This window comes from Dokdonia sp. Dokd-P16, assembly GCF_003095655.1.
Lineage (GTDB): Bacteria > Bacteroidota > Bacteroidia > Flavobacteriales > Flavobacteriaceae > Dokdonia.
The window spans coordinates 671,199-786,541 of record NZ_CP029151.1; the positions used below are offsets into that span (position 1 = coordinate 671,199).

The following is a 115,343-nucleotide window of genomic DNA, read 5'->3' on the forward strand; positions in this document are numbered from 1 at the left end:
TAATCCATCACCTCCATCGTCAAGAACTCCAACCTTATCAAGATTCATACTTGCATCTTGAGGTATAAATGTATTAGTAGGATCATTATCATTACCAGTATTATCACCATCGTTACCAGAATCAGACTCATCAGATACTGTCGTTCCATTTGGAGATGTACCATTTGCTTCAGCTTGATTTGTAACTACTCCAGCATCAATATCAATTTGCGTTAGCAAATAGCTAGCTGTAAAGAAGAGCATATCTCCTGGATTTGCATCAAAGGCATCTGCATCACCATCTAAATCAACTCCACCTCCTGTATATACAGGTACAGGCGTAGCACCAGTTCCTGAGAAGGCCGTTTCAACAAGTACTATATCAAATACTGCTACATTCCCAGTATTCTCTACAGTGTATGTGTAAGTAATTGTATTTGACGCAATGTCTATACTTGAACTCTTAACAAGAGTAAGCTCTGAAGAAGATGGTAGCGGAGTTACCGTATCATCATCACCAGCTCCAGAATCATCTGCTGGGTTACCAGAATCAGAATCGTCACTTACCGTATTCCCGTTAGGATCCTCACCAGAGGCAACTGCTTCATTGACTACCTCTCCTGCATTTACATCTGCCTGAGTAATGGTATAACTAGCCGTTAGTGTTTGGTTGGCCATTGGAGCTAAACTCGCAATCGTACCCACTAAACTTGGAGTCAAATTAGTATCTGTTACATCAATCGATGTTACCGTTACATTACCTGTGTTAGTCACCACAAAAGTGTAAGCAATCATATCTCCAGGACTTACCACACCGTCTCCATTCGTATCTGCATAAGCACTAGTCTTTACAAGTGCAAGTGCAGGCGTTGCAGGTATTGGTAAGTTTGTTGGATCATTCGTGTTATCTGCATCTGCATCTGAGTTTCCTGGTTGACCTTCGTCATCATTAGGATTCGTACTATCAGACACATCGGTTACAGCAGCTCCATTTGGATCTGTTCCTGTTGCCGTTGCTGTGTTTTCTACATTCCCAGCATTTACATCGGCCTGAGTTAAGATATAGTTGGCTGTTACACTTCCCATCTCCGTAGGTTGTAATGTAGATGGGGTTACCACTGCATTACTAAGACCTATCGTCGCATCGTTTACTGTAAGATTACTAACTGTTGTACTTCCAGTATTTGTTACTGTAAAGGTATAAGTTACTTGATCTCCTGCTCCTAATAAACCATCGCCGTTGGTATCTGTAAGTGCCGATACCGCTTTCGCGAAAGCTATCTCACTCACCACAGGAAGTGGTGTTACAGTAGCATCATCATCAGCTCCAGTATCGTCAGCAGCATTACCAGAATCAGAAGCATCTGTTACTGGGTTACCACTTGGATCTGTTGCCGAAGCTGTTGCTTCGTTCACTACCGTCCCAGTGTTGATATCATCTTGTGTTAAGATATAGCTCGCAGTAAATGTGAGTATATCTCCAGGTGCTGCATCAAATGCATCACCGTCGCCATCAAGATCTCCACCACCCATTTGGTATAATGGTGTAGGTGTTGTTCCAGTTCCTGAGAAGCTAGTCTCCGTTACAGCAACATCATTGGCAGTTACATTTCCTGTATTTTCAACCGTGTATATATAATCTATTTGGTCTCCTACTGTAAGTCCAGCAGGTGCATTATCTACATACGTACTTGATTTTACAAGCTCAATCATTGGCATTGCAGGGATTGGAGTACTAGTTGTATCATCACCAGCTCCAGTATCATCTGCAGCATTACCAGAATCAGAAGCATCTGTTACTGTTGTTCCTGCTGGATCTGTTCCGCTAGCAAGCGCTTCATTATCTACAACTCCAGCATCAATATCTGCTTGAGTTAATACATAAGTAGCAGTAAACTGCAACACATCTCCAGGTTTAGCATCAAAAGCATCTGCATCACCATCTAGATCAAAACCTCCAGCCGAATAAACTGGCGTTGGTGTTGTTCCTGTACCTGTAAATGTAGTCTCTGCAATTGTGATATCATTTACTGTAGTATTACCAGTATTCTCAACGATATATGTATAGGTAATACTATTAGTAGCTGCATCAAAAGTTGAACTCTTAACAAGAGTAAGCTCTGAAGAAGATGGTAGCGGAGTTACCGTGTCATCATCACCAGCTCCAGAATCATCTGCTGGGTTACCAGAATCAGAATCATCACTTACCGTATTTCCATTTGGATCCTCACCAGAAGCAACTGCTTCATTGATTACCTGCCCAGCATTTACATCTGCCTGAGTAATGGTATAACTAGCCGTTAGTGTTTGGTTGGCCATCGGAGCTAAACTCGCAATCGTACCTACTAAACTTGGCGTCAAATTAGTATCTGTCACATCAATCGATGTTACTGTTACATTACCCGTGTTTGTTACCACAAAGGTATAAGCAATCATATCTCCAGGGCTTACCACTCCATCACCATTGGTATCTGCATAAGCACTTGTTTTTACAAGGTCGAGTGCAGGTGTTGCAGGTATTGGCAAGTTTGTTGGATCATTCGTATTATCTGCATCTGCATCTGAGTTTCCTGGTTGACCTTCGTCATCATTAGGATTTGTACTATCAGACACATCGGTTACAGCTGCTCCATTTGGATCCGTTCCTGTTGCCGTTGCTGTGTTTTCTACATTTCCAGCATTTACATCGGCTAACGTTAAGATATAGGTTGCTGTTACACTTCCCATCTCCGTAGGTTGTAATGTAGATGGGGTTACCACTGCATTACTAAGACCTATCGTCGCATCGTTTACTGTAAGATTACTAACTGTTGTACTTCCAGTATTTGCTACTGTAAAGGTATAAGTCACTTGATCTCCTGCTCCTAATAAACCATCGCCGTTGGTATCTGTAAGTGCCGATACCGCTTTCGCGAAAGCAATCTCACTCTCCACAGGAAGTGGCGTCACAGTAGCATCATCATCAGCTCCAGTATCATCTCCAGCGTTACCAGAATCTGAAGCATCTGTTACTGGATTACCACTTGGATCTGTTGCCGAAGCTGTTGCCTCATTTACTACCGTTCCAGTGTTGATATCATCTTGTGTTAAGATATAGCTCGCAGTAAATGTTAGGATATCTCCAGGTGCTGCATCAAATGCATCACCGTCGCCATCAAGATCTCCACCACCCATTTGGTATAATGGTGTAGGTGTCGTTCCAGTTCCTGAGAAGCTAGTCTCCGTTACAGCAACATCATTGGCAGTTACATTTCCTGTATTTTCAACCGTGTAGGTATAATCTATTTGGTCTCCCACTGTAAGTCCGGCAGGTGCATTATCTACATACGTACTTGATTTTACAAGCTCCATCATTGGCATTGCAGGGATTGGAGTACTAGTCGTATCATCTCCAGCTCCAGTATCATCTGCAGCATTACCAGAATCAGAAGCATCTGTTACTGTTGTTCCAGCTGGATCTGTTCCGCTAGCAAGCGCTTCATTATCTACAACTCCAGCATCAATATCTGCTTGAGTTAATACATAAGTAGCAGTAAACTGTAGCACATCTCCAGGTTTAGCATCAAAAGCATCTGCATCGCCATCCAAGTCAAAACCTCCAGCCGAATAAACTGGTGTTGGTGTTGTTCCTGTACCTGTAAATGTAGTCTCTGCAATTGTTATATCATTTACTGTAGTGTTACCAGTATTCTCAACGATATATGTATAGGTAATACTATTAGTAGCCGCATCAAAAGTTGAACTCTTAACAAGAGTAAGCTCTGAAGAAGATGGTAGCGGAGTTACCGTATCATCATCACCAGCTCCAGAATCATCTGCTGGGTTACCAGAATCAGAATCATCACTTACCGTATTCCCGTTAGGATCCTCACCAGAAGCAACTGCTTCATTGATTACCTGCCCAGCATTTACATCTGCCTGAGTAATGGTATAACTAGCCGTTAGTGTTTGGTTGGCCATTGGAGCTAAATTCGCAATCGTACCTACTAAACTTGGCGTCAAATTAGTATCTGTCACATCAATCGATGTTACCGTTACATTACCTGTGTTTGTTACCACAAAGGTATAAGCAATCATATCTCCAGGACTTACCACTCCATCACCATTCGTATCTGCATAAGCGCTTGTTTTTACAAGGTCGAGTGCAGGTGTTGCAGGTATTGGTAAGTTCGTTGGATCATTCGTATCATCTGCATCTGCATCTGAGTTTCCTGGTTGACCTTCGTCATCATTAGGATTTGTACTATCAGATACATCGGTTATAGCTGCTCCATTTGGATCCGTTCCTGTTGCCGTTGCTGTGTTTTCTACATTTCCAGCATTTACATCGGCTAACGTTAAGATATAGGTTGCTGTTACACTTCCCATCTCCGTAGGTTGTAATGTAGATGGGGTTACCACTGCATTACTAAGACCTATCGTCGCATCGTTTACTGTAAGATTACTAACTGTTGTACTTCCAGTATTTGCTACTGTAAAGGTATAAGTCACTTGATCTCCTGCTCCTAATAAACCATCGCCGTTGGTATCTGTAAGTGCCGATACCGCTTTCGCGAAAGCAATCTCACTCACAACTGGTAAACTTGTGTTGGTTGGATCATTATTTGCTCCAGTATCATCTCCAGCGTTACCAGAATCAGAAGCATCTGTTACTGGGTCACCACTTGGATCTGTTGCCGAAGCTGTTGCCTCATTTACTACCGTTCCAGCGTTGATGTCATCTTGTGTTAAGATATAGCTCGCAGTAAAAGTAAGTACATCGCCAGGCGCTGCATCAAATGCATCACCATCACCGTCAAGATCTCCACCACCCATTTGGTATAATGGTGTAGGTGTCGTTCCAGTTCCTGAGAAGCTAGTCTCTGTTACCGTCACATCATTGGCAGTTACATTTCCGGTGTTTTCAACAGTGTATATATAATCTATTTGGTCTCCTACTGTAAGTCCGGCAGGTGCATTATCTACATACGTACTTGATTTTACAAGCTCCATCATTGGCATTGCAGGGATTGGAGTACTAGTCGTATCATCTCCAGCTCCAGTATCATCTGCAGCATTACCAGAATCAGAAGCATCTGTTACTGCTGCTCCTGCTGGATCTGTTCCGCTAGCAAGCGCTTCGTTGTCTACAACTCCAGCATCAATATCTGCTTGAGTTAATACATAAGTAGCAGTAAACTGCAACACATCTCCAGGATTTGCATCAAAAGCATCTGCATCACCATCTAGATCAAAACCTCCAGCCGAATAAACTGGTGTTGGTGTTGTTCCTGTACCTGTAAATGTAGTCTCTGCAATTGTAATGTCATTTACAGTAGTGTTACCAGTATTCTCAACGATATATGTATAGGTAATACTATTAGTAGCTGCATCAAAAGTTGAACTCTTAACAAGAGTAAGCTCTGAAGAAGATGGTAGCGGGGTTACCGTATCATCATCACCAGCTCCAGAATCATCTGCTGGATTACCAGAATCAGAATCATCACTTACCGTATTTCCATTTGGATCCTCACCAGAAGCAACTGCTTCATTGATTACCTCTCCTGCATTTACATCTGCCTGAGTAATGGTATAACTAGCCGTTAGTGTTTGGTTGGCCATTGGAGCTAGACTCGCAATCGTACCAACTAAACTTGGCGTCAAATTAGTGTCTGTTACATCAATTGATGTCACCGTTACATTACCTGTGTTAGTCACCACAAAAGTGTAAGCAATCATATCTCCAGGACTTACCACACCATCACCATTGGTATCTGCATAAGCACTTGTTTTTACAAGATCGAGTGATGGTGTTGCAGGTATTGGTAAGTTTGTTGGGTCATTCGTATCATCTGCATCTGCATCTGAGTTTCCTGGTTGACCTTCGTCATCATTAGGATTTGTACTATCAGACACATCGGTTACAGCTGCTCCATTTGGATCTGTTCCTGTTGCCGTTGCTGTGTTTTCTACATTTCCAGCATTTACATCGGCCTGAGTTAAGATATAGTTGGCTGTTACACTTCCCATCTCCGTAGGTTGTAATGTAGATGGCGTTACCACTGCATTACTAAGACCTATCGTCGCATCGTTTACAGTAAGATTACTAACCGTTGTACTTCCAGTATTTGTTACTGTAAAGGTATAAGTCACTTGATCTCCTGCTCCTAATAAACCATCGCCGTTGGTATCTGTAAGTGCCGATACCGCTTTCGCGAAAGCTATCTCACTCACCACAGGAAGTGGCGTCACAGTAGCATCATCATCAGCTCCAGTATCATCTGCAGCGTTACCAGAATCAGAAGCATCTGTTACTGGGTTACCACTTGGATCTGTTGCCGAAGCTGTTGCCTCATTTACTACAGTTCCAGCGTTTATATCATCTTGTGTTAAGATATAGCTCGCAGTAAAAGTAAGTACATCGCCAGGCGCTGCATCAAATGCATCACCATCACCATCAAGATCTCCACCACCCATTTGGTATAATGGTGTAGGTGTCGTTCCAGTTCCTGAGAAGCTAGTCTCTGTTACAGCAACATCATTGGCAGTTACATTTCCTGTATTTTCAACCGTGTATATATAATCTATTTGGTCTCCCACTGTAAGTCCGGCAGGTGCATTATCTACATACGTACTTGATTTTACAAGCTCCATCATTGGCATTGCAGGGATTGGAGTACTAGTCGTATCATCTCCAGCTCCAGTATCATCTGCAGCATTACCAGAATCAGAAGCATCTGTTACTGTTGTTCCTGCTGGATCTGTTCCGCTAGCAAGCGCTTCGTTGTCTACAACTCCAGCATCAATATCTGCTTGAGTTAATACATAAGTAGCAGTAAACTGTAGCACATCTCCAGGATTTGCATCAAAAGCATCTGCATCACCATCTAGATCAAAACCTCCAGCCGAATAAACTGGTGTTGGTGTTGTTCCTGTACCTGTAAATGTAGTCTCTGCAATTGTAATGTCATTTACAGTAGTGTTACCAGTATTCTCAACGATATATGTATAGGTAATACTATTAGTAGCTGCATCAAAAGTTGAACTCTTAACAAGAGTAAGCTCTGAAGAAGATGGTAGCGGGGTTACCGTATCATCATCACCAGCTCCAGAATCATCTGCTGGATTACCAGAATCAGAATCATCACTTACCGTATTTCCATTTGGATCCTCACCAGAAGCAACTGCTTCATTGATTACCTCTCCTGCATTTACATCTGCCTGAGTAATGGTATAACTAGCCGTTAGTGTTTGGTTGGCCATTGGAGCTAGACTCGCAATCGTACCAACTAAACTTGGCGTCAAATTAGTGTCTGTTACATCAATTGATGTCACCGTTACATTACCTGTGTTAGTCACCACAAAAGTGTAAGCAATCATATCTCCAGGACTTACCACACCATCACCATTGGTATCTGCATAAGCACTTGTTTTTACAAGGTCGAGTGCAGGTGTTGCAGGTATTGGTAAGTTCGTTGGATCATTCGTATCATCTGCATCTGCATCTGAGTTTCCTGGTTGACCTTCGTCATCATTAGGATTTGTACTATCAGATACATCGGTTATAGCTGCTCCATTTGGATCCGTTCCTGTTGCCGTTGCTGTGTTTTCTACATTTCCAGCATTTACATCGGCTAACGTTAAGATATAGGTTGCTGTTACACTTCCCATCTCCGTAGGTTGTAATGTAGATGGCGTTACCACTGCATTACTAAGACCTATCGTCGCATCGTTTACAGTAAGATTACTAACCGTTGTACTTCCAGTATTTGTTACTGTAAAGGTATAAGTCACTTGATCTCCTGCTCCTAATAAACCATCGCCGTTGGTATCTGTAAGTGCCGATACCGCTTTCGCGAAAGCTATCTCACTCTCCACAGGAAGTGGCGTCACAGTAGCATCATCATCAGCTCCAGTATCATCTCCAGCGTTACCAGAATCTGAAGCATCTGTTACTGGATTACCACTTGGATCTGTTGCCGAAGCTGTTGCCTCATTTACTACCGTTCCAGTGTTGATATCATCTTGTGTTAAGATATAGCTCGCAGTAAATGTTAGGATATCTCCAGGTGCTGCATCAAATGCATCACCGTCGCCATCAAGATCTCCACCACCCATTTGGTATAATGGTGTAGGTGTCGTTCCAGTTCCTGAGAAGCTAGTCTCCGTTACAGCAACATCATTGGCAGTTACATTTCCTGTATTTTCAACCGTGTAGGTATAATCTATTTGGTCTCCCACTGTAAGTCCGGCAGGTGCATTATCTACATACGTACTTGATTTTACAAGCTCCATCATTGGCATTGCAGGGATTGGAGTACTAGTCGTATCATCTCCAGCTCCAGTATCATCTGCAGCATTACCAGAATCAGAAGCATCTGTTACTGTTGTTCCAGCTGGATCTGTTCCGCTAGCAAGCGCTTCATTATCTACAACTCCAGCATCAATATCTGCTTGAGTTAATACATAAGTAGCAGTAAACTGTAGCACATCTCCAGGTTTAGCATCAAAAGCATCTGCATCGCCATCCAAGTCAAAACCTCCAGCCGAATAAACTGGTGTTGGTGTTGTTCCTGTACCTGTAAATGTAGTCTCTGCAATTGTTATATCATTTACTGTAGTGTTACCAGTATTCTCAACGATATATGTATAGGTAATACTATTAGTAGCCGCATCAAAAGTTGAACTCTTAACAAGAGTAAGCTCTGAAGAAGATGGTAGCGGAGTTACCGTATCATCATCACCAGCTCCAGAATCATCTGCTGGGTTACCAGAATCAGAATCATCACTTACCGTATTCCCGTTAGTATCCTCACCAGAAGCAACTGCTTCATTGATTACCTGCCCAGCATTTACATCTGCCTGAGTAATGGTATAACTAGCCGTTAGTGTTTGGTTGGCCATTGGAGCTAAATTCGCAATCGTACCTACTAAACTTGGCGTCAAATTAGTATCTGTCACATCAATCGATGTTACCGTTACATTACCTGTGTTTGTTACCACAAAGGTATAAGCAATCATATCTCCAGGACTTACCACTCCATCACCATTGGTATCTGCATAAGCGCTTGTTTTTACAAGGTCGAGTGATGGAGCACAAGCAATAATCGAAGTTGTAACTGAATTTGTACATCCAGTAACAGCGTCTACGAAAGTATATTCTATTGTGTGTGGTCCAGGAGTTTCAATCGCTGGATCAAAGGTTGTATTTGCTACACCATCTATAGTAATAGTTGTTCCTATTCCTCCAGTTGCAAAAGCAGGAGAAACTACAGTAGTCAGATCTAGTGCTGGCTCTCCTGTACAAACATTAGATGGAGCTGTAATTGTTGGAGTTGGCAGTAAATTAATTGTAAGCACTGTAGTATCAGAAACTATTGAAGAAGAACAAGCACCTAATCCCGTAAGAGTTTTAGTAAGCGTTACTGATCCCGAATTAATATCTAAAGTACTTGGAGTATAGATTGGGTTATCAACTGTTGTACTTGAAAAATTACCAGTTCCACTTGTAGTCCAAGCAATTGTTCCGTTTGTAGACAAACCGCCTACAACTGTATACATTTCATCTTCACAGATTTCAGCTGTAGCTGGTCCTGCGTCAACTGTTGGTTCATCTTCCACAGTAATGGTTACCGTATCTGTTGCAGCAACACAAGGTGCAGTAAAGTCACTTGTTAATGTCAGTATGTAATCTCCAGGTACCGTAGCTGTAAAAGTTACAGTTTCAGGAGTAGCGGTTGCTGCTGTAGAACTTAAAGCTCCATCACCACCTGCAGGACTGGTCGTAAGCGACCAAGTTCCCATAGTAGCTCCGCCACCGATGGTAGCATCAATTAAAGTATATGCACCATTATCCGAACATAAAGAAGTAGCTGCTCCAGCTTCTACCGTTGGCTCTTCACTGATTGTTAATGCTATTGAGGCAGTAACTTTACTCGAAGCACAAGCTCCTGTTCCAGTTACTGTCTTTGTAAGTGTTACTACTCCAGCATCCACGTCAAGTGCGCTTGCTGTATAAACAGGATTGTCAATCGTGTTATCTGAGAATGAACCAGATCCACTAGTCGTCCAAGCTATTGTTCCGTTGGTAGAAGTACTTCCAGCAACCGTAAACATATCATCAAAACAAATAGTCGCCGTTGGTGATGCTACTGCTACTGTTGGCTCATCTTCCACAGTAATGGTTACCGTATCTGTTACAGCAACACAAGGTGCAGTAAAGTCACTTGTTAATGTCAGTATGTAATCTCCAGGTACCGTAGCTGTAAAAGTTACTGTCTCAGGAGTAGCTGTTGCAGCAGTAGAGCTTAATGCTCCATCACCACCTGCAGGACTTGTCGTTAGTGACCAAGTTCCCATAGTCGCTCCGCCACCGATAGTAGCATCACTTAATGTATATGCGCCATTATCTGAACATAAAGAAGAAGCTGCTCCAGCTTCCACCGTTGGCTCTTCGCTGATAGTAAGTTCTACTGTATCAGTAGCTTTAGATTCATTACAAACCCCAATTCCTGTTACTGTTTTTATTAAGGTTACTGTCGATGCTGTTGCGTCTAATTCACTTGGTGTATATATAGGACTGTCAATCGTAGTATCTGAGAAGGCTCCCGATCCACTAGTTGTCCATAGTATAGAGCCATTCGAAGAAGATCCTCCTATAACCGTATACATCTCATTAGAACAAATGATAGCTACTGCTGGACCTGCTTCGCTTGTTGGTGCTGCTTCTACAGTAATCGTTACTGAATCGGTCGCTGCAAAACAAGGTGCTATATTATTTGTTGTTAGTGTTAATACATAAATTCCAGGATCAGTAGCAGTAAAAACTGCTGTTTCTGGATTTGTAATTGGCGTTACCGGACTTAAATCGCCGTTTCCGCTATTCGTTGTAAATGACCAAGTCGCTTCTGTAGCACCTCCTCCAAAACTTGAACCTACTAGCGTATAGCTTCCAAAATCATTACATAGCGTAACATTTTCACCCGCTTCAACCGTTGGCTCTTCATTAATTATTAAAGTAAATTCATCTCTAACCGACGTACTCGCACAAGATCCTGCACCAGTCACTGTTTTTGTTAATGTTACCGTACCTGCAGAAACGTCTGAAGTACCAGGCGTATATACTGGATTATCTATTGTTGTATTAGTAAACACTCCAGATCCGCTTGTTGTCCAATTAATTGCACCTCCAAAGGATGTACCATCTGTAAATATGAACATATCTTCAGAACACACTGCAGCTGTTTTATCTGTACCAACGCTTACCATTGGTAACGGATCTATGGTTACTGTTATAGCCTCAGGTTGCCCAACACATCCTGCCGATGACGTAGCTTCAACATTATAGACAACGGAAAGTGGTGTAGTAGTCGTATTAGTAAAGATATCATTTTCTATAGCATTTGCTGCTAAGCCTGTTGTAATTACAGCATTAGATCCTCCAGCAACTAAGCCTGCTTGAGGTGTAATACTTACAAGTCTATACGAAGCAGCGGGAGTACTTGTAGATGCGACGTCTAATGTTACTCCAATAGCAATATCACTACAAACTGTTTCATCTAATATATTTGAAACTACAGGCTCAGGAGAAACCGTTACCACGACATCGAATTGTGCACCTTCACAAGCCATCGGTTCACTCACGGTTAAAGTATATGTAATAGTCACATTACTTGCTGTTCTATTAACATAGGTATCAATAATATTTGCTGCAGAAGCAGTTGGTCTATTAAGCCCTGCAGGCACGTTCAATTCATCCGATGACACTACCGTATAAGATGCTGAAATTGATGAAATTCCAATATTCACTTCTTCTCCAGAACATACTGCTTCAGCAAAATCAGGAAACGGAGGATCTACTAATGTAAGGACCACTTCTTCTCTTACAGGGTTAGTACACGGAATACTCGAATCTGAAATTTCAGCAAAATAAGATATTGATCCTGCAGCAGTAAGTTCAGGCTCACCAGCTATTGGACTTCCTCCAGTCGCTGTAGTATACCAATCAACTGATATGTTTGGATCAGAATCTATAGCATTGTTTGCATTAAGCACTGTTCCAGCTATTGCGCAACCTATTAAATCTTGTATAGTATTTAACTGTGGTTCAACAACAATTATGGTTACCGTATCTGAAGCAGACATACAAGGAGCAGCTGCATCTGTAGTTAATGTTAACACATACGTTCCGGCTGTAGTTGCTGTAAAATTGGCAGTGTCAGGAGAAGAAGTAGCTGTATTAGGTGTAACAGCCCCATCTCCAGGATTTGTACTTACTGTCCAAGTACCTGTTGTCGCTCCTCCATTTATACTAGCATCTGCTAATTGATGTGTACCAAAATCAATACATAAAGTAACATCACTACCAGCATCAACTGTTGGTTCTTCATTTATAGTTAACGCTACAGTATCTACTGCTGCATTACATGATGAAGCACCAGTAACTGTTTTTGTTAACGTTATGTTTGTAGATGAAATATCTAAAGCACTTGGCGTATAAACAGGATTATCTATTGTTGTATTTGAAAATGATCCCGATCCACTAGTTGTCCATAATATAGTTCCATTAGAAGATGTTCCACCTGTAACTGTGTACATTTCGTCAGAGCAAATAGCAGCTGTATCTGGTCCTGCGTCACTTGTAGGAGCTTCTTCAATAGTGATTGTCACCATATCTGTAGCTGCTACACAAGGTGTTGCAAAGTTAGTCGTTAATGTAAGTATATAATCTCCAGACACTGTAGCTGTAAAAGTCACCGCTTCTGGATTAGCTGTTGCTACAGTTGTGCTTAATGCTCCATCCCCTGTTGCAGGACTTGTCGTTAGTGACCAAGTTCCCATAGTAGCTCCGCCACCTATTGTAGCATCGCTTAGCGTGTAAACACCAAAATCTGAACATAATGTAGCATCTTCTCCTGCATTTACAGTTGGCTCTTCACTAATAGTTAGAACAGTATCGTCAGATACAGAGCTTGAAGCACAAGCTCCAGTTCCCGTAACTGTTTTTGTTAATGTTACTACTCCGGCGGTTACATCTTGCGTACTTACAGTGTAGATTGGATTTTCGGCACTATTATTATTAAAAGTCCCTGTTCCACTTGTGCTCCAAGTAATTGTACCATTAGTCGAGGTACTACCCATAACATTGTACATCTCATCAGAGCATATAATTGCTGCAGTAGGACCAGCGTCAACTGTTGGCTCAGCTTCTATCGTTATTATCACGCTATCAAATTCCGCTTCGCATGGAGCGGTGAAATTTGTAGTTAATGTTAAGATATACACACCTGGTGTAGTAGCCGTCAAGCTTACATCAGATGGATTTGCAGTAGGTTTATTATCAGATAGCATTCCATCTGTTCCTGGTTGAGACGTTATAGCCCAAACTCCTGTTGTAGCTCCTCCTCCAATTGATGCCCCGCTTAACGTATAAGCACCATTGTCAGAACATAATATCACATCGGTACCTGCATTTACTGTAGGAAGTTCGCTAATAGTAAGAACGGTGGTATCTGAGACTGAATTAGAGATACAAACGCCTGTACCTGTAACGGTTTTAGTTAAGGTCACCTCTCCAGAAGTAATATCTTGGGCGCTTGCTGTATATACAGGATTCTCGGCAGTTGTATTGTTAAAAGTTCCTGTCCCGCTTGTAGTCCAAGATATTGTTCCATTTGCTGATGTACTTCCCACGACTGTATACATCTCATCCGAACATATACTTGCTGTTGCAGGGCCTGCATCAACCATAGGTGCAGGTTCTATAGTTATAATTATTGTCTCAAGAGCTCCAACGCAGCCAGCTGAAGATGTTGGCTCCACAACATATTCAACATTCAAGGAAGTACCCGTATTATTTGAAAAAATGTCATTTTGAATAGCATCTGCCGCTAAGCCATTTGCAGTTGTAGCATTTGAGCCACTAGCAATTAATCCAACATCTGGAGTAACACTTACAAGCCTATATGTAGCAGCAGCGGTACTTGTACTTAATACATCTAAAACTACCCCAATAGAATTATCACTACATACAGCCGTATCCAACGTATTTGAAATTACAGGTTCTGGAGAAATGGTAACGACCACATCAAACACTTCACCTTGGCAAGCTGTAGGATCACTCACCGTTAGGGTATAAGTAATAATTACATCACTTGCTGTTCTATTTACATATGTATCGGTAATATTTGTAGCTGATGGAATTGGTCGATCAGCACCAGCAGGAACATTCAATTGGTCAGAAGAAACTACTGTATAAGATGGAGAAACAGATGCAACTCCAATATTTAGGACTTCTCCAGAACATACCGTTTCAATAAAGTTTGGAAATGGAGGGTCTACTAATGTAAGGACTACCTCTTCTCTTATTGGGTTTGTACAAGGAATACTCGAATCTGAAATTTCAGCAAAATATGATATTGTACCAGCTACGTTTAATTCTGGCTGTCCAGATATTGGACTTCCCCCAGTAGAAGATGTAAACCAACTAACCGAAATATTAGTATCAAAAGTAACTCCGTCATTTGCATTAAGCACAGTACCAGGCACTGCACATCCTATAAGATTTTGAACAGTATTGAGTTGCGGTTCAACTACAGTAATTACGACTGTATCTTCAACAGGTGTACAAGGTGATGCGGCATCTGTAGTTAATGTTAATGTATAAACACCTGCAATTGTTGCCGTAAAGCTTGCTGTTTCTGGAGATGTCGTAGCTGTAGCGGGCGTAACAGCTCCATCACCTGCATTTGTAGTTACGGCCCATATCCCCGTTGTAGCACCTCCACCTATGGAAGCACCTGAGAGTTGATAAGTACCAAAATCAATACACAAAGTAACTGGATTTCCTGCTTCAACAGTAGGCTCTTCACTTATTGAAAGGGTAAAGGTATCTGATGCAGTTGTTGCTCCACAGCCACCAGTTCCAGTCACTGTCTTAGTTAGGGTTATTGTAGTCGCCGCAATATCATCAGCACTTGGTGTATACGCTGGATTTTCAGCGGTGAGACTGCTAAAAACTCCATTTCCACTAGTTGACCAACTGATTACATCTGACGGAGTTCCTCCTATTGAGGAAGTACCATCTGTAAATTGATACATCTCATTTGAGCAAATCGTAGCTGCTTTCTCTGTACCCACACTTGCAGTAGGAGCTTCATCTACCGTTATTGTAACGGTATCGGAAATTACAGGACATGGAGTATCCGTGTTTGTTGTTAATGTTAATATATAATCGCCCGGTACTGTTGCAGAAAAACTAGCACTTTCCGGGTTTGATGTTGCTGTTGCTGGATTAACTACTCCATCACCACCGGTTGGTTGTGTAATAGTCCACAGCCCCGTAGTTGCCCCACCACCTATAGAAGCACTTGAAAGTATGTAGCTACCAAAATCATTACATAATGCAATGTTATTTCCTGCCTCAACCGTTGCTTCTTCTATTCTTGTTAGTGTAAGACTATCTGTTGTAGGTTCACAAATCATATCTGTATTAGATACTGTTACAGATAGCTGTATAGACGTTGCACTTTGATCTGCCGATCCTAATGTATATATTGGATTAGTTGCAGCCACATTATTAAACGCTCCATCTCCAGTAGTTTCCCATAATATATTATCTGCTACTACGTTTGAGGCTGTAAGACTATATGTAGATTCAGTTTCACAAATCTCTTCATCTGGACCCGCTTCACCAATAGGAGCTGCTACTACATTAAGCATAATACATTTCTCTTCAGCACATCCGCCTGGATCAATAATATTACAAACCTCATACATTCCAGGTGTAGCAAAAGTATAATTAGTATCCATTCCACCACCACCTATAACTTGTCTAGGCCCTCCATCGATAGAAACGGTAAATTGTTGTCCAGCACCGGAGGCAGATGGTATAAATACAGACTCGCCTACACAGTAATCTTCTCCATTAAGGTCATCTGCATCAGTACCATCTATAGTAAAAGCTAACCCTCCTGTAGGAAATACAAAGTAATCTATAAAAGCACAGTTTGCATTATTTGCCACACTATTTACGAGTGGCCCTCCATTTGCTTGATTATCAAAACCTTCAACTTGAGCACCATTTACTGTGACAGTTGTTACCTGAGAAAAACTACAATTAGGACCTGAACAACCACCTGGTGTAGCATCTGCTTGAGGACCAGGTGGAATATCACAAAAATCACCCACTGTACCTCCTGCTCCACCAACATTTCGAGCGTCAAGGGTTAAACTAAAAACACCGTCGGCCGCTTGCGCATTAAAAGCACAAGAGGAAATAATAACTGTTAAACAAATAGGACCTTCAGAACAATCTGTATTTACACCCGTTTGGTCACCAGGTATTGTCCCTATTATATTCAAATTTTCATCTAAAACACGTAAGCCTTCTCCAGATTGACCAAAATCACCACGACGACATACTCTTATCTCAATATTTTCTGATACAGGAAGTACATCACCTGCATTAGGCAATATGACATCAAAACGCCATTCAGGGTTTTCACCTGGACTATTATTATTACCTCTCTCAGTACTATCTATACACGCCTCAACACCATTTACAGAAAACGTATCCCCTATTAAGACAGCATTTACATTTACTATAGCGTCAGGATTACCTGGTGCTCCGGGATTGCCAGGACCTTCTGGAAAAGGAGGGAACTGCCCAGGGAAAATTTGTGCATTACTATCAATGCTACTGAATAATAGCAATAGCATGAATAATAAATAAGACGAGAATTTTGCAATAGTAGTTTTATGAATCATACGTGATGATTTTGAAAGGATTTGGGTCAGTTAGTATTGTCAACTAGTATTCAATGTTTTGACACTAGATTTTATTCAAGGGAGAAAGGTAGACAACTTTTAAATCACTACAAAAAATTATTATAAGTTATCAACAGTCAATCTGACAATTACGACAAAAGAGCGATTTCAATAGATTAAATGATATAATCGCAATAGTTACATGTAAAATACAATTAAAATTTAAGCAATTAAGAATTCCTTTCTTTTATTTCAGAAGATGATTTACACGATGGTCAAATACAATGCTCATTTTGAAAATTGACAACTAATTGTTTTGAAGAAAATTTTTCAATTAAGACTCACATACTCCACACATACTTACCACCAGCTTAAGAAACTACTTTAGAGTGTGATTGGTAAGATCCTAAATACTACCACCTATATTAGAGATGTAAACGTATAATATATATGTCATAAAAAAAGTGCTATACTTAAACGTATAGCACTTACAGCAGAGAGGAAGGGATTCGAACCCTCGATACGTTGCCGTATACACGCTTTCCAGGCGTGCGCCTTAAGCCACTCGGCCACCTCTCTATTTTTGTTGTAAAGCGAGTGCTCTACATCTATTCATCCTTAACGACATCTGATTACAAATCACTGTTGTAGGTGTTTCAAATTTTCGCGAAAGCGTATAAATCATACACTTTCTAAAGGATTGCGAAATAACAAAAAAATAATAACTCATTCAAGAGTTACACACTTTATGTGAGCTCTCCTCGTAAAGAAGTTTCAAAGACTGTTTTAAATACTTTAGGTCCCAGCTCCTGCCCTAGTAAATACATCATCTTTGTGGTGGCTGCTTCTGTAGTCATGTCGCCTCCATTAATAACGCCCATCTTCTTTAATGCGACACTAGTCTCATAATTGCCCATGTTCACGCTGCCAGAGATACACTGTGTGATATTTACGATAGGAACTCCTCGTTTGATAGTTGCTTTAAGAGCATCTAGAAACCAGGGTTGCGTAGAAGTGTTTCCTGCCCCGAAGGTTTCTAGCACCACGCCACGTGTACAAGGAACATTAAGCATTGCTTCTACTAAGCACTGCGAAATACCAGGATATATTTTAAGTAGTAGAATCTCTGTAACTAATGTTCTGTGAACTTTAAGTGCTTTTTTATTCGGTTTCCAAAGTGCGTCTTCGTTTATAGTAAGATGTACTCCTGAGGTGAGGAGTTCTGGATAATTAGGAGACGTAAATGCTTCAAAATTTTCGGCACTTATTTTTGAGGTGCGATTTGCTCTATAAAGTTTGTACTCAAAATAGAGACACACTTCAGTTATGAGCGGTTTATTACGTTTTCTCAAAGCAGCTACTTGAACTGCAGTAATTAAATTTTCCTTTGCATCTGTGCGTAAGTCTCCTATAGGTAGCTGCGAGCCAGTAAACACCACAGGTTTAGAAAGATTTTCTAGCATAAAACTTATGGCAGATGCACTATAACTCATAGTATCACTACCATGCAGCACTACAAAACCATCATAGGTATCGTAACCCTCTTTAATGAAATCGCAAAGCTCGTTCCAGTAGGTAGGATTCATGTTTGACGAATCTATCACTGTATCAAATGAGGCGGTGCTTATATCACAATCTAGTAATCTAAGCTCAGGGATTTTTTCAAGCAACTCATCAAAGTTGAAGGCCTTCAAAGCTCCCGTTTCATAATCTTTGATCATACCTATGGTTCCACCTGTGTATATTAAGAGAATTTTAGCCTTGCTCATACTTTTTCTGATTGTACTACTGGGTTTGCATACATTAATAAGAAGCTATCTACCTCTATCTGCTTTTCTGTATCTACTCGTACTTCTAATCTACGTTCAAAATGACGTAATTCTTTCTCATCATAATGAGCACTATACTTATCACTCTTGTAATATAAATCGTATGCTATATAATTAGATGGCCACAACTTGTAGTTTTTCCATATGATAGTATCTAGCGCACTGGCAAATGCTTGCAACTTGTCATTATCACTTGCATAATCCTGAGCAATTTGATCATAAATTTCCTCTGGCATAGGTGCCGCTGCAATATGAATATTGCGTTTATTACCTAGCGCACCTTTTAGGATGCTATTAAAATCTTCGTTTGCTGTTTTTATGTAAGGTACATTTTCTTGTTTTGCTACAATTTCTGGGACCTTCAAAATATCTGTAGGATCATACTCATAAGAGATGGCAACTCCTACTATGTTGAGTTCTTTGAGGTACTCCATTAGTGGCGTCTTGCCACGAGCAATGGTGATCATCTTGAGTACACCTTGTTGTGTTTTATCAAGTCCGTCTTTGGTTCTTCCTTCTCGCTGGGCTACCCACACGGATCTATTCTCTACTAGCAAGTGTTTTATATACTCTGACAGTAACTTTGAGCTCATTAACATCTCTCGAGGTGACTGCCCTCTTTGCACTAAGAAATTCCTATTGAGCTTAGATAGCTCCATTAAAAAGTCTTTTTGCACAAGATTATCACCTATGGCAGAGGCTGTAGTAATAAGACCGTGATCTATAAGCGTCATATTAAGTAATGACGTATCAAGTACAATATCACGATGGTTTGACAGGTATAGATAAGACCGCTTTCGCGAAAGCGTATCAAACCCACTACACGTAAAATTCTCAGCACTTTTATCAAGTAAATTTGTTACCGATTTATAGATAACTTTTTCTTGAAAGTCGGCTATGGAAAAGCAGGCACTAAGTACTTCTACAATTTCTTCTTGTGTTTTATCTGGAAATGTAAATTGCAGTAAAATCCTAAACATAGGATGTCTTGCTGCGTGAAGTAATGCCTGATTTACTTCATTATCATTATAAGGTCGTATATGATCGTATCTATTCAAAATAGTCTGGATTGTTTGTCACAAAAGAACAAAATATTTTGAGTCTTCATCTACTATTTACAAGAAGATACTATGCACGCTTTGTAAAAAACACTGCATCTGCGTTACTCGTAGTTATTGCAGCGATTTCATCTAAAGGTTTTTGATAAATTGTCGCCAACTTTTCAGCTACCAAAACCACATAGCTACTCTCATTGCGTTTACCACGATACGGCACAGGGCTTAAATATGGTGCATCTGTTTCTAATACAATATGAGATAGCGGTATCTCTGCAAGAAACTTATCTATCTTACCATTTTTAAAGGTTGCTACGCCACCTATCCCAAGTTTCATGTTATAGCTGATAGCCTGCTCTGCTTGTTCTTTAGTTCCAGAAAAGCAGTGAAAAATCCCAAAGAGATCATCTCCTTTCTCACTTTCTAACACTTCAAAAACTTCATCAAAAGCTTCTCTACAGTGTATAACGATAGGTTTTTTATATTTTTTAGCTAGTTGAATTTGCCTCTTGAATGCATCTTGTTGAATTTCAAGTGTAGACTTATCCCAATACAAATCTATCCCTATCTCCCCTACTGCATAAAAATCACGAGCGGCAAATTGTGCTTCCACATGTGCCAGTTCTTCTTCGTAGTTCTCCTTAACATGTGTAGGATGCAGACCCGCCATTAAAAACATATGATCTGGATAGTTTTTTTCTAATGCATACATACGTTCTGTATATTCAGAGTCTATCGCAGGAATAAAAAATCTATTTACACCAGCGTCAATTGCTCGTTGTATCATCACGTCCTGATCTTCATCAAAAGACTCGCTGTATAAATGGGTATGGGTATCTGTAAAATTCATAGATCACAAAAATAGCTAGTGTGTCGAAAAGAGAGAAGGGAAAACACATAAACCTGAGCTATGGTTTACAAAGCTGTAAATCTATAGGATTGTAGTATTTTTGAGTAATACATTGATAAATATGCCTTCATTACGCGAGTTTTTACTTTCAAAAAAATACTGCCGTTCACGCCTCTTCCCTACCGTGACTAATCATCTTGAAATGAAAGCAAACATTAATGGTGTAGAAGGATCATTCATACTTGATACAGGAGCTTCTAGTTCGTGCATAGATTTTGAGTTTGCAGAGTTGTTTGGGCTACTTTCAGAAGATAGTGAGATTCTCGCAGCAGGTGCTGGTGCAACAGATATGATTACTAAGCTTTCGCGAAAAAACACCATTACCATTCAAAAATGGGAATACAAAAAACTAGACATCGTCCTCTTTGATATGTCACATGTAAATACAGCACTGAAAAATCATGATGCCGAACCTGTCCATGGAATTCTAGGAGCAGATGTACTTAATGCAGGAAAAGGCATTATTGATTATCAATATAATTGCTTGTACTTAAAATAAGTGCTCATTTTAAGCGCTACATCTTCTCACAAATCCACGTTAAATGTTAAAATTTTAACGATTATTCAATTTAAACATCTATCAATCAGTAATCTATATTTTTTAACAAAATTCATATAATCCAATAAGAATTTTCTCACGTTTAAATATTTGTAACCATAACAGTATTTTTTTTTACTGTAATCATACAAACATTCAAGACAACTTTCTGCGGCCGCGATAAGTGATTTTGGAATTAACCTTTTTAATTTAAAATCCAATTATGAAAAATTTTCATCTAGCAGTCGCCTGCGCCTTATCATTATGTCTTTTTAATTCTTGTGAGAAAGAAGACATTAATGAAAATAGCGAAGAAACTACCACTGCAGAAATACAATCAAATGACATCGAGAAAGCAGAAGAAGCTTTCCCAGGTCAAAAAGGAAAATCACAAAACCTCTTTTACGGCTTACATAGTCTAGAAGTGGCAACAATAAATGACACCTATGTCTTTGAAGGAGATATTATCTTCTCAAAAGACCAACTTCAAGAAAGTACAGATGCTACTCGCAGCACTGGCCGTACAGGAGGAAAATGGGCAAATAATACTGTTTATTATGCTATAAACCCTAGTCTTCCTAATCAAGCTCGTGTTATAAATGCCATAGCAAACTGGGAAGCGAGTACTTCTGTACGTTTTGTACAACGTACAAATCAGGCTGACTATGTTTACTTCACTCCTGGGAGTGGTTGTTCTTCGTATGTAGGAAGAATAGGTGGCCGCCAAGACATCACACTTGCAAGCGGTTGCTCTACAGGTAGCACCATTCATGAAATAGGTCATGCCGTAGGTTTATGGCACGAACAAAGTCGCGCAGATCGTGATGACTACCTCACCATCAACCTAAACAATGTACAAGATGGAGTGGATTATAATTTTCTAACATATGTTGCACAAGGACAAGATGGAACAGAATATACAGCCCAGCTTGACTTTAATTCTGTAATGCTTTACAGCTCTTTTGCTTTTAGTAAAAATGGCCAACCTACCATCACAAAAAAAGATGGTTCTACATATACTACAAACCGCACAGCACTCTCTAATGGTGACATTACTGGCATCAATATTATGTACCCAGGTGATGGTGGCGACGGAGGTAATAGTGGAGACATTTGTGATGGTGTAGCTGCATACAATAGCAACACGAATTATACTATAGGCAACCAAGTGACTTACCAAGGCAATCTTTATGAACGTGTAAATGGTGGTTGGACAAACCTAGGTCCTTGCGGAAGCAATCAACCACCTGCAGATATATGCGAAGGTGTGCCAGCATACAATGGTAATAAAAGTTATAGTGTAGGTGATTTTGTAACCTACCAAGGCGGACTTTATGAACGTTTATCAACTAGCTGGGATCGCATAGGCGATTGTGGTTAGGTTTTTATAAAATCTAATAATATCAATAGCCACTCTGCAAAGAGTGGCTATTTCTTTTCACAATTCTTCCTTAACATCGGGTTAAACTTGCTACAATCTATATTAACTTTATAATGAGAATTAACATATTTGTAAAAAAAATCACAACCATGGCTATTCTAGGATCTATAATAAAAAGTGCAATTGACTTAAAGGATACATTATCCTCAGACATTAATCCTATTCAAGAGCAGGAACAAGTTCTAGCAGATATGCTAGATACTGCAAAGAATACTGCCTTTGGAAAGTATTATGGATTTTCTCAATTACTAGAGGAAGAAGATCAAGCCACTGCCTTTTCAAAAATGGTTCCTTACCATGATTATAACCAGATGGACAGCATGTGGTGGGATCGCATAAAACATGGACTAGAAGACATAACATGGCCTGGAAAACCTCACTACTTTGCACTTTCTAGTGGCACCACTGGAAAGACAAGCAAAAGAATTCCAGTTACCGAAGAAATGGTTGCTGCCATAAGAAGCACCAGTCTTGCTCAAGTATCTGCACTAGCTCATTATGATTTACCAACAGATTTTTTTGATAAAGAAGTAATGGCTCTAGGTAGCTCCACAGATCTTATCGAACATGACGAATTTCTTGAGGGTGAAATAAGTGGTATTACAGCGAGTAATATCCCTTTTTGGTTTAAAGGATTCTACAAGCCAGGAGAAGATATCGCCAAAATTGAAAACTGGGATGAACGCGTAAAAACCATTGCAGAAAGAGCCAAAAATTGGGACATAGGCGCGCTAAGCGGCATCCCATCATGGATGGAGCTTATGCTTAAAGAAGTAATTGCTTATCATGATGTAAAAAATATCCATGAGATCTGGCCTAATTTGCAAGTTTTTACAAGTGGTGGTGTAGCCTTTAAACCTTACGAAAAAAGCTTTAGACAACTTCTAGGAAGAGATATTACTGTTATTGACACATACCTAGCATCAGAAGGGTTTATGGCTTACCAGAGCAGGCCTGAGACTTCCTCTATGAAGCTTTCTACAAACGCTGGAATTTACTTTGAATTTGTACCCTTTACTCCTGAATATATAAATGACGATGGCTCGTTATCACAAGATGCACCATCTCTCACTTTAAAAGAAGTGAAAACAGATGTAGACTATGTGCTTATTATAAGTACAGTTTCTGGCGCATGGAGATATCTTATAGGCGACACCATCGCATTTACTGATGTTGAAAGAGCAGAAATCAAAATAACAGGACGTACTAAGTTTTTCTTAAACGTAGTAGGCTCTCAACTTTCTGTAAATAAAATGGAAGTAGCCCTGAGAGAACTTGAAGAACAATTTGATATTGAAATCCCTGAATTTACATTGAGTGCAAAAAAGATAGATGGAGAGTTTTACCACTGCTGGTATATAGGCACAACAGCAACTACAAATGAAAGCGAACTTGCAGAGGCACTAGACAAAAGCTTAAAAGAAGCAAATAAAAATTACAAAGTGGCAAGAGGGAAATCTCTCAAAGGAGTAAAAGTCACAACTATTGACCCTAATATTTTTCACGAATGGAGTGGTCAAAACAAGAAAAAAGGAGGTCAAGTAAAAATGGAAAAAGTGATGGATGAAGAAAAATTTGAAGCCTTTGAAAAATTTGTTTCTGAACAATAATTTCACCTAAATTTTATAAAAAAAACGGCTATAACCTCAAAGTTATAGCCGTTTCAAATGTACTTAATTTAGTACGCATTAATGCTCTTCTAATAAATGCACAACCTCTTCGGGAGACATATATAGACTGCGCAGACGCTCTTTATAAGCCTCAGATATATTTGCATGGTCTAGTATAAAATTCTTAGTTTTTAAAATATAAGTCCCCATTCCATGCGTAATCGCATATACATCTGCAGTACGTTCTACTTCTTTAATATGAGCGCCAGAATATAAATACTTCACCCCAAAAACTAACATTCCAAAGCCGGAGCGCTCTCTATAATCCATTACATGACCTAGCTCATGCCCCAACCATCCAGTAACTACATCGCTTGGCACTTCAGAAAAACTAAGTTCATCTTGATCTATTTGTATCGTTCTTGATATAAGTATAATGTATTCACGTTTTTTACGAGACTTTAAAAAACTAGCCCAACGCGGTTGTGCCTGCATTGTCGACTTTTTTATATTGTCTTTAAACTGAAAAGTTATTGCAGTGTTCCACAATTCTGGGTAGTGCTCCAAAGCAAGTATAGCTTCATCATAAATTTCTTTAGGAATTACTTTATTCTCAAGGTTGAGCACTGCATCCTCAGTAGGTATTACATCTTTCTCTGTCATACTTTCAAAGTAGGGTTTATCTGCTTGCTGTGCTGTTAAGAGCATACTAAAGTTAGTTAGGATAATCCAAAAAGCAATGTGTATCTTCATCTTCAAAACATAGGTATGAAAAAATTATTAATAACTAGTATTGTTTTTTGTCTCGCTTTCGCGAAAGCGGACTTTGCAACTGCACAATCTTTGAGACCTGTTACAGGTGCTGAGATTATTAAAAAATCAATAGCATTTCATGACCCTAATGGTAATTGGTCAACTTTTCAAGGGGAATTTACCTTGGCACTTGATATGCCAGAAAAAGCTTCTAGAAAGAGCGTTATCACACTAGACATTCCCAATGAATATTTTAATCTCACCACTGAACAAGAAGAGACAACTTCGTTTAGGGAGATAAGCAGTGACACTTGTAAATATACAGATGAGACTGGAGAAGTAACCACTACAACTACTAATAGCAAAGAGTGCGAGAGAACAAGAATGTATCGCGATTACTATTCCTATTTGTACGGACTTCCTATGAAGCTACATGATCCAGGAACTCAAATAGATCCCATGGTAAAAAATGTCACTTTTAAAGGAAAAAAATACATCATGGTACAGGTGACCTATGACGAAGCTGTTGGTTCAGATGTTTGGCAATTTTACTTTAACCCATCTACGTATGCCCTAGAAGTATATCAATTTTTCAAAGGCACCGATGAGACTACAGGTGAGTATATTCTTCTTGATGACATAGCTCTCATCGAAGGTATTAAAATGCCTAAAAATCGCGCCTGGTATTACAACAAGGATGATGGATACCTAGGAACAGATAGACTTTTGCAAGATTAATCACTAATCATTTTTTACAGTTAAAACAGCCTGCTTGTAGTTGCGCATACTATAATACTCTGCATGCAAAGAAGAGGCAAACTCTTCTACCCTTTCAAAATTTACATATGATGGATTAAGACCATCATTAAAGTCCTCATCTGTGATAAGAAGCGCGATATACCATGTGTCGCCATAAATTCTAACAGGATCGTCATCAAATACAGGACCTATCCCGTTTTCCTCCAACATCTTATTTGCTAAGGGTCTTAGTAAATTGACAGTTTTTGTATTCTTACTCACTTCATAAAACGAGATATAATAATTATTTCCATCAAGTACTACTGGCACATTATCTTCTACATAGTTGTGCTGTAGGTCATACTTTGTATTTACATAAGTATAAAACTCATCTGCATCTTTTGGGTCTGTAAAGATGTATGAATACCTCTTAGGCAGCTTTTTATTAAACTTCTTAGCTTTTTTAATAGAACCATTACTGAGGTCAGGAGCTATTGCCACTGGAAAACATGATTGCAAAACAACTACACAGAGTAAACCTAATAAAAATCTCATTTAATGCATTTTACGTAACGCATCAAACAATATACCAAAACTATAAACACTTGTTAAACTGAGTATAACCAAGAAAACCCTTACCGCATTGCGGTAAGGGTTTTATATGATAATTGAGAAACTATCCTCGTTTATTATGCCTCAAAAGGCACGATAGAAACGTAAGATTTGTTATCTCTTTTCTTTTGGAATTTTACAACACCATCTACTCTTGCGTGTAGTGTGTGATCTTTTCCTCCGTATACGTTCTCACCTGGGTGATGCGTATTACCTCTTTGACGTACGATGATGTTCCCTGCGATTGCAGCTTGTCCTCCAAAGATCTTAACACCTAAGCGTTTTGATTCTGATTCGCGACCGTTTTTAGAACTACCAACTCCTTTTTTGTGAGCCATCTTGTTTCGGTTTTATAAGTTATACTTGATAGTATAGCGATTAAGCTTTACCACCGTCTAATTCGTCTTGCCATTTCTTAAGCTCATCCCACTTACCATCTGCAGCAAGTTGTGCTTGTGCTGGCCATGTGTCAGTTACGTGATTTCCACGTACACCTGCGATAATTTCAGAAATCTTAGCAGCATCAGTTTTTGCAAGTTCTGCAAAAGTTGAAATTCCTGCCTCTACAAGAGTTTCAGCAATTTTAGGTCCGATACCTTCTACTTTTTTAAGATCGTCTGCTTTAGAAGATTTTTTTGCATCAGCCTTAGGAGCAGTTTCCTTTACAGGAGCAGCAGCTTTAGGTTCAGCTTTTTTCTCTTCTTTCTTAGGAGCAGCTTTCTTTGCTCCAGAAGTAGCGATACTTTCAATTACGATTTCAGTAAGAGACTGGCGGTGTCCGTTTTTTACACGGTATCCTTTACGTCTTTTCTTCTTGAAAACGATTACTTTGTCACCTTTAAGGTGTCTTAAGACTTTTGCTCCTACTAGAGCTCCGTCTATAGCTGGGGCGCCTAAAGTGATGTTAGATCCGTCTCCTACCAAAAGTACTTTGTCGAAATCGACAGTTTTTCCTTCTTCGGTAGATAGGCGGTTAACAAAGACTTTTTGGTCTTTTGCAACTTTAAATTGCTGCCCTGCTATCTCTACAATTGCGTACATAGCGATTAATTAAATATTGTTATTACACTAATAATAGCCCAAACCTCTCAGTTTAAGCGGGTGCAAATATACTATTTATCTTAAGATTTACAATAAGCATCATTTGTTTTTATATAATAATATCACTCTACAAATACATTCTTACAGAAATTCTAAAATGAACTTACAATAATCACCCGGCACCACGTCTCATTCTTACAAAGCTCAAACAACAAACACCTATTTAACAACAGAATAATGCTATCACAAGGAACACAACCCTAAAAATATAAATAATTTTAACGTTTTTATTTGCATTTTAACGATTGTAGAGATATTTTCGCCCACTTAACTAATCAATCAATTAACAATGAAACATTTAAAATCAATCATCACATTAATTATCTTAACATTTACACTTGCTTCTTGCTCAACAGATGACGCTCCAGATGTTGACACAAATCTTATTGTAGGAGAATGGTCTATGACTGAGTTTACATACAACACCGAAACAACAGTAACATTTGGTGGTCAAACAATAAATTCTCAAGGCGATGGAGAAGGCTCTAACTTTGACTACAACGTAACTTTTAACGAAGACAACACACTAGTAGCAAATGGTTCTTATGATCTTACTATTACTGGAACTGTAAATGGTGAAGCCATTTCTGCTCAAAATTCAACTGTTTCTGAAGTAAACACAAACGGAGAATGGAGCATTAATGGTGACCAACTAACAGCTTCTGGAATAACTACTGCCGATATTGATAATGAATTTTTCTCTGGAAATGCAGAAGAATCTACATCTACAATTACACTACTTAACTCAAGTACGCTAAGAATAGAAAGTGATTTTGCAGATGCTATTCCTGCAGGATTTGAATTTCCAGAAGGTATAGATTATAACATTGATGGAACGGCAATCGTAACATTCACTAGAGTAAACTAAGCGCTTACGCTTTAAAATACTAAAAACCGCCAATTGGCGGTTTTTTTGTTTTTACTTTGAGTACTTATCCTCGCACAGAGTCACCTCTCTCCTTTAATACTTTCTTAGTTCCTTCTGTATTCCAACTTGGCTTAAACAACTGCATAAAACAAAGTGATAAGCATACCGCAGTTGCAAAACCTGCAATCGCTACTGTAAACACCACAGAACCTATACTTGTATTATATGTCTGCTCCCAAGGACCTATTAATCCATCTAGAAATTCTGGATTTATGTTTCCTGCATATAATGCAAAAAACCCTGTAAAAATGATGGTTGCTACAAATCCCGAGACAACTCCATTTACCATACCGTCGGTATAGCTGTATGTAGCTCCGTTTTTGATTTGTGTATACTTAATAACCTCGTAAATCCCAAAACCTACAATCACTCCATTAAAAAGTGAGAATAGCACATTAGTATGTAAGTTAAATAAGGAAAGTACTAAGAAGTACGCTATGAGGCCACCACTCATTGCAAAAGCAAATCTGATAGGCATTGTGAATTTTGACATCTTGTTTAGTTTTTATTACATAAAGATAAACAAAATATAAAGCTACACTCTTAATCCACTGTTAAATAACAGCTTAACAAATCATTAAGAAACCCCTAACTTGCTGAATAGGTCCCAAATAACCACTCCCGCGCTCACAGAAATATTAAGAGAATGCTTTGTACCCAATTGTGGGATTTCAATCACCGTATCACTTAAAGACACAATTTCTTGCTGAACACCTTTTACTTCGTTGCCAAAAACAACGGCATACTTTTCACCAGTAGTAGGCATAAATTTATCAAGCATCACTGCTCCTTCTGCTTGCTCTATGGCACACACATAAACACCATCCTCTTTTAATTGCTTCACTAGAGCAACACTGTCTTCTACATATTCCCAAGCCACAGCATCTGTTGCTCCTAGGGCTGTCTTTTGTATATCGCGATGCGGTGGCGTTGCAGTAATGCCACAGAGATAGATTTTCTCTACAAGAAAAGCATCTGAAGTTCTGAAAACGGACCCTACATTATTAAGACTACGTATATTATCTAGAACAATAATTATGGGCGTCTTCTCTGCCTCCTTAAAATCAGAAACAGATTTTCGGTTGAGTTCGCTATTTTTAAGTTTTCTATTCATGAATCAATCGGTGTGGCCGTAATGCTTTGTAAACTTACGCTTTCGCGAAAGCGTACTCATATTACTTCTGGTTATAACCAAAACGCTTAAGCTGGTTAGAATTACTTCTCCAGTTCTTATTCACCTTCACATAAAGCTCAATGTGCACCTGCTTGCCAAAGAACTTCTGCAAGTCCTTTCTAGCCTCTACACCTACTCTTTTTAGAGCAGTTCCTTTATGCCCTATAATAATTCCTTTCTGGCTATCACGCTCCACCATAATGACTGATCGCATGCGGATGATCTCATCCTCTTCAAAGAAATCTTCTGTATCAATCTCTACAGCATAAGGAATTTCCTTCTTGTAGTGCATCAAGATTTTCTCACGGATGATCTCGTTTACAAAAAAGCGCTCTGGCTTATCTGTAAGTTGGTCCTTAGGATAAAAAGCTGGCGACTCTGGCAAGAGCTCAATAATTCTATTGAATACCTGTGGCACACCAAAGCTCTCGAGTGCAGATATAGCAAACACCTCAGCATTTGGCACTTTTTCAGACCATAACTTTAAAGCCTCTGCTAGTGTCTCTTCGTTTCCTTTATCTATTTTATTTATAAGTAATAAAACAGGAATTTTTGAACCGCGTATTTTATTAAAGAATGCCTCATCCTTAAGTTCCTTCTCACCAAGCTCTACAATGTATAAAAGCACATCTGCATCTTCAAAAGCACTTTTTACAAAGTCCATCATAGAAGCCTGTAACTCATATGCTGGCTTTATAATACCAGGCGTATCGCTTAATAGCATCTGGAAATCCTCCCCATTTACAATACCTAAAATACGGTGACGTGTAGTCTGCGCTTTTGAGGTAATGATACTAAGACGCTCGCCTACAAAGGCATTCATAAGCGTACTTTTACCCACGTTAGGGTTACCGATGATGTTTACAAATCCTGCTTTATGAGACATAATAATTTATTTTAAGCAAAGATACTTTAATTTGCCACGTTGCGCTTGCTCCTCAGTGAGAACTGAGGTAATAGATGAATAAATATATAATTGAAGTTTACAAATTGTATAAGTACGCTTTCGCGAAAGCGAAACTCGCTAAGATCTAGGCTTATCCCTAGTTCTATCATATAGTACAATACTTCCCGCCACCGAAACATTGAGACTCAATGTAGATGGGAATTTTATAAGAAAGTGAGACTTTTCTATTGCCTCATTAGTAAGACCATGATCCTCTGCACCCAGTAAGTAGACACAACGACGCGGATGATGAAAGCTTTCTAGCGTCTCTGCTCGATCATCAAGCTCTACTCCTACAATGCGTACACCCTTAGGAAGGTGCTTAAAAAAGTCGTCAAAGGTATCATAATGATAATACGGCATTGCTTTTACCGCATTATGCGTATCACTAGATTGCTTTGCATATCTATTGCCTATGGTAAAAATAAAACTAGCACCTAGATTTTGAGCAGAGCGCCATAAAACACCTAGATTCTCTGGTGTCTTACCATTCTGTATCCCGATACCAAAAAATTCGTTTGTAAAGTTGTCTGGTTGCATAGCCACACGCTTAAAAAGGGGTTCAATAAAAAAGAGACCGTCACAAGTGAGGCCTCTTTTATTTTACATACTATCAGGTCTACCCTTCAAGCGTTTTTCTATCTTTTTTTTCTTTTCGGTGAGACGCTTCATGGCGTCCATTATTTCAGAGTCTTTTGTCTCTTTAAAAATCTCATTCAGTGCAAGAATGAGTCGTTTAGCCTCTCTTGAAGCAGCAACGCGATCACTGGTGGACATATTGCTCATTGAAGCATTTTCAAAAGCCACCGCTTCTTCCATTAATTTCATACAGTATTTCAAATTTTGGCGAATATAAGCGAACCCATACTAATTTACAAGGATTTACGCAAATTTATACTCAATATTATGCAACTTTAGATGAAAAAAGCGTAGCTTAAGCTATTCTTCACTCTTTTTATCATAAGCACTGTAACACAGTTAGATACCTTAGTCTTTCTTTATAAACAGGTAATATCCGTTTACAAATAGTATTGCAAGATTAGTAATAATGATAGGAATACTACCTAATAACACTCCATACGTTACAAATAATGCACAACCTATAGAGTTTACAATACGCAACTTGCGTAAATCTTTATTTAAAAATGATAGCAATACAAAAAGACTTGCTAAGTAACCGACAATTTCTGTAGGATTAATTTCCATTATTTTTTATTGTTTTAGTACGTAACGCGCACTTACATGAACGCGCGAAGATACTTTACAATCTAATCCATCACAAACTTAAAACCTGCGGTAATGATACTGGAGCTAAAAGTGGTGTCTCTATCATATCTATAAAACTTTAAATCTATGCTCTTAAGTCCTAGTTTCCAGATATGAGCTTTTGCAAAAATATCTGTGTATGAAACACCAAAACCAAATTGATTTGCCGAATATTCTGAAAGATCATAATCAGAAGTATAAAACTCATCTGTAGATAAAGCCTCCTCATAAGGCCTAAAGTAGTCTGCCGCCGTCTGATTGTAAAATCTATATGACGGATAGATGGTAAACTTATTTGTAATCTTTATAGGGATTTCTACACTTGCAGTATGTGAATTTATGCCCCAGTCATCAAAGTAATAACGATAATAGGTGCGCACAGAAACAGTCTCATTAACAAACCAATTTAAACGACCACCAGCAGCTACTTTAAATCTAGTATCCGGCAAACGCTCAATAGCATCTGCCAGTTGAAAATTTTCTATAAATGAGTTTTGTACATCACCAAAATAAACCCTTTGGAAAGGCGTAGATAGTAAACCATCTTGTTGCACAAAATCTATGGCAAGTGATCCTTGTACATTTTTATGAAGTATCTGTGATAATCCAAAACCTAATGAGTAAGAGTTACGTCCCTCACTATCAAACTCCGTAAATCTAGGGTTATAATTAGTATTACCAGTAATGGTATTTTCTGTAAATAATCTATTATTTAAGCCGTCACCACCTTCTCCAAAAGGTCTTAACTCTGTTGGGTAAATAGCATTCCATGTATCAATATAAACGTTTCCGTTTACACTTAGCTCGGTATTTTTCTCATTAAAGAGTTTTGTATAACTACCACCTACACCTACAGAAAAGTAATCATACTCAGAAGATACAGATAGCTTTGCAGACCAGATATCATTTCTATCGTCTGAGCTGTGACTATAGCTTCCCGTTATATTTGCCCATAAATCACCACTAGATGCTCCAGAGGAAGCCTGGAAAGGATCTGCTAGCCCTCCTCCGTCAAAAGGCCCTACGTTACTAGATGATGCAGAGGTATATGCAGAAACTCCAGCATCAATAGTAAGTACATCATCGTCGTTTAATGGAATAGAAATTACAAAGGTTCCTATGACATCTGTCAACTCCTCAGAACCTATACCTCCACTCACCGCAGCATTATCTCCATCTTGAGAATAGTAGCTTGTCAGGAAGTCTACTTCTGTAGTTTCTAGTACACGTTTTTTGTAAACTTTTGTTTCGTCTTGTGCTGTTTGAGAATGCGCTTTCGCGAAAGCGAATACACACATACAGAGAATTATTTTTTTCAAGTGATTTATCATATTAGTTACAGCCGCAGCCTCCTCCTGTTTTTCCTCCATTTGCACCTACCGCTGCTTCTCTATAAGAATGTGCCGTTGTCACATTACGGTCACATTTCTTTTCTGAAAGAATCATGTCTGGGTCGTTTATATTGACCTTTTCATATTCCTTAACTACAACACAGCTAGTTAAACTAATAGCTATAAGTGCAGTACACACTATTTTTTTAATCATATTTTATCTATTTCAATATTCTTGGACTTGGTAATAACTCCTCTATCATCTATGATAATGCATTCTATCTTTGGCAACTGATTTATTCTATCTAGACCCGCTTCTTTACCCATTACAAATACAGAAGTCGCAAGAGCATCTGCAAGCTCTGCTGTAGGCGCAAAAACTGTAACACTAATAATACCGCTAGAGGGGTATCCTGATCGTGGGTCTATAATATGCGTGTATCTTTTACCATTAAAGTTTACAAACTTCTCATAATTACCAGAAGTTACTACGGCACCGTCTGTTATAGGTAGTAATGCAAATACTTTATTTTTATTCATTGGGTTTGTAATGGCGACTTTCCACTCGCTTCCATTTGGTTGCTTCCCCCAGGTGTTCATGTCTCCAGATGCGTTTATAATTCCAGAAGGCACTCCTTGCGCAATAAGTAACGCTTTTGCCTTATCTGCCGCATAACCTTTACCTATACCTCCAAAACCAATTTTCATTCCTTCTAGTTTGAGGAATACGGTACTCTCATTTTTATCTAACACAATATTATTGAATCCCACCTTTGCTACAGAGGTCATAATTTCAACTTCTGAAGGCATTACGTCCATACTGCCATCAAACTTCCAAATACGATCCATTGACGCATAACTAATATCAAAAGCTCCATCAGTAAGTTTTGAAATCTTGATTGCTCTTTCTATTAAATTGAATAACTCTGTATCTACGCGCACAGGTTTAATTCCCGCGTTTCTATTAATGCTAGAAGTTTCAGAATTTGGATCCCAAGAGGAAATGAGTTTTTCTATTCTTGTGATTTCGGCTATGGCAACAGCTATGCTTGCATTGCCTTGTGCTTCATCATTTGCCACCACTGTTATATCAAAACGACTCCCCATAAGCTTGAGCGTACGTTTATATGGCTGTTGTGCTGAGCATAGCATAGAAAACAGCACGACCAGCAAAGTGATTTGTACTTTCAAATTATTTTGTAAATGCATTTAATTCCTTGATATAGTTTTCTGGCGTGGTCTTTTTATAACTAGTCTCTCCTAGTACTTTACCCTTACCATCTAGCACCACTACAAATGGAAATATCCCGTTTGTATTATATGTTTCTGCTAGATGAGCATTTGCCTTAACTTGACTCTCTGATAATGCATTATTTTTCCTTCTAGGAAAATCTGCTTGAAGCATTACATAATGTCCTTTTGCATAATTTTTAAAAGCATCTGTACTCCAGACTTCACGATCAAGCTTTATACAAGGTGCACACCAATCTGAGCCCTGAAAAACGAGAACTATGGGCTTGCTTTCTTTTAATGCAATAGCTTTTGCTTTTACAAAATCAGTTTGCCATTCTTGAGCACTTGCAGTCACTACAGAAGCAATGACAATTATTAATATTGATAAAATTTTTTTCATAGTTTCATAATTGAGATAATATAATCTATTAAACGTATTCTAATTGCACATCTTACATTGACATTTATCAACTTGCAGGCATACATATTCAGCTAAAGTTTGCTACTTTGACTAGACCATTATAATCTTTAATAAAAATGCTACTTCGCTTTGTTGTAATAAGGTTTTCTTCTTTAAAATCTTTAAGCATTCTCACGACAGACTCCATCGCGGTACCCACCATACTTGCCAGGTCTTCTCTATGAATACTAATTTCTGTTTCTAAGTTCTCGCTCTGTTTAAACTTACTTTCTAAAACAAGAAGGTTTAAGGCTGTGCGCTCCCTTACTGTATACTTTGCAAGAATTCTTGTAGCATTAAGAAAAACCCCAAACTCGTGGCTCAAATTTTTTAATAAGCGTCGTGATAATTCATGCGACTTATCTACAGCGTTCATAAAGTCTTCCTTGGATATAAATACCACCTCGCAATCTGTAAGAGCCGCTGCCGAATCTGGATATAGCTCCTCACTCAATAATGCATGATAACCTAAGTACTCACCTTCCTTACAGATATAGAAAATATGTTCACTCCTAAGATGAGTATCTGTAAACTTCTTTACTTTCCCATCATTAATTCTATATATACCTTCTGGTCTATCACCTTCTTTAAAAATGAGTTCTCCTGCCTTAAAAAAACTTACAACGCAATTTTTAGTAATGTCCTCACATAGCGTTGCTGGTAGTCCACACAGTAAATCTTCATTATTAAAACTGAATTTGTCGTGTAGAAATAAATTAGTCATTATTAAACTTTAAGATTCTTTTACACGCTCCAGTTTTCGCTTGCCTATCGCTAGAAAGCGTTTTACATAACACGATCATACTAAGCAATATTTATATTAAATAAATGTCCAATAACAGCTGTCAACCCCATAGCTAGCGTTCCCCAAAATGTAATTCTGAGCACAGCCTTTATAGGGTTAGACCCTCCAGCTCTAGCAGCTACTATTCCTAATATGATTAAAAACATGATCGCAGCTACATATTGAATATACTCCATCCACTCTAAAGGGGCTAAGAATCCCACTAGCACTGGCAAAAAACCACCTACTGTAAAAGCTACACCAGAAGAAAGTGCTGCTTGCAATGGTTTTGCCTCCGTCATTTCATGTATCCCAAGTTCATCTCTTGCATGTGCTTCTAAGGCATTATGAGCTGTTAATTGGGTGGCGACCTCTAGAGCTGTCTCAACTGTAAGACCGCGACTCTCATAAATTTTGGCAAGTTCTAGCAGCTCTTCATCTGGAGTATCTATAAGTTCTTGTTGCTCTCGAGCAAGATCAGACTTCTCTACATCTGTTTGCGAACTAACAGATACATACTCACCAGCTGCCATAGACAATGCGCCTGCAACTAAGCCTGCAACACCGGCGATTAGTACTGGCTCCCGAGTACTACTAGCAGCAGCAACACCTATAATGATACTTGCAGTAGATAAAATCCCATCATTTGCGCCTAAGACTCCAGCTCTAAGCCAGCCACTACGATTTATGTAATGCTTTTCTAGTGTAAATTTCTCTTCATTCATCTTTTGTATAGTATAAATACCAAAGGTTAAACTTTATTATCTTAAAATTAGCTTTCGCGAAAGCGTAACTACAACATTAATATATCTTATTAATAATCCATGTTTAACCTAGGTGGTTTGCGCAACTCTAATTAATCTCTTTGATGAAGATAACTAATTTCAAATACTACAGTATGTAACATAAGTTACCGTGAGCATATTTTAATAGGTTTAATTTTACATAAAAAACTTAATTGTCCATGGGTAAATCGATAATATATAGCATCTTATTTTTAAAGTGTCCTCAATGCAGAGAAGGCGAATTTCTGGAAGCACACCCTTATAAGCTTTCTAACATGAATAAGGTTAAAAAGAACTGTCCTAAATGCCAATTAAAATACAGCATTGAACCTAGTTTTTATACAGGCTCTATGTACGTATCTTACGGTGTAGGTATTGCGGTTGCCGTGGCCGTTTATGTTTTAACCCTTATTTTTGGTTTAGATTTTGGACCTACAGGTATTCTAACGAGTATCGTCATTGCATTAATCATCACAATGCCATACATAGGAGCCGTATCAAAATCTATTTGGGCTCATTTCTTTTTTAAATATGACCCTAACATTCTTAAAAAAGCCGCATAATGATTCAAGAACTAAAAGCCAGTTACGGTCATCTCTTTGAAGATGCACTTATCAATGAAATACTCCAGGTAGGCACTTACAAGGAGGTTCCTGAAGGTTTTAAACTCATGGAAATAGGTGGCTATGTAAAAGGAATGCCGCTACTGGTCTCTGGGGTAATAAAAGTATTGAGAGAAGATAAAAATGGAGACGAGCTTCTCCTCTACTATCTAGAAAAAGGAGATACCTGCTCTATGACAATGACTTGTTGCATGGGGCAGACTAAGAGTGAAATAGGAGCAATTGCAGAGACAGACACCAAGCTCATTATGGTGCCTGTACAGAAAATGGAAGAATGGACGGCTAAGTACAAGTCTTGGAGAAATTTTGTTTTTGAGAGTTACCACAACCGCCTTAACGAGTTATTACAAACTCTTGACAGTATCGCTTTTGATAACATGGATGAACGCCTCTTAAACTACTTGAAAGAAAAGGCGAGAGTAAACGATGAACAAATTATTCATAACACACATCAAGAGATCGCTTATGAATTACACACCTCAAGAGTAGTGGTATCAAGACTTCTTAAAAAATTAGAGAACTTAGGAAAAATTGAATTACACAGAAATAATATCCAAATTATAGATTTATAACCCTTAAGTAACTTGGGTTACACCTAGGTCGTTATAGCAAGTCTATTTTTGTCTCTCAATACAAAGTAGTTTATAATGGAGATACTAGAAATACTTGGATATATAAGCGCCTTAATCATCGGCATTTCTTTAGGTTTAATAGGTGGTGGTGGTTCTATACTCGCCGTTCCTGTTCTAGCTTACTTATTTTCTGTAAATGAAAAGGTTGCTACTGCATATTCGTTATTTATTGTAGGAGCAAGTGCGCTTGTAGGTGGTTTTAAACAACACCTTAAAGGCTATGTAGACTGGAGAACGGCAATTGTTTTTGGACTACCCGCTATTGTAGGAGTTACCGTTGTGAGACATTATGTAGTACCTGCATTACCAGATATTTTATTTACCACGGGCGATTTTGAGTTTACACGTAGGATGGCAATGTTTGGCCTCTTTGCGGTACTAATGATTCCTGCAGCCTTTTCTATGCTCAAAAAAAGAAAGGATAATAAACAAAAAGGGGACGGTACTGTCACATACAATTACTCACTTATTTTAATAGAAGGCCTCATCGTAGGAGGTATTACTGGAATGATAGGCGCTGGAGGAGGTTTTCTCATTATTCCCGCTCTTGTTATACTAGCAAATGTAGAAATGAAAGTTGCGGTAGGTACTTCTTTAATCATTATCGCTTTTAAATCATTAATGGGCTTCTTTCTAGGAGATGCATTAACCATGAATATAGATTGGCTATTTCTTTCCATATTTACAGGCATATCATTTATAGGGATTTTTATAGGCAGTTACCTCAGTAATTTTATAGATGGAGACAAATTAAAAAGAGGTTTTGGCTACTTCATATTTGTAATGGCAATCTTCATTTTTTATATGGAGTTTTTTGTGAAACATTAATCATCGCCTCCCTTTTTTTTAAAAATTTAAAATACTACCCCTATGTAACTTATGTTACTGAAAGAAACATTTTAATCGTCTAATTTTACGTTATTAATAGTTGAGTCCGCTTTCGCGAAAGCGTAAAAAAATTAAAAATATGAAGGTTGAACAAATATATACTGGTTGTCTAGCTCAGGGAGCTTATTACATTGAAAGTAATGGCGAAGTAGCAATTATTGATCCTTTGAGAGAGGTTACACCGTATTTAAATAGGGCAAAACAAGATGATGCAAAAATCAAATATATTTTTGAAACTCATTTTCATGCAGACTTTGTAAGTGGTCACGTAACCTTATCAAAGGCGACAGGTGCTCCTATTGTTTTTGGACCAAATGCAAACCCAAGTTTTGATGCTATTATCGCAACAGATAGACAAGAGTTTTCATTAGGAGATGTGACTATCATAGCCTTGCACACGCCTGGTCATACTATGGAGAGCACCACGTACCTTCTTAAGGATAAAGATGGTAAGGATCATGCGATTTTTAGCGGAGACACCCTATTTCTAGGCGACGTGGGAAGACCTGATCTGGCTCAGAAAATGGGCGAACTCACAGAAAAAGATCTTGCTGGTTTTCTTTATGACAGTTTACGCAATAAAATTATGCCGCTAGCAGATGACGTTACGGTATACCCTGCGCATGGTGCTGGATCTGCTTGCGGAAAGAATATGATGAAAGAAACCGTAGACACACTAGGGAATCAAAAGCAAATGAATTATGCACTACGTGCAGATATGACAAAGGAAGAATTTATAGCAGAAGTGATAGATGGTTTATTACCACCGCCTCAGTACTTCCCTCTTAATGTCAAAATGAATAAAGAGGGTTATGAAGATATAGATGAAGTTCTAAAAAGAGGGACACAAGCATTATCTCCAGAAGCTTTTGAAGCTGCGGCAAATGAGACAGGAGCTATTGTACTAGACGTGCGTCATCAAGATAAGTTTGCCAAAGGGCATATCCCTAGATCTATATTTATAGGTATAGATGGTAGTTTTGCTCCATGGGTAGGCGCCTTAATTGCAGATGTAAAACAACCCTTATTACTAGTTACAGAACCGGGTCGCGAGAAAGAAACGATTACTAGATTATCTCGCGTAGGCTTTGATAACACCCTAGGATACTTAAAAGGTGGATTTGATGCATGGAGGGAAGCTGCCATGGAATATGATACCGTAAGCTCTATTACAGCAGCCACATTTAAAAGCGAATTAGAAAAAGGTGACAAATCTGTTTTTGATGTGCGCAAAGAAAGTGAGTACTTATCAGAACATGTACTTGGGGCAAATAACACGCCACTAGATTTCTTAAATGATCATCTAGCCGAGTTTCCAGATGAGCCATTTTATGTGCATTGTGCAGGAGGTTACAGAAGTATGATAGCCTCATCTATATTAAAAAGTAGAGGAATACATAACTTAATAGATGTGCAAGGCGGTTTTAAAGACATAAAAGAAACTGGAGCACCGGTGTCAGAATTTGTATGTCCTACTACGCTCTAGGGTATTGTAAAACACGTATATCCTAGCTGCAAAATGATTATCTAGGGTGATGAAAGAAAAATGCTGTTTAAGCAAAGACATTCATAGAGTGATGACTATGGTCTTATTGATTGGTTAGTAAAAAACGAGGTTATCAGTAATGATAATCTCGTTTTTAATTTAACACTGTATGTAACTTAAGTTACTGGCAGTGGGAAACTAGAGGACTATCTTTAATAAAAAAATAATGAAATCAACAATATTTATTATGTCCATATTATCATTTCTCTTTGGAGGTAAGCCTCAACAAAATAATATCACTGTTCTAAGCACAGCCGACTTTAAAACCGCTATCACAGATAAAAAAGTACAGCTAGTAGATGTTAGAACTCAAAATGAGTTTGACAGTGGTCATATACAAAAGGCAGTAAACATTGATATTTTTGATAAAACCAATTTTATTTCTGCTTTCAACTCTTATAATAAAGAAGAGCCAGTTTATATCTACTGTAGATCTGGAAACAGGAGTAAGAAAGCCTCACAGACTTTAGACAGCTTAGGGTTCAAGCAGATTTTTGATTTAAAAGGAGGATTTATGGCTTGGCATTAATGCTTATTCATCTGTTTAAAAACAGGTTTATTCTATTACATTTAATTAATTACGCTTTCGCGAAAGCGTAACACAGAACTCTCAAGGCTCCTACATCAAGCTGCCTCTTTAGATAATTATTTACTCAATACATATCTCATGAAAACATCAATTATAGTACAAAACCTAAAATGCGGTGGTTGTGCAAAAACAATCACATCAAAAATATCTGAACTTGATTATATATCAAACGTACAAGTGAACACCGAAACTGCTACTGTTTCCTTTACTACCCAAGGGACAGAAGACGCATTAAGTGTAAAAGAAAAGCTCAAGTCATTAGGCTACCCATCTATTGAAGATGAAAATGGAATGCTCTCTAAGGCAAAATCTTTTGTAAGTTGCGCTACCGGAAAAATGAAATGACTTATGAAAAAATTATCACTATCACTCACTGACAAACTAGCGATAGACAGAACAAAACTTGCAAATGAGCGTACTTTCCTAGCATACTTTAGAACTTTTATTGTGTTTTTGAGTTCTGGTCTAGCTATTATCAAACTTGACATTCTCACCGAAATAAAGTGGATAGGATCTATGCTTAACATCATAGCCCCCGTAGTGTTTTTAATAGGCCTGATACGTTTTTTATATGTGAAAAGAAGAATTAGGAAATACTACGCAGCATAAACCAACAACTATTTTAGTAACATTGGATGCTTAAAAAATACATGTTACCCTACCTATACTGGAACAAAATGATGAAGGGAGACAACGTATAACCCCCTCCTATCGCGTTAAAAAAGAGACAAAATATCAATTTTGTCTCTTATTCATTAACTAATGTTTTATAATTACCTACAGAGATATAAAAATGAATTATACCGATTTAATTACATCTATCAATAAACAGAAAAAGGAAATAAAAGTTTCCATTCTCTTGAAGCAAGAATCGCAACGATTTACACAGTTGTTATTCAATACACTGTTTGATAATGGAACCGATACAGAAAAGACTCTTGAGACTCTTGAAGCCTTGTTTATTACCATAAGAGATCTTGCTTGTCCAGAGGTTAAAGGTACACCGTGTAAAAAATGGGATGACTTTACTCTCGTAATACCTACGCTCTTTTGTAGTTTAAAAAAAGATGCAGAGGCTATTTATAGCAATGATCCCGCTGCACAATCTCTAGAAGAAGTGTACCTAGCCTACCCTGGTTTTTTTGCTATTGCGATTTATAGAATGGCAAGAGAATTTTATGAGTTAGGTTTACCACTCATACCACGACTAATGACAGAATATGCTCACCAACTCACAGGTATTGATATTCATCCGGGAGCGCAAATAGGAGAATCCTTTTTTATAGACCATGGTACTGGAGTCGTGATAGGCGAGACCGCAGAGATACGTAACAATGTAAAGTTATACCAAGGTGTAACTCTTGGCGCACTTACCGTAAATAAGGGATTAAAGAGCATAAAAAGACACCCTACCATAGAAGACAATGTAACCATATATGCAAATGCAACAATTCTAGGTGGAATTACAGTTATAGGAAAAGATAGTATCATAGGAGGTAACACCTGGGTTACAAAAACAGTACCTCAGAACTCTATAGTACTCCACAATCCTAAAGTAGAAATTCGCAATAAAAAATAAATAAGCAATGAATAAGACACTCTTAGATCAAATAGGAAACACTCCCATAGTGAAGTCTATAGCATTAAATACCAACCCTAATGTGAGTTTGTATTTTAAACTAGAAGGTGATAACCCGGGAGGTAGTGTAAAAGACAGAGCTGCTTATAATATGATAAAAAGTGCGCTAGACAGCGGTGCTATAGATAAAAGCACAAAGCTTATTGAGGCCACTAGTGGTAATACCGGTATAGCACTTGCCATGATTGCTGCTATTTATGGGCTAGAAATAGAACTCGTAATGCCTTCAAAGGCAACTAAGGAACGTGTGCAAACCATGAGAGCATATGGAGCAAAAGTTACACTTCACCCTGACGGGATAGAAGGAGCAAGGGATTATGCTATTGATAAGGTTGAAAATGAAAGATACTTCTCTTTTAACCAGTTTTCAAATGATCATAACTGGCAAGCTCATTATAAAACCACAGGACCAGAAATATGGAGAGACACTCAAGGTGAGGTGACTCATTTTGTATCTTCTATGGGAACTACGGGAACTATTATGGGAACCTCAACATTTTTAAAAGAGCAGAATAGTAACATCCAGATTGTAGGTGTACAACCCACAGATGGATCTAGCATACCTGGTATACGTAAATGGCCACAAGAATATTTACCAAAGATATTTAATGCGTCAAAAGTAGATAGAACAATCGAGGTAAGCCGTGACGAATCTATTGCCATGGCTAGAAGGCTAGCACAAGAAGAGGGAATACTAGCAGGCATGAGTAGCGGTGGCGCAACTACGGCTGCATTAAAACTAGCGAGCGAACTAGAAAGCGGAGTCATAGTAAGTATTATTTGTGATCGCGGAGATAGATATCTTTCGTCAGAGTTATTTGAATAGTGATTGCTTACTTCATACTGTAATTTAAATAATGGTGATGGCAATTACGCTTTCGCGAAAGCTTAATTGTCATCATTTGTTAAAATTATTTTAAAAAAATCAAGTATGTAACATAGGTTACTAAGCCACCTGAATCTATAGCGTATCTTTATATTACAAAACATAACGATAAATATATACTATTATGGATAAAGAAAACCTATTGCCAGAACAAGTAATCTCAATGCCAAGAATAGGCGATACTGCACCAGATTTTGAAGCAGTTACGACTAAGGGAACTATTAAAATGTCTGAGTTTGCAAAAGATAAGTGGACAGTGATGTTCTCTCACCCTGCAGATTTTACTCCAGTGTGTACCACAGAAATGAGTGGTTTCGCAATTAGAAAACCAGAATTTGACGCCTTAAATACGGAGCTCCTAGGTCTTAGTATAGACAGTATACACGCTCACTTAGGATGGGTTCAAAACGTAAGAGAAAATACAGGTGTTTACTTTGATTTTCCTATCATAGCAGATATTGATATGAAGGTATCAAAGCTATACGGGATGTTACAGCCTAACGAGAGTGAGACTGCAGCAGTAAGAGCCGTTTTCTTTATCGATCCTGCCAAAAAAATTCGTCTTATTATGTATTATCCGCTTAATGTAGGTCGTAATATGGATGAAATTCTAAGAGCGCTAGATGCACTGCAAATGTCAGATAAGCATAAGGTATCTATGCCACTAGACTGGAAAAGAGGCGATCAAGTAATATGCTCTCCACCTAAAACATTAGATGCACTAAACGAAAGACTTGCAGACGATTCTGTAGAAAAAGTTACTTGGTATCTCGCAAAAAAGAGTATCTAAACCGTGATTATTCCCACTTTATAGTATAATAAAAAACAACTATACAATATTTACATTATGAGCAATACAAACAACATAGGTTTAGACATTTCAACATCTCAAACCACAGCAACACAACTTAACGACTTACTTTCTAACTACCAGATCTTTTATATGAACCTAAGAGGTTTTCACTGGAATATTACCGGAAAGAAATTTTTTGAACTACACGTAAAGTTTGAAGAGTTATATAATGATGCACTTCTTAAAGTAGATGAAATCGCAGAACGTGTACTTACACTAAGTGCTACACCTACACATTCATTTAAGGATTACTTAAACAGCTCAGACATAGAAGCTGCCAAAAATGTAACTGATGGTGAAGAGGCTATAGATAACATCCTTGAATCTTTAAAGGTGTTATTACAAAAGGAAAGAACAATACTTACAACTGCTGGAGATGGTGGTGATGAAGGTACTGTTGCTTTAATGAGTGATTACATCACACAACAAGAAAAGCTAGTGTGGATGCTCTCTGCATACCGTAACTAGATGACCACAGTTATTAACAGTGTGTTTTAAAAAAGTATAATCCTCACATTAAAAGCACACTAGATATCCTAGTGTGCTTTCTTTATTACAATCAGCTATTTGAGTAACCTAGGTTACAAATAAGCTTGCTTTAAAAGTTGATATTTGCACAAAATAATAACATGGATTGGATTTTCTCCCCCTGGCCTTGGTATGTATCAGGACCCATCATTGCTTTCATCATGTTTTTACTTATTATGGTAGGTAAGAATTTTGGAATGTCTTCTAACTTAAGAACGATGTGCACTATCTGCGGCGCAGGAAATAAAGCAGATTTTTTCAAATTTGATTGGAAATCACAACGATGGAATCTTACTGTCGTTCTAGGTGCTATTATAGGCGGTTATATAGGGTCTCAAAAGCTATCTACAGACATTGCAGTAGCTATTAATCCAGATACAATAGAAAACCTCAACAACCTAGGCTTTAATAGTGCGGGAAAAGCCTACCTGCCTACAGAATTATTTGACACAAGCGCATTACTAAGTTTTAAAAATCTCGCCTTACTAACTATAGGTGGGTTTCTAGTGGGCTTCGGCGCTAGATATGCGGGTGGATGTACTTCTGGTCACGCTATCTCTGGTTTAAGTAATTTACAACTACCATCACTCATCGCCGTTATAGGTTTTTTTATAGGCGGCCTGTTTATGATTCACGTGCTATTCCCCTTTATATTTTAAAACATGAGAACACTTATATATTTATTAATCGGTATTCTTTTTGGGATAACTATGTTTAAATCTGAAGCTGCTTCGTGGTTTCGTATTTATGAAATGTTCAAGTTTGAGTCATTTCACATGTATGGGATTATAGGGTCTGCACTCGTTATAGGCATCATAGTAGTACAACTTATTAAACGTCTCAACATCAAATCATTTTATGGTGAGACGATTCATTTTCACCCTAAGGCAAAGAGTTTTAGTCGTTACATGATAGGTGGCGTTTTATTTGGTTTAGGCTGGGCACTAGCAGGAGCTTGCCCAGGACCTATGTTTACGCTAGTAGGAGCGGGATTTGTTCCTATTCTAGTAGTAATCGGTGCTTCTTTATTAGGCACCTATGTGTATGGATTAATAAAGGATAAACTACCTCACTAGAGGTTGTTTATCCTTTATCTATATTGAGTGTTGTTGTTACGCTTTCGCGAAAGCATAATTACTTAAAAAAAGTTCTCATTTTGTAATATGCACAATAGCATCTCCTTGATTAACTATCGGAGCGTGATTGATACAGATGATATATCCTGAATTAGGTGCCTTTATATTTTTTTCAAAATCACCAAAAGGTCCAGAAACACTCGCAATTACATCTCCTTTTTCTACAAAGGTTCCAGCTTTTACGTGAGGCCTATACATTCCAGAATATCGCGCTCTAATCCAAAATGACTTCTCGATAATAATAGACTCTGTTTCTAATCTCCAGCTATAATCATCTGCAAGCTCTTTTGTAAAGTCGCGCACACCAAGGTGCTGCATTACTTTTAATGCGCCTGTTACACCAGCATCTGTAATATCACTATTGATTGCAAGGGATTTTCCACCTTCAAAAAGCAAGACTTTCTTCCCCTTTTTAACACAAGAATCTCTAAAGGATTTCTCTCTGTTTTGTGATTTGAGTATAAATGGTGCGCCAAAGGCTTTTGCAAGCTCTAGCGTTTCATCATCTTCATTGATTCTTATCTGTGGAGCATTAAATCGCTCTCTACCACCTGTATGAAAATCCATACAGTAATCAACGTGTGGTATAATCTCTGTCATTAAATTATAGGCATACCTGCTGGCTAGCGATCCCCTTATACTTCCTGGGAACACTCTATTGAGATCTCTACCATCTGGAAACTCTCGCGTCTGATTAAGAAACCCAAAAACATTTACCACAGGGATACATATAATCGTCCCGTGTGTTGGTTTATTATATTTTTTTGAAACAATCTGCCTTACAATCTCTACTCCATTAACCTCATCACCGTGAATACCGCCAGTAATAAGAATACATGGACCGGGCTTTGGTGCTCGCTCAATAATGATGGGCACTTCAATCTTTGTTCTAGTGTGAAGCTTTGCAATGTCTAGGTTTACTTGCAAACCTTTTCCTAAGGAAACCGCATTCCCTAGTATTTCAATATCATTAGGCATTTCTCTCTACGTACTTTATAATGTAGTTTGCAATATTTTTTCCTGTTGCAGATTCAATTCCCTCTAAACCTGGAGATGAGTTTACTTCTAGTATTAATGGACCACGAGAAGATTGTAAGAGATCTACTCCTGCTATCCCTAATCCCATTGCTTTTGCTGCCTTAAGCGCTGCATTCTCCTCTTCATCTGTAAGTTGAATCACGTTTGCACTTCCCCCTCGATGTAAGTTAGACCTAAATTCTCCTTCCTTTCCTTGTCTTTTCATAGCTCCTACTACCACACCGTCTACAATAAACACACGTACATCTGCTCCTCCAGCCTCTTTAATAAATTCTTGAGCAATTACTCTTGCTTGTAATCCATTAAAAGCTTCTAGTATAGACTCTGCAGAGTTCTTATTATCTGCTAGTACTACACCTAGGCCCTGCGTTCCTTCAAGTAGTTTAATTACAAGCGGCGCTCCTCCTACTGCATCTACAACCTGACCAACATCCTTAGAGTAATTTGTAAATACTGTTTTAGGAAGTCCAAGACCAGCTCTGGATAATATTTGTAAGCTTCTTAATTTATCACGTGATCTTACTAGTGCTTGAGATTCTGTTGCAGAGAAGACCTTCATCATCTCAAATTGTCTCACTACAGCGGTGCCAAAAAATGTTACAGAAGCTCCTATTCTAGGGATTACTCCATCAATATCCTTTATTTCCTTACCCTTATAAATAATGGTAGGATTTTTCTTTTCAATAACGAGGTTACACTTAGTGTGGTCAATAATGATCATCTCGTGACCTTTTTTCTCTCCCGCTTCGATAAGACGTTTTGTTGAATATAAATTTGGATTTTGTGATAACACTACAATTCTCATAATATGGATTTAGTTTCTTTTGCCGAGAAGATAATCTAATAAGTGGTTATTTAATATTATTTGAGGCAAATATTTATGCTCTATCGCTCAACTATTAATGCTTTTTTACAATAGCTACTAGATGAGGCGGTTAAACCTGTCACTTATCGCAAAATACGGCGCATAAAAAAAGCTCCACATTGATGTGAAGCTTTTTACTTAGTAGCGGGAACTGGACTCGAACCAGTGACCTTCGGGTTATGAGTTTAACAAATAACCAAATAAAGCTTCCTAAATAGCTTCCGCTTGACAAAATCGTGTACGGTATAGTGTACTCTGATTTATAAATTATTTGAAGCAAATATAATCTTTGCGCTACATATGATAACGCTAAGAACATGATTTACTTTACTATTGACTTTCAAGGTTAATAGAAGTTATTATTATCAAAAAAAACAACACTACCAATGATTAGGCTAGTAGGTTTTCTAATTTACTCTTCCATTTCTTCCATTCTGGAAACTCTTTTTGTTGTAAATCAAAAAATGCTTTGGTATGATCTCTATGAACAAGGTGACACAGCTCGTGAATAATCACATACTCAATACAGGCCTTTGGCGCTTTAATCAGGTCACTATTTAATAATATCCTACCATTATTAGAACAAGAACCCCAGCGATTTTTCATCTTTCTAATTTCAAGTTTACTAGGTTGAACGTCATATTTTTCGAAAGTGCAAATTAATGGTTGCGCTATCCTGTCAAACCATTTTCTAGCTTTCTCTAAATACCAGTCAGTCAGTAATTGTTCAGCATTAGATTTATTACTTGTTCTTACTTCGATATGAGCTCCTGTGAGCTTCACACTTTCCTCCTCACTATTGACGACTAATAATTGGTATTGCCTTCCTAAGTAATAATGCGACTCCCCAGAAACGTATTTACGCACTGTATTTCTAGGCTCAAAGGATAAAAAATAGTCTTGCTGTTTTAAAATCCAAGAGGCTCTCTTACGCACTTTATCTTCTATCTTCTCTATCGTACTTCCTATAGGTGCATTTACCTCTGTAGACCGATCTGGATGTACCGTTATTCCTAAGGTTTTTCTTTCGCGAAAGCGTAATTTGAAAACAATTTCTTCCGAACCATATTTAAGAGTATGTTCCATTACTTGTATCTAATTTTTGCTATCTCTACAATGCGCTCTGCAATGGTATCTATGTCTTTAAAGCTCAACTTAAGTTCATACTTGTCTCTTATGTAATCAATGATATAGTCACCTATTAAGAATATCATCTTTTTAGGGATATCAACACTCTTGAACCAATCTACTTGACGTAATTCTAAAATAATTTCATCTGCTTTTAAAGCAAGCTCCTCGGATACAGAAACTACCAATTCCTTATCCGTTGAAAACCCTCCAAATTGCTCCATACTCACTCCGAAGAATGCTCGAGCTACCTCTTTATCTTCTAATGAACTTGGTATGCTGGAATCTGTTCTACTTAAAACAGCTTCCATAATATCTTTCATACTCTGAAGATACTCTGACTCATTTATGCGTTTTTGAAGATAGTCCTCAATCGTTTCTTTAATGAGTTGTGAGAAACGTTTATAAAATGCTGGATCTTCATCCATCTTCTCTGCTATATGCTTTGAGGTTCTGGATTGGATCATATCAGCTTTAGCAGCCTTTCCTACAGTTTTAACAACTTCATCCTCAAACGCTTCTTTATCAAAAATGTTGACTAATTCGGTTAGTGTAACAACCTCTGATGTCGGAATGTGAGTATCTATTAATTTTTGAATCTGTCCTTCATATTTCTTAAAATCAATTTTATCAGAATATCTTGAAGCTACTGCAGTTCTCAACTTCATAAAAAAGGATAGATCCTCTTTATACTTAGCAATACGCTTCTCTTCTGTTCTTTTGTGAAAGTCTATTGATGATAAAGCTAACTTTAAGATACGTGCGTATTTAGCTAACTGATCATAAAACTTATTCCTCAATGCCTCGTCACGCAATAATTGCTGATATCCCTCTGCATCTTTTTTATTGGAAATTGATGAAAACAATTGCCATAGGTCACTATGAGTTTGGGCTAACTTTTCTACCTCTTCATTTATATTGCTATATGTTCCCTGCAACTCCTCTTCGTCAAAGTCTTCAAATGTAGAATAGGTTTTTAATGCACTATCTAGCTCCTCAAGTACACCATAATAATCTATAATATATCCATAATCTTTATCTGGACTTACTCTGTTTACACGTGCGATTGCTTGCAATAAAGTGTGTCCTAAAAGCTTTCTAGTTAAATACAAAACGATATTATTAGGCGCATCAAAACCAGTAAGCAGCTTATCTACAACTATAATTATTTCTGGTTCGTTATCATTTTTAAAACGGTTAACTATATTTTTTTGATACTTCTTTGATGAACCATGTTCATCCATCATCTTATGCCAAAACTGTTTTACTAAAACATTTGTTTTTCCATATGCAAAATCTTCCCCTTCTCGTTCATCTGGTGGTGAGATAATAAGCTCTGATGTTACTTTTCCTATTTCATCAAGATACATCTTGTACTTAACTGCTGACTTTTTATCCTGACAAACCACCTGTCCTTTAAACTTAGTTTTCTGAAAGTTCTTCACGTAATGGTTTGAAATGTCCCATGCTATTGCATAAATTTTTTGATCTGCAATATTTAATTGATCTGCTCTAGAGAACTTCTTTTTAAGATCTGCTTTCTCAAAATCATTTAGCGGTTCTGACACCATATTAAAGAAATTATCAAGTGGTGCAGCACTTACTTCTTGTAATGCATGTCGTCCTTCATACAACAACGGAACAACTGCTTTATCTTTTACAGCTTGATCTACTGTATAACTGTCTATTAAAGTACCAAATTTAGAAAGTGTACTTCTATCCTTCTTAAACAATGGTGTTCCTGTAAATGCAATAAAACAAGCATTTGGCAGGGTCTTTTGCATCTCAATATTAAAAGTACCGTGTTGCGTACGGTGACCTTCGTCTACTAAGACAAATATGTTATTACTTACTAAAGGCTCTTTTATCTTCTTAACGGCCGTTTCAAATTTATTAATGATAGTAGTGACCACCGCATCACTTTCTGTGTGTAATAACTGTACTAGTTGAGATCCAGTTGTTGCATTATCTACATCAATACCACATTTTCTGAAAGTGCCAGTAATTTGAGAATCTAAGTCGGTTCTATCTGTTACTAGAATAATCTTAGGATTCATTATACTAGGCTCCATTGCAATGGCTTGCGCAAGCATAACCATGGTCAAGGATTTACCACTACCTTGGGTATGCCACACCACTCCTCCTGTACGCTGTCCATTATTTACTTTCTTAATCTGTTTCATTGCTTTTTTAATTGCAAAGAACTGTTGGTAACGTGCTATTTTCTTGGCGCCATTATCAAATAAAGTAAAATTATATGCTAGATCAAGTAAACGCTTTTTATCGCATAAATTAAATATATACTCATCCTGTGGTGTAGGCTTTATTTCTTCCTTTTCTAGAGAGTCAAAATGAGCTCTCACATAATAAAAACGTTCATTAAATAATCGCTTCTTTATAGACTCTTCTATGGGTGTATTCTTTAAACGATATAAGCTTTCGCGAAAGCGTGCTTCCTTTTCTTTATCTACAACAGCATTAGGCTTTTTAAAATCCTCTTGCCATTGAGCCCAGAACTTCTCTGGTGTGCCTGTGGTAGCATAACTACCTTCATTTACTGTTACTGCCATGACTAATTGCGCCATCGCATATAACGGTCTTATACCATCTTCTTGCTGGTTGCGTAAGTTTTGTGAAATAGCTTGTGCTAGCGGCTCTTTCATATCTGGCCTCTTACATTCTATAACACAAAGAGGGATACCATTTACAAATAATACCACATCTGGTCTGTAATGTTCTTTTAAGCCAGAACGGGAGACACTAAACTCCTCAGTAACATGAAATATGTTTTTTTCTGGTTGCTGCCAATTGATGTATTGCAAATCAAAACTTTTACTATCACCTTCTATACTTTGATCTAATGAGACACCTAAAGTAAGTAACTCATAAATACGCCCACTGGTAGTCATATAACCATCTACCATAGGAATATCTCTTAAAGCTATAATAGCATTTTCTATATTACTTTCTGTAAACGGCACAGATTTACTAGAAGATACTCGTGCTCTATTAATGCTATGCAACTGTTTACGTAAAACATCTTCTAGAAGTATTCCTGAAGTTTTACCATCTCTAGCTTCTAGTGCTTCCTCTTGATTAAGATACTGATACCCCATATTAATCAATAGCTGCAATGCAGGTATTTGTGAGATGTGATCTTCTTTAAATGATGGTGTATCCATGATTTTAATTTTTTCATCCTTGATAAATGAATTACCACTTATGACGTTAACTATAATTAATTTGAATATTTAAAACCTTCATTTAATCCAAAAAGTTTTTTTGTTTTAGCTCTTCAACCAATTCTTTTATTTTTGATGAAGAGCTTTCTATACCTAAAGTCTGTTTAGACATTTGCAATCTAGAATATTGAGGATTGATAATTTCAGTTAAATTAATTGGCTGAATACTAATTACACCATCATTATTACTATCAATAAAATATGTCCCTTGCGAAGCAAGTCTGTTCCTTACCTCGCCGGCCTCAGATGAATTAATAATTTTTAAGTAGGTTGCTCCTGAAAAAGAAGTTTTCACTAAAAAATCTCTATCATTTTCAATTTCAAAAATGCTTACTATTTCTGAATCCGGTCTAAGAGCAAAAGTATTATGCTGTTTTTCATTTTTGTTTCTAGATAAGAATGATCTGGTCCTGAATTTGGCTAATCTACCTTCGCTAAAACATATTATTAAGTAAGAATCCCTATTTGCAATATTGAACTCAAATTGGGCTCCAAAATCAAAGTTTTTATCAGCATCCGACCAAACCCAAGTGCGATCATCAAAAATACTCAACTTATATTTTCCTTTTTGGTCTCTATAATTAGCAATAACAAGTACTTTATCCTCATCATAAACTGTAGAACTTTCTGGTGAAAATTTTAATTCTGCTTGTGTGTTAGGTATATGTAACTCCTCATTTATTGTTGGTTGCGAACCTAATTTTTGTTGAAATAAACTAGTTAGATCCTGACCCTTTATCAATCGTGTTTCTGTTCCTTGCCTTTGGTAAAAATCTCCTTTAAAATCAATAAGCTTATTGCTAGTAGGTATTTCAATTACAAGATATTCTAGGTTATTCTCTTTAAGGAAATTAAACTCGAGTAAACCATTTACTGTTACGCTTGTAAGTTTTACAATATACTTACGCAATACTCTTTCGTAACCATCAATGTTAACCTCTAGTTGCCTTAGATCTGAGTCCAGGCCTACTACATTACCATTATCTTTTATCCCAATAAAAAGTTTTCCCCCGCGAGCATTTAAAAATCCAGTAATAACTTTAACTATTTGAGTAGCCTGTTTGTCTATTTCAGGTTCAGGAGAGCCAGGATAGTAAACGATACTTGTTTTAAACTCAGTTACAATATCTTCTCTCCCTTCATTAATACGCGCGTCCTTACTAACGCTATATTTTTCGGTTAAGTTCAGTGACGGGCTATCTAAAAATAGAACTTTGTTTAATATTTTTTTCTGAATAAGCTCGAGCAAATTATGCTTCATATCCTGATGCTCAGGAAACTCATCCATAATTAAATTATAAGCCATTACAATCTTGGCTATGGATTTGACATCTATTGTTGCGTTTTCAATTAAATAATCTACTTGATCATGGTTGTTTTTACCAATAGCATTAATTAAAGAATGTATGTGTTGTATTTTTTCTAATACGGGAAATTTCTCTAAAGTCTCAGCATTAACAGGTTGAGCAAAATATTCGTTTTCTATATTTTGAGATAAACTATTGACTCGGTAATACAAACGTAACATCTCGTCGTAATAATAAGACTTATTATCTCTAAGTATAACCGTCATCAGTTTAGCTGCTTGTAGTGCTTCTATTTTTCGCTCAATACTTTCTTCAAGCGAAACTATATAATCAAGAGATTTGATAACACTTCTTATATACTGATATCTTTTTGAAAGAATTACATCTGATAATTCTTCATAGCTATCGTTTAAGGTTAATCGCTTATTGATGAAAGTTCCCCAAAAAACAGTTGAACTGGTGTTCATACCATCATAACTACTAGCAAAATCTACAGTAGTCACTACTTTTAATCGATCATCACAAAGCGATAAAATCGTCGCTATTTCATCTTTTGGTTTTAATGACTTATCAAACGATGAGATCTGATTTGAAATTAACCAGCCATTATTGTTTGTGAGCAGTACACCCGATTTTTTATAGAAAAATAATTTTGGCTTAAATTTTTCTTTTGCTTCTAAAATTTGCAACACATTCTCTTGAACCTGATTGAGATTAGTCAAGCAAGTCATGGGAAGCGAACCAATCGAACATTCTTTAATCACTAAATCTATAGAGCTTAACAAAAAGGACTTTTTTTGCTGTAAAGTTGGAGATATAAGTGCCATATTTCTGACGAACTCCGCAGACTTCATTACTGCATATTGTTTCAATTGTAAAGATTCATTAAGTCTTATCTGAATAAAAAGATGTTTGTTCTCAATGAACAATTCTTCTACATCTTCTTCATTGAATTCCTGTACACCAGAAGTAAGAACAAAATTTCTACTTGAATAACTAGAGGCGTAAGCTCTTGATATGATTTGGTTTAAAAAGTTAAGATCTCCTTCTTCTATATCAATATTCTTATTATCTAATAAGACATGTATAACGCTATAAACAAGTTCATAATTACTCTTTAAAAGCGTTGAATCCCATTTTAAAAACTGAATAGTTTTTTCAAAATCCCTTTTTGAAATAATATTATGTTTACTAAGTCTAGTATATATTTTTTTTAGCTTGTTAACGTGTTTATTACTTTCTAAATCATCTATTAAAACCAGCAGTTCTTCTTGCTTATCCGCTATTGCTTCGGCATTATCTACGATATCTTGCTTCTTTGATTGCGAATACCCAGAAATGAATTCTGAATCAATTAACCACTCTTCTAACTGAATATAAAGATTAATAAAATCTCTAGCTTTATCGTACTTTTTTTGTTTAATTAAGTCGTTGTTAAATTGTGTAAGAAGGCTTAAATAACTAAAAAACCAATTGTTATTTCTTCTCTCTATTTGCTCAAATAATTCAAGATAAGGAGGTTTAAAACCATCTTCATCTATGTTTTCCAACCTGCCATCGACATAATCTTGTAAGGCATAGAGATGACTGTCGTAACTATAGTTCTCAATCCTATTAAAAATATCTTCTGGACTGTAAAACAAGCGCTGCACACCTATATCTTTTTGATACCAATCTAATCGTAAGTGCTTACTTTTCTCATTTATTTTAACTATGAATAAATCAACTCTATCCCCTATGCTAGGTGCTGTCCCAAGCGGGATTTGATTTTTGTAAAACCTATGAATAAACCCTACTTTGTCCTTAACAACAAAGTAAGGTGCTTCATTGTGGTCTACTTTATCATCAATAATTTCAAAATTATAGACTTTTTGAGGTGTGAACTCTTTCTTAAAAGAAGCTATAAAATTTTGATATAATTTTAAATTCTGATCTCTGTTTACAGTGCAAATAATCCATTTTGGAAGACCGTAATCTAATTGAAATCCCAAAGCTTTGGTGGTATATTCTTCACCATTTAATTCTAGGCTTACAAGATTCTTTTCTCCGTTATAATCTTCCTTAAACCCTAAAACGTTAAACGTATAATCTTGACCATTTTGTAAATCGGTTCTACCATGAGATGAATGGATATGCTGTTCTTTAAGAGAAGAATCATCAAATATAAGTTTGTTATTTGATGAATCTATTCCGGCAACCTTCAATTTTATTGATCCGTCGTGTATTAAAGACTTAAAGATTGGAGGCACAAAGTGCTCGTGATATTCATTATTTTCTAGGATATATCCATTATTACGCGGACTAGGTGAGACATCAAAACTGTAATTCTCATACAATACGTAACTATTCACAACAGAGAAAGTTAATACAGGCTCACCATTATCTTTAAACTTTTTCACAAATAGCTTTACAACATCACCAGGCGGCTGATAAATACGCTGTGAAGTATACGTATAAGCAGTATTACCTACAATATTAACAATAGTGAAATTGTCTCTATTTTCTTTAATTTCAAAATCATAGTGTAGGCCTATTTCAAAATCTGTTACCTCGCTATGAGTTATACCTTGTTTTTTACATTCTTTACGCAATATTTCTGCCTGAGAAAGTAAGATACTCGTCGTAGGATTAAGATCTATAAGATGCCCTTTGTTTGCAAGAATGTCTGCCGCATAGCTAGTGGTAATATCAAGCTCTCTTAGTATTTTATTGAGTCGTACTGTACTATCCATTTATTCTCAATCTCTTCTTACCAGTAAGCAATTGCTGCATGAGTCCTTTCTTTTGAAGCTGTAGCTGGTTGCGCTGGGTGGTTAATAATGCTATTTCTTGGTCTGCGGTGTTTAATACTTGGGCGATGGCGGTTTGTTCTTCGTAACTAGGAATTGTAATTTTTAACTTATTTAATTCTTTTTTACTTAAAACACGGTTTCTACCAGCACCACCTGGTGAAATTAACTCTAATAAAAATCGGAATTTTTTAGTCTGAATAAACTGTCTAAAATATTCGACGTGACTTAAGTCTTTTTTGAAGGTATAAGTAGGGAATCGGTGTGATACTAATGCACCTTTATCGACATCCTTAACAATTGCAATAGCTCCTTCCCAAGCAAAAGTGATATTGACTATCAAATCATCTGGTTCAACTAGGTATAATGTAGTGATTGCAATATCCTCAGGTTTGAAATCATTGTTTTGAAATGTTCCTTTACAATGACTTCTAATACCCAATTTCGTAAAAGGTTCAAATGGTTTTTCTACAGGTCTCGGATTGTAGCCTAAAAAGTAATCAAACCGATTTGTTTCCCATTCCCCAACAAAACCAGGCAAGCGTTTTTCACCACTTAACAGCTGTTGCATCAGGGCTTTTTTAAGCTGTTGCTTTGCTTTTATAAGGGTATCTAGTTTTGTGATGGCGGTGTCCCAAGTACTGAGACAGTTGGCGATGGCTTTTTGTTCTGGAAGTGGTGGGACTGGCAAAGTTACATTTCGAAAATCATTAGTTCCTAACTCCAAAAAAGTACTTCCTGACGATAACCTTATCAGTCTTTGCTTAGAATTGAGAATTACGTAATAAAGAAAATTAGTATCATTAAACTGATCAACAATAAGATTTTTAAATCCCTGATTTGTACATGCTTCACTAGATGCAATTGCTAATTCACCAATTGTAGCCCTTGTACACACCATAATGGTGCCTTTTGGGAATAATGTCGCGGAAGAGTTTTCTAAACCTAATTTTGAAATCTGTCTTTTAGAAAGATTTGCATATTTTCCAAAATTTGAAATATCCGTTGGAGTATACCAAGTAAAATCATCTTTCCAATAATTCCCAACTGAGGTAGATGGTGTACCACCAGTAACTACTTTTCCTAATTGAACTACTTTTTTTATGTTCCAATCCTCAGGAATCCAACCTAGTTTTGTTATTTTAAAGCCTTCTATCTTTTCTACAATTATTTCTTTCATAATTTTCTACTCGTGGTTTGTCGCTACGATAGCTGGTGGCGTAGCACTTGGCGCGATAAGAACTGGCCACCAAAATGGTGTGTTTTTCCATCCTTTTTCTTTATCGCCATTTTGTTCTAATAATATTAAGGCACAGGTATCGTTGGCAAGTTGTCGTGCTAATGGTGTGTCTTTATTACCATCATCTGGGTTATCAGTATAAGCACCACTGGCTTTTATGCGACTTATATTGCGGTCGTGTTTGATCAATACTTTAACTTTTTCTCTATTTTCAGCCTGATTTGCCCTATGAGAAAAACGTTTCATCATTGCTACATAGGTAGTAACGTCCCAGTTGTATCCTTCTTCAAAATCTAGCGTATGAATTATAAGTGATAAAATTTCCTTTGCCAGACCATAGCTTATAGTCGCAGTTCCTCTATCATCTAATGGTATCGCATCTATTAAATTATTTAAATTTTTACGTACCGCCTTAAGAGTTTGTATCGGGCCTGTAGTAAAACCTATTGGTAAAAAACGTTTGCCCGGTCGAATGACCTCTATGTCAGAGATTAATATTTTATTAGGTGCACAAGGTCTTATTTCATTTTGTGGATCTCTTTCTACAAAAGCAACACCGTCGTGATGCTCACCTCTTACATATGCCTCTCTAGTAACTGCATCTAAATGATGCATCCGAGCCATAGCCCTATGTATGCGATTTGTGGTATAAAGCCTGGTCACAGACACATCATCTTTTGCTCGTGCTCCATACATACGACTGTGCTGTAGAACAGTATCTTGTTGAAATATTCTTGGATTACGACCATAGAAAAAGCCTAATAAATTTGCAATAGTGATACCTCTATCTAAGGTGTAACCACCCACAAAAATGTTATAGGGATTATCTAATCTTAACTGACCATCAGAACCCAAAATACTCATAATATCATTATCACTATTCACTTTTACAATACCATAATATTCTTTGGTCAAATAGTCTTTTACAAAGTCATAAACTTCTTGATAACTAGGTACCTTTTCACGAGTTAATCTTGCAGAAACTTTAATAGCTTCATAATTTGATTTTATAATTTCGTCAAAATATAGGCTATCCTTTTTTGCTTCATTTTGTAATTGGCTTAAAAACTCTGTGATAAGTGTCATTTGCCAATCGTGCCTCGCTTTCGATATTTCTGTATGAAACAAGAAACTAGACTTATAGACTTTACCTAATTCTATATTCCTTATTGCACCAGCTACAAAGTAACTCGTTACTGCATTCCTTAAAGTAGCTAATCTTGGAGTGTACAAAACGTTTCTTAAAATCGTAGCGTGACTTCTACTTAAAGCCTCTAGCTCATCTATAGTAACAGGAGCGTGTATAAAGTTAGCCGGATTGCCTTCTAACTCACTATCTTCAAAATATACCTTACCACCTACATACTTATCGTGTATAGGAACTAATGAGGTAAATTTAGGTCTCATAGGCGCATATGTCTCTCCATTGAGGTGTATAACCTCTGGTTGCAAATACAGATTATAAGGAGTTGCAGTAACTTGTAGGAAGTCATATTGTTTATCAAAAAGCTGTCTTATATCACTTATTTTGACTGCAAGCGTGTTCATAGAAACTCCATCATCTGCATTTTTATCTCTTTTAAAGCCATTTGATGCAAAGTCTGCTTCATCGTCTATAAAAAGAGTTTTTTTATTTTTAAAGGCACTATATTCTTCAAATAAGTTTTGCAACCTGTCCAAATTATTAGTTTCCTTTTTAACGACAATAATGAGCTTTTGATTAAGTAACCATGGTGTAAGAGTAGGCATATTTAAAATATCATAGACCTTTACTTCATCCGCTAGTAACTGTTCTTCAAATTCACTTTCTAATCTTCTTATTGTTTGATTTGCTAGTGCACGAGTTCCTTTGGTAAGAATAATAGTCATGTCATAGCCTTGATCAAATGCTAGCGCCATTATACCTATAAAACACCTGGTTTTACCACTTTGTATATTACCTAAAAGTAAAGCTGGATGCCTAACGTCAGTTTCCATCTTTTGCAACTTGTCTACTGTGTCTATGATACAACTTTCTAATGCTGGGTCGTAGCCTTTGGTCTTTTTAAATTTTGGAAATATCATAGCTTATAAATTTAATTCTTTTAAATACTCTTGCATTTTTGCCTGTATACCTTTCAGCCCTTCTTCTAACTGCTGGATCTCTGTCTGTACCTGTGTAATATCTACTTCAGCATCTTCTTCAAATGTATCTACATAACGCGGTATGTTGAGGTTGTACTCGTTCTCTTCCAGCTCTTCCCGTGTAGCAACATAACTGTATTTATCTTCTACTACGCCTGTAGTGATTTTGCTTTCGCGAAAGCGTACATAACTATCTACTATATGATCTAAATGAGCTGTAGATAGTACATTTTGATTCTTGCCACTGTCATATTCTTCACTGGCATCTATAAATAGCGTTTCTGTAAGGTCTCCTTTACCTTTATTAAATATGAGAACCGCTGCTGGAATACCTGTACCAAAAAACAGATTTGCAGGTAAACCTATAACGGCATCTAGCAAGTTATCTTCTATGACTCTGCGACGTATGCGACCTTCGGCACCGCCGCGAAAAAGCACACCATGAGGCACGACAACGCCTATCTTACCAGTATCTTCATAAGCACTTTCTATCATATGCAATATAAATGCCCAGTCGCCTTTACTCTTAGGCGGTACCCCACGAGAGAAACGGTTGTATTTATCAGTCTCAGCATTTTCTTGTCCCCATTTATCTAGGGAAAAAGGAGGATTTGCCACTACGGTATCAAATTTCATTAAGTGATCACCTTCGGTATGTTTAGGAGTACGTAACGTATCACCCCAACGTATAGAGGCATTATCAAAACCATGCAAAAACATATTCATTACTGCAAGTGCCCACGTACTGCCATTTGCTTCCTGACCGTATAAAGAGAAGTCGCCAGAATCTACTTGTTTCCCTGCTTTAATCAATAAAGAGGCACTTCCACATGTAGGATCGTATATACGCGCTCCAGACTTAGACTTGGTGAGTCTAGCTAGTAGAATAGATACTTCTTTAGGCGTGTAAAATTCTCCCGCTTTTTTACCAGCGTCACTGGCAAAGTTACTGATCAAGTATTCATAAGTATCCCCTAGAACATCTTGACCTTCTAAAGCAGATGGTCTAAGGTTTAGTTTATTAAAGTCAGTAAGCAGGTTTTTAAGTCTTGCGTTCTTATCCTTTTTCTCACCAAGATTACTGCTATTAAAACTGATGTTTCTAAAGATACCTGCACCATCGCTACTAGTTAGTTTTTCACGGTTTGCTTCTTCCAGATCTTTAAGAGCAATATCTATAAGCTCACCTATGTTAGGCTCGTTACGTTTGTCATATAAATCGGCAAAATGACTGTGCTCAGGAACCATGAAACGTTCTGATGCCATAGCACGTTCTGCACGTTCTATATTACCATCATAGTTTTTTAAATGTGCCTCATAACGTTCTGTATAGGTGTCAGAAACGTATTTAAGAAATAGCATCACAAGAATATAGTCTTTATACTGACTAGGATCTATGACTCCTCTAAAGGTATCGCAGGCTTGCCATACGACTCTATTAATATCTGTGGTTGAAATTTTATCACTCATGTTATATTGTTTTACTTTTAAGTTGAAGTTCTAATTTGGTTGTTTTTAGTTGATCTAGTTGTTTTATAATCCTGGTTTCTTGTTTTTTGAGCTGGTCTAGTGTAACAATTATATGTTGAGTTTTTAAATCAGGCACATCGATAGTAAGGTCACCTAAAATAGTTTTATTAATTGCGGGTAATACAGAACCACGTCCATATTTAATGAGTTCATTTTGAGTAGTACTCAAATTAATAAACCACACTAGGTATTTAGGCATAACCGTAGATTCTATGTTTTTCAACACCATAAAAATAGAAGAAGCAACCGCTGGTTGTTTCTCCCCTTGATAAGTATGTGCTGTAAAACCATGATGCCCTTTTGAAAGCACCAATACGTCTCCTTTCTCAAGAAAGTGTCTATCCATTTTAGAGGAGGGCATCAAACTAGGTGCTGTCTGAGTATCTATCTCATGAGAACTAATAAAATCCCGAGCGCTCAAGTAATAAATACTTCCCTCAGGATTTCTACGGCCATTAATACCAGATGTTATTTTCGCAATATTGCTTAACTTCATTTTATTTGTTGTTATTCGATTACAAAGATATAAGTTTTATTTGATATTATAAATTTATTTTATTGTTATAGATGTACAAAAATTAATTTTTTCTAAATTCTCTTAGTATTCACAGTAGTTAAGAGTGTCTAAAAAAAATTAAAAAATATTGTAATGAACTAAAAATCTATATGCTACCACAATATTTAAGTCAATATCCTAGCCTATCAGACATTAAAAAGAACCATAAGGCGCAAATTCCATCTAAGTACTCTAATTAAAATTACTCATGTTTTCAATTATCGATTAAAATTTGACAAACTGATTTTATATAACCTATAAATTGCACCCAGATTGGTGTTTGAGCTACCAACAAATGCTCTTATTTATAAAAATTAGTAATTATGTCAAAAAAACCAATGACTTCAAGTGCAGCAAGTAGAATACAATCATCAACTGCAAAAACATCAGGAACCGTATCTAAAAATAGCTTTGCTGCACGCGCGACAAGTGCAGCTACTAAAACAAAATAATTATGAGCGCATTTAAAGAAGATTACCAGCCCACGCAAGATGACTTGGATAATAGATCTGATCAACTTAACCCTAACAATGATGAGTATAAGGGAGATAATGATTAACGTAAAATGATAATTAACTACATTTATCCCGCTCACTAAGAGCGGGTTTTTTTATGAAAGCTATCCTACCACATTTATTCGAATTTATAAATTCTAAGATGCCTCATTACATAGGTGTTTTTGAAAAACTAGCCATACAAAGAAGTGGATCTAAGGAGGTATTTAAAGCTAAACTTGCGGAGCGCATTGAATCTGACGGCGAAGCCAAAGCTACCTTAGATATTCTTTTTCCAGTAAGAGAATGGAATGAAGAGAGCATAGAGCTCATTCAGCAAGCTGAACACATGAGGGGACTAAATGACTTTATAACTGGCGTCGTACAAACTGACTTGATGAATACCTTTATAGATCTAGACGCATTATTTAAGCATACCCACCCCCTAGCATTAGTATTGGCAGGCTTTGGAATATTTGAATGGTTGAATACGAATATGCTATCCATGGAGTCACTGGAACATGACATTAATATGAGTAAGAACACTCGTCGCACTTGGCTTAAGTTCTTTTTTGAAAAGCCAACTGATAGCTTAGAAATTACAACTAAGCCACACAAGTTCTACAAGGTGCGTAAAATAAGCCCAAAGGATTACTTTCATATATGGGGTAAATTCATCACAGTAGACATGGACTATTTTGATGATGACTTTAAAGAGAGAATAGCTGCACTAAAACAAGGATGGGTTGTTTCTAAAAAAGATCTAAAGAATAAATACAACAAAAGATCTGAAGATATTAAAATAGCGTTAGAAGACGCAGTTGAACAGCCAGACTATCCAAGCTCATGGCCAAAGGTAATCCCAGATAAAGACAAATTTCCTTATAGTGTTTCTCTTTTTATTGCTCGAGAATTAAGCTTGATGTAATTACCACTTATTCCATTTACTTTGAAATGGCACATATTAATACTTTTCTATTCATAGGAGTGATGTATTAGATATTTCAGTTTCTCTACGAAACTTACATAGAAATTACTAAATCAACAAGATCACCTCCCTCTTTCAAAACTTGACTTTCTAATAGATCACTACAATTTATATGATAACCTTGCCCGTTCAGGTCTTTACATTTGTTATTCCAATCATTAAACTCTGTCTTATCAGGATATGCAATGATATTATATTCCTTTAGAGGTTGTAGTAAAGATTCCTTAAAATTAGATTTGCTGCCAGTTGCCAGCCATGTATACTCAGGAAACATTAAACTCATAACGATTGCTGTCTTTTCTGACTCTGTAATACAAACTGTTGAGAATGTGTTACAGTCAATTATATTATGTAATCCAAATAGACATTGATGTAATATAAAGTTATCAAGCTGTAATACTTTGTGCATCCAGCTTATGCGGTTGTACGGTTTCTTGACTCGTTTACCAGTATGCTCAGTATACTGCATTACTTTTCCACCTCTAAGGCGTTTTTCCATATCCATTTGAAAGAATACAGTTGCTCCTTTCCAATATGAACACGTACCTATATGATAGTTTTTAAAAACTTCTAGTACTTGACCGAAATTAAAATGTTTCAATAGGTAATTAAACAGATTATTAGATGCATAATTATTACAGTATTTAAAGAGAAGATCATCGTCATGGTATGTTGGCTTCTGAGGTACTATTTTATGTATTACATCATATGACAAAACACTATTTCCATAAGGCTTACTAAAATAGCCGCATTTACTTTCTCTATCACATCGTCCTAAAGTAGATTTCAGATAGCCACCATCTTGCTTATCGAGATATCTCACAAAACTTTTCTTTGAGCACTTAGGGCAAACATATTTCTTACTAGAGCCATCTAATACGTATCTATAATTCATGAGCTGATAGTTTATACTCGTACCAATCGTACTAATAAAATGGTACGATTGGTACGAATAGCTTTTTGTGTAGTTTACTTCTTGTTAAAATGATTTTCAATCAAATAAATCTCCATTTCCCTAACAGTAATATCTGGGAAGTGTTTTTTACTTCTTTTAGGCTCTCGAGCACTAGTTTGAACATTAAATTCATTCTTCATCATGTGGTACAACTTCTCAAACTCTTCCTTAGGAAGTGTTTTAACAAGGTTATATACCACTTGAGCATTCATAGATTAGCAGTTGAGCTTATTTCTTCTTTTTCTTATAGCTCCTTCACTCAATCCTAATTCCTTCCCTATCTCAACATTATTTTTCCCTTGCTGTATCAAGTCTACCATCTTTGCATCCCTAGTATCAATAGAAGCAGTTGTCGCAGTCTTTAAATGTTCAAGCTCATTCGTATACTCCAGAAAATTAAATTTTAAGAAATTGAGCTCTTTGCGTATCTCGCATAGAATCACATTTTCACCATGATAAATATGCTCTGTATTACGTTGTTTTATTTGCTTTATATACCTGTGAGACACTTCTAAAGTACTCGCGCCTATAGCAAAACAACTGTCACAAAAATTCATAAGCATTTTGCTTCCTGCTAGATCATTTTTAGTGAGAGGTACAGAATTATCCCTCTTAGGAGTATGTGCAAGCACTAAAATTGAAACAGTGGTAGACTTAGTTATTTTTTTCAGAAGCTTCATTAGGTTAAGTGCATACTTAGCCTTCTCGCTATCTGAATTTAGATACGTTAGATTATCTATGATTATGACATCAGCACCGTTACCTACAATTGTAGCCTCAAGAGTCCCACAGAGATAATCCTCTATGGATTTATATTCTTTTGGTAGGTCTAATTCCGGATTTAGCTCTGCTCTATGAAATAAGTTGTCAAATGTGTAATGACTAGAATACTCTACAGAGTATCTATTTTCAAATTGTTTATCCGAAAGTTCAAAATCTAGGTATAAGACTTTTTTAGGTTCACACTCTAGTTTGAATCCATCAATAGCAACTCCTCTACTAAGACTATCAGCTATTTGTACTGCAAGTATTGACTTTCCCTGATTTGTATCTGCAAACAATATGGCTAGCTCATTCTCATACCACAATTCACTAAACAACATGTTTGGAATAGGCCTAGATTTGGCATCATCAATCCACTTATTTACAGGCTTAATAATTAAACAATTGTTTGTAGTTCTTTCATCTTCTAGATCTTCTTTCCTTCGCTGGAGATCATCAGCAATGATGGATCTATTCATCACCCTGATAGTAATAGAAAGGTAGCTCACAATCTTCTAGGGCATCTACAAGAAAATCTCTTATAAATTCTGAGACAGTGACCTCATAGTGCGCTGCGAGTTTCTCTAAATAAGTTTTATATTCAGCATCAACTCTGAATATTACTGTTGCTTTCTTTTTGTCCATAATGTTTAGTTCTAATTAAAAAATAGTTAGAGTAAACACCGAGAAAAGAATAATAGATTCCTACACCTGATCAGTAGTGTTTACTGGGCGCAAGATTGTGAAAGCCAAAGAGTTGAACTAGGGTATATTTAAGGGTAGAAAAGGGGTAGACATGGGGTAATTTGTTGAAATTTAAAATTCTAGTGATCTTCAAAGAATTTATCCCACTCATTTCTGAAAAGATTTTTCTTTTCATCGTGAGCATCACTTTTATCTCGGTGTTTCAATTTGTTAAAATTAGAAGGGAAATTTTCTACTATCAAATCTGAAAATTCTCTCATAGACAAGTAAATTGTTTTCACCTCATGTTTTAAAAAATCAAAAAGCGCTATCCCATACGCTTGTGATCTATAATCTTCTATAGATAAAATATAGTCTATAAAGAGAATGGTATCGAAAGAATCTATTTTAGTTCTATTCTTCTTATAGATCTTATCTAAGATAAGATTGCGATCATTACTTTTCTGATTCTCAAAACCGAATAAATCATTTAAGTATTGTAGTATTAAATATTCATTTTCAAACTTGAGTATTTGTTTTAAGTTCTTGGAGCTGTTCAATAGATTCCCATTAAAAAAATCTCTCTCTCCAAACAAATATTTACGAATGATATCTGACTCATTTACTAAATCCTCGCCAAGAAACCCGCGCTCAATAAATAAATTGCTCATTCTAGGTGCACTTGGGTCTGTACCTGGCAGACCACTATAGTTATACTCTTTACTTATATCAATCCAATTATCGTAGTACTTATTAAAATAACTTAATCCTTTTTTTTTCTTATATGTGAGTTTCCGACCAAAACATTTCCTCTTGAATTTCATCTTGAACAGTTCTAAATCACCTCCCACATATCCTTTATAATTTTCCAAAAGATAATCTCTTAATTCAAGTCCTAAACTAGTCGCAATTTTTTTTCCATAACTGTTTTGATTCAATTCAGGCTTAAGAGATAAATTTCCACCCATGGACATATTACCCAAAGAAAAATTTCCTAATGAAATAGTATTTTGAATTAATTTTTTTTCTTTCAAAAACTTAATGTAGCACTCCTCCGTTTTAATGGCTTCTGTATCACTGATTAAACCAAAATTTTTAAATTGCATTATTTCAACATGTTAGAGTAATCCTGAGGTAGCACTGCGTCAATATCTCTTAAATATTGCTCTAGTGCTTTCATTGTAGAATGACCCGTGATTAGCATTAATTTACTTTTTACTTCATTTGGAGTTAGTTTTATGGCAAGTTTTTTATAAAGCTTAGTTATAAATGTGTGCCTAAAACTATACAAACCGTAGTCTGTACCTAAAGAAAAATGATCTTTAACTGTTTTAAAACGTTTTGAAAAGTGACCACTCCTATTGCCTTCTTTTGCCTCCCAGAGACCACCTATTCTGTCTGGCGTAAATAAAAGAGCATTACTATCAAGTTTCTCCAATCCAGAAAGCTTATCTAATAAGATATCTGGGATAATTTTAGTTTTGACAGGTTGATTCTTAGCTCTCACATAGAGTTTTTTATCTTTTAAGTCTAAATCACCTATTCTTAATCTACATACTTCAATAGGCCTTAAGAAATTATAAGAAATGAATTGAACAAAGAGTAACAAAATGGGATCATTAACTTTCATATAATGAAAGACATCTTCTACCTGTTTAGGAGTGTACGTCTTGTTTCTCTCAGGCACAGATTTAAGTACATTAATCTTTTTGACAAAATTTTCTTGTACTACATCATTATCCTCCAAAACTTGAAATAATGAGGAAATAGCAGTCCTTGTATTGTTTCGATTGCGTGCGCTGGTTAGTTGTAACACACTGTTCAAATATTGTATTACAGACTTCTTCTGTATAGTTGTGATGCAGTTTTCTTCCGTATAGCTATTATCGCTTAACCATACTTCAAACCTTTTGATCCTACTTTTAAATTTCGGAAAAGAATTTTCATTAAGAATACGCTGCTTAGTCTCTAGACCTAATTGAAAAGCGTCTTTAATAGACATCTGGATAGCATTATCAACTTGTAATACAGGATTAGATTGTTGTATTACACTAGTAACTGTAGCATTTATAGCTTGACCAATTTTTTCTTTCTCTTGTGATTGAAGGTATTCCTTTACGGATTTGTTGTCTACAAATGGATTATATCCTGCTTCGAGAAGATTCTCTATTGCTGATTTTACAATCTTTAGCATTTTCCACCTCCTAGCCTTGTCATGATAAGTGTTCACACTTGCCTTTAGATTAGTCTGTCTTTCGAGTTTTCCTGTTTGAGGATTTCTATAGGAGTAGTATACGTACCAATTTTTAGATAAAGCAACTTCTTTCTGCTCCTTTGAGGGATCATTCTCAAAAGTTGTGTGTGAATTGGATAATTTTTAGATTTTTGTAATAAAGCCTAGCCTTGGACAACTATCTAGAATTACTAAAACTCATTCTCCCAGAATTTCTCATTAACCACTTCGATCTGGTCAGAAACACCAAGAATGGTGAAGTAATGCATCTTTATTTTGAGGAGCGTAACGAGACTCCAAAAGAAGAATATATCCGCATACTTATTGCACACGGTTTTCACAAAGAGGTCACGATTCAAGATTTTCCTCTACGTGGCAATACTGTTTATCTCCACGTAAAGCGACGCAGGTGGATTGACAAGCAAACCAAAGAGATAGTTCAAAGAGACTGGAACCTAGTAGCACAGGGAACACGGATGACCGCCGAGTTTGCTGATTTTTTAAAAGAAATTAGTCAATACTAGAGCCTCGGACTGTCATACTATCGGGCGTTTTTATGGCGTTAATGGAAAGAAGCTACAGCGCCAGTACAAAGATTATCTAAGTGACTTTAAAAACTGGGATCAAAAGAAGCACGCAAAACAGTACCTGATTTTTCCAGAGAATATAGGACCTTACTTATCTATAGACGAGACCGCATTATCCAAAGGAGAACTCTATACGATTATTACCAATAAAAAAGCCAAAGGAAAGAAAGGCAGTATTGTTGCCATCTTCAAGGGAACAAAAGCAGAACCAATCATAGCACAACTGCTGAAAATATCTGCTAAGAAAAGAGCCAAGGTAATAGAGATAACCCTTGATATGGCTAACACTATGAAAACTATTTGTAAAAAATGTTTCCCGAAAGCTATACAGGTTACAGACCGATTCCATGTACAAAAACTAGCACTAGAGGCGCTACAAGACATTCGTGTCAAACATAGATGGGAAGCAATAGACCTAGAGAATGAAAACATAAAACTAGCACGAGTCAACAACACACCCCATCAACCTGAAATCTTTGAAAATGGTGATACCAGAAAGCAGCTTTTAGCAAGAAGTAGATATCTACTTTATAAAGCACCCAGCAAATGGACAAAAAATCAACACCACAGAAGTAAAGTTCTCTTCAAGGAATATCCAGATATAAAAACTGCATTTAATCTAGTACAAGGTCTAATAAATATCTTTAATACAGGAAGATCAATAGAAACAGCATATACCAAATTAGCACACTGGTACAGTGACGTCGAAAAAACAGGTTACAAAGCATTTAATTCAATCGTAAACACGATAAGCCTTAACTATAGATCAATATTAAACTACTTTATAAATAGAAGCACAAACGCGTCAGCAGAATCATTCAATGCGAAAATCAAGGCGTTTAGAGCTCAATTTAGAGGTGTGAAAAATGTAGAATTCTTTCTTTATAGATTAACAACAATATTTGCATAAACACAACAATTGGTCTTGATCCCCTTTGAGAGCTTTGACCAATTAAAAATATCCACTCCTCCAGTATAAAATTTAGGCTCAGAATAATTAAGTTTCATGGTCGAATCGTGTACGTTAGCGTGTACTTTGAGTAAATGTAAAAAAAGTGAAGGCATAAAAAAAACGGATAGTGAAACACTATCCGTTGATTTTGTTGGCGTTAGCCTTAGTAGCGGGAACTGGACTCGAACCAGTGACCTTCGGGTTATGAGCCCGACGAGCTGCCTACTGCTCTATCCCGCGATATATGTTCCAGTAACACGTTTCTTGATTAGGCCATCAGTACTGCGTTAATTGGAGTGCAAATATACAACAAACTTTTCCTTATTACCAAATCACAAAGGGCATATTTAACAAGAAATCACAAACTTTTTTCTCAGCCATTACTGCATACTATATTTAACCTATGAATAAAAAAACAAGAACAATTCTCATCTCGCTAGTAATCTTAACACTAGCGCTACTTACAGCTCAAATTCTTATAAATCGAGTTGTAAAAAATAAAGCAGAATTCTTTTTAAAAAATAGGCTGCCAGAACATTTTACTGTCTCATATAGCGATATAAATCTAAAAAGCTTCTCTGGAACCATCACTATTGTAGATCCAGAAGTGCATATTCAGAACAAAACGGATACTATAACGCACACAATTGTTAAGGCAACCTCATTTACAATTGAAGATGTAAGCTATTGGAGTTATCTAGTGAATAAAGAAATCAATATAGAAGATATTAAACTTGATGGCGCAGCAATTACTTACAGCAAGCATAAATTCAAGAAATCAACAGATACGGTAAGAAAACCTCTTGCCAAAGTTTTTAAACCTATCCTGGTTGAAGGGTTAAGTATAGAGAATGCCTCATTGACAATTTATGATGGAACAAAAGATTCAATATCCGTTAGCGTAGGAGATATCGCTTTAGAAATAGACGACATCTATATAGATAGTAAAACTCTTTCAAGAAAGTTACCTCTAGATTACTCGGACTACAATGCTAATGGTTCTGACATATCTCTAAAAGTAGGCAAATACGAACGACTCACTCTTGAAGATTTTACCATAACTAATAGAAAAGGACGTTTCAACAATGTCACACTGAAAACAAAATATAGTAAGGCTGACCTCTCAAATATAACTCCAATAGAAAAAGATCATTTCAATCTCGCAATAGCAGCGATTGAAATAGATAATCCCACTTTTGGATTTGAAAATAGTGAGTTATTTGCAGGAGCTAACTCAATTACCATTAGCAAGCCTACTTTAGAGGTTTATAGAGACAAGCTAGTTACTGATGATAATAGTTACAAGCCTCTTTATAGTAAAATGCTCAGGGACGCTCCTATTAACCTCCTAGTAGATGATGTTACTATTAAAAATGGTAGTATTGTTTATCAAGAAAAATTAAAGGATGATAATCAAGGAGGACGCATTGAATTTTCTGCTCTTAATGCATCTATAAACAAACTAGGAAACACATATCCCGCTGGAGATCAAACATCCTTAAACATCACCGCTACTTTTATGGATAACACTCCTATTGAAGTAGATTGGTCTTTTGATGTAAATGATAAAAATGATCTGTTTCTATTTAAAGGAAGTATAGGCAAATTACCAGGAGAACAGATGAATCAATTTACCGCTCCCAATCTAAATATTAAACTCACAGGTGAAACTTACCAAACCTACTTTACCATAGACGGTAATGCTAGCAAATCTAGCATTGATATGCGTATGAAATATGACGATTTTGAGATTGAAATAATGCGCAAAAGAGGAAAAGGCATTAACAAGTTACTATCTAAGGTTGTAAACCTGTTTATTAAAGAAGATAGTGATGACAAACCTACAGATTTTAGAGAAGGCTCTGGTGAGACAGAAAGAGACACAACGAAGTCATTCTTCAATTATCTCTGGCTTAACCTTAAGTCTGGATTAATAGCAACACTAGCAGGAAAAGGATAAATTCTTATTTTTTCATAACCCAGCACAGAGCATCTACACGTTTTTTTGACGGGTAAGCCTTCACATCTGAGGTCATTAATAAATCCTTGAGACGCACTACGCGGCGTATCCATGATCTGTTAGATACAATCACTAATCTATTGATACGCTTAGCATAAGAAATATCAAAAAATGTATGGTCAATAAATGCTCTTATTTCAATCTCATCCACATCGTCCTCCTCAAGGTAAATATTGATTTTATCGTGACTCTCAAGCTTTTTCTCTATCGCTGCCTTCACTTGGTTAACACCATCTTGAGCGATTTTGTTTTCATAAACAAATCCTAGGGTGTCATCTGCGATATTAAGTTCTATTATCATAAACTATTTATTGATAGAAATATAAATATTTAATAAATAAAAAATAACGCCCAAATGTAAGAAAATGGGCTATTGTTCAATGTCTATAGCAGAGAATGAAGTTAACGTTCCATCCTCAAAACCTACTTGTAATTCAATAGGATTACAGCACACTTCACAATCTTCTACATAAACACTACTTATGGATGGATCTAAGAGCATAGAAATCTCTTCCCAACAGTAAGGGCATTGAAAAAAATGTTCGTACATGATGATCTAATTTATAGAGGGGTACGCTTTCGCGAAAGCGCCACCTACATCTTTAAAAATCTACATTAAGCAATTGACCTGTAAGCTGTAATAACTGTATCTCTGCAAGCTTTGCTGTATACTTTGCTGCGTTCTTGGTAGTCTGCGCGTTAAGAAGATTTAATTGCGCCTGACGAAATTCTATGCTAGTAATTTGACCTAACTTAAAACGCTCCTCAGATCTATCAAAGTTTGCTTTGCTCGTGATTACATTTTGTTCTTGTAAGTTATAGATAGCAAGTGCATTATAGTAATTACCCTTTGCATTCGAAATATCACGTTCTACTTGTTGTTTGAGCTGTTCTTTGATATACTCTTGACTATCAAGTGCAATTTTAGCATTCTTAATACCTACAATAGATCTACCTCCATCAAATAAATTCCATCGTAAAGTCGCACCCGTTTGAAAACCTGTAGATGTACTTGAAGCAAGAAAGTTAGTCGCCGGAAAATTCCCTTCATTCCACCCATAACTACCTGTGATTCCCACAGTAGGAAGTAACAGTGATTTAGCCTGCTTTATCTGGTAATCACTTATGATTATATTTTGTTCTGACTGCAAAAGCGAAATATTATTTACAGTCCCTTCATTAATATACTCCTCTATACTTATAGGATTTATAAAAGCAACTGTGGTGTCTGCCACTTTCAGGTCTTCTAGCTCTCTTGCAAGAACCACATTAAGATCACGCTGTGCATTGCGCAGCTGCTGTCTTGCATTGAGAATATTTGTACTATCAGTTACAATATCTACTTGTGCGTTGAGTACCTCAAGCTTATTTACTTGCCCGTAATCAAATTGATATTGCGCTCTAAGCTCACGCTCTTTTGATATCTCAAGTGCATTTTCTAGGACACCCAGATTCTCCTCAACACGTGCAACCTCATAATACACTGTAAAGAGCTGCACCATCACATTCTCTATAGTCTCCCTAGCCTGCAACTTAGATAAACCATATTGTTCTTTGAGAGTTTTATAGTTATAATACCTTCCTAAACCATCAAATAGGGTGTAGTCAAGATTTACAGATGCGTTGTATCTTGTCGTCTCTGCTCCATTTACAGACCTTGATGTACCGTCTTGAAAAGTAGCTTCTTGATTATCTACATTATAATTAATACCCGCCGTAGTACTTATCGTAGGTAAATATCCTGTATTCAAAATCCCCGTATTATTTTCGGCAACTGCCACTTGATTATTGGCAAGTAGAATCCCAAAATTATTCTCAAGCATAGTACGCACTGCCTCTTCCTTAGTAAGTAATGAAGTGGGAGTTTCTTGAGAGTACGCTTTCGCGAAAGCAAACATTAAAATAAATACTGCTATATGTTGTACTGAAAGTTTCATTATTGATTCCTTAATATGTTATGCAATAGCGCTTCCATCGTGAGTTTTTGAACTAAATTATGTGGGGAAGTACGCATAATCTCAATCTCGCCAGCACTTAAAATAAGTTCATCTTCTCCTTCTTCTTCTAGTTTTAAATCGGCTGTATTAAATGTTTGCTCATCCTTAATATCACCTTTTTTAATGGTTACAGTATCTTGTTGTTGTACAAGTAAAAACGAGTTATAATCTAAGAAACGATTTATGCCTCCTAGCATTTTAAAACCTATGAGACCCAAACTTATCATGAAAGCGTAGGTGAATAGTTTTGTAAGTGTAAATTCATTACTTCCAGTAAAAATAGCAAGTAACAACCAGCAATGAATGAGTCCTACAAGTGATAAAATCACTCCTACGACAACTGCTGCTATGTCCATTAATTTTGCGCCAGAAGCTCTGCGTATGGTGATAGTACCGCTTTGCTCGTCCTTCACATGTGTGAACCCAATATCCTTTAAATAGTCTAGGTTATTAATTGCAACTTCTTTTTGAGCGATTTGCGACTGTAGCTCATCTATCGCAACGTTTATAGAACGCTTGTCTATCTCCTTAAGCAAGTTAAGCTTTGCCTCGTACGTAAGTTTCTCACTTTGCTCTAGTACTGCTAGTATCTCTCGACGGGTATGATTTTTATACAAATTCATATTAAACGATGTCTGTATTATGTGGTAAAGCTGCATGATCTTCTTGAGCATCATTCTCTGCCTCTTCTTCCATCTCTTTTACTGCTCGCTCTTGATTTTCTCTAGGAGTTTTACGCCCCTTAATCAATCTATCTGTAGTAGTCTTTGCCCAGTTACTAAAGGAAAGAAAGATAGGCAACATCACGAGAGTAAGTATTGTGGCAAAACCAATTCCATAAGCAATAGAAATCGCCATTGGTATTAAAAATTGCGCTTGCCTACTTTCTTCAAAAATAAGCGGTGCAAGTCCTGCTATCGTTGTTATCGATGTCAAGAATATTGCTCTAAAACGTGAACGCCCAGCATCAAAAATAGCATCATCAAAAGTCATCCCCTCTCTAAGGTTAGTATTGAACTTACCTATGAGCACGAGGCCATCATTCACCATAATCCCTACCAGTGCAATAATACCTAACATAGATAATATATTAAGCGGGAAATCGTGTATCCAGTGTCCCCACGCTACTGCAGGAAGACTTAAGGGAATTAAAAGCAATAACATTAATGGCTGACTATAACTTCTAAAGGTAAAGGCAATCACAATGTATATAAGCGCGAGTACAGTAAGTCCTACAGGCTTTAAAGAGCCTGTTAATTTACCAGCTTCTCTATTCTGACCTTCATAAGATGGCGTTACCGTAGGATACTTTGATAAGATGTCTGGCATTACATTAGATTGTAAATCTGCCATAACATCTGTAGCACTTACCTCTTTCGGGTTTTTAAGATCTGCTAGTATTTGTATCTCTCTCCTTCCTTCTAGGTGGTTTACAGCAACATCACCTCTTTCTATGGTATAGCTCGCTATTTCATTAAGAGGCACTTTTGATCCGCTAGGAGTAAGGATGCGCATATCATCTAGATTTGTAATAGAAGACCTATTATCACGATCATAACGTACCCACACTCTTATCTCATCCTGCCCTCTTTGAAAACGCTGCGCTTGTGATCCAAAGAATCCTGCGCGCACTTGCGTCATTACTGTTTGTAAGTTAAGACCAAGTGCATAAGCAGACTCGTTAAGCTGGAGTCTTATTTCCTTAATTCCCGCTGGATCATTATCTGTTATATCCTTAAGCACAGGATTGGACTCAAGTGATTGTTTTAATTCTGCCTTTGCTGCTTTAAGCTCTGCAATATTATTTCCAAGTAAAGAAACTGCTACTGGACTTCCTCCAAAGTTTCCTCCACCACCATACACGAGACTTTCATTTCCTATTACTGGACCTACTTTCTCACGAATCATATTACCCACTAGAATGGAAGTAATATCATTAGGCCTTTCCTCACCAGGTAGTAAGTTTACACTCAATGTTGCTGTAGAAGTTCCAGGACCTAAAGTTTTTATGATATTCTCAAATAATGGTCCGTCTATTTCACTTTTATATTTTTCAGAGAGCTCTTTGTTTACTTCGACAGCTCTCATTTCAATCATAGAGATAATACTATCTGTAACACCCGCATTTGTACCGTTAGGCATGTTGAGTGTTATACGCACATTATCACTTGCAACGTTAGGAAAGAATGCTCCTCTTATAATTCCTGCTTGAAAACTCCCAGATGTTAATAGTATAAAAACTATAAAGAAAGAGAACATCAAAAACTTATAATCAAGTGCAAAACGCAATGTAGGGCTGTACACTTTATCACGTAACCATACCATTATACGGTCACCAAACTCATTGATATATCGCAGCTTTGAAAATAAATTTGCAATTCCTTTTTTAGGGCGATTATCTTGTTTTTTTAATGCTTTAGAATGTGCCAGGTGTGCTGGAAGAATAATAAGGGCCTCTACAAGTGATACTGCTAGAGTAAGCATTACAATAACAGAAACCTCTCCAAAAAACTCCCCTATTCTACCATCTAAGAATAAGAAAATACCAAAAGCAAGAATAGTTGTTAATATCGCCGAAATAATAGGAGGCAATACTTCCATGGTACCATCTACCGCAGCTTGAACTGGTGATTTACCTCGCTCATAATGCTGGTAGATATTTTCGGCAATTACGATACCATCATCTACTAGAATACCAATAACGATAATCATCCCAAATAATGATAGCACGTTTATGGTTACATTAAAATATCCCGCAAGCATAAACATTCCTAAAAAGGCTACAGGAAGTCCGAAGGCTACCCAAAATGCAAGACGCGTATTTAAAAATAATGAGAGAAATATAAGCACTAGTATCATCCCTACTACCGCATTCTCTGTAAGTAAGGCAGTACGCTGCACAAGTGTTATGGACAAATCATTTACAACGGCGAGTTGCACGTTGTTGTATTTGTCATTAAAATCTGCGATGTATTCTTTTGCTTTCTCTGCAGCACCTATGAGATCTTCTGTGTTTGTAGAGGTAATAGATACATTTACAGCAAGATTTCCATTAAAGTAATTTGCATTAGGAGTTTCAGAAAAGCGATCTCTTACGGTTGCAACATCTTTAAGACGTATTGTTCTTCCGCTAGGGTCAGATCTTACAATCACGTTTGAGAGTTCGTCGCCATAATAAGCTCTATTATTTGCTCTTATGAGATACTCCTCTGCTTCTGTTTTAATAGATCCTCCAGTAGTGAGGATATTTGATCTACTTACTGCTTGAGAAACATCTGCAAATGAAAGATTATAAGCTAGCAAGCTATTTTCGTTTACAGCGATTTCGATTTCCTCATCAGGATAACCTGATACGTTTATTTGTGAGATACCCTCAATTGCTCTTAGGTCATTCTCAACCTGCCTCCCTATCTGCTTAAGCGTAGCTAGTGTCACATCTTCTCCACTTATAGAAAAAGATATGGTCTGGCGTATCGCTTCTTGTTTTGCCACTACTAGTGGCTCCATACCAGAAGGAAATGATGGCACTCGATCTACAGCATTCTTAACTTCAAGAAGCATAAAGTCAATATCCTTTCCCTTCTCGATCTCTACATTTATATTTCCGCTATTCTCTCTTGAAGTAGAAGTTACACGCTCTACACCATCCAGCCCTTTAAGGTTATCTTCTATTTTGAGTACAATACCTTCTTCAACTTCCTGAGGAGATGCTCCAGGGTAAACAACGGTAATGTTTATGTTTTTTGAATCTACAAGTGGAAAGAATGAAGACTTTAATGATAAGGCTCCAAATATCCCAAAAACCACAAACATTAATACCACTACGTTTACGGCTACGTGGTACTTTATGAAGTACTCTATAATTTTACGCATCTTACTCTGCTGGTGCTTGTGATGAATCTTTCTCTTGGTATATTTTTACAAGCATACCTGCATATGCTCCTGGAACTGGCTTGCTTACTAGCTTTGTCCCATTAGGCACTCCTTTTACAACAACTTCTTTATCTGAGAAGTACACTGGTTTTACATCGATAATGTCAAGAATAGAATCTCTTACTGTAAAGACTTGATTATTTGGCTGCAACAATCCTCTCGCTATTGCAATCGCATCTGTCTCTTCTTTAGCTTGGAGCACAGCCTCAAGATAAACACCTTCTCTAAGAGCACTGTCTTTTACTTCTATGTATGCATTTATAGTTTGTGAAGCTTGATCTATATTTCCGTTTACTCTTGTTACCTTACCAGTGTAAGATTGATCTCCATCTATCGTTGTAAGTGCTACTTCATTACCTACTTTTAGCAAATCTGCATAATTCTTACTTATTGCAACTTCAAGCTCATAAACACTTGTGTCAATAAATTCACCTAGTTTTTGACCTGGACGTACTAGAGTTCCCTCAGTAACCAATGCCTCGGTTAGTATTCCTGTAAAAGGTGCTACTATATTGTACTTCCCAAGTCGTTGCTCGAGGTTCTTCACATTATAGTAAGAAGTCTGAATGTTACGCCCTGATATAAAATAACCTTCCTTTTCTGATGTAATTTCTGGAAGTTCAGGAGTAGATTTATTTACATCAAAGTTGTTGATATACTTCTGCCACTTCGGGTAAGCCTCTGGATAGTCTAATCTCAAATCTGGCATGATAGCAGTAATTTGATTAAACAAAGCACTTTTTTGTGATTGCACAGATGCATAATACTCTGCGCTATTTAAACGTAATATGGTTTCTCCTCTTCTATAGGTTTGACCAGGCTTGAAAAGTTTGCTGCCTTTTTGTAATATACCTTGCACCTCAGAGAACACCTCTAACCTGCGCTGTGCTACAAGATTACCATTTGCCGAAATCTCAATAGGCACTACCCCATTAACAACATCTTCTACAAAGACTGTTTTAACCACCTTTTCTGGTTTTGGTCGTGTACGTTGGTTACTAGCAACAATTGCCTCAGAAGCAAAGAAAGCGCCTATTATGAGTACTACTCCTAATAGAGAAAGGATGATTTTACGCATCGTAATTTTTTTGGTTGAAAATGACCTAATGATCAAAACGCAAAGCTAACCATGTCAAGGCGCGACAGTTGTTAACGATGTCTTAAAAAATCTCACAGCTCGTTAAACGACAAAAAACACTAGCTACACCTAAAATACTGATTCCATAGCGGATACAACACAGAGAGTCTTGAAGCGACTTCTCAACCCTAACACTCTCATTCTTAATAAAAACCAAAATAACAACAGACAACACCTTAAAAAAAACATACTCTAAAAACAAAACCCCACTTTAATAGTGGGGTTTATGAGTTATGTAGTATTGTAAATACGCTTTCGCGAAAGCGTATTTACAATATTAATTTAAAGCGTCGAGCTCTTCTGTGATTTTGCCCCAATCTTCCATATAGCCGTCTAGCTTCTTTTTCTTGCCGTTGTAATTATCAAAGAAGTCTGGCTTCGCCACGGTCTCATCATAATTAGTTGCAAGCTCTGCATCAAGTTGCTTCACTTCTCTTTCAAGCTTGTTGATATTAGACTCCACCTTACTCAACCTATTATTAAGTGATTTAAGCTTCTTCTGATCTTCGTATGATTTTTTAGAGCTTTTTACTGGCGCCTCTTTTTTGATGACATCTCTCTTTTCTATCTCCCGTAAGTTTGACACCTCGCGCTGTTCAAGATAATAATCTACATCACCTAGAAACTCACGTATACGGTGGTCTTTAAATTCATAAACGCGATCTGTAAGACCTTGTAAGAAATCACGATCGTGAGATACTACGATAAGCGTCCCTTCAAACTGCTTAAGACTATCCTTTAAAACATTCTTAGATTTTATGTCGAGGTGGTTAGTAGGTTCATCCATCACAAGCACATTAAAAGGCTGCAACATCAATTTTGCCAGTGCAAGTCTGTTACGTTCACCTCCAGAAAGTACGCGCACATATTTATCTACTTCCTCTCCTCTAAAGAGAAAAGAACCTAAAATATTACGCACAAGCGGTCTAGTGCGCTCATCTGCCGCATCGATCATTGTTTCCTCCACAGTTTTTGAACCGTCTAAGTATTCTGCTTGATTTTGAGCAAAGTATCCTATTTGCACATTGTGCCCTAACTTTACATCACCTTGGTGTGCTAGTTCTCCTACTATAATTTTGGCAAGTGTAGATTTACCTTGACCATTTTGCCCTACAAAGGCAGTCTTTGTATTGCGCTCTACAAGCAAATCTATCCCCTGTAGTACTGTCTTATCTCCATAGCTTTTCTCAACATCGTTTGCCTCTACCACAACTTTTCCTGGAGTAATAGATACTGGAAATTTTAACGTCATCACACTATTATCATCTTCATCTACTTCAATGCGATCTATCTTATCAAGCTTCTTAATAAGAGATTGTGCCATAGTAGCCTTAGATGCTTTTGCACGAAACTTCTCGATAAGTTTCTCCGTTTGCTCTATTTGCTTTTGCTGGTTTTTTTGAGAAGCAAGTTGCTGCTCTCTTAATTCTTTACGTAAGACTAGGTACTCTGTGTATGGCTTTGGATAATCATAAATACGACCTAAAGAAATCTCAATGGTTCGATTTGTAACGTTATCTAAGAACATTTTATCGTGCGACACAATTGCCACAGCTCCAGAATATCCTTTTAGGAAGGTCTCAAGCCATATAATAGATTCTATATCTAAGTGATTGGTAGGCTCATCCAGCAATAGGATGTCATGGTTTTGAAGTAATAGCTTTGCAAGCTCAATACGCATGCGCCATCCTCCAGAAAAGGTATCTGTGAGCTTATCAAAATCTTCACGTTTAAAACCTAGTCCCTGAAGAATACGTTCTGTCTCTCCTTTATAATTATAGCCACCATGCACCTCATATTGATGTTGAACATCATTAATATCAATCATTAATTGGTTATACCCCTCACTCTCATAATCTGTACGAGTAGCTAGCTGACTATTAATCTCATCAAGTTTACCTTCTAGCTCTTTAATTTCTTTAAAAGCCTCATAAGATTCTTGAAGGACAGTTCTTCCTTCTACAAAGTCAATATCTTGCTTAAGAAAACCTATACTTATCTCTTTTTCAATAGCTATAGATCCAGTATCATAAGGTTGCTCGCCAGAAATAATGCGCAACATGGTAGATTTACCCGCGCCGTTTTTACCTACGAGTCCCACACGATCTCCTCCATTAAGACGGAAGGTGATTTCTTCAAAAAGATATTCGCCTTGAAATGAGACAGAAAGGTTATGAATATTAAGCATAAGGAGATAAGTAAATATTATGATTTATAAAGTTTGAGGACTGCAAAGATGCTTAAATTTGTACTCATAAACCAAGGAGATTATGGGAATTCTAAAAGGCACTAAACTTAACAGTATTATTAATGGTAAATGCCCTGTTTGCCATAATGAGTCTATGTACAAAAACCCAAATCCGTACATACTTTCACAAACGCTCAAAATGCATGAGCGATGCTCACATTGCAACACAAAATATAAGATAGAACCTTCTTTCTTTTATGGAGCCATGTACGTGAGTTACCCTGTTGGCATTGCTTTTGCAACAGCTGCCTTTGTCATAACATATCTGTTCTTTGAGGCAAATCTTGTAAATTCTTTTATAGCGATTGTAGGAACTATGATTGTTTTCATGCCTGTAATCATGAGACTATCACGCAACATATGGATCAATTTCTTCATGAAGTATGACCCAGCCAAAGATCAACTGTCAAGCTAATTACCAAAACCGACTATTTGAATTTTTTAGGAAAGCGCATCACATCCACTTCAGCGGGAAGTGCTTCTTGATGATCTAAAAAGTTATAAAGATACTTAGCTAGCAAAGGACCTGCCATGATTCCTCTTGTGCCTAATCCATTTAATATTGCTAGCTGATTGTAGATAGGGTGAACACCGAGCAATGGCCTTCTATCGCCCGTCGTAGGACGCACGCCAGCCTCTTGATCGACGACTTCATAAGAAACATTAATTAGTGCGTCAAGCTTCTCTAAAAGCTCTTCACGAGCTTCTGTTGTAGCTTCCCAATCTTTATCTGTCCAATTATAAGTCGCTCCTACTTTATAAAGACCGTTTCCTAATGGAACGATAAAGAATGAAGATTTAATTGCTGCATTTAATTGTAATTGTGGAGCACTGATAATTATATATTCTCCCTTATTGCCAACTAATGGCAATTTCCCGAAGTAAGGGTTTTGCTTCACTCCATAACCTTCGGCAAAGACAATTCGAGAGGCTTTGTAGCCATCATATGTTACTGATGAGTCTTGTAATTGTAATAAGTCATAATCAAATACCGCTTTCGCGAAAGCGGACTTACCAGCAAGGTATTGCTCATAACAGGATTGAAGTTTTGTGATTGCAACTCTACCCGTCTCTAGCACTTCTCCATAATGAAATGGCGCCGAAATCTCCTCACGCTCTTCCTTTACTATCGCAGTTTTCACAAACCGATTCAACCCAGGCTTATCACTTGCTGTAAACCAATTATTTTGATCTTCGATAGAGTAGAATACTTTGCGCACAGGTAATTCATACATGAACGACTCGCCAAGTTTCTCTTCTAAAGTTCTGAAATACGGCATTGCAAGATCAAATTGCTCAATAGCCTTCCAAGGCAGTGAGTATCGCTTTAAAATTACTGGGTTATACAACCCAGCTGCTACACGGCTTGCGCCTTCTGTGCCTTTGTCTATGACAATAAAAGACTTCCCATTGCGCTCGCACTCTTCACAAAATGCGATACCTGCCAGCCCAAGACCCACGATAATATAATCTACTTCTTTCACCTTACAAAAATACAAGAATAGTAGGCTCACAAAGTGCGCATCGCCTTCCTATTTATGGGTCTGAAGTTTATAAAATAAAAAAGCCACCTAAACGTATTGCTTAGGTGGCTTATAATATAATTGGAAATTAATCTAGTAATTCCAAAGATCTTGTTCAATATCTCTAATGCGTTCTTTGATACGATCTGACTCTAGTAATTGCATCATTGAGTTATCATTGATGTACTCCTTAACCTTACGGTCACCTTGTACGTTATCCTCTTTATAAATAGTCGCGTTAAAACGCCTACTATTTAACAAGTGATCAAATGATATAGGCATTGATGTGTTCTTACGGTTAAATGCTTTTGCATTGTGCAGTACTTCACGCGCTCCTGGAAACCATATCCAGAAAAGCTCAATATCTGCAGCACTTGAATCATCTAAGAAGTTAACATCGCCAGAAACTGGAGCAATACCTAATAATCGGTATTTAAGTTCTCCTTGACGCTTATCGATATACCAGTAACCACGTATGTGGTATGCGTTGATATCATAAGCAGTAATTTCTGTACGCTCAATGTTATAATCAGAAATCGATTCTCCAGCATTTAATTGATCATATCCAGCATCAGAAGTATCAATCTTTACCATTGCGGCAGAAAGATCTCCTAGTTGGATTTTTTCTGTAAAGTATGAATCTCTGTAAATAGCATCAATCTTTCCATTTTTAATATTCTTAACAAGAACATCAAAAAGTGAACGACGATCTGACCCCATATTGATAGTATCAATAGGATAGTACAGTGGGAAATTTACGCGTTCATCAAGATCAACAACCTCCCACGTGTTTTTTGCCCATAACACGTCACGCTTTTCTACGTAACCATATGGCAATGGATTGTCATTGTCCTTTGCTTTTTGCTCTTCGGTAACTTCAAACATTTCATCCGGCGTTTTTGCATTAAGGATATTTCCTTGTGCAAATGCTGGAACTGCCATCAATAGACCGAGTGCAACAAAAATTAAACGTTTAAGACTCATAATTACTTTTATTTTAGTTTGCTAACTCAATGATGATTGGAGAAACTGTCTTCAATCTATATCCTGAGTTACCTTGTATACTTGCTTTAATATCAAAGATCTGTACTGTAGATCCTCTCTTTGCACGTTGTAATGCTGATTGTGCTGCCCCATTAAGCTTATTTCCTTGTACAGAAACCGTAGCCGCATCTCCTGCTCTAAATTTGAAACTATTAACTCTCAAGTTAAGATCAAAGTCAAAATCTGGAAGACTAGCTCCTATTGGTGCCGCTGCAACTGTGTTTCTAGGCTTCTTTAAGTTACCGCCATCATCACCTCCTAAAGTTCCCACTGGACGTGGAATATCTTTAATACGGAAAACAGCTTTATCAGAAGCACTACCTCCGTCAGGAAGCTTTGCAGTCACATTAATCGTTACTTCGCGTCCTTGACCAGGAGTCATTGAATAGCTAGTTCCAGATCTTTTAGAAAGACCTGCTCCAGATGCAGAAACTGCATTATCTGATACACCAGCAAATGATATCGTCATTGGGTTTGCAACACCACGATAAACAACATTCATCTTATCTGCAGCGATAGTAGCAGAGTTAGGCTTATTAATCGTAGTAAAAGCTTGTTCAACTGGAACTTCGATCTCCTTACCATCTTGAGGGTAAAATAATGATCCCGTAATTTTGTGATCACCTACACCTCCAGTGTTTACACCTAAAACAAGTTTACCACCATCATAAGAAACTTTATCTGCCGGGATTGCACGACCATCTAATTTTAATTCTACTCTAGAAGGTTTTGTAGAAGAATCTACACGACCTAAAGAAAGAACACCATCAAATGTAGAACCTGTATAATAAGCTCCTTTTGAGGTTGTCATTACCGTCTCATAGTTATTTAAAGAAGCAAGTTCTTTAAGATTACCAGAAAGTAACTTAGTTAATAGTTCATTCTCAACAACTTTAATGTCATTCTGTAATTGAGACATCTTGGTTAAAGAAGAAACTGATGGGAAACCTACAAAGTGATAAGAAATATAGTCTTGAGTTTTCTTAACATCATCACCTTCACCCCCAGTTACTACATCACTAGTACTAAAGTCATTTTTAATTTGAGTTGCCAATGCTTCATTATCACCGACTAATTTCAACATACCTTCACGGTAAGTGTCCATTTGACTTAGATACTCACTTCCTTTTGGCGTGATTTTTCCTCCAGCATAGTATCTCTCATCTATGAAAGTCGTTTTATCCATTGCCTCATAATCTGTAGGATCTTCCATATCGCCAGTAAGCGCGGCTTTCTCCTCTTCTAAAAATGAAAACAACGTGTTTCCAAGTTCTTTAGCATTCTTAGCCGTAACTGCAGCTGCTTTAAACTCTTCATTCTCATTTGCTTTTTTTGATATATCTGCAAATGCTAGGTCGTTTTTAGCTTCAAATGAAACATTTGAACGCTCAAACTTTTCATTTATTGATCCGAAAGCAGATAATACTTCTCTTGACATCTGTAGTGCTAGCATCGCTATAAACACCAAGTACATCAAGTTTATCATCTTCTGCCTTGCGGTTTGTTTTCCTCCTGCCATTTTTTAAATTTTAGTTGTTAGTTTATTAATTGTGTAAACAACTAAAATTAGTTTTTGTTCATTGCAGAAAGCATTCCACCATATACTCCGTTTAAAGAAGAAAGGTTTGTTGCAAGACTCTCCATTTGATCTTTAAGCTTTCCAGCATTTTGAGTTACTTGCTCGTTGATTTCTGCTTGACGGCTAGAAGACTCAACTTGTACTTTGTAAAGGCTATTTAAAGACTCCATTTGAGCCGCAGCAAGTGCCATCTCTTCAGAATATTTCTTAGTAGAAGACATTGCATCTGCTGTAGGCGCAATTCCTTTCGCAGCACCTTCAAAGCTACGGATGCTAGTTCCTAAGCTTGTCATAAGCTCAGAATCAATTTTTGCCTCTTTAAGCATGTTATCTAATTTTTTAGATAATTGAGCTTCTGCCTCAACAGGAGCTACTGCTTTTTTCTTTGATACACTTGCACCACCTGCAAGTTCAGGATACACTAATGCCCAGTCAAGATCTGAATCAACTGGTTCAAAAGCAGAGATAAAGAAAACTAGTGCTTCAGTTACAAGCCCTATAATAAGCATTAAATCTCCACCTGTCCAGTGCATTAATTTAAAAAGTGCTCCAATGATAACTACAGCTGCTCCAATACCGTAAACGGCATTCATTATTTTTTTTCTTGTTTGAGATTGTGCCATGATAATTTCTTTTAGTTTAGTTTAGTTAAGTAAGTTAATTAGATTAAGTAATTGTTATAATTTGGGAATTATTCAATTCGTTATTTCTTCGGCTTTCTAAGGTTGATTTTTTCATCAACACCCATAAAGTCCTGCACGGTTCTAAAACCGATATAACTACGAGCAGAGTCTTGATACTCATAGTCACGTGAGCTCACCTGTAGGAAGTAAGCAACATCTTTCCATGAACCACCACGTATAACTTTACGACGATTGTCTTTGTCATTTACGTTAGGATTAATAGTAGACATATATTCATAAGAAGCTGGATCGTAAGAAGAAGCTACCCACTCTGATACATTTCCTGCCATGTTGTACAGGTTGTAATCATTAGGTTCGTAAGCATCTGCTTCTACTGTATACAACGCTTGATCTGCGCCATAATCACCTCTTAAAGGTTTAAAGTTTGCAAGGAAGCAACCTCTATCATTCTTTGCGTATGGACCACCCCAAGGATAATCACCACTTTCGAGTCCGCCACGAGCGGCATACTCCCACTCGGCTTCACCAGGAAGTCTAAAACGGTTTACAAATTGCCTTTTCTTTGATTTTTGATGAGAATTCTTGTACATCGTTCTCCACTCACAAAAAGCTTTTGCTTGCATCCATGTAACTCCAACAACTGGATACTCTCCGTATGCATCATGCCAGAAATAGTCATTATGCATAGGCTCATTATATGAGTATGCAAAATCTTTAATCCACACCGTGGTGTCTGGATAGATTTTCACTGTTTCTGTTTTGATATGATCTTTACGACGACCGCCGTTTTTCTTTGCAGCTTCCTGAATATCAAGATACGTATAACGGAATTCTAATTTATCAACGTCAATAGTGCGCTGTCCATTATAAGCCTCCTCCATAGGGATGTACATCGTATCCATCACCTCAGCATAATACTCATCTGGATATTCTGAAGTATCCCAAATGATATCAATGTCTCTGTTAAGTTTACGACCTTCAAAACCAGTCTCTCCTAGCCCGAAATAGTTGTCATACATGTATTGCTCGTAAGGGGTCATATTATCAGGATCTGCATCGCTAAATGCAAACTCACCTATACCTCCATTACCAGGGGTCTCCCCAAGCTCATCAGCTAAGATTGCAAGCTTCGTGAGCACTGTAGAATCACGCACCCACTCCACAAACTGTCTGTATTCCGCGTTAGTAATTTCTGTTTCGTCCATGTAGAAAGAGCGCACAGTCACCGTTTTAGTAGGAGCGTCATTTACCGCAGCAAAGTCATCATCACTCTTACCCATTATGTAAGCACCTCCAGAAACAAGGGTCATTCCATAAGGTTTTTCAGGGTTCCATCGCTTGCCTTTGGCACCGACGAGTTCCCCTCGATCGCCTTTGCCACAACTAGACAGCAAAGCTACTATCGCAATAAATGCAATATACTTTTTCATAGGATATTAGGTTAAGTATTCTAAAGTTAAGGGCGTAAACCTATTTATTTTATTTGTAATAAACAATTTATTCGCCAAAAATAATCATTTCATCGTTGAAACACATAGTCAAATTTCGTTTTTCTTCCTTGCTTTGAACCAACGTTCAGGGATATTTTGATTACAAGCATCCAGATAATCTTGGTACGTGCAAGGTAATAACGTGTGCCTTTTTAATTTATTATTCAAGCCCATAATAAATGGAATCTCGATCCACCATCTCGCTGTTTTTTCACTTTTGTAAAATGTTAACACTTCATCTTCTATTGGAACTTGGTACGTAAGAAAATTTCCTTTCTCAATATCCATGTTTTCGCTTGCGCGAAAATTTACTCCCTCAATAAAGTACCACATCATTTGAGCAACGAGCATCGCTGCTTTTTCCTCGTGGACGTCATTCTTATACTCAAAAACTCCAAAAGAAGTCACTTTATCGCTTATACCTGCATATCGAGCAATAGTACATATCTCCTTTCCATCAAACCCGTTAGGCATTTTATTGTACCTAGTACTTAGCTCACTACTGCGCACAGCATTTAAGTCTATCGCAACAAGATCTGCATCTCTCATTACGGGCTCTACAATACTCATCATAGCCGAAACATTTCCTAATCGGTAACTATCAAAGTATAACTTATCCATCAAATCTATTTCCTCCTGAGGATTAAAATAGGTTTGATACCCTATATTTGAGTAGTTGAAAAGGTTGTATGGTTTTTCAACAATAATCTTCCCTACGTAGGATTTATTATGGATAGGCTGGCTCGCATCTCCTAAGTCAAAACGACTATCTACATTCACCACATTTACCATTTGATCCAACTTATCATAGGATCTGTAAATAGGATACACCAAATCTTGGCTTCCCCCTATATACATAGGTACAATTCCCTTCTTAAAAAGAGCTTCGTTAACAGTTCTGATGGCAAAATAGGTGTCATCTACACTTTCTCCTCCATGAATGTCACCCAAATCGGCAATTGTTGTGTGCCAGTTACCAGGGAAAAGTTCGTAAAAAGTGGTTCTAAGCTCTGTAAATGATAATGATTCTCCGAGATTATTTTGATCACGCCTATTTTCGCGCAAGCAAATAATAGCTACTTGCACACCTTCTAGATCTGGCATTCCCAACTCCTCACTGTGTAATCTAATGTTATTACCTAGTGATTGATGATGTTGCAATTGTATATGCGCAAGCGCAATTTCTGGTATAGGGCTTAGCACCTCAAAGGCCATATATTACTTCTTTTTTGCAGTCGTTTTCTTCTTTACAGGCGCCTTTTTCTTTGCTGGAGCTTTCTTTTTGGCCGGAGCCTTCTTCTTTGCTGCTGCTTTTTTCTTAGGTGCTTTTTTCTCTATGTAGGCCTTGATTTCATCTAAGGTTAACGCTGCTGCGTCTATATCCTTACTTAGCTCAATTTTAGTCTTCCCTTTAATAATATTAGAACGACCCCATCTTGCTTTTTCTACACGTATACCTTCTTCTGGGAAGTCTTGAAGTACTTTATCTATTTCCTTCTGCTTCTTCACTTCAATAAGCTCTACGATATCATCGTCAGAAAGGTTATCAAAGTCGTACTTCTTATTGACATTAATAAACATTCCGTTCCATTTTATAAATGGCCCGAAACGCCCTGTTCCTTTTTGAACTGGAAGGTCTTCATAGGTATAAATAGGAGCATCTGCCTTTTGCTTCTCTTTAATATAAACAATAGCTTCATCAAGATCTACATCCATAGGGTCACGGCCTTTAGGCAATGAAACAAAGGTTGCCCCAAACTTCACATAAGGACCAAAACGACCATTATTTACAGATACTTCTTCTTCTTCAAAAGTCCCTAAATCTTTAGGCAACTTAAACAAGTCCATCGCTTGCTCATAAGTAAGGTTTGCCAGCGTTTGATCTGGACCTAAACTTGCAAAACGTGGTTTCTCTTCATCCTCTACAGAACCTATTTGCACCATAGGTCCAAATTTCCCTAGACGAACACTTACCGGTTTACCGCTTTCTGGATCTTTACCTAAAATACGCTCACCTACTTCACGCTCTGCATTTTTCTCTACATCTTTTACATGAGGATGAAAATCTGTGTAAAAGTCTTTCATCATCTTTGTCCACTCCTGCTTTCCCTCTGCAATATCATCAAAGTCTGCTTCGACTTTTGCAGTAAAGTTGTAATCAAGAATATTTTCAAAGTGCTGTACCAAGAAATCATTTACCACCATTCCCACATCTGTAGGCACTAGCTTTCCTTTATCTGAACCTACCATCTCCGTTAAGGTTCTATCTTTTATCTCGTTGTTCTCAAGACTCAACACATCATAAGATCGCTCTTTACCATCTACAGTGCCCTTCTCAACATACTTACGATTTTGTATCGTAGTAATAGTAGGCGCATATGTAGACGGACGACCGATACCAAGCTCCTCTAATTTCTTCACTAGAGATGCTTCCGTATATCTATATGGTGGTCTTGTAAAACGTTCTGTTGCGGTAATGTAAGAATTGAGTAATGTTTCTCCTGTTTTAAGATCTGGAAGTAATCCAGTCTCTTCTTCATCTTCATCATCATGACCCTCAAGGTATACCTTTAAGAATCCTTCAAATTTTAAAATCTCTCCATTTGCAGTAAAGTTATCTGTTCCTGCGCTTGAAGCTATCTGCACATTAGTACGCTCTAGTTGCGCCTCACTCATTTGTGATGCAATAGCTCGTTTCCATATTAATTCATACAGACGCATTTGATCGCGATCCATATTAACTGAATGCTTAGAAAAATCTGTTGGACGTATAGCTTCGTGAGCTTCTTGTGCTCCTTTTGACTTTCCTTTATAGTTACGTTCTTTATGAAATTCTTTACCGTAAGCAGCTAGTATTTCTGCTTGCGCACCAGCTTTTGCATCTTTAGATAGGTTTACACTATCTGTTCTCATATATGTAATGTGCCCTGCCTCATAGAGACGCTGCGCCATATTCATCGTTTTACTAACAGAGAAGTATAACTTTCTACTTGCTTCTTGTTGTAGTGTAGAAGTTGTAAATGGTGGTGCTGGTGATTTTTTGGCTGGCTTTTTTGTAAGCGCATCTACTTTAAAAGTCGCCTTCAAGTTTTTCTCAAGAAATTCTTGTGCTTTTTTCTTAGTAGTAATATTTTTAGGAAGTTTTGCTCTAAAAGATTTTCCATCTTCTGTAGTAAACTCTGCATCTACTCTGTATGATGCTTGTGGCTCAAAGTTTAAAACCTCGCGCTCACGCTCTACAATAAGTCTCACAGAAACAGATTGCACACGCCCTGCCGAAAGACCTCCTTTTACCTTTCTCCATAACACTGGCGAAAGTTCATAACCTACAAGTCTATCTAAAACTCTACGCGCTTGTTGCGCATTTACAAGATCATAATCAATCTGTCGCGGATTATCGATTGCTCTTAAGATTGCAGTTTTAGTAATCTCATGAAAAACAATACGCTTAGTACGGTCTGGTGTTAAGCCGAGCTCTTGCTCGAGGTGCCATGCAATGGCCTCACCCTCGCGATCCTCATCACTTGCTAGCCAAACCATATCGGCTTTTGCGGCTAGTGACTTTAGATTTTTTACTACCTTTTTCTTATCGTCAGAGACTTTATATTTAGGAGTGAAATCTCCATCTACATCAACACCTAACTCTTTAGAGGGAAGGTCTGCTATGTGTCCAAAACTACTCTCAACTTTATAGTCAGAGCCTAGAAATTTTTCTATTGTTTTAGCCTTTGCAGGTGACTCCACAATGACGAGATTCTTTGCCATACATCTTATTTTTCAGGGTACAAAAGTAGATGTTTTATTTATATCGCAATCCGCAAGGGCATTATTTCTGTGATATTTCAGTTTTAAAAGCTAGATAAACGGCGGTTTTGCGGGGTTATTACGCTTTCGCGAAAGCGTGATAAAAAAAAATAAAAAAAACGTTCAAAAAAAGGAAATCCTTTAGGAACCAACATAATAAACACCTAGTTTGGCGGTTATTACGAACAAAGCAAATAAAACCTGAATTAACTTGATAAACAAGTCTCGATTTACAAAAGTCTTAATAGCTATTCTTCTCATTTTTGTAACAAAACAACAGATCTACGCTCAAAGCAGTAAAAATAAATTTCCAGAGTTTGCTAGTTATAAAACTTGGGGACTCACCTTTAATCCCGTATTAAACAGAGCCCCTAACTACACTAGAACATTAGGAAACATCGATATTAAAGGAAATAGCATTCCTGGAGTAAATTTTGGTTTTAATAAAGTAATTCAACCAGAAAGAGAGCTTTCATTTAGATATGGTGTACATCTTAATTTACTACCTATAGAAAGTTCTCAATTTAGACTACCAGATGGGAATATACCAGGATTTACAAATTTTGAATTTAACGAGCGCACTTTAGGTCAACTCATAATTTCAGTGCCACTTGAAATGGAACTGAAAAAGCAGATGGGATCTAGAATCTATTTTTCTGCTAGAATTGGCGTAAACTTAACCTTATTACGGGAAGGTTCGGTAGAAGGAACAGTAAGCGCTTTTGTAGAAGATCTAAACGAGAGAAGAGAGATTTTTGGAATAAGAGGGCAAACACGTAAATTTCCTATTTATCCAAATTTAAAGATTAGTCCTGGTTTTTATTATATAACTAAACCTATTTTATATCAAGTGTCTATCATTTACCAGAAGGCAATACCCAATTATTTTACTGGAGAATATCTTTTTGACAACCTAGATATATCTGAACGCATAGAAGGAACTTATACTCTAAGTGGTGATCAACTAGGTATTGGTATTACTCTATTTCTAAGAAAAAGCAAAAAAAAACTTAAGAAGCTTGAAGAGAAGGCTGTCAAGAATGTTTACATTAATTAATTGCTTTTTATGTTAATCATAAGGAACTGATAATAGCACGTTTTGGTAAAAAAACGCTCAAAAAAAGGAAATCCTTTAGGAATGGGAATACTAAACCACTAGTTTAGCGCTTGGTACCAATCTAATTTTATAATTCTAAAACAAAAACGAATGAAATTTACAAGCAATTACTTGCAATTACTTGCAATTACAATGATAACCACTTTCGCTATCACTTCATGTAGCAAAGAGGAAATAGAATTAACAAATGAATCCCAGTCAATCGATGCTACATTTTTTATGAATCAAGTTCCAGAAACAAATGTTATTTCGTTTAATTTACCTTCTAATGGTAGATCCCAAGCTGGAAATGCAACTATGCTATCTTTTAATACTATAGAAGACTTTGTAAAAGCGAGCGAACTACTTGAAAATGCTATTGAAACACACGAAGATAAATTTGTAGCAAAATATGATTATTTGACGGATGACGAACTTGATGATATGGAAGAAAGCACCCAATTTGATAGTAGAGCGCCTCTACGCCAATTCCAACAAACAAGAAGTTTTTCTAATTCTTTATTTACTGACTTTGAGACAAAAGAAGCTTTATGGCTAGGAAAATCTGATCTGGATGATCGCCAAGATCCTTCTTTGGACAATTTATTTGAAGAAGAAGAGATGGTGCTACTTAACCAAGATCAAGAAGTGATGATAGAGGGCAAAGTCTTTAATTTTGGAAGACCCTTATTAAACTATGAAATTATCGGAAATTTCGAGGAATCAATATTAAAAGTACGAAATGATCAAGATGTTTCAAATGATCCAAATATAATTACTACTTCTAAAGCATCTTCTTCTTGTACTTCTTGGAGGAGTAGAAATGATAAGATAGATTTTGGTAGCGGCAATAACAGAAGAGTTAAAAGAACTGTAACTTTGAGAAGCTTACCTTGGTTTACGAAATCTAAAGCAAAAATAGAATCATTTAAAAAAAGAAAAAATAGATGGAGAAGATCTAGAATTAGACTAGGTGTGGGAGTGCAAACTCGTCTTACTAAAAATGAATGTGGAAGTAATCCTACTCACAGCGGTTATGTATCAAAATCACGTAAAAGAAGAAAAACTAGAAAGAAAATTTTAACAGATCATCCAGGAGCAGTATTAAAAGCACAAAATGGCGTTGGGGTTATAGGTGATTATTATTACTCAGGCAATACAAGCTCAAAAGCATTATCGTGGTAATTAAAATATTAAACAAAATAGGAAGGGTGAGAACTAAAATGCTCATCCTTTTCTTTATCACAAGTTCCTTATTATGTTATAGTCAAGAGTATCCAGAGTTTTTAGAGTATAAAAAAATGGGATATAGCATTGCTCCAGTAACAACAAGACCTGCTCAGTTTAATCCCACAATAGGAGATATAAAAGTTACAGGCAGTTGGACACCGTCTCTAAGTTTCGGATTAAATTGGACTGCCCACGCTGACCGCGAAGTAAGCTTCAGATATGGCTTACACTTTAACATCTTACCCATTTATGATTTTAAATACGAACTTCCAGATGGAGATTTACCCAACTCTACAAACTTTTTTTCTAATGATAGGAATTGGGGACCTCTTTACATTTCTGTTCCATTGCAGGTAGAACTAAAAAAACAATTAGGACCTCGTCTGTACGCCTCGGCGATGGGAGGAGTAAATATCGCCTGGATACCAGAGGGTAGCGTTGAAGTTGGAGCTAGTGTCTTAGTAGAAGAACTTAATGAAGTTCGAGAATTTTTTGAACTCCGCTCTCAAACAAGAGAATTTCCGCTATATCCTAACTTGAGACTCTCTTTAGGATTATATTTTATGTGGGATAAATTATTACTACAAACTAATGTAGTTTACCAAAAATCTATCCCAAATTATTTTACTGGAGAATATCTATTCGATAATTTAGAAATCTCAGATCGTACAGAAGGAACGTATTCTTACAGGGGAGACTATATTGGTCTTGAGTTTGTTTTCTTTTTAAAAAAGAGAAAACAACGAAAAACTAAGAAAAAAGAAAAAACGCTAAAGAATGTTTACATTAATTAATTGCTTTTTATTTTAGCCATAAGAAACTGATAATAGCACGTTTTCGCGAAAGCGGGCTATTATTACACTCCTATCTGAGCAATCATATCATCATCTTCTGTAAAACCAACCACCTCTTTATATATTAGGTATACTGGCAAATAAACAACAGAAATAGTTGCATACACTCCTATAAAACAAGCGATAAATCCCACAATCATAGCTAGAATGCCAATAACGAGACACGTTCCAAAAGTGATTCCCCACTTTCTATTCCCTAGTGCAAAAGCTGCTTTGTAAATATCATTTACAGACCAGTCCGGATTAAAAGCAAATATCACAATGGCAAATTGTAACGGCACCAACACATAAAACAATGGAATTATAAAAATCAAAGCGGCTAGTACGGCAATACCCACCTGCATCATTGAAAGCACTAACACCTTCTTGAGATACTTTTTCTTGATAAACATCCCAAAACCTACCCCACGATCTCCACTTCGGTTGCGGTCTTTCATGCGTATGATTCTGTAAAAAGCTGCCTGAAGTGTAAAGTTGACTACAGACATAACCACTAGAATCACTAAGTACATCACCATCATAAGAATTAAAGCAATCACACCTACCTCATCATCATTATAGGAGACATCGCCATATTCTATAAATGCACCACCTAAGCTCATAGGCAACATGACCGCCATAGACACTCCCCAAGAAACAGCAATCGTTAACACTTGCATAAGTAAGCCCTGCAGCCATACTTTTTGAAACAAATCAATCGACCGGCCAAACAATTCTCCAAAATCAATATGTGGCGCTTGTTTGATTTTGACAAGCATATCTGATAACATCATTTCTTATTTTTTAAAAACAGATGTAAAAATATAAGATTATATCTCAGTCTAATTAAAATCTCCGAGCAAATTGCAAGGCAACATACTGACTTCTACCCTCTCGATTTGTCTCTCTTGTTCTAAAATTGTAAACGATACTGTATAGATTATTTTCTCCACGGTATGTAATACCAGATTTAAAAGATAATATGGTTGAAACTATAGGTAATGTAAAAGGTGAGTAATCTCCAAAGGGATGACCTTCTATAAGTGCGTTGAGGAATACATATTCTGCTCCTACTCCCGCAAAGCCATAGAACTCATGCTTACCTCCCAATCTCCCAAAAGCCGAAGAGCTAGCCACCACATCACGATTACCTATATAAAGTAGTGCTTCTTGTCTTGCAAAAACTCTCCGTGTACCTAGCGCTACCGTAGACTGAAGTGCAACGTTTTTAAATAAATTAGATTTTTCTAACTGATAGTCTTTAACAAAAGTTCCAAAGCTATTAAAGTGTACACTATTACCTATCTCACCTTCCCAAACAGGTATAAATTCATTGATAAGTTCATGATAGCCAACTTGTATATCGCCTGCCTTAGATTGCTCTCCCGCAAGTCCTAGCTCTGTGTCAATTTTAAAAAGCACATCTTCTTGCGCTTTTGATACGGAACCTTTAACAAAGAGATAGCCCGCATAGGGGCGTTCAAAAAAATCAAAATTAGTTTCAAAGAGTTCTCTAGGCGTGTAGGTTTCTTGACCTAATGTAACATCTAACTGCAACGGATAATCATGCTTTTTGAAAATAAAGTCTCCCTGTAATTGCCTACTATAACTTAAGAATGTTCCTGCTGTATAATAACGATCTATAGCAAAGACAAAGTCGTTATCATGCTGTATAGCGATTTGCTGTAACAATCGTGGTGTTTTCGTCCCCTCAACGGATTGAGAATAACCAGTCTGAATAACTAGTAATAGTAGTAAGATAAATAGTTTATGTAGCAATCTTCAGGTTTTATAAAAGCAAATAACGAGAATTTTATGTAATTCTTGGTATCTGCCACTTTGTCACAACTCTACATTAGACGTATCTTTGCATAATCCTTGACAAAGATTTTGGACGAATAAGCAGATGGAAAAAATAATAGAAGAACACAAACAAGGGGAAGCGCTTACACTAGAGCGCAAACTTGAGAATACAAAAAAACTTTTTATAGAAAGTTACGGTTGCCAGATGAACTTTGCAGATAGCGAGGTGGTGGCTTCCATTCTTGCAAATGAAGGGTATAATACTACTCAAATTCTTGAAGAAGCAGATCTTGTGCTAGTAAACACTTGTTCTATACGCGAGAAGGCAGAGGTAACTGTGCGTAAACGTTTAGAAAAATATCAAGCTGTAAAGCGCAAGCAAAATCCTAATATGAAAGTAGGAGTACTAGGCTGTATGGCAGAGCGTCTTAAAAGCAAATTTCTTGAAGAAGAAAAAATAGTAGACCTCGTAGTAGGTCCAGATGCTTACAAAGACATTCCTAACTTACTTAGCGAGGTAGAAGAAGGTAGAAATGCAGTAAACGTAATCTTATCTAAAGAAGAAACTTACGGAGATATCTCACCAGTACGTTTATTAACTAATGGTGTTACTGCTTTTGTATCAATCACTCGTGGTTGTGATAATATGTGTACGTTTTGTGTCGTTCCTTTTACAAGAGGTCGCGAGCGTAGCCGTGATCCTCAGTCTATACTTGAAGAAGTACAAGATCTTGCTGAAAAAGGTTTCAAGGAAATCACATTACTTGGCCAAAACGTAGATTCATACTTATGGTATGGCGGCGGCCTCAAGAAAGATTTTGACAAGGCTAGTGAAATGGCAAAAGCTACTGCGGTAAATTTTGCACAACTCATGGATACCGTTGCAAAAGCACAACCTAAAATGCGCATACGTTTCTCTACCTCAAACCCTCAAGATATGACGCTTGATGTGATAGAGGTGATGGCAAAACATAAAAATGTGTGTAACTACATTCACCTGCCGGTTCAATCTGGAAGTGATAGAATTTTACAATTAATGAATCGTCAGCATACGGTTGCAGAGTACAAAACACTCATTGATAATATCAAAAATCTAATCCCTCATATTGGGATTAGTCAAGATATGATTACTGGTTTCCCTACAGAAACCGAAGAGGATCATCAAGGAACACTTGACCTTATCAACTATGTAAAGTATGATTTTGGTTTTATGTTTTACTATTCTGAGCGACCAGGTACTATGGCAGAGCGTAAGATGGAAGATGACATCCCACTAGCGATAAAAAAGAGACGTTTACAAGATGTGATTGACTTACAAAGAGCAATTTCTAGAGACAATCTACTTCGATATCAAGATCAAACGGTAGAGATTCTTATAGAAAAGGAGTCAAAAAAGAATAAAGATGAGTGGAGCGGTCGTAATGATCAGAATGTCGTTGCCGTTTTCCCTAAAGGAGATTATAAAGTAGGAGACTTCGTTAATGTAAAAATTAATGAATGTACGACAGGGACACTTATAGGTGAGGCAACAGGCTATGCAGCGTACTGGCAATAGAAACATAAAGTACTGTGCTAGCAATAATTTTTTGAGAATAACGCTTTCGCGAAAGCGTAACACATTTTATACTAATCAAATAGATACCCACTGTAATGGGCGTTTACTATGGAAGGAATACAAACCACAAAACAACGATTTGGTATTATAGGAGATAATCCTGCACTAAATCGCGCTATCGAAAAAGCTATACAAGTGGCTCCTACAGATATTTCTGTACTAGTGACAGGAGAATCTGGAGTAGGTAAAGAGAGTGTCCCGCGCATTATTCACTCACTTTCTCATAGAAAACACAATAAATATATTGCTGTAAACTGTGGAGCAATCCCAGAGGGAACGATAGACAGTGAGCTTTTTGGACACGAGAAAGGTGCATTTACAGGTGCAACTTCTACAAGAAGCGGATACTTTGAGGAGGCAGATGGTGGAACTATATTTCTAGATGAAGTAGGAGAACTACCGCTACCTACTCAAGTACGTTTATTAAGAGTGTTAGAAAACGGAGAGTTTTTAAAAGTAGGCTCTTCAAAGACACAGAAAACAGATGTTCGTATTGTTGCAGCTACTAATGTATCGATGTTTGAGGCTATCCAAGAAGGAAAGTTTCGTGAGGATTTATTTTATAGATTGAGCACTGTAGATATCCCGCTTCCTCCATTAAGAGAGCGCAAAGGTGACATTCACTTATTGTTTAGGAAATTTGCATCAGACTTTGCTATGAAGTATAAGATGCCCACGATACGACTGTCTGAAGAAGCAGTACAGCTTCTAGTTTCATATCGCTGGAATGGAAACATACGCCAACTACGTAACGTAGCCGAGCAAGTATCTGTACTAGAAACCAATCGAGAAGTATCGGCAGCAACTATAAGCAACTATCTTCCCGATACAGGATCTAGACTTCCTGCCATCGTAAAGTCTCAAGAAAAGTCTGACTTCTCAAACGAGCGTGAGATTCTTTACAAAGTTCTTTTTGACATGAAAGCCGACTTGAATGATCTCAAGAAGCTGACGCTTGAGTTAATGAAAAATGGCAATACCTCAGATGTACGTGAGGAGAATGAGAGCCTCATTAAAAAGATTTATGATGATGACGATGACTCTTATGAAACCGCAGAAGAAGTAATGGACGTGCTACAGATACCTCAAAAATCACAAGCACAAGCTCCTACTCCACCTCAACCAGAACCTACTGCAGACCCATATCATTTTGCAGAAGAAATTGAGGAAGAAGAAACATTATCGCTACACGACAAAGAGCTTGAACTTATAAAGAAATCACTAGAGCGTCATAAGGGCAAACGCAAAGTAGCCGCACAAGAACTAGGTATAAGCGAGCGCACATTATATAGAAAAATTAAACAGTTTGATTTGTAAGTCATAATCATAAGAGTATTTTTAGCTCAAATAAGTTTCATCAATCATCAATCAAAAAACTTTATCAAATGAACAAAACACTATTATTCTTATTTCTTTCATGTATTGGCATAAATAGCGTTGCACAAACAGAATACGTAAAGGGATATTTTATTGAAAATAACAACAATAAAATTGAATGCTTAATTAAGGACAATGACTGGAATAATAATCCAGAAAATTTTCAATATAAATTATCTAAAGACTCCGAGTCTTTAACGGGTGATATCAGTACAGTAAAGGAGTTCATGATTTTAAACTCTTCTAAGTATGTTAGGGCTACAGTAAAAATTGATATGTCAAGTGCTAGTGCTGATTTTTTAGATAAAAGTAGAGCTCCTATTTTTGAAACAAAAACATTATTCCTAAATATTTTAGTTGAAGGAAACACTAGCTTATACTCTTACAAAAATGGAACTATAACCAGATATTTTTATAGTAAATCTGGGGCTGAAATCAAGCAACTTGTATATAAGAAATTCTTAACTACAACTGGCAAAATCAGCACAAATACGCAATATAAACAGCAACTAAAAACAGAGATATCGTGTCCTGAAAACGCTACAAGCAGCCCAGAGAATGTTAGTTATAACAAGAGTAGTTTAATTGGCTACTTTATTGAATACAACGAATGCAATAATTATAGTTTTAAAAATTATAATACGGAGACAAAAGGCAAGGTCATAAACCTTTCTATAAGACCTAGAATAAACAACTCTTCCTTCTCAATTAGTAATCCAGGCGCCACGGTTAAAAAAGCTGACTTAGGTAGTAAGACAAACTTTGGTATTGGATTAGAACTTGAATTAATCTTACCAATTAATAATAATAAATGGGCTTTCATTATTGAACCTTCATACCAAAGTTTTAAGTCTGAAATAACTCAGGAAGCTGGATCTGTATTTGGCGATGCTATTACTACATCAATTGACTATTCATCTATAGAAATACCGTTAGGTCTAAGACATTATTTCTTTCTAAATGACAAGTCTAAACTTTTTGTAAACGCGTCATTTATTGTAGATATATCTTCAGAGACGGCTGTCGAATTTAACCCTGCAAATAATTCTTCAATCGCTCCGTTAGAAGTACGGGCAGGAGGTAATATCGCTTTTGGAGTAGGCTACAAATTTAATAACAGGTATAGTGCTGAAATTAGATATCAAACAGACAGAAATTTACTTAGCGATTTTATTGAGTGGGATTCGAATTACCAAACTACTTCCTTTATTATAGGATACACGATTTTCTAATTTCACAAGCAATTCAATATAATTTATAGATCAAGTCACATGAAATCATTAAACAACTTGTTATTTTTAATTATAACAGCTTTGAGTGTTCAGAGTTGTGGAATGTATTCATTAAGTGGTGTGTCTATAGATAAAGAAGAGACGTTTGAAGTTCGCTTTTTTCAAAATGAGGCTGCTATTGTTGAACCTGGAATCGATAGAGAATTTACAGAACAGCTAAGAGATATCATCCAGAACCAATCTCCGCTAGTGCTTACAAACAGCAACGCAGATGTTGTGTATGAAGGGGAGATAATAGAATACTACATTGCTCCACAAGCATCTACTTCAGAAAATCTAGCGGCACAAAACCGACTTACCATTACGGTGAACGTTCGTTTCTTTAATAATACTCGCGAGGATGGTGAATATGATTTTGAACGTAGGTTTTCATTTTTCTCAGATGTGCCTGGTGAAACACAATTAGTAGGAAGCGCACTAGATACTGCGCTAGACGAGATTTATGAGCGTATCACTCAAGATGTTTTTAATGCATCACTAGCTCGCTGGTAATGAACACAGAACAATACACACAACTACTTGAACATCCTGACCAGATAAATACTGAGCAGACAAGCGATTTGCGCACTATCATTGACGCATTTCCTTTCTTTCAAAGTGCTCATGCGCTATATCTAAAAGGATTAAAAAATCAAGAGAGCTTTGCTTATAACAAAGCATTAAAGCGAACGGCTAGCCATACAGCAGATAGAGCTGTGCTTTTTGACTACATAACGTCAGAGCACTTTTTACAGACAGCAGTAAGTATTCAAATAAAAGACCAAGAAAAACAACTACGATCTCTAGAAGTCACAGATGCACAAGATGTATCTATCTTAGTTGAGCAAGAAGAACAAGCAAAAGCATCGCAAATTCTTGATCCAGATTTATTTGTAGAGAAAAAAGACTCTATTATGACTAGAGCAAAGGCAGAGGATACGCTTCAAGTAGGCAAGCCACTACCTTTTACAAAATCTGAAGCGCATTCTTTTTCTGAGTGGTTACAGCTTTCTTCTTTTCAACCCATAGATCGCTCTTCAGAATCTGATGATGAAGAAGTTCCTGCCACCACTTCAATCAAGGAAGTAGTAATTGACACAGAAATCGAAAGCACAAAAAAATCTGATAATGAGGAAACTACGACTAAAGTTTCGCGAAAGCGAAAGCAACAAATTATAGATTCTTTTATAGAAACAAATCCAAAAATTGGAAATATAAAGTCAATACCAGCATATAAAAAGAAAACAAAAAAAGAATTTTTATTTTCTTCTGACGCCTTGATGACAGAGACTTTAGCACGAGTTTATGTCGAACAAAAAAACTTTCCAAAAGCAAAACAAGCATACCGAATTTTAAGTTTGAAATATCCAGAAAAAAGTGGTTTCTTTGCAGACCAAATTCGAGCAGTAGAACAACTTGAAGAACAAAAAGATTAAAATATTATGAGTACTACGTTTTATATATTTTTAGGATTGATCATTATAGTAGCTTTCCTTCTTATTGTCGTTATTATGGTTCAAAACCCTAAAGGAGGCGGATTATCTTCTTCTTTTGGCGGTGGTGGAACACAGCAAATGGGTGGCGTTCAGAAAACAACAGATTTTCTTGACAAAGCAACATGGGCACTAGCGACTATCTTATTAGTACTTATCCTTGCTAGTAACCTAAGTATTTTTGACGGTACTATAAGAAGCGAGTCTCAAGTTTTTGATGCAGATGCTGTAGAACAAACTACTCCTGCTCCAGAGCCAGTAAGTCTTCCAGATAATGGAGGAGATCAATAGACTCTCACAACATAACATATTAAAGAGCCAGCTATTTTAGCTGGCTCTTTTTTGTTATGCAAATTTGTCAGTGCATGGTGAGTGGCATAATTTCTGTCTTTTACGCTCGCGTAACCAGTTAAGGGTTACAATAACAATTCAACTCAATAATTAAATCTATAACAATGGCAATTAAAATCAAACCATTAGCAGACCGCGTTGTAATCGAGCCTGTTGCGGCAGAAACTCAAACAGCATCTGGTTTATATATCCCAGATAGCGCACAAGAAAAACAACAAAAAGGTAAAGTAGTAGCTGTAGGATCTGGAACTAAAGATCACGAGATGACCGTAGCTGTAGGTGATACAGTTATATATGGAAAATACTCAGGTAGCGAACTCAAATTTGACGGAGTAGATTATATGATCATGAAAGAGGATGATATCCTTGCGATTGTATAATTAGGTATTCGCTTTCGCGAAAGCACACCAAGAGTAATTAAAATATTTTAAACACAGCGCTTAAAGCATACAGCTATAAGCCTTTGTAAAAACAAAACAAAATGGCAAAAGACATAACATTTAATATAGAAGCACGCGACGGTTTAAAACGTGGTGTAGATAAACTTGCAAACGCAGTAAAAGTTACTTTAGGACCTAAAGGTCGTAACGTGATTATTTCAAAATCATTTGGCGCACCACAGGTGACTAAAGATGGTGTAACAGTTGCAAAAGAAATTGAACTGGAAGACGCTCTAGAAAACATGGGAGCTCAAATGGTAAAAGAAGTAGCTTCTAAGACTAACGACCTTGCTGGAGATGGTACAACTACCGCGACAGTACTTGCTCAGGCAATAGTTACAGAAGGACTTAAGAACGTTGCTGCAGGTGCAAACCCAATGGATCTTAAGCGCGGTATCGATAAAGCTGTAGAAGCTATCGTTGCAGATCTTGAGAAGCAAACTACTAAAGTGGGTAACTCTTCTGATAAAATCAAGCAAGTAGCATCTATCTCTGCAAACAATGATGACGTAATAGGTGATCTTATTGCCCAAGCATTTGGGAAAGTAGGAAAAGAAGGTGTTATCACTGTAGAAGAAGCAAAAGGAACAGAAACGTATGTGGATGTTGTAGAAGGTATGCAGTTTGACCGCGGATTCCTTTCTCCTTATTTTGTTACTAATAGTGAGAAAATGAGTGCCGAACTTGAGCAGCCATATATCTTACTTTTTGACAAGAAGATTTCAAACATGAAAGATTTGCTACCTGTACTTGAGCCTGTAGCTCAAACTGGAAAGCCACTTCTTATCATTGCAGAGGATGTAGACGGAGAAGCACTAGCAACATTAGTAGTGAATAAATTACGTGGAGCTCTTAAAATTGCTGCTGTAAAAGCACCAGGTTTTGGAGATCGTCGTAAAGCTATGCTAGAAGATATTGCAATTCTTACTGGAGGAACTGTAATCTCAGAAGAGAGAGGTTTCACTTTAGAAAATGCTACACTTGATATGCTTGGTACGGCAGAAACTGTATCTATAGATAAGGACAACACTACGATTGTAAACGGAGCTGGAGATTCAAAAATCATTAAAGCTCGTGTAGGTCAAATCAAATCTCAGATTGAGACTACTACATCAGATTATGATAAGGAAAAACTTCAAGAACGCTTAGCTAAACTTGCTGGAGGTGTTGCTGTACTATATGTAGGTGCTGCTTCTGAAGTTGAGATGAAAGAAAAGAAAGACCGTGTAGATGATGCTTTACATGCAACTCGCGCAGCTGTAGAAGAAGGTATCGTAGCTGGAGGTGGTGTTGCACTTGTGCGCGCAAAGAAAGCTCTTGAAAAAATCAAAACAGAAAATGCAGATGAAGCAACTGGTGTACAGATTGTAAATCGCGCTATTGAAGCACCTATACGCACTATCGTTTCTAACGCTGGTGGTGAAGGAGCTGTTGTGATTTCTAAAGTTATGGAAGGCAAAAAAGACTTCGGTTTTAATGCTAAAAATGGCGAATACACAGACATGCTTAAAGCTGGTATTATCGATCCTAAAAAAGTAACGCGTGTAGCACTTGAGAATGCTGCATCTGTTTCAGGAATGATTCTTACTACTGAGTGTGCTCTTACAGATATTAAAGAAGATGCACCTGCAATGCCTCCTATGGGAGGTGGCGGAATGCCAGGAATGATGTAAGTTGCGGTGCGACAGACTCTAATTGAACTACCTATGGGTATGTTCAGTAAAAACCTCTGCTTTTCGGCAGAGGTTTTTTTATGGTTGATGTTACGCTTTCGCGAAAGCGTACTACTTCTTTTTAAAATATTGCCAGACAGAAACTGCAATCATCACTAGTAGTATTGGTAGAATAACAATCAAATCATACCGAACCTCAACTCCATAGTCGAGATGCTCGTCAGTCAGGTATACTTGAATATTATACTCCCAAATAATATAGAACACTACTAACACAATGGTGCAAATCTGGGCAGTGGTAAACTTCAATTTCATATAAATCGTATAAGCATAATAATTGCCATTATAATCATAATAGCATTCTCGATAAAAGTTGCTTCAGTCATAGGTAGTTTTAAAGCCGTACCTAGACATGCGCATTGAATTTCCTTTTTACTCAACAGTGTTTTAGTCACACCCACCGTTGTAATACCAAGAATCACAATAGTAGCTATAAGTGCCATTTCTACTTGAACACGCATTAAAAACATAAGCCCTAGTACGGTTTCGATAAATGGATAAATCTTCCCATAAGCTGGTATCGTATGAGCCAGCGGATCGTACATAGAAAAGCTTGTTGAAAATCCTTTAAGATCTAGCATTTTAAAGAAGCTAAAGACAATATAAAAAAGCCCCATAAAATCTAGCATACCAGACTGCCAGTTTGCTTCTTTATAATTGAGCAATACAGATGCGACAGTGATGTAAAACAATATTAAAAGCAACGGTTTGAGTTGCTGCAATTTTGACTCTTCAACTACTTGCGTAGCTGACTCACTATTTACAAACACTCCAGAACTCTTCTCTTGCGTTTCACTAATCGCTTTCGAAACTTTCTTAGATGACAAGCTATATTTTTCTGGCAAAGCATCTTGCAGTGTCTTTATAGAAATGTGATCAACCATCGTGAGAATAGCTTCTTCATCTTCTAGAGATACAATTACATTTGCAACACCATCAATATCGCCTAGCTTTTTTTCTACACCTGCCCTGCAACCATTACACGTCATTCCTTTTACTGTATACGCTTGCTTTATCATAGTCATTAGTGATTATGGTCATCATGATGTCCCTCCTCAAGAGGAGCTTCTACGAGCACTTCTTTTTGCTCATATACACTCAGTGACTTCCCTTTATAATTAGTTACATATAATATCCCACCTACTAGCAACATATCTGTAGGTTTTAAAATAGCATCATTGATTTCTTGTTTGAAATTTCCTTCATGATCAAAAACCAACACTCTATTATTTTCAAAGTCTGTAGAGAACACTTCTTTGTCTGAAACATAGATACCAGTGGCTGCGTTCATCTTTTGATCTTCACCTATAGTCATTAAGTGGTTTCCTTTTTTATCAAATTTTTGAATCCTATTATTATAAGCATCGGCTACCCAGATGGCATCATCTGTGATTTGCACATCTGTAGGATAGTAAAAATCTCCATCTGCCTTACCTTCTTTCCCAAATGAAGACCAAGTCACACCATCTTCGGTATATAAAATACGGTTGTTATAAAAATCTGCGATAGCTAGTGCGTTACCTCTAGCATCTATTCCTGCAGGCGCATCTAGACTATCTGTTATTACGATAGGTTTTTTTGTGGTTCCTAACACAGACAACACCTCATCATTACCATATTGCGGAATGTACAACACACCAGCATCTGCTGCAATATGCATTGGTCTATCTAATGAATCTATAGATTGTTGTATATCTCCATTTAGATTTACTTGAACAACCCTATTATGATCTCCATCGCTTAGCCACAGACCGTTTTGATCTTGTGCAATCCCGATAGGGTTGATACCCTCTAGGTTAATAGTCTTAGTATGTACCCAATTGATTTGAGTTTTTGGCTCCTCTTTGCAACTATACAAAGACAAAGCGGTAAGTAGTATAAAATATAAATTTTTCATAGTAATTGTTTGTTTAAAAAAAAGAGAGGCAGCAGCATGTGTATTACATAACTACCTCTCTCGTCTTTACCTTAGGGGTGAAAGACACTATTGTACTAAACGCTCATATTTACAACAAGCCGGAAGATCATCGTAAGCGCCTGTTGTTGCTTTATGAGCCTTTGTATCATGACCAGCCTTAGCGATTTCTTTTTGTATAGCATCTGTTGTAGTCTGGCTATTATCAAAACTCACTTCTAACATTTGATTGTTTTGATTCCAAGCGGCATCTGTTACTCCTTCTATACCATTTGTAACTTTTAAAATACGTGCTTCACACATCCCGCACTTCCCTGCTACAAGCATTTTTTGAGTCTTGACAACACTCTCTGCTGTAAGCATCGTGGTATTAGTTTCAGAAAGTTCCACTTTACCGCTAGCTCTAATGATTTTTGAAGTTATAGGTGTATATCCAGCCTTTTCTACCTGTTTTACAACAGCATCCATCGTAAGTGCTTTTTCTGCAGGATACTCAAAACTAAAGTCGCCTGTTTCAATATCGATAGCTACTTTCTTTATTCCTTTAAATTCCTTGAATTTTTTCTCTAATCCGTAAGCACAGAATGGACAACCTAGGCCATCTACCTGCACTTCAAATTGATCCATTTCCTTTTGCGCTTGCACACCCATTGTGGTAAACAAAGCTATTACTAGTATTGATATTATTGTTTTCATAGTATTTGATTTAATTCTCTCTGTGAGATACTGTTATTATTAAAGTATAAAACGTGTTCCTAGGTATATAGAATATATCCTCTCTATTGCCTCAGGAACGTTTTGGCTAAGCGGTACTTGAACCCCTGCTTCCCATGTCCATTGCTTTCTTGCATATTGAATTCCTTGAGCATATAGCAATTCAAATTGATCACGCTCTAAAAACCACTCGCTAGAATATTCAAAATATAAATTGAGTTGATTAACAGGATACGTAGGTTTAAGCAATGGCAATCCAAATCCTAATTTATAAACCAACTTATCAAGAGATCCATCTGGCACCCAGTTATACCCCACTTCATTAGAAACACCATATTTGAGCGATTCATAACCTGCTACCACACCGTAATACCCTGAGTATTTACCGGTACTTATACCCTCAATATCGAGAGCTTCTCCGGTAGGTAAGGTCTGTAATGTTTTGGCAACCATTCGGAAGGTTTTACCCGTTCCATCTTTTCTATAAAACTGATACTTACCTATAATGTTGATGTCACCTAATGTACTTCCGCTTCCGCGAAAATCGTCATAATCATAAGTTACGTAAGGTAGATGGACTGCTACGAGCGTGTTTGATGTAGGTAAATAATGCAGCATAAGAGGTACGCGAGTTGCTGTCCCGTCTTCTGAGACACGTATTTCGGTAAGTGTTTTTGCTATAAAACTTCCGCCACCTAACATAATAGGTTTATCTGCGGTAAGTGGTGGTCCTTGTGAGTGCGCTTTCGCGAAAGCGAATGTCACCAATAAGACTATAAAAATTTTTTTCATTGTGATTCTCGTTATACCCAAAGATTGGGTAATTAGTAATAAAAGTGTAGTTACAAAAAGAGCAACTAGCTTATATTTCTATGGCATAAAAAACCATAGTGGAATCCCAAATGCGCAATGATATTGCACGAAGAGATACCTGTGTATACAGGTATTAAATTAGGTATTGATTGTAAGCAACTTGATAATCTGTAATTATCAAGGGAGGAGGGTGACTTATAACTGATGCAGAATACTTATCTGCTTCTACAAAGAGATATGTATAGCTATAGGTGAAGGCTTTTAAAAATACAAGTTGATCTGTAGTAAATTGATCGAGCTGCATTTTGAGCTCATCTTGACCTTCAAAAACGGTTTGCTCATTCTTGCAGCATCCCATTTTTTTGTAAGTGTCTTTGCCATACTTAGCGTCTAAGGATTGCATCATCTCACAAGGAGCAGCTTCACCAAAAATCGCAACATCAATTAAATGATCTCCACAATAGTGCTTATCTACACTAAAAGACATCGTAGATCCTAGCACTAAAAGCGCTAAAAATAAAGATGTTATTTTATGGAAACCGTTTTTCATTAATGCAAAAATAAATAAAAGCCAAATAACAATGATGTTACTTGGCTTTTTAATAACAATTACTGTGCCTATATAATCACATTATGATTAGAGAGGCGCAGTGATTATAATGAGTATTGTAGTCCAACTGTCACAGTCTCCTTGCGCTTGAGTTGTACTCCATTTACATCTTGTAAGAGAGGTGTAGCTACTTCAACACCTAAACGTACATTCTTTAATGCTCCTTTATAAGCATAAAGATTAAACCCTAATCCCCCATCTATATAAGTGCCACCAGAGTTTCTAGTATCTGCAGTGATTACCATAAGCGGATTCAAATCTGGATTTGCGCCATCTATTTCTGAAACTACACTTCCTTTTACACGTGCAGAAAAACTAATCCAATCTGCCGTTTTATAAGCAATCCAGTTATCAAGGCTATATACATTGCCCAATCTATAATCGCGATCATTAGTCCCAGTACGGATTACTCCATTTACTTTATTTCCACCAGAGAATCTATCTGTTTGCCACAAATACGTTGCCCCAAGAAGAGCATCTACGGTGCCGCTTCCTATCTGCATAGGATAAGGTAGTATTACTTCATTACCATTAGATGCAGGAGTAACATCCATTTCATCTATACTTCCTGTAGGTAATGACACCCCTACTTTACCGTGTAACTGCTGTCTGTTCTTATTGAAAACAGTATATAAGGCCGATAATTTGAGATCTGTGATTCCGCTAGATGCTGTGCTAAATGTTCCTCCCATGGCTGTAAGGTGTTCCATATCCATAGATGTATATCCCAGCATCGCTGCAAGTGTAACTTTATCTGACACAGCATACATACCTCCTAGCATATGCATGTTCATAGGCATATCTGTAGGTGTAACCATATATTCTCCTCCATTAGGAAGTAATACACTATCAAAACTTACATCATCATTACCTCTTTTAAGATCATCCATTTGCATATTCATATATCTATATGAAAACATGAATTCTCCTTTTTTGTGAGTATGGTCACCCATAACAGATACAGGAGCATGCCCATCTGGACGATTACTTGACCATGATTGTGATAACTCTTGCTCTTGTGCGTATGTACTAGTAGCAACTACTGCGGCGAGTAGTGCTATATATAATTTTCTCATTTATTGAATTTTAAATATTGTGTATAGTGAAGTGAACGTACTCTTTTGAGTACGCTCATAAACTGCGAGACTAGCGATATTAAAAGACTAGTATCTCTTTATAAATTCAATAAGCTTTGGGTGCTGGATCTATACGCTCTTGGAAGGTTTTAATACTTCCCAAATGATTTGGAAAATTCTCCTTAGCATAAGCTATTGAGGTAGATGATATATCTACCTGATCTTGATTTTGATAAAATAATGGATAAAAAACCTCTACAATCTGTAATTGCTGTCCTTGAGAAAAATCCTCTTGGTCTGCATCTAAAGTGAGCTGCTTAGAAAGAAAACACTTACCATTACACTGCAAGGCAGGCTTGTCTGTGTTAACACAATACGTTTCTATTATATAATCTATATTAAGCTCGTAATACATTACGTACCCCACGTTTATGGCAGGACGTAGTGCAAAGAAAAAGAATATGACAAGCGCAAAAGTAGATCTCAACGAAGAAGGCTCTCTGTTACTAATAAATTAATGTTTACTGAATTTCCTTATCTACTACACCACACTTCAACATCTTGTCTCCGTAATATGGGTTACGTATTTCTGGTGAGTTAGATAACCAGTACGCACCTTTACCTTCAAAGGCCATCGGGCAATATTGCTTATATATAGTTCCAGATGTAATCTCGCTTGATAAGTACACCTCTACTTTTTTTGAAATATTTTCAAAAGCTACGCGTTGCTCTGCCGTATCCTTAGACACTGAGATAAGCGCAAGGTCGTCGCTTAAACCTCTTGTGATATCACTTTCAGTTTGTGATTCAAGTGTGCTCTTAAAGTTAGAAGCAATCTCTGCCGCTTCATAAGGATCTGTATTTACTAGGGCTCCTTTTAAACTCAAATAAGCTGCGTGCATTTGTGATGCTTCCTCTGTTTTAAATGTTACATCCTCAACAGCATCAGTCACATTTAAATCTCCATTTTCTGTCACTACAGCGTTTACACCTATTTGAGTAGGTGCCGTTTGCACGTCTGAAACTATTTGTTGTTTACACGAAACAATCGCTAGAGCTGCTATTACTAATAAAGTGTTTTTCATCTTATAAAATGTTTAGACTACAAAAATACACATACCCTATTTATCAACCTTACGGTAATAAAAAAAAGCAGGTAATAAGAGAAAAATCAACAATGGCTGTATTAAGAATCTACGCACGTAGAATAACGGCAGATATTCTGAAGGATTATGATGATGCAGTAAGTAGTAAAACGGCAGTAATAATATTACCAAAACTGCCAAGTAAAATATACTCGTGAATTTTAAAATACTCCTATCTGCAAAAACTGCCCATAAAATTCCTAGAGACAGTAGCATGTTAATGAAATATCTTAAGAGTACATTTAAAAAGAACTTCCCTTGCGCTAGTTCGGGCAATGCCTTATTCTGATAATCACCATGGAAGTAATCAATAAGCGGATCGTAGAATAGTTCGCTTTCGCGAAAGCGTACATACAACAACCCCAACAATAACAATCCACCTATCAGGATGCGGACTAACTTATTCATCCTTCACCGGTTTTTTATAAGAGTTGATCCAACCTATCCATAACAAGAACACGGTACCATAAATTACCGCCGGAAAGATGGTTCCATGAAGTACATCTGCATATTGTGGATACTCATAAATACCTATGGTAAGTAATGCAATGCGCAAGACATTCATCCCGTAAATAAGCGCTACACCTCCAAAAACAAATAAAAGCGTGCGCTTCATATCACCGAAGAATGCTAGCATGAATGAAATAAATAATAGCATTACACTTACAGCATTACAGCCTTCTACAACTCTAGCAAGCGTTTTTCCATTCATTGTGAGATTCATAGCAGGCTCCCATTTACTTGGCAGCACTTGCATGTCATAACCTAATGATGTGATGACAGATTGACTTTGCCTGGCAACTGTATGTGTAATAATGTCGGGAAAATAGCGACTACTACCTCCATAAGTTAAAAATAGTTGGTAAAGCACCACAAAAACCAAATAACTTCCTATGAAGATAATGAGAAATCGAAGTACGGACTTATATTTGCGTAGTAGTTTAAGCAAGGGGCGTATTTTAACGTCTAAAATACAAGAAAAATGGCTTTTGAAGATTTAAAAATAGAAGTAAGCCGCATCGCGGATAAAAAAGAAGATAGCGCTACAAGCAAAATGACTGCAATATGTGAGTTATTGCGCGAGCGCATAGAATATTATGACTGGGTAGGTTTTTACATGGCAAACCATGAAAAGCGCACATTACACCTAGAAGCATTTGCTGGAGAACCTACAGATCACACGGTAATTCCTTTTGGAAAAGGGATATGCGGTCAGGTAGCAGAATCTAATGCAAACTTTGTAGTGCCAGACGTAAAAGCACAAGACAATTATATTGCTTGTTCTATCACTGTAAAAAGTGAGATTGTTATTCCATTATTTAAAGATGGTAAAAACATAGGTCAGATAGATATAGACTCAAGTCACGTTGATCCTTTTACAAAGGATGACGAAGATTTCCTTGAGTTTGTAAATGTGCAAGTTGCAGCATTGCTATAAGGAGTACCTTCCACTAATTAAACAGCCTCAATTCTAAATTTAGAATTGAGGCTTTTTTTTATAATATGTGAAGCTATTACATCCCTGTTCTTATTGCTTCTACGGGATCTAGTCGAGAAGCCCCTATTGCTGGGATAATCCCTGCGATGATTCCTATGATAAATGTTGTGAAGAGTCCTAAAAAGATATTATCAAAAGATAATACAAATTCAAAGTCTCCCGCAATCTTAGAGACATCAAGTATCCAGACGATGAGCTGGACCATAACAAGCCCGATAAATCCGCCAAATATAGATAACAATACAGATTCAAATAAAAATTGAAATAAGATGAAACGGCGCTTTGCTCCTAGTGCCTTTTGTATTCCTATTAAGTTGGTACGTTCCTTGACACTCACAAACATAATATTTGCAATCCCGAAACCACCTACTAGTAGTGCAAACCCACCTATTAACCAGCCTACCGTAGTAAGCACTCCAATAATCCCATCAATAGCATCAGTAAAACCACTAAGTCTATTAATAAAGAAATCACTAGTCTCTCCAGCTTTTATAGACCTACCTGCTCTCATTTTCTGTTCGGCGATAGCGTAGAACTCATCGGCGTCTTCACCTTCTGCTGGTACAATGGTCATAGTAGGAAATGTAGATCTATTATTATCGCCATAAATACGTCTTATGATATTTACGGGAATTACTATTTTTTCATCCTTAGAATCTCCAAAGGCGTTAATACCTTGCTTCTTGAGAACTCCAATAATTGTAAACTTCCTGCTTAAGGTTTTTATTTGTTTTCCTATCGGATCTACTCCTTCACCAAAGAGGTTATCACGCAATACAGACCCTATAATTGCAACGGGCACTCCGTTTGTAGACTCTTGCTCATTAAAAAAACGTCCAGCCTCAAAATCTAATTTTTCTATTTCATAGAGTCCTTCTGTTGCATTATCAACTTGAACACTCTCTACTACTTTCCCTTCGTAACTTATCTTTTGTGAAGGAATAGACATCGTATAGTTTATAGCACCTAAGCCAGGGAGATTACGCTGTAAGTTCTGATAATCCTCGTAAGTAACAAGCGGAAAACGCTCTCGCTTCCAGCGCGGAACTTCTGTGGGTCCAAAGGAGATATGACAGATAATCATACTCCCCTGATCTAGGGAAGAAAGACTTCCTTTAATGTCTTTTTCAAGTGAATCTACCGCTGCGAGCACCCCGATAATTGAGAAAATCCCAACGGTTACTCCCATCAAAGAAAGAAACGTGCGAAGCTTGTTATTGCGCAATGCATTTACAGCAAATCTAAAACTCTCCCCTAAGGCTCTTAAATATATTAGCATTGATTGATTTTATCTAAAGATACGAGTAAGACGCCACACACTAAAAATTGTTACAAAGTCATGTCAATTTGTTAATAGAAACCCCAAACAAAAAGGGTTGAAATACCTATTTTTGAAGCTTTTAAAACCCATCCATTTAGGATCAACCAAAATCTATTAATTTTCTCACAATGAGCACAACAAAAAAAATAGGCGCAGCACTAATTTCAGTATTCCATAAAGACGGCTTAGCCCCTATCGTTCAAAAGCTTCATGAACAAGGAGTAACCCTTTATTCTACTGGTGGAACAGAGAAGTTTATTAAAGATTTAGGAATCCCAGTTGTACCGGTTGAGGATGTGACTTCTTACCCTTCTATCTTAGGTGGGCGTGTAAAAACATTACACCCTAAAGTTTTTGGAGGGATTTTAAACCGTCAAGATCACGAAGGAGATGTAAAGGAAATGGAAGAATTTGAAATTCCGCAGCTTGATCTTGTTATTGTAGATTTATACCCTTTTGAAAAAACTGTTGCTTCTGGCGCGCCAGAACAAGATATTATAGAAAAAATAGACATCGGTGGTATTTCACTTATACGTGCCGCAGCTAAGAACTTCAAAGACACCTTATGTGTATCTTCTATGGAAGACTATGCAGAGGTTCTTGACATTATTACTGCAGGAAACGGAAGCACTACTATTGCACAAAGAAAACGTTTTGCAGCAAAGAGCTTTGCCGTTTCTTCACACTACGATACTGCAATCTTTAATTACTTCAATACAGACCAAGAAATCCCAGTACTTAGGCATAGTAAGAATGAAGGGAAAACACTTAGATATGGAGAAAATCCGCATCAAAAAGGGTTTTTCTTTGGAGATTTTGATGAGGTTTTTGAGAAGCTTCACGGTAAAGAATTATCATACAACAACCTGCTTGATGTAGATGCTGCTGTAAACTTGATTTCAGAATTTCAAGGAGAAGCACCTACGTTTGCTATTCTTAAACACAACAATGCATGTGGTTTTGCACAGCGTGACACTATGCACCAGGCATATGTAGATGCACTTGCTGGAGACCCTACTTCTGCCTTTGGCGGAGTATTAATTGCCAACGGAAACATAGATATTTCGACTGCAAATGAAATTCATAAATTGTTCTGTGAGGTAGTGATAGCGCCGTCTTACGACGCAGATGCACTAGAAATTCTCAAAGGAAAGAAAAACAGGATAGTCCTTACGCTCAAAAATATCGTATTACCTGAGACAACCGTGCGCACTTGCCTTAACGGAACACTCGTTCAAGGTCGCGATAACAAGACAGATGTGAAGGAAAATTTAACAAACGCAACAACTACCGCTCCTACAGACATGGAGATAGAAGATTTACTGTTTGCTTCAAAAATATGTAAGCACACAAAATCAAATACCATTGTACTTGCAAAGAATAAACAACTTTGTGCAAGTGGTACAGGTCAAACTTCTAGAGTTGATGCATTGAGACAAGCTATTCATAAAGCAACCTCTTTTGGTTTTGATCTTAAAGGATCGGTAATGGCTAGTGATGCATTTTTCCCTTTTCCAGACTGTGTTGAGATTGCAGATAATGCGGGTATCACATCGGTAATTCAACCTGGTGGATCTATTAAAGATCAACTTACCATCGATTACTGTAATGAGCACAATATCTCAATGGTAATGACGGGAACAAGACATTTTAAACATTAATACAAGTTTAAGGGAGTACGCTTTCGCGAAAGCGTAATTTTACCCTTTAATATTTGTACATTTATACAAACGCGTAACTGCTAACATTTAATACCTCCACAATAACCCTATGGGATTTTTTGATTTTTTAACCGAAGATATAGCAATTGACCTCGGTACCGCAAACACACTGATTATTCACAACGACAAGGTAGTGGTAGATAGCCCCTCCATAGTTGCTAGGGATAGGACGACCAAAAAAATCATCGCTGTAGGTAAGGAAGCTGCTCAAATGCAGGGGAAAACGCATGAGAATATCAAAACAATTAGACCTCTTAAGGACGGTGTAATTGCAGATTTTGATGCGAGTGAACAAATGATTGCGATGTTCATTAAAGAAATCCCTGCGCTTAAAAAGAAATTCTTTCCACCAGCATTGCGCATGGTGATCTGTATTCCTTCTGGAATTACAGAAGTAGAGATGCGAGCGGTAAAGGAAAGCGCAGAGCGTGTAAATGGAAAAGAAGTTTACTTAATACACGAGCCTATGGCTGCGGCCATAGGTATAGGTGTAGACATCATGCAACCTAAGGGTAACATGATTGTAGATATAGGAGGTGGTACTACAGAAATTGCGGTAATTGCTCTAGGAGGAATTGTTTGTGATAAGTCTGTAAAAATTGCGGGTGATGTATTTACAAATGACATCATTTATTACATGCGTACCCAGCACAACCTCTACGTAGGTGAGCGCAGTGCCGAAAAAATTAAAATACAAATAGGTGCCGCTACAGAAGATCTTGAAGTTCCGCCAGAGGAAATGAGCGTTCAAGGACGTGACCTCCTTACAGGTAAACCTAAACAAGTGCAAATAAGCTATCGCGAGATTGCAAAGGCACTTGATAAATCTATACTTCGTATCGAGGATGCAGTAAT

General features: G+C 37.1%; 101 protein-coding genes and 2 tRNA genes (2 of these 103 cut by a window edge). 38 read left to right on the forward strand and 65 right to left on the reverse strand.

The genetic code is table 11. The annotated features are described in order from the left end of the window. The 5 genes from DCS32_RS03095 to DCS32_RS03115 all read right to left on the reverse strand — a co-directional run. Nucleotides 1-16,725, reverse strand: the 5' portion of a protein-coding gene (locus DCS32_RS03095) for a gliding motility-associated C-terminal domain-containing protein (RefSeq protein WP_108876942.1). The gene continues 2,214 nt to the left of window position 1, outside the view; 16,725 of the gene's 18,939 nt are visible here — the first part of the coding sequence; it begins with the start codon at nucleotides 16,723-16,725; its stop codon lies off the left edge, out of view. Nucleotides 16,726-17,219: 494 nt separating this feature from the next. Continuing rightward, a tRNA-Ser gene (locus tag DCS32_RS03100) sits at nucleotides 17,220-17,304 on the reverse strand. Between the two features lie 167 nt (nucleotides 17,305-17,471). Further along, entirely contained in the window at nucleotides 17,472-18,494 is a 1,023-nt protein-coding gene (locus tag DCS32_RS03105) for an asparaginase (protein WP_108876943.1), read from the reverse strand. Then, nucleotides 18,491-19,612 (reverse strand): glycerol acyltransferase, encoded by a 1,122-nt coding sequence (locus DCS32_RS03110; RefSeq protein WP_108876944.1) that lies wholly within the window; start codon nucleotides 19,610-19,612, stop codon nucleotides 18,491-18,493. Before DCS32_RS03110 ends, DCS32_RS03105 begins: the two co-directional genes overlap by 4 nt. Nucleotides 19,613-19,682: 70 nt before the next feature. After that, nucleotides 19,683-20,459, reverse strand: coding sequence for a TatD family hydrolase (locus tag DCS32_RS03115; RefSeq protein ID WP_108876945.1), 777 nt, complete (start codon nucleotides 20,457-20,459; stop codon nucleotides 19,683-19,685). Nucleotides 20,460-20,580: 121 nt separating this feature from the next. On the opposite strand from DCS32_RS03115, the gene DCS32_RS03120 reads away from it, so the two are divergent. The 3 genes from DCS32_RS03120 to DCS32_RS03130 all read left to right on the forward strand — a co-directional run bounded on the left by DCS32_RS03120 (nucleotide 20,581) and on the right by DCS32_RS03130 (nucleotide 24,108). After that, nucleotides 20,581-21,018, forward strand: coding sequence for a retropepsin-like aspartic protease (locus DCS32_RS03120; protein ID WP_108876946.1), 438 nt, complete (start codon nucleotides 20,581-20,583; stop codon nucleotides 21,016-21,018). A gap of 262 nt (nucleotides 21,019-21,280) precedes the next feature. After that, complete coding sequence (locus DCS32_RS03125) at nucleotides 21,281-22,438, forward strand: M12 family metallopeptidase (protein WP_108876947.1); 1,158 nt, start codon at nucleotides 21,281-21,283, stop codon at nucleotides 22,436-22,438. Nucleotides 22,439-22,587: 149 nt separating this feature from the next. Further along, nucleotides 22,588-24,108: a GH3 auxin-responsive promoter family protein gene (locus DCS32_RS03130; protein WP_108876948.1), complete on the forward strand. Its 1,521-nt coding sequence runs from the start codon at nucleotides 22,588-22,590 to the stop codon at nucleotides 24,106-24,108. A 78-nt stretch (nucleotides 24,109-24,186) separates the two neighbouring features. Here the strand turns inward: DCS32_RS03130 and DCS32_RS03135 are convergent, their stop codons facing one another. Continuing rightward, nucleotides 24,187-24,816 (reverse strand): hypothetical protein, encoded by a 630-nt coding sequence (locus DCS32_RS03135; protein WP_239057554.1) that lies wholly within the window; start codon nucleotides 24,814-24,816, stop codon nucleotides 24,187-24,189. 60 nt (nucleotides 24,817-24,876) lie between these two features. Here DCS32_RS03135 and DCS32_RS03140 point away from each other — a divergent pair, with 60 nt between their 5' ends. Continuing rightward, on the forward strand, nucleotides 24,877-25,599 hold the full coding sequence (locus DCS32_RS03140) for a DUF6503 family protein (RefSeq protein ID WP_108876950.1): 723 nt from the start codon (nucleotides 24,877-24,879) through the stop codon (nucleotides 25,597-25,599). A gap of 3 nt (nucleotides 25,600-25,602) precedes the next feature. Here the strand turns inward: DCS32_RS03140 and DCS32_RS03145 are convergent, their stop codons facing one another. From DCS32_RS03145 to rplU, 3 genes are all read right to left on the reverse strand, one after another. Then, on the reverse strand, nucleotides 25,603-26,154 hold the full coding sequence (locus DCS32_RS03145) for a hypothetical protein (RefSeq protein ID WP_108876951.1): 552 nt from the start codon (nucleotides 26,152-26,154) through the stop codon (nucleotides 25,603-25,605). Nucleotides 26,155-26,288: 134 nt separating this feature from the next. Then, the gene (rpmA, locus tag DCS32_RS03150) at nucleotides 26,289-26,549 is read right to left on the reverse strand and encodes a 50S ribosomal protein L27 (protein WP_013751238.1); all 261 of its coding nucleotides are present in this window, start codon (nucleotides 26,547-26,549) and stop codon (nucleotides 26,289-26,291) included. A 40-nt stretch (nucleotides 26,550-26,589) separates the two neighbouring features. Further along, on the reverse strand, nucleotides 26,590-27,252 hold the full coding sequence (gene rplU / locus DCS32_RS03155) for a 50S ribosomal protein L21 (protein ID WP_108876952.1): 663 nt from the start codon (nucleotides 27,250-27,252) through the stop codon (nucleotides 26,590-26,592). A gap of 349 nt (nucleotides 27,253-27,601) precedes the next feature. Here rplU and DCS32_RS03160 point away from each other — a divergent pair, with 349 nt between their 5' ends. Beyond that, nucleotides 27,602-28,180 carry a lipocalin family protein gene (locus DCS32_RS03160; RefSeq protein WP_108876953.1) on the forward strand — a complete coding sequence of 193 codons (579 nt, stop codon included), beginning with the start codon at nucleotides 27,602-27,604 and terminating at the stop codon, nucleotides 28,178-28,180. Between the two features lie 64 nt (nucleotides 28,181-28,244). Here DCS32_RS03160 and DCS32_RS03165 read toward each other — a convergent pair whose 3' ends face one another. The 12 genes from DCS32_RS03165 to DCS32_RS03220 all read right to left on the reverse strand — a co-directional run bounded on the left by DCS32_RS03165 (nucleotide 28,245) and on the right by DCS32_RS03220 (nucleotide 36,159). Beyond that, nucleotides 28,245-28,733 carry a DUF4199 domain-containing protein gene (locus tag DCS32_RS03165; RefSeq protein ID WP_108876954.1) on the reverse strand — a complete coding sequence of 163 codons (489 nt, stop codon included), beginning with the start codon at nucleotides 28,731-28,733 and terminating at the stop codon, nucleotides 28,245-28,247. A gap of 84 nt (nucleotides 28,734-28,817) precedes the next feature. Then, nucleotides 28,818-29,354 (reverse strand): RNA methyltransferase, encoded by a 537-nt coding sequence (locus DCS32_RS03170; protein WP_108876955.1) that lies wholly within the window; start codon nucleotides 29,352-29,354, stop codon nucleotides 28,818-28,820. 61 nt (nucleotides 29,355-29,415) lie between these two features. After that, complete coding sequence (gene era / locus DCS32_RS03175; protein ID WP_108876956.1) at nucleotides 29,416-30,300, reverse strand: GTPase Era; 885 nt, start codon at nucleotides 30,298-30,300, stop codon at nucleotides 29,416-29,418. Between the two features lie 138 nt (nucleotides 30,301-30,438). Next, complete coding sequence (locus DCS32_RS03180; RefSeq protein ID WP_108876957.1) at nucleotides 30,439-30,900, reverse strand: RNA methyltransferase; 462 nt, start codon at nucleotides 30,898-30,900, stop codon at nucleotides 30,439-30,441. A 63-nt stretch (nucleotides 30,901-30,963) separates the two neighbouring features. Further along, nucleotides 30,964-31,188, reverse strand: coding sequence for a hypothetical protein (locus DCS32_RS03185; RefSeq protein ID WP_013751231.1), 225 nt, complete (start codon nucleotides 31,186-31,188; stop codon nucleotides 30,964-30,966). A gap of 159 nt (nucleotides 31,189-31,347) precedes the next feature. Further along, entirely contained in the window at nucleotides 31,348-31,566 is a 219-nt protein-coding gene (locus tag DCS32_RS03190) for a YgjV family protein (RefSeq protein WP_204161796.1), read from the reverse strand. Between the two features lie 62 nt (nucleotides 31,567-31,628). Then, nucleotides 31,629-32,924: a DUF3570 domain-containing protein gene (locus DCS32_RS03195; protein ID WP_239057555.1), complete on the reverse strand. Its 1,296-nt coding sequence runs from the start codon at nucleotides 32,922-32,924 to the stop codon at nucleotides 31,629-31,631. Nucleotides 32,925-32,958: 34 nt separating this feature from the next. Beyond that, nucleotides 32,959-33,171 carry a DUF4266 domain-containing protein gene (locus tag DCS32_RS03200; protein WP_108876959.1) on the reverse strand — a complete coding sequence of 71 codons (213 nt, stop codon included), beginning with the start codon at nucleotides 33,169-33,171 and terminating at the stop codon, nucleotides 32,959-32,961. Then, nucleotides 33,168-34,166 (reverse strand): FAD:protein FMN transferase, encoded by a 999-nt coding sequence (locus DCS32_RS03205; RefSeq protein WP_108876960.1) that lies wholly within the window; start codon nucleotides 34,164-34,166, stop codon nucleotides 33,168-33,170. Before DCS32_RS03205 ends, DCS32_RS03200 begins: the two co-directional genes overlap by 4 nt. Further along, nucleotides 34,150-34,590 carry a thioredoxin family protein gene (locus DCS32_RS03210; RefSeq protein ID WP_108876961.1) on the reverse strand — a complete coding sequence of 147 codons (441 nt, stop codon included), beginning with the start codon at nucleotides 34,588-34,590 and terminating at the stop codon, nucleotides 34,150-34,152. Before DCS32_RS03210 ends, DCS32_RS03205 begins: the two co-directional genes overlap by 17 nt. Before the next feature lie 88 nt (nucleotides 34,591-34,678). Next, a complete protein-coding gene (locus DCS32_RS03215) occupies nucleotides 34,679-35,374 on the reverse strand; it encodes a Crp/Fnr family transcriptional regulator (RefSeq protein WP_108876962.1) in 696 nt (231 codons plus the stop codon). 80 nt (nucleotides 35,375-35,454) lie between these two features. Continuing rightward, nucleotides 35,455-36,159: a VIT family protein gene (locus DCS32_RS03220; protein ID WP_108876963.1), complete on the reverse strand. Its 705-nt coding sequence runs from the start codon at nucleotides 36,157-36,159 to the stop codon at nucleotides 35,455-35,457. A gap of 335 nt (nucleotides 36,160-36,494) precedes the next feature. Between DCS32_RS03220 and DCS32_RS03225 the strand changes: the two genes are divergently transcribed. The 13 genes from DCS32_RS03225 (at nucleotide 36,495) to DCS32_RS03290 (ending at nucleotide 45,479) form a co-directional block, all read left to right on the forward strand. Beyond that, a complete protein-coding gene (locus DCS32_RS03225) occupies nucleotides 36,495-36,782 on the forward strand; it encodes a DUF983 domain-containing protein (RefSeq protein ID WP_239057556.1) in 288 nt (95 codons plus the stop codon). Beyond that, entirely contained in the window at nucleotides 36,782-37,414 is a 633-nt protein-coding gene (locus tag DCS32_RS03230; RefSeq protein ID WP_108876965.1) for a Crp/Fnr family transcriptional regulator, read from the forward strand. The genes DCS32_RS03225 and DCS32_RS03230 overlap by 1 nt, the downstream gene beginning before the upstream one ends. Before the next feature lie 75 nt (nucleotides 37,415-37,489). Next, entirely contained in the window at nucleotides 37,490-38,302 is an 813-nt protein-coding gene (locus DCS32_RS03235) for a sulfite exporter TauE/SafE family protein (protein WP_108876966.1), read from the forward strand. Between the two features lie 139 nt (nucleotides 38,303-38,441). After that, complete coding sequence (locus DCS32_RS03240) at nucleotides 38,442-39,848, forward strand: MBL fold metallo-hydrolase (protein ID WP_108876967.1); 1,407 nt, start codon at nucleotides 38,442-38,444, stop codon at nucleotides 39,846-39,848. Nucleotides 39,849-40,095: 247 nt separating this feature from the next. After that, nucleotides 40,096-40,437 carry a rhodanese-like domain-containing protein gene (locus DCS32_RS03245; RefSeq protein WP_108876968.1) on the forward strand — a complete coding sequence of 114 codons (342 nt, stop codon included), beginning with the start codon at nucleotides 40,096-40,098 and terminating at the stop codon, nucleotides 40,435-40,437. 138 nt (nucleotides 40,438-40,575) lie between these two features. Then, on the forward strand, nucleotides 40,576-40,842 hold the full coding sequence (locus DCS32_RS03250; protein WP_108876969.1) for a heavy-metal-associated domain-containing protein: 267 nt from the start codon (nucleotides 40,576-40,578) through the stop codon (nucleotides 40,840-40,842). Nucleotides 40,843-40,845: 3 nt separating this feature from the next. Continuing rightward, nucleotides 40,846-41,106: a DUF202 domain-containing protein gene (locus tag DCS32_RS03255; RefSeq protein ID WP_108876970.1), complete on the forward strand. Its 261-nt coding sequence runs from the start codon at nucleotides 40,846-40,848 to the stop codon at nucleotides 41,104-41,106. A gap of 184 nt (nucleotides 41,107-41,290) precedes the next feature. After that, a complete protein-coding gene (epsC, locus tag DCS32_RS03265) occupies nucleotides 41,291-42,076 on the forward strand; it encodes a serine O-acetyltransferase EpsC (RefSeq protein WP_108876971.1) in 786 nt (261 codons plus the stop codon). 7 nt (nucleotides 42,077-42,083) lie between these two features. Next, entirely contained in the window at nucleotides 42,084-42,962 is an 879-nt protein-coding gene (cysM, locus tag DCS32_RS03270) for a cysteine synthase CysM (protein ID WP_108876972.1), read from the forward strand. Nucleotides 42,963-43,146: 184 nt separating this feature from the next. Next, nucleotides 43,147-43,812: a peroxiredoxin gene (locus DCS32_RS03275; RefSeq protein ID WP_108876973.1), complete on the forward strand. Its 666-nt coding sequence runs from the start codon at nucleotides 43,147-43,149 to the stop codon at nucleotides 43,810-43,812. A 57-nt stretch (nucleotides 43,813-43,869) separates the two neighbouring features. Next, nucleotides 43,870-44,343, forward strand: a complete 474-nt coding sequence (locus tag DCS32_RS03280; RefSeq protein WP_108876974.1) for a Dps family protein — start codon at nucleotides 43,870-43,872, stop codon at nucleotides 44,341-44,343. Between the two features lie 161 nt (nucleotides 44,344-44,504). Next, nucleotides 44,505-45,062: a YeeE/YedE family protein gene (locus DCS32_RS03285; RefSeq protein ID WP_108876975.1), complete on the forward strand. Its 558-nt coding sequence runs from the start codon at nucleotides 44,505-44,507 to the stop codon at nucleotides 45,060-45,062. Nucleotides 45,063-45,065: 3 nt separating this feature from the next. Further along, nucleotides 45,066-45,479, forward strand: a complete 414-nt coding sequence (locus tag DCS32_RS03290; protein ID WP_108876976.1) for a YeeE/YedE family protein — start codon at nucleotides 45,066-45,068, stop codon at nucleotides 45,477-45,479. Between the two features lie 75 nt (nucleotides 45,480-45,554). Here the strand turns inward: DCS32_RS03290 and DCS32_RS03295 are convergent, their stop codons facing one another. From DCS32_RS03295 to DCS32_RS03335, 9 genes are all read right to left on the reverse strand, one after another. After that, nucleotides 45,555-46,517: a succinylglutamate desuccinylase/aspartoacylase family protein gene (locus tag DCS32_RS03295; protein WP_108876977.1), complete on the reverse strand. Its 963-nt coding sequence runs from the start codon at nucleotides 46,515-46,517 to the stop codon at nucleotides 45,555-45,557. Continuing rightward, nucleotides 46,510-47,382, reverse strand: a complete 873-nt coding sequence (gene rimK, locus DCS32_RS03300; RefSeq protein ID WP_108876978.1) for a 30S ribosomal protein S6--L-glutamate ligase — start codon at nucleotides 47,380-47,382, stop codon at nucleotides 46,510-46,512. Before rimK ends, DCS32_RS03295 begins: the two co-directional genes overlap by 8 nt. Nucleotides 47,383-47,832: 450 nt before the next feature. Beyond that, nucleotides 47,833-48,528 (reverse strand): M48 family metallopeptidase, encoded by a 696-nt coding sequence (locus DCS32_RS03305; RefSeq protein WP_108876979.1) that lies wholly within the window; start codon nucleotides 48,526-48,528, stop codon nucleotides 47,833-47,835. Beyond that, nucleotides 48,528-51,752, reverse strand: a complete 3,225-nt coding sequence (locus tag DCS32_RS03310; RefSeq protein ID WP_108876980.1) for a type I restriction endonuclease subunit R — start codon at nucleotides 51,750-51,752, stop codon at nucleotides 48,528-48,530. Before DCS32_RS03310 ends, DCS32_RS03305 begins: the two co-directional genes overlap by 1 nt. An 82-nt stretch (nucleotides 51,753-51,834) precedes the next feature. Next, nucleotides 51,835-55,851 (reverse strand): helix-turn-helix domain-containing protein, encoded by a 4,017-nt coding sequence (locus tag DCS32_RS03315; RefSeq protein ID WP_108876981.1) that lies wholly within the window; start codon nucleotides 55,849-55,851, stop codon nucleotides 51,835-51,837. After that, entirely contained in the window at nucleotides 55,844-57,088 is a 1,245-nt protein-coding gene (locus tag DCS32_RS03320; protein ID WP_108876982.1) for a restriction endonuclease subunit S, read from the reverse strand. The genes DCS32_RS03315 and DCS32_RS03320 overlap by 8 nt, the downstream gene beginning before the upstream one ends. 6 nt (nucleotides 57,089-57,094) lie before the next feature. Beyond that, nucleotides 57,095-59,212: a Z1 domain-containing protein gene (locus DCS32_RS03325; RefSeq protein WP_108876983.1), complete on the reverse strand. Its 2,118-nt coding sequence runs from the start codon at nucleotides 59,210-59,212 to the stop codon at nucleotides 57,095-57,097. 3 nt (nucleotides 59,213-59,215) lie between these two features. Next, nucleotides 59,216-60,742, reverse strand: a complete 1,527-nt coding sequence (locus DCS32_RS03330; RefSeq protein ID WP_108876984.1) for a type I restriction-modification system subunit M — start codon at nucleotides 60,740-60,742, stop codon at nucleotides 59,216-59,218. 1 nt (nucleotide 60,743) lies between these two features. Continuing rightward, entirely contained in the window at nucleotides 60,744-61,298 is a 555-nt protein-coding gene (locus DCS32_RS03335; RefSeq protein WP_108876985.1) for a restriction endonuclease subunit S, read from the reverse strand. 383 nt (nucleotides 61,299-61,681) lie between these two features. Here DCS32_RS03335 and DCS32_RS16270 point away from each other — a divergent pair, with 383 nt between their 5' ends. Then, nucleotides 61,682-61,810, forward strand: coding sequence for a hypothetical protein (locus tag DCS32_RS16270; RefSeq protein ID WP_262497458.1), 129 nt, complete (start codon nucleotides 61,682-61,684; stop codon nucleotides 61,808-61,810). Between the two features lie 205 nt (nucleotides 61,811-62,015). Next, complete coding sequence (locus tag DCS32_RS03340; protein ID WP_239057557.1) at nucleotides 62,016-62,780, forward strand: hypothetical protein; 765 nt, start codon at nucleotides 62,016-62,018, stop codon at nucleotides 62,778-62,780. Nucleotides 62,781-62,874: 94 nt separating this feature from the next. Here the strand turns inward: DCS32_RS03340 and DCS32_RS03345 are convergent, their stop codons facing one another. The 6 genes from DCS32_RS03345 to DCS32_RS03365 form a co-directional block, all read right to left on the reverse strand. Then, the gene (locus tag DCS32_RS03345) at nucleotides 62,875-63,735 is read right to left on the reverse strand and encodes a DUF6371 domain-containing protein (RefSeq protein WP_108876987.1); all 861 of its coding nucleotides are present in this window, start codon (nucleotides 63,733-63,735) and stop codon (nucleotides 62,875-62,877) included. Nucleotides 63,736-63,809: 74 nt separating this feature from the next. Then, nucleotides 63,810-64,007: a hypothetical protein gene (locus DCS32_RS03350; protein WP_108876988.1), complete on the reverse strand. Its 198-nt coding sequence runs from the start codon at nucleotides 64,005-64,007 to the stop codon at nucleotides 63,810-63,812. Between the two features lie 3 nt (nucleotides 64,008-64,010). Beyond that, on the reverse strand, nucleotides 64,011-65,036 hold the full coding sequence (locus DCS32_RS03355) for an AAA family ATPase (RefSeq protein WP_108876989.1): 1,026 nt from the start codon (nucleotides 65,034-65,036) through the stop codon (nucleotides 64,011-64,013). Continuing rightward, nucleotides 65,029-65,202, reverse strand: a complete 174-nt coding sequence (locus DCS32_RS16035) for a hypothetical protein (protein WP_162533584.1) — start codon at nucleotides 65,200-65,202, stop codon at nucleotides 65,029-65,031. The genes DCS32_RS03355 and DCS32_RS16035 overlap by 8 nt, the downstream gene beginning before the upstream one ends. A gap of 179 nt (nucleotides 65,203-65,381) precedes the next feature. Beyond that, entirely contained in the window at nucleotides 65,382-66,347 is a 966-nt protein-coding gene (locus DCS32_RS03360) for a hypothetical protein (RefSeq protein ID WP_108876990.1), read from the reverse strand. After that, nucleotides 66,347-67,435, reverse strand: a complete 1,089-nt coding sequence (locus tag DCS32_RS03365; RefSeq protein WP_204161797.1) for a tyrosine-type recombinase/integrase — start codon at nucleotides 67,433-67,435, stop codon at nucleotides 66,347-66,349. The genes DCS32_RS03360 and DCS32_RS03365 overlap by 1 nt, the downstream gene beginning before the upstream one ends. A 302-nt stretch (nucleotides 67,436-67,737) precedes the next feature. Here DCS32_RS03365 and DCS32_RS03370 point away from each other — a divergent pair, with 302 nt between their 5' ends. Continuing rightward, nucleotides 67,738-67,998 (forward strand): transposase family protein, encoded by a 261-nt coding sequence (locus tag DCS32_RS03370; protein ID WP_239057517.1) that lies wholly within the window; start codon nucleotides 67,738-67,740, stop codon nucleotides 67,996-67,998. Nucleotides 67,999-68,017: 19 nt separating this feature from the next. After that, nucleotides 68,018-68,971, forward strand: a complete 954-nt coding sequence (locus DCS32_RS03375; protein WP_108876992.1) for a transposase — start codon at nucleotides 68,018-68,020, stop codon at nucleotides 68,969-68,971. A gap of 209 nt (nucleotides 68,972-69,180) precedes the next feature. On the opposite strand, the gene DCS32_RS03385 is transcribed toward DCS32_RS03375, so the two are convergent. Then, nucleotides 69,181-69,253, reverse strand: a tRNA-Met gene (locus tag DCS32_RS03385). Between the two features lie 163 nt (nucleotides 69,254-69,416). Between DCS32_RS03385 and DCS32_RS03390 the strand changes: the two genes are divergently transcribed. Further along, nucleotides 69,417-70,973: a hypothetical protein gene (locus DCS32_RS03390; RefSeq protein ID WP_108876994.1), complete on the forward strand. Its 1,557-nt coding sequence runs from the start codon at nucleotides 69,417-69,419 to the stop codon at nucleotides 70,971-70,973. A gap of 4 nt (nucleotides 70,974-70,977) precedes the next feature. Here the strand turns inward: DCS32_RS03390 and DCS32_RS03395 are convergent, their stop codons facing one another. The 7 genes from DCS32_RS03395 to DCS32_RS03425 all read right to left on the reverse strand — a co-directional run bounded on the left by DCS32_RS03395 (nucleotide 70,978) and on the right by DCS32_RS03425 (nucleotide 80,289). After that, nucleotides 70,978-71,334 (reverse strand): STAS/SEC14 domain-containing protein, encoded by a 357-nt coding sequence (locus tag DCS32_RS03395; RefSeq protein WP_108876995.1) that lies wholly within the window; start codon nucleotides 71,332-71,334, stop codon nucleotides 70,978-70,980. A 69-nt stretch (nucleotides 71,335-71,403) separates the two neighbouring features. Continuing rightward, nucleotides 71,404-71,583, reverse strand: a complete 180-nt coding sequence (locus DCS32_RS03400; RefSeq protein WP_013751183.1) for a CPXCG motif-containing cysteine-rich protein — start codon at nucleotides 71,581-71,583, stop codon at nucleotides 71,404-71,406. Between the two features lie 52 nt (nucleotides 71,584-71,635). After that, nucleotides 71,636-72,970, reverse strand: a complete 1,335-nt coding sequence (locus DCS32_RS03405) for a TolC family protein (RefSeq protein ID WP_108876996.1) — start codon at nucleotides 72,968-72,970, stop codon at nucleotides 71,636-71,638. After that, the gene (locus tag DCS32_RS03410) at nucleotides 72,970-73,653 is read right to left on the reverse strand and encodes a hypothetical protein (protein WP_108876997.1); all 684 of its coding nucleotides are present in this window, start codon (nucleotides 73,651-73,653) and stop codon (nucleotides 72,970-72,972) included. Before DCS32_RS03410 ends, DCS32_RS03405 begins: the two co-directional genes overlap by 1 nt. 1 nt (nucleotide 73,654) lies before the next feature. Then, a complete protein-coding gene (locus DCS32_RS03415) occupies nucleotides 73,655-76,903 on the reverse strand; it encodes an efflux RND transporter permease subunit (RefSeq protein WP_108876998.1) in 3,249 nt (1,082 codons plus the stop codon). Nucleotide 76,904: 1 nt separating this feature from the next. Then, on the reverse strand, nucleotides 76,905-78,041 hold the full coding sequence (locus tag DCS32_RS03420; protein WP_108876999.1) for an efflux RND transporter periplasmic adaptor subunit: 1,137 nt from the start codon (nucleotides 78,039-78,041) through the stop codon (nucleotides 76,905-76,907). A 337-nt stretch (nucleotides 78,042-78,378) separates the two neighbouring features. Beyond that, a complete protein-coding gene (locus tag DCS32_RS03425; RefSeq protein ID WP_108877000.1) occupies nucleotides 78,379-80,289 on the reverse strand; it encodes an ABC-F family ATP-binding cassette domain-containing protein in 1,911 nt (636 codons plus the stop codon). A gap of 82 nt (nucleotides 80,290-80,371) precedes the next feature. On the opposite strand from DCS32_RS03425, the gene DCS32_RS03430 reads away from it, so the two are divergent. Then, nucleotides 80,372-80,764, forward strand: a complete 393-nt coding sequence (locus DCS32_RS03430; protein ID WP_108877001.1) for a DUF983 domain-containing protein — start codon at nucleotides 80,372-80,374, stop codon at nucleotides 80,762-80,764. Nucleotides 80,765-80,777: 13 nt separating this feature from the next. Here the strand turns inward: DCS32_RS03430 and DCS32_RS03435 are convergent, their stop codons facing one another. The 7 genes from DCS32_RS03435 to topA all read right to left on the reverse strand — a co-directional run bounded on the left by DCS32_RS03435 (nucleotide 80,778) and on the right by topA (nucleotide 90,394). Further along, nucleotides 80,778-81,833, reverse strand: coding sequence for an NAD(P)/FAD-dependent oxidoreductase (locus DCS32_RS03435; protein ID WP_108879226.1), 1,056 nt, complete (start codon nucleotides 81,831-81,833; stop codon nucleotides 80,778-80,780). A gap of 132 nt (nucleotides 81,834-81,965) precedes the next feature. Next, the gene (gldN, locus tag DCS32_RS03440) at nucleotides 81,966-82,856 is read right to left on the reverse strand and encodes a gliding motility protein GldN (protein WP_108877002.1); all 891 of its coding nucleotides are present in this window, start codon (nucleotides 82,854-82,856) and stop codon (nucleotides 81,966-81,968) included. A gap of 13 nt (nucleotides 82,857-82,869) precedes the next feature. Next, nucleotides 82,870-84,435 (reverse strand): gliding motility protein GldM, encoded by a 1,566-nt coding sequence (gene gldM, locus DCS32_RS03445; RefSeq protein WP_108877003.1) that lies wholly within the window; start codon nucleotides 84,433-84,435, stop codon nucleotides 82,870-82,872. A 47-nt stretch (nucleotides 84,436-84,482) separates the two neighbouring features. Beyond that, complete coding sequence (gene gldL / locus DCS32_RS03450) at nucleotides 84,483-85,118, reverse strand: gliding motility protein GldL (protein ID WP_108877004.1); 636 nt, start codon at nucleotides 85,116-85,118, stop codon at nucleotides 84,483-84,485. 80 nt (nucleotides 85,119-85,198) lie between these two features. Next, complete coding sequence (gene gldK / locus DCS32_RS03455) at nucleotides 85,199-86,569, reverse strand: gliding motility lipoprotein GldK (protein WP_108877005.1); 1,371 nt, start codon at nucleotides 86,567-86,569, stop codon at nucleotides 85,199-85,201. Nucleotides 86,570-86,677: 108 nt separating this feature from the next. Then, complete coding sequence (locus DCS32_RS03460) at nucleotides 86,678-87,844, reverse strand: formimidoylglutamase (RefSeq protein WP_108877006.1); 1,167 nt, start codon at nucleotides 87,842-87,844, stop codon at nucleotides 86,678-86,680. Between the two features lie 3 nt (nucleotides 87,845-87,847). Further along, nucleotides 87,848-90,394 carry a type I DNA topoisomerase gene (gene topA, locus DCS32_RS03465; RefSeq protein ID WP_108877007.1) on the reverse strand — a complete coding sequence of 849 codons (2,547 nt, stop codon included), beginning with the start codon at nucleotides 90,392-90,394 and terminating at the stop codon, nucleotides 87,848-87,850. A gap of 250 nt (nucleotides 90,395-90,644) precedes the next feature. Here topA and DCS32_RS03470 point away from each other — a divergent pair, with 250 nt between their 5' ends. From DCS32_RS03470 to DCS32_RS03480, 3 genes are all read left to right on the forward strand, one after another. Next, nucleotides 90,645-91,490: a hypothetical protein gene (locus DCS32_RS03470; RefSeq protein ID WP_108877008.1), complete on the forward strand. Its 846-nt coding sequence runs from the start codon at nucleotides 90,645-90,647 to the stop codon at nucleotides 91,488-91,490. A gap of 150 nt (nucleotides 91,491-91,640) precedes the next feature. After that, nucleotides 91,641-92,714: a hypothetical protein gene (locus DCS32_RS03475; RefSeq protein WP_108877009.1), complete on the forward strand. Its 1,074-nt coding sequence runs from the start codon at nucleotides 91,641-91,643 to the stop codon at nucleotides 92,712-92,714. Nucleotides 92,715-92,740: 26 nt separating this feature from the next. Beyond that, entirely contained in the window at nucleotides 92,741-93,553 is an 813-nt protein-coding gene (locus tag DCS32_RS03480) for a hypothetical protein (protein ID WP_162533585.1), read from the forward strand. A 62-nt stretch (nucleotides 93,554-93,615) separates the two neighbouring features. Here the strand turns inward: DCS32_RS03480 and DCS32_RS03485 are convergent, their stop codons facing one another. Continuing rightward, nucleotides 93,616-94,386, reverse strand: coding sequence for a hypothetical protein (locus tag DCS32_RS03485; RefSeq protein ID WP_108877011.1), 771 nt, complete (start codon nucleotides 94,384-94,386; stop codon nucleotides 93,616-93,618). A 52-nt stretch (nucleotides 94,387-94,438) separates the two neighbouring features. Further along, nucleotides 94,439-95,371 carry a lipid A deacylase LpxR family protein gene (locus tag DCS32_RS03490; RefSeq protein WP_108877012.1) on the reverse strand — a complete coding sequence of 311 codons (933 nt, stop codon included), beginning with the start codon at nucleotides 95,369-95,371 and terminating at the stop codon, nucleotides 94,439-94,441. A 127-nt stretch (nucleotides 95,372-95,498) separates the two neighbouring features. On the opposite strand from DCS32_RS03490, the gene miaB reads away from it, so the two are divergent. From miaB to groL, 8 genes are all read left to right on the forward strand, one after another. After that, nucleotides 95,499-96,950 (forward strand): tRNA (N6-isopentenyl adenosine(37)-C2)-methylthiotransferase MiaB, encoded by a 1,452-nt coding sequence (gene miaB, locus DCS32_RS03495; protein ID WP_013751166.1) that lies wholly within the window; start codon nucleotides 95,499-95,501, stop codon nucleotides 96,948-96,950. A gap of 108 nt (nucleotides 96,951-97,058) precedes the next feature. Then, nucleotides 97,059-98,327, forward strand: a complete 1,269-nt coding sequence (locus DCS32_RS03500; RefSeq protein ID WP_108877013.1) for a sigma-54 interaction domain-containing protein — start codon at nucleotides 97,059-97,061, stop codon at nucleotides 98,325-98,327. Between the two features lie 68 nt (nucleotides 98,328-98,395). After that, nucleotides 98,396-99,619: an outer membrane beta-barrel protein gene (locus tag DCS32_RS03505; protein WP_108877014.1), complete on the forward strand. Its 1,224-nt coding sequence runs from the start codon at nucleotides 98,396-98,398 to the stop codon at nucleotides 99,617-99,619. Nucleotides 99,620-99,658: 39 nt separating this feature from the next. Continuing rightward, nucleotides 99,659-100,171, forward strand: coding sequence for an LptE family protein (locus DCS32_RS03510; RefSeq protein WP_108877015.1), 513 nt, complete (start codon nucleotides 99,659-99,661; stop codon nucleotides 100,169-100,171). Continuing rightward, nucleotides 100,171-101,094, forward strand: a complete 924-nt coding sequence (locus DCS32_RS03515; protein ID WP_108877016.1) for a hypothetical protein — start codon at nucleotides 100,171-100,173, stop codon at nucleotides 101,092-101,094. The genes DCS32_RS03510 and DCS32_RS03515 overlap by 1 nt, the downstream gene beginning before the upstream one ends. Before the next feature lie 6 nt (nucleotides 101,095-101,100). Further along, the gene (gene secG / locus DCS32_RS03520) at nucleotides 101,101-101,442 is read left to right on the forward strand and encodes a preprotein translocase subunit SecG (RefSeq protein ID WP_108877017.1); all 342 of its coding nucleotides are present in this window, start codon (nucleotides 101,101-101,103) and stop codon (nucleotides 101,440-101,442) included. A gap of 164 nt (nucleotides 101,443-101,606) precedes the next feature. After that, entirely contained in the window at nucleotides 101,607-101,882 is a 276-nt protein-coding gene (gene groES, locus DCS32_RS03525) for a co-chaperone GroES (RefSeq protein ID WP_108877018.1), read from the forward strand. Nucleotides 101,883-101,983: 101 nt separating this feature from the next. Next, on the forward strand, nucleotides 101,984-103,615 hold the full coding sequence (gene groL / locus DCS32_RS03530; protein WP_013751159.1) for a chaperonin GroEL: 1,632 nt from the start codon (nucleotides 101,984-101,986) through the stop codon (nucleotides 103,613-103,615). 111 nt (nucleotides 103,616-103,726) lie between these two features. Here the strand turns inward: groL and DCS32_RS03535 are convergent, their stop codons facing one another. The 11 genes from DCS32_RS03535 to xrtF form a co-directional block, all read right to left on the reverse strand. Continuing rightward, nucleotides 103,727-103,930: a hypothetical protein gene (locus DCS32_RS03535; RefSeq protein WP_108877019.1), complete on the reverse strand. Its 204-nt coding sequence runs from the start codon at nucleotides 103,928-103,930 to the stop codon at nucleotides 103,727-103,729. Then, the gene (locus DCS32_RS03540; protein WP_204161798.1) at nucleotides 103,927-104,694 is read right to left on the reverse strand and encodes a heavy-metal-associated domain-containing protein; all 768 of its coding nucleotides are present in this window, start codon (nucleotides 104,692-104,694) and stop codon (nucleotides 103,927-103,929) included. Before DCS32_RS03540 ends, DCS32_RS03535 begins: the two co-directional genes overlap by 4 nt. Before the next feature lie 5 nt (nucleotides 104,695-104,699). Continuing rightward, nucleotides 104,700-105,572, reverse strand: a complete 873-nt coding sequence (locus tag DCS32_RS03545) for an NHL repeat-containing protein (protein ID WP_108877020.1) — start codon at nucleotides 105,570-105,572, stop codon at nucleotides 104,700-104,702. A gap of 87 nt (nucleotides 105,573-105,659) precedes the next feature. Further along, nucleotides 105,660-106,286: a heavy-metal-associated domain-containing protein gene (locus DCS32_RS03550; RefSeq protein ID WP_239057558.1), complete on the reverse strand. Its 627-nt coding sequence runs from the start codon at nucleotides 106,284-106,286 to the stop codon at nucleotides 105,660-105,662. A 39-nt stretch (nucleotides 106,287-106,325) separates the two neighbouring features. Beyond that, entirely contained in the window at nucleotides 106,326-107,096 is a 771-nt protein-coding gene (locus DCS32_RS03555; protein ID WP_108877021.1) for a hypothetical protein, read from the reverse strand. A 154-nt stretch (nucleotides 107,097-107,250) separates the two neighbouring features. Continuing rightward, nucleotides 107,251-107,667 (reverse strand): HYC_CC_PP family protein, encoded by a 417-nt coding sequence (locus DCS32_RS03560; RefSeq protein ID WP_108877022.1) that lies wholly within the window; start codon nucleotides 107,665-107,667, stop codon nucleotides 107,251-107,253. Between the two features lie 104 nt (nucleotides 107,668-107,771). Beyond that, nucleotides 107,772-108,803: an alpha amylase gene (locus DCS32_RS03565; RefSeq protein WP_108877023.1), complete on the reverse strand. Its 1,032-nt coding sequence runs from the start codon at nucleotides 108,801-108,803 to the stop codon at nucleotides 107,772-107,774. Nucleotides 108,804-108,909: 106 nt separating this feature from the next. After that, nucleotides 108,910-109,290 carry a hypothetical protein gene (locus DCS32_RS03570; protein WP_108877024.1) on the reverse strand — a complete coding sequence of 127 codons (381 nt, stop codon included), beginning with the start codon at nucleotides 109,288-109,290 and terminating at the stop codon, nucleotides 108,910-108,912. 34 nt (nucleotides 109,291-109,324) lie between these two features. After that, the gene (locus DCS32_RS03575; RefSeq protein ID WP_108877025.1) at nucleotides 109,325-109,888 is read right to left on the reverse strand and encodes a DUF3347 domain-containing protein; all 564 of its coding nucleotides are present in this window, start codon (nucleotides 109,886-109,888) and stop codon (nucleotides 109,325-109,327) included. Nucleotides 109,889-109,924: 36 nt separating this feature from the next. Further along, nucleotides 109,925-110,356 carry an exosortase F system-associated membrane protein gene (locus DCS32_RS03580; protein ID WP_108877026.1) on the reverse strand — a complete coding sequence of 144 codons (432 nt, stop codon included), beginning with the start codon at nucleotides 110,354-110,356 and terminating at the stop codon, nucleotides 109,925-109,927. Beyond that, complete coding sequence (xrtF, locus tag DCS32_RS03585) at nucleotides 110,349-110,897, reverse strand: exosortase family protein XrtF (RefSeq protein ID WP_108877027.1); 549 nt, start codon at nucleotides 110,895-110,897, stop codon at nucleotides 110,349-110,351. The genes DCS32_RS03580 and xrtF overlap by 8 nt, the downstream gene beginning before the upstream one ends. Nucleotides 110,898-110,930: 33 nt before the next feature. On the opposite strand from xrtF, the gene DCS32_RS03590 reads away from it, so the two are divergent. After that, complete coding sequence (locus DCS32_RS03590) at nucleotides 110,931-111,386, forward strand: GAF domain-containing protein (protein WP_013751147.1); 456 nt, start codon at nucleotides 110,931-110,933, stop codon at nucleotides 111,384-111,386. Between the two features lie 76 nt (nucleotides 111,387-111,462). Here the strand turns inward: DCS32_RS03590 and DCS32_RS03595 are convergent, their stop codons facing one another. Continuing rightward, complete coding sequence (locus tag DCS32_RS03595) at nucleotides 111,463-112,725, reverse strand: ABC transporter permease (RefSeq protein ID WP_108877028.1); 1,263 nt, start codon at nucleotides 112,723-112,725, stop codon at nucleotides 111,463-111,465. 170 nt (nucleotides 112,726-112,895) lie between these two features. Between DCS32_RS03595 and purH the strand changes: the two genes are divergently transcribed. Both purH and DCS32_RS03605 read left to right on the forward strand, forming a co-directional pair. Further along, a complete protein-coding gene (purH, locus tag DCS32_RS03600) occupies nucleotides 112,896-114,428 on the forward strand; it encodes a bifunctional phosphoribosylaminoimidazolecarboxamide formyltransferase/IMP cyclohydrolase (RefSeq protein ID WP_108877029.1) in 1,533 nt (510 codons plus the stop codon). Nucleotides 114,429-114,537: 109 nt separating this feature from the next. Next, nucleotides 114,538-115,343 carry the 5' portion of a rod shape-determining protein gene (locus DCS32_RS03605; RefSeq protein ID WP_013751144.1) on the forward strand. 223 nt of this gene lie beyond the right edge of the window, so only the first 806 of its 1,029 coding nucleotides appear in the window; it begins with the start codon at nucleotides 114,538-114,540; its stop codon lies beyond the right edge, outside the window.

Excerpts from the sequence above, each read along its gene's own strand:
- DCS32_RS03540 (WP_204161798.1), bottom strand. The coding sequence starts at position 104,694 with ATGATAAAGCAAGCGTATACAGTAAAAGGAATGACGTGTAATGGTTGC.
- DCS32_RS03415 (WP_108876998.1), bottom strand. The coding sequence starts at position 76,903 with ATGCGTAAAATTATAGAGTACTTCATAAAGTACCACGTAGCCGTAAAC.
- DCS32_RS03510 (WP_108877015.1), top strand. The coding sequence starts at position 99,659 with ATGAAATCATTAAACAACTTGTTATTTTTAATTATAACAGCTTTGAGT.
- DCS32_RS03500 (WP_108877013.1), top strand. The coding sequence starts at position 97,059 with ATGGAAGGAATACAAACCACAAAACAACGATTTGGTATTATAGGAGAT.
- DCS32_RS03170 (WP_108876955.1), bottom strand. The coding sequence starts at position 29,354 with ATGAATAGAAAACTTAAAAATAGCGAACTCAACCGAAAATCTGTTTCT.
- DCS32_RS03125 (WP_108876947.1), top strand. The coding sequence starts at position 21,281 with ATGAAAAATTTTCATCTAGCAGTCGCCTGCGCCTTATCATTATGTCTT.
- DCS32_RS03220 (WP_108876963.1), bottom strand. The coding sequence starts at position 36,159 with ATGAATGAAGAGAAATTTACACTAGAAAAGCATTACATAAATCGTAGT.
- DCS32_RS03145 (WP_108876951.1), bottom strand. The coding sequence starts at position 26,154 with ATGAGATTTTTATTAGGTTTACTCTGTGTAGTTGTTTTGCAATCATGT.
- DCS32_RS03320 (WP_108876982.1), bottom strand. The coding sequence starts at position 57,088 with ATGAAAGAAATAATTGTAGAAAAGATAGAAGGCTTTAAAATAACAAAA.
- secG (WP_108877017.1), top strand. The coding sequence starts at position 101,101 with ATGAGTACTACGTTTTATATATTTTTAGGATTGATCATTATAGTAGCT.
- groES (WP_108877018.1), top strand. The coding sequence starts at position 101,607 with ATGGCAATTAAAATCAAACCATTAGCAGACCGCGTTGTAATCGAGCCT.
- DCS32_RS03140 (WP_108876950.1), top strand. The coding sequence starts at position 24,877 with ATGAAAAAATTATTAATAACTAGTATTGTTTTTTGTCTCGCTTTCGCG.
- DCS32_RS03245 (WP_108876968.1), top strand. The coding sequence starts at position 40,096 with ATGTCCATATTATCATTTCTCTTTGGAGGTAAGCCTCAACAAAATAAT.
- miaB (WP_013751166.1), top strand. The coding sequence starts at position 95,499 with ATGGAAAAAATAATAGAAGAACACAAACAAGGGGAAGCGCTTACACTA.
- DCS32_RS03535 (WP_108877019.1), bottom strand. The coding sequence starts at position 103,930 with ATGAAATTGAAGTTTACCACTGCCCAGATTTGCACCATTGTGTTAGTA.
- DCS32_RS03285 (WP_108876975.1), top strand. The coding sequence starts at position 44,505 with ATGGATTGGATTTTCTCCCCCTGGCCTTGGTATGTATCAGGACCCATC.
- DCS32_RS03255 (WP_108876970.1), top strand. The coding sequence starts at position 40,846 with ATGAAAAAATTATCACTATCACTCACTGACAAACTAGCGATAGACAGA.
- DCS32_RS03550 (WP_239057558.1), bottom strand. The coding sequence starts at position 106,286 with ATGAAAACAATAATATCAATACTAGTAATAGCTTTGTTTACCACAATG.
- gldK (WP_108877005.1), bottom strand. The coding sequence starts at position 86,569 with ATGAAAAAGTATATTGCATTTATTGCGATAGTAGCTTTGCTGTCTAGT.
- DCS32_RS03590 (WP_013751147.1), top strand. The coding sequence starts at position 110,931 with ATGGCTTTTGAAGATTTAAAAATAGAAGTAAGCCGCATCGCGGATAAA.
- DCS32_RS03305 (WP_108876979.1), bottom strand. The coding sequence starts at position 48,528 with ATGGAACATACTCTTAAATATGGTTCGGAAGAAATTGTTTTCAAATTA.
- gldN (WP_108877002.1), bottom strand. The coding sequence starts at position 82,856 with ATGAGTCTTAAACGTTTAATTTTTGTTGCACTCGGTCTATTGATGGCA.
- DCS32_RS03395 (WP_108876995.1), bottom strand. The coding sequence starts at position 71,334 with ATGATAATAGAACTTAATATCGCAGATGACACCCTAGGATTTGTTTAT.
- DCS32_RS03120 (WP_108876946.1), top strand. The coding sequence starts at position 20,581 with ATGCCTTCATTACGCGAGTTTTTACTTTCAAAAAAATACTGCCGTTCA.
- DCS32_RS03340 (WP_239057557.1), top strand. The coding sequence starts at position 62,016 with ATGCCTCATTACATAGGTGTTTTTGAAAAACTAGCCATACAAAGAAGT.
- DCS32_RS03430 (WP_108877001.1), top strand. The coding sequence starts at position 80,372 with ATGGGAATTCTAAAAGGCACTAAACTTAACAGTATTATTAATGGTAAA.
- gldM (WP_108877003.1), bottom strand. The coding sequence starts at position 84,435 with ATGGCAGGAGGAAAACAAACCGCAAGGCAGAAGATGATAAACTTGATG.
- epsC (WP_108876971.1), top strand. The coding sequence starts at position 41,291 with ATGAATTATACCGATTTAATTACATCTATCAATAAACAGAAAAAGGAA.
- DCS32_RS03475 (WP_108877009.1), top strand. The coding sequence starts at position 91,641 with ATGAAATTTACAAGCAATTACTTGCAATTACTTGCAATTACAATGATA.
- DCS32_RS03205 (WP_108876960.1), bottom strand. The coding sequence starts at position 34,166 with ATGCATTTACAAAATAATTTGAAAGTACAAATCACTTTGCTGGTCGTG.
- DCS32_RS03180 (WP_108876957.1), bottom strand. The coding sequence starts at position 30,900 with ATGCAACCAGACAACTTTACAAACGAATTTTTTGGTATCGGGATACAG.
- DCS32_RS03545 (WP_108877020.1), bottom strand. The coding sequence starts at position 105,572 with ATGAAAAATTTATATTTTATACTACTTACCGCTTTGTCTTTGTATAGT.
- DCS32_RS03485 (WP_108877011.1), bottom strand. The coding sequence starts at position 94,386 with ATGATGTTATCAGATATGCTTGTCAAAATCAAACAAGCGCCACATATT.
- DCS32_RS03195 (WP_239057555.1), bottom strand. The coding sequence starts at position 32,924 with ATGTGTGTATTCGCTTTCGCGAAAGCGCATTCTCAAACAGCACAAGAC.
- cysM (WP_108876972.1), top strand. The coding sequence starts at position 42,084 with ATGAATAAGACACTCTTAGATCAAATAGGAAACACTCCCATAGTGAAG.
- DCS32_RS03165 (WP_108876954.1), bottom strand. The coding sequence starts at position 28,733 with ATGTCAAAATTCACAATGCCTATCAGATTTGCTTTTGCAATGAGTGGT.
- DCS32_RS03400 (WP_013751183.1), bottom strand. The coding sequence starts at position 71,583 with ATGTACGAACATTTTTTTCAATGCCCTTACTGTTGGGAAGAGATTTCT.
- DCS32_RS03390 (WP_108876994.1), top strand. The coding sequence starts at position 69,417 with ATGAATAAAAAAACAAGAACAATTCTCATCTCGCTAGTAATCTTAACA.
- rimK (WP_108876978.1), bottom strand. The coding sequence starts at position 47,382 with ATGAGAATTGTAGTGTTATCACAAAATCCAAATTTATATTCAACAAAA.
- rplU (WP_108876952.1), bottom strand. The coding sequence starts at position 27,252 with ATGTACGCAATTGTAGAGATAGCAGGGCAGCAATTTAAAGTTGCAAAA.
- DCS32_RS16035 (WP_162533584.1), bottom strand. The coding sequence starts at position 65,202 with ATGGACAAAAAGAAAGCAACAGTAATATTCAGAGTTGATGCTGAATAT.
- DCS32_RS03365 (WP_204161797.1), bottom strand. The coding sequence starts at position 67,435 with ATGCTAAAGATTGTAAAATCAGCAATAGAGAATCTTCTCGAAGCAGGA.
- DCS32_RS03355 (WP_108876989.1), bottom strand. The coding sequence starts at position 65,036 with ATGAATAGATCCATCATTGCTGATGATCTCCAGCGAAGGAAAGAAGAT.
- DCS32_RS03565 (WP_108877023.1), bottom strand. The coding sequence starts at position 108,803 with ATGAGAAAATTATATATAGCACTACTCGCCGCAGTAGTTGCTACTAGT.
- DCS32_RS03135 (WP_239057554.1), bottom strand. The coding sequence starts at position 24,816 with ATGCTCTTAACAGCACAGCAAGCAGATAAACCCTACTTTGAAAGTATG.
- DCS32_RS03405 (WP_108876996.1), bottom strand. The coding sequence starts at position 72,970 with ATGAAACTTTCAGTACAACATATAGCAGTATTTATTTTAATGTTTGCT.
- DCS32_RS03410 (WP_108876997.1), bottom strand. The coding sequence starts at position 73,653 with ATGAATTTGTATAAAAATCATACCCGTCGAGAGATACTAGCAGTACTA.
- purH (WP_108877029.1), top strand. The coding sequence starts at position 112,896 with ATGAGCACAACAAAAAAAATAGGCGCAGCACTAATTTCAGTATTCCAT.
- DCS32_RS03315 (WP_108876981.1), bottom strand. The coding sequence starts at position 55,851 with ATGGATAGTACAGTACGACTCAATAAAATACTAAGAGAGCTTGATATT.
- DCS32_RS03185 (WP_013751231.1), bottom strand. The coding sequence starts at position 31,188 with ATGAAATTAATGGAAGAAGCGGTGGCTTTTGAAAATGCTTCAATGAGC.
- topA (WP_108877007.1), bottom strand. The coding sequence starts at position 90,394 with ATGGCAAAGAATCTCGTCATTGTGGAGTCACCTGCAAAGGCTAAAACA.
- DCS32_RS03240 (WP_108876967.1), top strand. The coding sequence starts at position 38,442 with ATGAAGGTTGAACAAATATATACTGGTTGTCTAGCTCAGGGAGCTTAT.
- DCS32_RS03225 (WP_239057556.1), top strand. The coding sequence starts at position 36,495 with ATGAATAAGGTTAAAAAGAACTGTCCTAAATGCCAATTAAAATACAGC.
- DCS32_RS03560 (WP_108877022.1), bottom strand. The coding sequence starts at position 107,667 with ATGAAAAACGGTTTCCATAAAATAACATCTTTATTTTTAGCGCTTTTA.
- DCS32_RS03505 (WP_108877014.1), top strand. The coding sequence starts at position 98,396 with ATGAACAAAACACTATTATTCTTATTTCTTTCATGTATTGGCATAAAT.
- DCS32_RS03115 (WP_108876945.1), bottom strand. The coding sequence starts at position 20,459 with ATGAATTTTACAGATACCCATACCCATTTATACAGCGAGTCTTTTGAT.
- DCS32_RS03275 (WP_108876973.1), top strand. The coding sequence starts at position 43,147 with ATGGATAAAGAAAACCTATTGCCAGAACAAGTAATCTCAATGCCAAGA.
- DCS32_RS03235 (WP_108876966.1), top strand. The coding sequence starts at position 37,490 with ATGGAGATACTAGAAATACTTGGATATATAAGCGCCTTAATCATCGGC.
- DCS32_RS03345 (WP_108876987.1), bottom strand. The coding sequence starts at position 63,735 with ATGAATTATAGATACGTATTAGATGGCTCTAGTAAGAAATATGTTTGC.
- DCS32_RS03425 (WP_108877000.1), bottom strand. The coding sequence starts at position 80,289 with ATGCTTAATATTCATAACCTTTCTGTCTCATTTCAAGGCGAATATCTT.
- era (WP_108876956.1), bottom strand. The coding sequence starts at position 30,300 with ATGTCTCATAAAGCAGGATTTGTAAACATCATCGGTAACCCTAACGTG.
- DCS32_RS03350 (WP_108876988.1), bottom strand. The coding sequence starts at position 64,007 with ATGAATGCTCAAGTGGTATATAACCTTGTTAAAACACTTCCTAAGGAA.
- DCS32_RS03555 (WP_108877021.1), bottom strand. The coding sequence starts at position 107,096 with ATGAAAAAAATTTTTATAGTCTTATTGGTGACATTCGCTTTCGCGAAA.
- DCS32_RS03190 (WP_204161796.1), bottom strand. The coding sequence starts at position 31,566 with ATGGAAATTAATCCTACAGAAATTGTCGGTTACTTAGCAAGTCTTTTT.
- gldL (WP_108877004.1), bottom strand. The coding sequence starts at position 85,118 with ATGGCACAATCTCAAACAAGAAAAAAAATAATGAATGCCGTTTACGGT.
- DCS32_RS03200 (WP_108876959.1), bottom strand. The coding sequence starts at position 33,171 with ATGATTAAAAAAATAGTGTGTACTGCACTTATAGCTATTAGTTTAACT.
- DCS32_RS03230 (WP_108876965.1), top strand. The coding sequence starts at position 36,782 with ATGATTCAAGAACTAAAAGCCAGTTACGGTCATCTCTTTGAAGATGCA.
- DCS32_RS03160 (WP_108876953.1), top strand. The coding sequence starts at position 27,602 with ATGAAACATTTAAAATCAATCATCACATTAATTATCTTAACATTTACA.
- DCS32_RS03325 (WP_108876983.1), bottom strand. The coding sequence starts at position 59,212 with ATGATATTTCCAAAATTTAAAAAGACCAAAGGCTACGACCCAGCATTA.
- DCS32_RS03215 (WP_108876962.1), bottom strand. The coding sequence starts at position 35,374 with ATGACTAATTTATTTCTACACGACAAATTCAGTTTTAATAATGAAGAT.
- DCS32_RS03575 (WP_108877025.1), bottom strand. The coding sequence starts at position 109,888 with ATGAAAAACACTTTATTAGTAATAGCAGCTCTAGCGATTGTTTCGTGT.
- DCS32_RS16270 (WP_262497458.1), top strand. The coding sequence starts at position 61,682 with ATGTCAAAAAAACCAATGACTTCAAGTGCAGCAAGTAGAATACAATCA.
- DCS32_RS03370 (WP_239057517.1), top strand. The coding sequence starts at position 67,738 with ATGCATCTTTATTTTGAGGAGCGTAACGAGACTCCAAAAGAAGAATAT.
- rpmA (WP_013751238.1), bottom strand. The coding sequence starts at position 26,549 with ATGGCTCACAAAAAAGGAGTTGGTAGTTCTAAAAACGGTCGCGAATCA.
- DCS32_RS03105 (WP_108876943.1), bottom strand. The coding sequence starts at position 18,494 with ATGAGCAAGGCTAAAATTCTCTTAATATACACAGGTGGAACCATAGGT.
- DCS32_RS03330 (WP_108876984.1), bottom strand. The coding sequence starts at position 60,742 with ATGAGTGATAAAATTTCAACCACAGATATTAATAGAGTCGTATGGCAA.
- DCS32_RS03360 (WP_108876990.1), bottom strand. The coding sequence starts at position 66,347 with ATGCAATTTAAAAATTTTGGTTTAATCAGTGATACAGAAGCCATTAAA.
- DCS32_RS03210 (WP_108876961.1), bottom strand. The coding sequence starts at position 34,590 with ATGAAAAAAATTTTATCAATATTAATAATTGTCATTGCTTCTGTAGTG.
- DCS32_RS03290 (WP_108876976.1), top strand. The coding sequence starts at position 45,066 with ATGAGAACACTTATATATTTATTAATCGGTATTCTTTTTGGGATAACT.
- DCS32_RS03280 (WP_108876974.1), top strand. The coding sequence starts at position 43,870 with ATGAGCAATACAAACAACATAGGTTTAGACATTTCAACATCTCAAACC.
- groL (WP_013751159.1), top strand. The coding sequence starts at position 101,984 with ATGGCAAAAGACATAACATTTAATATAGAAGCACGCGACGGTTTAAAA.
- DCS32_RS03460 (WP_108877006.1), bottom strand. The coding sequence starts at position 87,844 with ATGGCCTTTGAGGTGCTAAGCCCTATACCAGAAATTGCGCTTGCGCAT.
- DCS32_RS03250 (WP_108876969.1), top strand. The coding sequence starts at position 40,576 with ATGAAAACATCAATTATAGTACAAAACCTAAAATGCGGTGGTTGTGCA.
- DCS32_RS03310 (WP_108876980.1), bottom strand. The coding sequence starts at position 51,752 with ATGGATACACCATCATTTAAAGAAGATCACATCTCACAAATACCTGCA.
- DCS32_RS03420 (WP_108876999.1), bottom strand. The coding sequence starts at position 78,041 with ATGCGTAAAATCATCCTTTCTCTATTAGGAGTAGTACTCATAATAGGC.
- DCS32_RS03515 (WP_108877016.1), top strand. The coding sequence starts at position 100,171 with ATGAACACAGAACAATACACACAACTACTTGAACATCCTGACCAGATA.
- DCS32_RS03580 (WP_108877026.1), bottom strand. The coding sequence starts at position 110,356 with ATGAATAAGTTAGTCCGCATCCTGATAGGTGGATTGTTATTGTTGGGG.
- DCS32_RS03595 (WP_108877028.1), bottom strand. The coding sequence starts at position 112,725 with ATGCTAATATATTTAAGAGCCTTAGGGGAGAGTTTTAGATTTGCTGTA.
- DCS32_RS03130 (WP_108876948.1), top strand. The coding sequence starts at position 22,588 with ATGGCTATTCTAGGATCTATAATAAAAAGTGCAATTGACTTAAAGGAT.
- DCS32_RS03335 (WP_108876985.1), bottom strand. The coding sequence starts at position 61,298 with ATGAAGTTAAGCAATATTGCGAAAATAACATCTGGTATTAATGGCCGT.
- DCS32_RS03295 (WP_108876977.1), bottom strand. The coding sequence starts at position 46,517 with ATGCCTAATGATATTGAAATACTAGGGAATGCGGTTTCCTTAGGAAAA.